119 protein-coding genes and 1 tRNA gene (2 of these 120 running past the window's edge) are annotated in these 108899 nt (G+C 66.2%); 64 read left to right on the top strand and 56 right to left on the bottom strand.

Annotated elements, in window-relative coordinates:
• The 3 genes in view from fabB to E2K76_RS06980 are tightly spaced (at most 44 nt apart) and all read left to right on the top strand, a layout consistent with a single transcriptional unit that may run on beyond the window.
• On the top strand, nucleotides 1-67 hold the end of the coding sequence (fabB, locus tag E2K76_RS06990; RefSeq protein WP_136683565.1) for a beta-ketoacyl-ACP synthase I. It extends 1160 nt beyond the left edge of the window; only the last 67 of its 1227 coding nucleotides appear in the window; its start codon lies off the left edge, out of view; it ends in the stop codon at nucleotides 65-67.
• Nucleotides 68-77: 10 nt separating this feature from the next.
• On the top strand, nucleotides 78-866 hold the full coding sequence (locus E2K76_RS06985) for an enoyl-ACP reductase FabI (RefSeq protein ID WP_136683564.1): 789 nt from the start codon (nucleotides 78-80) through the stop codon (nucleotides 864-866).
• A 44-nt stretch (nucleotides 867-910) separates the two neighbouring features.
• On the top strand, nucleotides 911-1342 hold the full coding sequence (locus tag E2K76_RS06980; protein ID WP_136683563.1) for a VOC family protein: 432 nt from the start codon (nucleotides 911-913) through the stop codon (nucleotides 1340-1342).
• A gap of 1 nt (nucleotide 1343) precedes the next feature.
• Here the strand turns inward: E2K76_RS06980 and E2K76_RS06975 are convergent.
• Nucleotides 1344-1417, bottom strand: a tRNA-Gly gene (locus tag E2K76_RS06975).
• Nucleotides 1418-1461: 44 nt separating this feature from the next.
• Between E2K76_RS06975 and E2K76_RS06970 the strand changes: the two genes are divergently transcribed.
• On the top strand, nucleotides 1462-2019 hold the full coding sequence (locus E2K76_RS06970; protein WP_136683562.1) for a YdeI/OmpD-associated family protein: 558 nt from the start codon (nucleotides 1462-1464) through the stop codon (nucleotides 2017-2019).
• Here E2K76_RS06970 and E2K76_RS06965 read toward each other — a convergent pair.
• Nucleotides 2016-3575, bottom strand: a complete 1560-nt coding sequence (locus E2K76_RS06965; RefSeq protein ID WP_136683561.1) for a bifunctional metallophosphatase/5'-nucleotidase — start codon at nucleotides 3573-3575, stop codon at nucleotides 2016-2018. The two genes, E2K76_RS06970 and E2K76_RS06965, sit on opposite strands and share 4 nt — an antisense overlap.
• Before the next feature lie 99 nt (nucleotides 3576-3674).
• On the opposite strand from E2K76_RS06965, the gene E2K76_RS06960 reads away from it, so the two are divergent.
• Nucleotides 3675-4013 (top strand): DUF952 domain-containing protein, encoded by a 339-nt coding sequence (locus E2K76_RS06960; protein ID WP_136683560.1) that lies wholly within the window; start codon nucleotides 3675-3677, stop codon nucleotides 4011-4013.
• Nucleotides 4010-5074: a quinone-dependent dihydroorotate dehydrogenase gene (locus E2K76_RS06955; protein ID WP_136683559.1), complete on the top strand. Its 1065-nt coding sequence runs from the start codon at nucleotides 4010-4012 to the stop codon at nucleotides 5072-5074. The genes E2K76_RS06960 and E2K76_RS06955 overlap by 4 nt, the downstream gene beginning before the upstream one ends.
• Here E2K76_RS06955 and E2K76_RS06950 read toward each other — a convergent pair.
• The 11 genes from E2K76_RS06950 to mdh all read right to left on the bottom strand — a co-directional run bounded on the left by E2K76_RS06950 (nucleotide 5071) and on the right by mdh (nucleotide 18116).
• Nucleotides 5071-5307 (bottom strand): Lrp/AsnC family transcriptional regulator, encoded by a 237-nt coding sequence (locus tag E2K76_RS06950; protein WP_136683558.1) that lies wholly within the window; start codon nucleotides 5305-5307, stop codon nucleotides 5071-5073. The two genes, E2K76_RS06955 and E2K76_RS06950, sit on opposite strands and share 4 nt — an antisense overlap.
• The gene (locus tag E2K76_RS06945; protein ID WP_136683557.1) at nucleotides 5304-6839 is read right to left on the bottom strand and encodes an ATP-dependent DNA helicase; all 1536 of its coding nucleotides are present in this window, start codon (nucleotides 6837-6839) and stop codon (nucleotides 5304-5306) included. The genes E2K76_RS06950 and E2K76_RS06945 overlap by 4 nt, the downstream gene beginning before the upstream one ends.
• A 27-nt stretch (nucleotides 6840-6866) precedes the next feature.
• The gene (locus tag E2K76_RS06940) at nucleotides 6867-8201 is read right to left on the bottom strand and encodes a 1-acyl-sn-glycerol-3-phosphate acyltransferase (RefSeq protein ID WP_136683556.1); all 1335 of its coding nucleotides are present in this window, start codon (nucleotides 8199-8201) and stop codon (nucleotides 6867-6869) included.
• Between the two features lie 35 nt (nucleotides 8202-8236).
• Complete coding sequence (gene lpdA, locus E2K76_RS06935; RefSeq protein WP_136683555.1) at nucleotides 8237-9625, bottom strand: dihydrolipoyl dehydrogenase; 1389 nt, start codon at nucleotides 9623-9625, stop codon at nucleotides 8237-8239.
• A gap of 16 nt (nucleotides 9626-9641) precedes the next feature.
• The gene (locus tag E2K76_RS06930; protein ID WP_136683554.1) at nucleotides 9642-10028 is read right to left on the bottom strand and encodes an MAPEG family protein; all 387 of its coding nucleotides are present in this window, start codon (nucleotides 10026-10028) and stop codon (nucleotides 9642-9644) included.
• Nucleotides 10025-10261 carry a hypothetical protein gene (locus E2K76_RS06925; RefSeq protein ID WP_136683553.1) on the bottom strand — a complete coding sequence of 79 codons (237 nt, stop codon included), beginning with the start codon at nucleotides 10259-10261 and terminating at the stop codon, nucleotides 10025-10027. Before E2K76_RS06925 ends, E2K76_RS06930 begins: the two co-directional genes overlap by 4 nt.
• A gap of 64 nt (nucleotides 10262-10325) precedes the next feature.
• Nucleotides 10326-11816 carry a 2-oxoglutarate dehydrogenase complex dihydrolipoyllysine-residue succinyltransferase gene (gene odhB, locus E2K76_RS06920; RefSeq protein WP_136683552.1) on the bottom strand — a complete coding sequence of 497 codons (1491 nt, stop codon included), beginning with the start codon at nucleotides 11814-11816 and terminating at the stop codon, nucleotides 10326-10328.
• A gap of 1 nt (nucleotide 11817) precedes the next feature.
• Nucleotides 11818-14787 (bottom strand): 2-oxoglutarate dehydrogenase E1 component, encoded by a 2970-nt coding sequence (locus tag E2K76_RS06915; protein WP_169053227.1) that lies wholly within the window; start codon nucleotides 14785-14787, stop codon nucleotides 11818-11820.
• Between the two features lie 55 nt (nucleotides 14788-14842).
• The gene (sucD, locus tag E2K76_RS06910) at nucleotides 14843-15730 is read right to left on the bottom strand and encodes a succinate--CoA ligase subunit alpha (protein WP_136683550.1); all 888 of its coding nucleotides are present in this window, start codon (nucleotides 15728-15730) and stop codon (nucleotides 14843-14845) included.
• A gap of 3 nt (nucleotides 15731-15733) precedes the next feature.
• Entirely contained in the window at nucleotides 15734-16927 is a 1194-nt protein-coding gene (gene sucC, locus E2K76_RS06905; protein ID WP_136683549.1) for an ADP-forming succinate--CoA ligase subunit beta, read from the bottom strand.
• Between the two features lie 226 nt (nucleotides 16928-17153).
• Nucleotides 17154-18116 carry a malate dehydrogenase gene (gene mdh / locus E2K76_RS06900; RefSeq protein WP_136683548.1) on the bottom strand — a complete coding sequence of 321 codons (963 nt, stop codon included), beginning with the start codon at nucleotides 18114-18116 and terminating at the stop codon, nucleotides 17154-17156.
• 145 nt (nucleotides 18117-18261) lie between these two features.
• Here mdh and E2K76_RS06895 point away from each other — a divergent pair, with 145 nt between their 5' ends.
• The 10 genes from E2K76_RS06895 to E2K76_RS06850 all read left to right on the top strand — a co-directional run bounded on the left by E2K76_RS06895 (nucleotide 18262) and on the right by E2K76_RS06850 (nucleotide 24714).
• Nucleotides 18262-18999, top strand: a complete 738-nt coding sequence (locus E2K76_RS06895; protein ID WP_136683547.1) for a sulfite exporter TauE/SafE family protein — start codon at nucleotides 18262-18264, stop codon at nucleotides 18997-18999.
• Between the two features lie 9 nt (nucleotides 19000-19008).
• Nucleotides 19009-19815 carry an HpcH/HpaI aldolase/citrate lyase family protein gene (locus E2K76_RS06890; RefSeq protein WP_136683546.1) on the top strand — a complete coding sequence of 269 codons (807 nt, stop codon included), beginning with the start codon at nucleotides 19009-19011 and terminating at the stop codon, nucleotides 19813-19815.
• An 18-nt stretch (nucleotides 19816-19833) separates the two neighbouring features.
• Complete coding sequence (locus tag E2K76_RS06885) at nucleotides 19834-20379, top strand: NnrU family protein (protein WP_136683545.1); 546 nt, start codon at nucleotides 19834-19836, stop codon at nucleotides 20377-20379.
• On the top strand, nucleotides 20376-20579 hold the full coding sequence (locus E2K76_RS06880; RefSeq protein WP_136683544.1) for a DUF1737 domain-containing protein: 204 nt from the start codon (nucleotides 20376-20378) through the stop codon (nucleotides 20577-20579). The genes E2K76_RS06885 and E2K76_RS06880 overlap by 4 nt, the downstream gene beginning before the upstream one ends.
• A gap of 179 nt (nucleotides 20580-20758) precedes the next feature.
• The gene (gene sdhC, locus E2K76_RS06875) at nucleotides 20759-21142 is read left to right on the top strand and encodes a succinate dehydrogenase, cytochrome b556 subunit (RefSeq protein WP_136683543.1); all 384 of its coding nucleotides are present in this window, start codon (nucleotides 20759-20761) and stop codon (nucleotides 21140-21142) included.
• A 10-nt stretch (nucleotides 21143-21152) separates the two neighbouring features.
• Complete coding sequence (gene sdhD / locus E2K76_RS06870) at nucleotides 21153-21524, top strand: succinate dehydrogenase, hydrophobic membrane anchor protein (protein ID WP_136683542.1); 372 nt, start codon at nucleotides 21153-21155, stop codon at nucleotides 21522-21524.
• Nucleotides 21525-21534: 10 nt separating this feature from the next.
• Nucleotides 21535-23337 (top strand): succinate dehydrogenase flavoprotein subunit, encoded by a 1803-nt coding sequence (sdhA, locus tag E2K76_RS06865; protein ID WP_136683541.1) that lies wholly within the window; start codon nucleotides 21535-21537, stop codon nucleotides 23335-23337.
• Nucleotides 23337-23648, top strand: coding sequence for a hypothetical protein (locus E2K76_RS06860; RefSeq protein WP_136683540.1), 312 nt, complete (start codon nucleotides 23337-23339; stop codon nucleotides 23646-23648). Before sdhA ends, E2K76_RS06860 begins: the two co-directional genes overlap by 1 nt.
• Entirely contained in the window at nucleotides 23648-23935 is a 288-nt protein-coding gene (locus E2K76_RS06855) for a hypothetical protein (RefSeq protein ID WP_136683539.1), read from the top strand. The genes E2K76_RS06860 and E2K76_RS06855 overlap by 1 nt, the downstream gene beginning before the upstream one ends.
• A gap of 2 nt (nucleotides 23936-23937) precedes the next feature.
• A complete protein-coding gene (locus tag E2K76_RS06850; RefSeq protein ID WP_136683538.1) occupies nucleotides 23938-24714 on the top strand; it encodes a succinate dehydrogenase iron-sulfur subunit in 777 nt (258 codons plus the stop codon).
• Here E2K76_RS06850 and E2K76_RS06845 read toward each other — a convergent pair whose 3' ends face one another.
• The 10 genes from E2K76_RS06845 to hemC all read right to left on the bottom strand — a co-directional run bounded on the left by E2K76_RS06845 (nucleotide 24715) and on the right by hemC (nucleotide 37866).
• Nucleotides 24715-25194 carry a VOC family protein gene (locus E2K76_RS06845; RefSeq protein ID WP_136683537.1) on the bottom strand — a complete coding sequence of 160 codons (480 nt, stop codon included), beginning with the start codon at nucleotides 25192-25194 and terminating at the stop codon, nucleotides 24715-24717.
• Nucleotides 25194-25547 (bottom strand): hypothetical protein, encoded by a 354-nt coding sequence (locus E2K76_RS06840; protein WP_136683536.1) that lies wholly within the window; start codon nucleotides 25545-25547, stop codon nucleotides 25194-25196. The genes E2K76_RS06845 and E2K76_RS06840 overlap by 1 nt, the downstream gene beginning before the upstream one ends.
• A gap of 53 nt (nucleotides 25548-25600) precedes the next feature.
• Entirely contained in the window at nucleotides 25601-26467 is an 867-nt protein-coding gene (locus E2K76_RS06835; protein WP_136683535.1) for a transglutaminase family protein, read from the bottom strand.
• The gene (locus tag E2K76_RS06830; RefSeq protein ID WP_394343929.1) at nucleotides 26467-28704 is read right to left on the bottom strand and encodes a circularly permuted type 2 ATP-grasp protein; all 2238 of its coding nucleotides are present in this window, start codon (nucleotides 28702-28704) and stop codon (nucleotides 26467-26469) included. Before E2K76_RS06830 ends, E2K76_RS06835 begins: the two co-directional genes overlap by 1 nt.
• Nucleotides 28701-32009 (bottom strand): transglutaminase family protein, encoded by a 3309-nt coding sequence (locus E2K76_RS06825; RefSeq protein WP_136683534.1) that lies wholly within the window; start codon nucleotides 32007-32009, stop codon nucleotides 28701-28703. Before E2K76_RS06825 ends, E2K76_RS06830 begins: the two co-directional genes overlap by 4 nt.
• Before the next feature lie 101 nt (nucleotides 32010-32110).
• Nucleotides 32111-34291 (bottom strand): sensor histidine kinase, encoded by a 2181-nt coding sequence (locus tag E2K76_RS06820; protein ID WP_136683533.1) that lies wholly within the window; start codon nucleotides 34289-34291, stop codon nucleotides 32111-32113.
• Complete coding sequence (locus E2K76_RS06815; protein ID WP_136683532.1) at nucleotides 34288-35004, bottom strand: response regulator; 717 nt, start codon at nucleotides 35002-35004, stop codon at nucleotides 34288-34290. The genes E2K76_RS06820 and E2K76_RS06815 overlap by 4 nt, the downstream gene beginning before the upstream one ends.
• 112 nt (nucleotides 35005-35116) lie before the next feature.
• Nucleotides 35117-35539 carry an OsmC family protein gene (locus E2K76_RS06810; protein WP_281280711.1) on the bottom strand — a complete coding sequence of 141 codons (423 nt, stop codon included), beginning with the start codon at nucleotides 35537-35539 and terminating at the stop codon, nucleotides 35117-35119.
• A 60-nt stretch (nucleotides 35540-35599) separates the two neighbouring features.
• On the bottom strand, nucleotides 35600-36868 hold the full coding sequence (locus E2K76_RS06805) for an NAD(P)/FAD-dependent oxidoreductase (protein ID WP_136683530.1): 1269 nt from the start codon (nucleotides 36866-36868) through the stop codon (nucleotides 35600-35602).
• Nucleotides 36869-36939: 71 nt separating this feature from the next.
• Entirely contained in the window at nucleotides 36940-37866 is a 927-nt protein-coding gene (gene hemC, locus E2K76_RS06800) for a hydroxymethylbilane synthase (RefSeq protein WP_136683699.1), read from the bottom strand.
• A gap of 82 nt (nucleotides 37867-37948) precedes the next feature.
• Here hemC and hemE point away from each other — a divergent pair, with 82 nt between their 5' ends.
• Nucleotides 37949-38968 (top strand): uroporphyrinogen decarboxylase, encoded by a 1020-nt coding sequence (hemE, locus tag E2K76_RS06795; RefSeq protein WP_136683529.1) that lies wholly within the window; start codon nucleotides 37949-37951, stop codon nucleotides 38966-38968.
• A 40-nt stretch (nucleotides 38969-39008) separates the two neighbouring features.
• Here the strand turns inward: hemE and E2K76_RS06790 are convergent, their stop codons facing one another.
• From E2K76_RS06790 to clpS, 3 genes are read right to left on the bottom strand one after another with little or no spacing between them, the layout of a single operon-like run.
• Nucleotides 39009-39815 (bottom strand): SDR family NAD(P)-dependent oxidoreductase, encoded by an 807-nt coding sequence (locus E2K76_RS06790; RefSeq protein WP_136683528.1) that lies wholly within the window; start codon nucleotides 39813-39815, stop codon nucleotides 39009-39011.
• Nucleotides 39812-40780: a class I SAM-dependent methyltransferase gene (locus E2K76_RS06785; protein WP_136683527.1), complete on the bottom strand. Its 969-nt coding sequence runs from the start codon at nucleotides 40778-40780 to the stop codon at nucleotides 39812-39814. The genes E2K76_RS06790 and E2K76_RS06785 overlap by 4 nt, the downstream gene beginning before the upstream one ends.
• A 3-nt stretch (nucleotides 40781-40783) precedes the next feature.
• Nucleotides 40784-41107 carry an ATP-dependent Clp protease adapter ClpS gene (gene clpS / locus E2K76_RS06780; protein WP_394343932.1) on the bottom strand — a complete coding sequence of 108 codons (324 nt, stop codon included), beginning with the start codon at nucleotides 41105-41107 and terminating at the stop codon, nucleotides 40784-40786.
• 146 nt (nucleotides 41108-41253) lie between these two features.
• On the opposite strand from clpS, the gene E2K76_RS06775 reads away from it, so the two are divergent.
• From E2K76_RS06775 to E2K76_RS06765, 3 genes are all read left to right on the top strand, one after another.
• Nucleotides 41254-41973: an HAD family hydrolase gene (locus E2K76_RS06775; RefSeq protein WP_136683525.1), complete on the top strand. Its 720-nt coding sequence runs from the start codon at nucleotides 41254-41256 to the stop codon at nucleotides 41971-41973.
• Between the two features lie 193 nt (nucleotides 41974-42166).
• Complete coding sequence (locus E2K76_RS06770) at nucleotides 42167-43504, top strand: D-alanyl-D-alanine carboxypeptidase family protein (RefSeq protein WP_136683698.1); 1338 nt, start codon at nucleotides 42167-42169, stop codon at nucleotides 43502-43504.
• Between the two features lie 44 nt (nucleotides 43505-43548).
• A complete protein-coding gene (locus tag E2K76_RS06765; protein ID WP_136683524.1) occupies nucleotides 43549-44397 on the top strand; it encodes a universal stress protein in 849 nt (282 codons plus the stop codon).
• 57 nt (nucleotides 44398-44454) lie between these two features.
• Here the strand turns inward: E2K76_RS06765 and E2K76_RS06760 are convergent, their stop codons facing one another.
• Genes E2K76_RS06760 through E2K76_RS06740 form a run of 5 tightly spaced genes read right to left on the bottom strand, consistent with a single transcriptional unit; the run spans nucleotide 44455 to nucleotide 51255 of the window.
• Nucleotides 44455-45663, bottom strand: a complete 1209-nt coding sequence (locus E2K76_RS06760; protein ID WP_136683523.1) for a glycosyltransferase — start codon at nucleotides 45661-45663, stop codon at nucleotides 44455-44457.
• A complete protein-coding gene (locus E2K76_RS06755; protein WP_136683522.1) occupies nucleotides 45660-47246 on the bottom strand; it encodes an ABC transporter ATP-binding protein in 1587 nt (528 codons plus the stop codon). Before E2K76_RS06755 ends, E2K76_RS06760 begins: the two co-directional genes overlap by 4 nt.
• Nucleotides 47243-48307 (bottom strand): ABC transporter permease, encoded by a 1065-nt coding sequence (locus tag E2K76_RS06750; protein WP_136683521.1) that lies wholly within the window; start codon nucleotides 48305-48307, stop codon nucleotides 47243-47245. The genes E2K76_RS06755 and E2K76_RS06750 overlap by 4 nt, the downstream gene beginning before the upstream one ends.
• Entirely contained in the window at nucleotides 48304-49368 is a 1065-nt protein-coding gene (locus tag E2K76_RS06745; protein ID WP_136683520.1) for a microcin C ABC transporter permease YejB, read from the bottom strand. The genes E2K76_RS06750 and E2K76_RS06745 overlap by 4 nt, the downstream gene beginning before the upstream one ends.
• Nucleotides 49369-51255, bottom strand: a complete 1887-nt coding sequence (locus E2K76_RS06740) for an extracellular solute-binding protein (protein ID WP_169053225.1) — start codon at nucleotides 51253-51255, stop codon at nucleotides 49369-49371.
• Nucleotides 51256-51392: 137 nt separating this feature from the next.
• On the opposite strand from E2K76_RS06740, the gene E2K76_RS06735 reads away from it, so the two are divergent.
• A complete protein-coding gene (locus tag E2K76_RS06735) occupies nucleotides 51393-51827 on the top strand; it encodes a YybH family protein (RefSeq protein WP_169053224.1) in 435 nt (144 codons plus the stop codon).
• A gap of 24 nt (nucleotides 51828-51851) precedes the next feature.
• Here E2K76_RS06735 and E2K76_RS06730 read toward each other — a convergent pair whose 3' ends face one another.
• Nucleotides 51852-52364, bottom strand: a complete 513-nt coding sequence (locus E2K76_RS06730; protein WP_136683517.1) for a c-type cytochrome — start codon at nucleotides 52362-52364, stop codon at nucleotides 51852-51854.
• Between the two features lie 106 nt (nucleotides 52365-52470).
• Here E2K76_RS06730 and E2K76_RS06725 point away from each other — a divergent pair, with 106 nt between their 5' ends.
• The gene (locus tag E2K76_RS06725; RefSeq protein ID WP_136683516.1) at nucleotides 52471-53289 is read left to right on the top strand and encodes a prephenate dehydratase; all 819 of its coding nucleotides are present in this window, start codon (nucleotides 52471-52473) and stop codon (nucleotides 53287-53289) included.
• Nucleotides 53290-53346: 57 nt separating this feature from the next.
• Here the strand turns inward: E2K76_RS06725 and hemF are convergent, their stop codons facing one another.
• Nucleotides 53347-54198, bottom strand: coding sequence for an oxygen-dependent coproporphyrinogen oxidase (gene hemF / locus E2K76_RS06720; protein ID WP_136683515.1), 852 nt, complete (start codon nucleotides 54196-54198; stop codon nucleotides 53347-53349).
• A gap of 100 nt (nucleotides 54199-54298) precedes the next feature.
• Here hemF and E2K76_RS06715 point away from each other — a divergent pair, with 100 nt between their 5' ends.
• The gene (locus E2K76_RS06715) at nucleotides 54299-54706 is read left to right on the top strand and encodes a hypothetical protein (protein WP_136683514.1); all 408 of its coding nucleotides are present in this window, start codon (nucleotides 54299-54301) and stop codon (nucleotides 54704-54706) included.
• A gap of 67 nt (nucleotides 54707-54773) precedes the next feature.
• On the opposite strand, the gene E2K76_RS06710 is transcribed toward E2K76_RS06715, so the two are convergent.
• On the bottom strand, nucleotides 54774-55691 hold the full coding sequence (locus E2K76_RS06710) for an L-threonylcarbamoyladenylate synthase (protein WP_136683513.1): 918 nt from the start codon (nucleotides 55689-55691) through the stop codon (nucleotides 54774-54776).
• Nucleotides 55692-55764: 73 nt separating this feature from the next.
• Between E2K76_RS06710 and E2K76_RS06705 the strand changes: the two genes are divergently transcribed.
• Genes E2K76_RS06705 through E2K76_RS06695 form a run of 3 tightly spaced genes read left to right on the top strand, consistent with a single transcriptional unit; the run spans nucleotide 55765 to nucleotide 58090 of the window.
• Nucleotides 55765-57291 carry an acyl-CoA dehydrogenase gene (locus E2K76_RS06705; protein WP_136683512.1) on the top strand — a complete coding sequence of 509 codons (1527 nt, stop codon included), beginning with the start codon at nucleotides 55765-55767 and terminating at the stop codon, nucleotides 57289-57291.
• A 56-nt stretch (nucleotides 57292-57347) separates the two neighbouring features.
• Nucleotides 57348-57482: an aa3-type cytochrome c oxidase subunit IV gene (locus E2K76_RS06700; RefSeq protein ID WP_136683511.1), complete on the top strand. Its 135-nt coding sequence runs from the start codon at nucleotides 57348-57350 to the stop codon at nucleotides 57480-57482.
• Nucleotides 57482-58090, top strand: coding sequence for a hypothetical protein (locus E2K76_RS06695; RefSeq protein ID WP_136683510.1), 609 nt, complete (start codon nucleotides 57482-57484; stop codon nucleotides 58088-58090). Before E2K76_RS06700 ends, E2K76_RS06695 begins: the two co-directional genes overlap by 1 nt.
• On the opposite strand, the gene E2K76_RS06690 is transcribed toward E2K76_RS06695, so the two are convergent.
• Nucleotides 58087-58401: an AzlD domain-containing protein gene (locus E2K76_RS06690; protein WP_136683509.1), complete on the bottom strand. Its 315-nt coding sequence runs from the start codon at nucleotides 58399-58401 to the stop codon at nucleotides 58087-58089. The two genes, E2K76_RS06695 and E2K76_RS06690, sit on opposite strands and share 4 nt — an antisense overlap.
• A complete protein-coding gene (locus E2K76_RS06685) occupies nucleotides 58398-59087 on the bottom strand; it encodes an AzlC family ABC transporter permease (protein ID WP_136683508.1) in 690 nt (229 codons plus the stop codon). The genes E2K76_RS06690 and E2K76_RS06685 overlap by 4 nt, the downstream gene beginning before the upstream one ends.
• A gap of 80 nt (nucleotides 59088-59167) precedes the next feature.
• Here E2K76_RS06685 and mobA point away from each other — a divergent pair, with 80 nt between their 5' ends.
• The gene (gene mobA, locus E2K76_RS06680; RefSeq protein ID WP_136683507.1) at nucleotides 59168-59725 is read left to right on the top strand and encodes a molybdenum cofactor guanylyltransferase MobA; all 558 of its coding nucleotides are present in this window, start codon (nucleotides 59168-59170) and stop codon (nucleotides 59723-59725) included.
• On the top strand, nucleotides 59722-60297 hold the full coding sequence (locus tag E2K76_RS06675) for a GNAT family N-acetyltransferase (protein ID WP_394343928.1): 576 nt from the start codon (nucleotides 59722-59724) through the stop codon (nucleotides 60295-60297). The genes mobA and E2K76_RS06675 overlap by 4 nt, the downstream gene beginning before the upstream one ends.
• Here the strand turns inward: E2K76_RS06675 and E2K76_RS06670 are convergent.
• On the bottom strand, nucleotides 60294-61118 hold the full coding sequence (locus E2K76_RS06670) for a hypothetical protein (RefSeq protein WP_136683506.1): 825 nt from the start codon (nucleotides 61116-61118) through the stop codon (nucleotides 60294-60296). The genes E2K76_RS06675 and E2K76_RS06670 overlap by 4 nt on opposite strands.
• Nucleotides 61119-61129: 11 nt before the next feature.
• Complete coding sequence (gene greA, locus E2K76_RS06665; protein ID WP_169053223.1) at nucleotides 61130-61600, bottom strand: transcription elongation factor GreA; 471 nt, start codon at nucleotides 61598-61600, stop codon at nucleotides 61130-61132.
• A 255-nt stretch (nucleotides 61601-61855) separates the two neighbouring features.
• Here greA and E2K76_RS06660 point away from each other — a divergent pair, with 255 nt between their 5' ends.
• The 3 genes from E2K76_RS06660 (at nucleotide 61856) to E2K76_RS06650 (ending at nucleotide 66086) form a co-directional block, all read left to right on the top strand.
• The gene (locus E2K76_RS06660) at nucleotides 61856-63484 is read left to right on the top strand and encodes an electron transfer flavoprotein-ubiquinone oxidoreductase (RefSeq protein ID WP_136683505.1); all 1629 of its coding nucleotides are present in this window, start codon (nucleotides 61856-61858) and stop codon (nucleotides 63482-63484) included.
• Nucleotides 63485-63589: 105 nt separating this feature from the next.
• Nucleotides 63590-65296, top strand: coding sequence for a tetratricopeptide repeat protein (locus E2K76_RS06655; RefSeq protein ID WP_136683504.1), 1707 nt, complete (start codon nucleotides 63590-63592; stop codon nucleotides 65294-65296).
• The gene (locus E2K76_RS06650; protein ID WP_136683503.1) at nucleotides 65286-66086 is read left to right on the top strand and encodes a 4-(cytidine 5'-diphospho)-2-C-methyl-D-erythritol kinase; all 801 of its coding nucleotides are present in this window, start codon (nucleotides 65286-65288) and stop codon (nucleotides 66084-66086) included. The genes E2K76_RS06655 and E2K76_RS06650 overlap by 11 nt, the downstream gene beginning before the upstream one ends.
• On the opposite strand, the gene E2K76_RS06645 is transcribed toward E2K76_RS06650, so the two are convergent.
• Nucleotides 66083-67021 (bottom strand): polyprenyl synthetase family protein, encoded by a 939-nt coding sequence (locus tag E2K76_RS06645; protein WP_246032918.1) that lies wholly within the window; start codon nucleotides 67019-67021, stop codon nucleotides 66083-66085. The genes E2K76_RS06650 and E2K76_RS06645 overlap by 4 nt on opposite strands.
• 106 nt (nucleotides 67022-67127) lie before the next feature.
• Here E2K76_RS06645 and E2K76_RS06640 point away from each other — a divergent pair, with 106 nt between their 5' ends.
• From E2K76_RS06640 to E2K76_RS06630, 3 genes are read left to right on the top strand one after another with little or no spacing between them, the layout of a single operon-like run.
• Nucleotides 67128-67352 (top strand): putative signal transducing protein, encoded by a 225-nt coding sequence (locus tag E2K76_RS06640; protein ID WP_136683501.1) that lies wholly within the window; start codon nucleotides 67128-67130, stop codon nucleotides 67350-67352.
• Entirely contained in the window at nucleotides 67331-68119 is a 789-nt protein-coding gene (locus E2K76_RS06635) for a tRNA1(Val) (adenine(37)-N6)-methyltransferase (protein ID WP_136683500.1), read from the top strand. The genes E2K76_RS06640 and E2K76_RS06635 overlap by 22 nt, the downstream gene beginning before the upstream one ends.
• Before the next feature lie 55 nt (nucleotides 68120-68174).
• Nucleotides 68175-68342 (top strand): YdcH family protein, encoded by a 168-nt coding sequence (locus E2K76_RS06630; protein WP_136683499.1) that lies wholly within the window; start codon nucleotides 68175-68177, stop codon nucleotides 68340-68342.
• A gap of 54 nt (nucleotides 68343-68396) precedes the next feature.
• Here E2K76_RS06630 and phbB read toward each other — a convergent pair whose 3' ends face one another.
• From phbB to E2K76_RS06615, 3 genes are all read right to left on the bottom strand, one after another.
• Nucleotides 68397-69122: an acetoacetyl-CoA reductase gene (gene phbB / locus E2K76_RS06625; RefSeq protein ID WP_136683498.1), complete on the bottom strand. Its 726-nt coding sequence runs from the start codon at nucleotides 69120-69122 to the stop codon at nucleotides 68397-68399.
• 53 nt (nucleotides 69123-69175) lie between these two features.
• On the bottom strand, nucleotides 69176-70351 hold the full coding sequence (locus tag E2K76_RS06620; RefSeq protein WP_136683497.1) for an acetyl-CoA C-acetyltransferase: 1176 nt from the start codon (nucleotides 70349-70351) through the stop codon (nucleotides 69176-69178).
• A gap of 76 nt (nucleotides 70352-70427) precedes the next feature.
• Nucleotides 70428-71237: an EAL domain-containing protein gene (locus E2K76_RS06615; RefSeq protein WP_136683496.1), complete on the bottom strand. Its 810-nt coding sequence runs from the start codon at nucleotides 71235-71237 to the stop codon at nucleotides 70428-70430.
• Between the two features lie 97 nt (nucleotides 71238-71334).
• Between E2K76_RS06615 and E2K76_RS06610 the strand changes: the two genes are divergently transcribed.
• Nucleotides 71335-71883 (top strand): DNA-3-methyladenine glycosylase I, encoded by a 549-nt coding sequence (locus E2K76_RS06610; RefSeq protein ID WP_136683495.1) that lies wholly within the window; start codon nucleotides 71335-71337, stop codon nucleotides 71881-71883.
• On the opposite strand, the gene E2K76_RS06605 is transcribed toward E2K76_RS06610, so the two are convergent.
• Complete coding sequence (locus tag E2K76_RS06605) at nucleotides 71872-72414, bottom strand: TlpA family protein disulfide reductase (protein ID WP_136683494.1); 543 nt, start codon at nucleotides 72412-72414, stop codon at nucleotides 71872-71874. The two genes, E2K76_RS06610 and E2K76_RS06605, sit on opposite strands and share 12 nt — an antisense overlap.
• Before the next feature lie 24 nt (nucleotides 72415-72438).
• Between E2K76_RS06605 and argH the strand changes: the two genes are divergently transcribed.
• Genes argH through E2K76_RS06590 form a run of 5 tightly spaced genes read left to right on the top strand, consistent with a single transcriptional unit; the run spans nucleotide 72439 to nucleotide 77847 of the window.
• On the top strand, nucleotides 72439-73848 hold the full coding sequence (gene argH / locus E2K76_RS06600) for an argininosuccinate lyase (RefSeq protein ID WP_136683493.1): 1410 nt from the start codon (nucleotides 72439-72441) through the stop codon (nucleotides 73846-73848).
• Nucleotides 73836-73985: a hypothetical protein gene (locus tag E2K76_RS20275; RefSeq protein WP_169053222.1), complete on the top strand. Its 150-nt coding sequence runs from the start codon at nucleotides 73836-73838 to the stop codon at nucleotides 73983-73985. The genes argH and E2K76_RS20275 overlap by 13 nt, the downstream gene beginning before the upstream one ends.
• A gap of 9 nt (nucleotides 73986-73994) precedes the next feature.
• Nucleotides 73995-74135, top strand: coding sequence for a hypothetical protein (locus E2K76_RS20270; protein WP_169053221.1), 141 nt, complete (start codon nucleotides 73995-73997; stop codon nucleotides 74133-74135).
• A gap of 9 nt (nucleotides 74136-74144) precedes the next feature.
• Nucleotides 74145-75410, top strand: a complete 1266-nt coding sequence (gene lysA, locus E2K76_RS06595; RefSeq protein WP_136683492.1) for a diaminopimelate decarboxylase — start codon at nucleotides 74145-74147, stop codon at nucleotides 75408-75410.
• A 13-nt stretch (nucleotides 75411-75423) separates the two neighbouring features.
• Nucleotides 75424-77847 carry a DUF4175 domain-containing protein gene (locus tag E2K76_RS06590; RefSeq protein ID WP_136683491.1) on the top strand — a complete coding sequence of 808 codons (2424 nt, stop codon included), beginning with the start codon at nucleotides 75424-75426 and terminating at the stop codon, nucleotides 77845-77847.
• A gap of 52 nt (nucleotides 77848-77899) precedes the next feature.
• On the opposite strand, the gene E2K76_RS06585 is transcribed toward E2K76_RS06590, so the two are convergent.
• The gene (locus E2K76_RS06585; RefSeq protein WP_246032914.1) at nucleotides 77900-78580 is read right to left on the bottom strand and encodes a zinc-ribbon domain-containing protein; all 681 of its coding nucleotides are present in this window, start codon (nucleotides 78578-78580) and stop codon (nucleotides 77900-77902) included.
• A gap of 118 nt (nucleotides 78581-78698) precedes the next feature.
• Between E2K76_RS06585 and E2K76_RS06580 the strand changes: the two genes are divergently transcribed.
• From E2K76_RS06580 to E2K76_RS06565, 4 genes are read left to right on the top strand one after another with little or no spacing between them, the layout of a single operon-like run.
• Complete coding sequence (locus tag E2K76_RS06580) at nucleotides 78699-79370, top strand: cell division ATP-binding protein FtsE (protein ID WP_136683490.1); 672 nt, start codon at nucleotides 78699-78701, stop codon at nucleotides 79368-79370.
• 20 nt (nucleotides 79371-79390) lie between these two features.
• Nucleotides 79391-80263: a cell division protein FtsX gene (locus tag E2K76_RS06575; protein WP_136683694.1), complete on the top strand. Its 873-nt coding sequence runs from the start codon at nucleotides 79391-79393 to the stop codon at nucleotides 80261-80263.
• On the top strand, nucleotides 80260-80988 hold the full coding sequence (locus E2K76_RS06570; protein ID WP_136683489.1) for a lysophospholipid acyltransferase family protein: 729 nt from the start codon (nucleotides 80260-80262) through the stop codon (nucleotides 80986-80988). The genes E2K76_RS06575 and E2K76_RS06570 overlap by 4 nt, the downstream gene beginning before the upstream one ends.
• Complete coding sequence (locus tag E2K76_RS06565; RefSeq protein ID WP_136683488.1) at nucleotides 80985-81590, top strand: pyridoxamine 5'-phosphate oxidase family protein; 606 nt, start codon at nucleotides 80985-80987, stop codon at nucleotides 81588-81590. The genes E2K76_RS06570 and E2K76_RS06565 overlap by 4 nt, the downstream gene beginning before the upstream one ends.
• Here E2K76_RS06565 and E2K76_RS06560 read toward each other — a convergent pair whose 3' ends face one another.
• Nucleotides 81591-82550 carry an acetyl-CoA carboxylase carboxyltransferase subunit alpha gene (locus E2K76_RS06560; protein ID WP_136683487.1) on the bottom strand — a complete coding sequence of 320 codons (960 nt, stop codon included), beginning with the start codon at nucleotides 82548-82550 and terminating at the stop codon, nucleotides 81591-81593. It lies immediately after the preceding gene.
• Nucleotides 82551-82996: 446 nt separating this feature from the next.
• On the opposite strand from E2K76_RS06560, the gene dgcN reads away from it, so the two are divergent.
• From dgcN to E2K76_RS06545, 3 genes are read left to right on the top strand one after another with little or no spacing between them, the layout of a single operon-like run.
• Entirely contained in the window at nucleotides 82997-83998 is a 1002-nt protein-coding gene (dgcN, locus tag E2K76_RS06555; RefSeq protein WP_136683486.1) for an N-acetyltransferase DgcN, read from the top strand.
• On the top strand, nucleotides 83995-84957 hold the full coding sequence (dgcA, locus tag E2K76_RS06550; protein ID WP_136683485.1) for an N-acetyl-D-Glu racemase DgcA: 963 nt from the start codon (nucleotides 83995-83997) through the stop codon (nucleotides 84955-84957). The genes dgcN and dgcA overlap by 4 nt, the downstream gene beginning before the upstream one ends.
• A gap of 2 nt (nucleotides 84958-84959) precedes the next feature.
• The gene (locus E2K76_RS06545) at nucleotides 84960-85805 is read left to right on the top strand and encodes a D-amino-acid transaminase (RefSeq protein WP_136683484.1); all 846 of its coding nucleotides are present in this window, start codon (nucleotides 84960-84962) and stop codon (nucleotides 85803-85805) included.
• On the opposite strand, the gene E2K76_RS06540 is transcribed toward E2K76_RS06545, so the two are convergent.
• Together E2K76_RS06540 and E2K76_RS06535 are read right to left on the bottom strand one after the other, a co-directional pair.
• Entirely contained in the window at nucleotides 85802-86038 is a 237-nt protein-coding gene (locus E2K76_RS06540; RefSeq protein WP_136683483.1) for a DUF1244 domain-containing protein, read from the bottom strand. The two genes, E2K76_RS06545 and E2K76_RS06540, sit on opposite strands and share 4 nt — an antisense overlap.
• On the bottom strand, nucleotides 86035-86760 hold the full coding sequence (locus E2K76_RS06535) for an N-formylglutamate amidohydrolase (RefSeq protein ID WP_136683482.1): 726 nt from the start codon (nucleotides 86758-86760) through the stop codon (nucleotides 86035-86037). Before E2K76_RS06535 ends, E2K76_RS06540 begins: the two co-directional genes overlap by 4 nt.
• Nucleotides 86761-86915: 155 nt before the next feature.
• Between E2K76_RS06535 and pyk the strand changes: the two genes are divergently transcribed.
• From pyk to pheT, 7 genes are all read left to right on the top strand, one after another.
• Complete coding sequence (gene pyk, locus E2K76_RS06530; protein WP_136683481.1) at nucleotides 86916-88361, top strand: pyruvate kinase; 1446 nt, start codon at nucleotides 86916-86918, stop codon at nucleotides 88359-88361.
• A gap of 109 nt (nucleotides 88362-88470) precedes the next feature.
• Entirely contained in the window at nucleotides 88471-88671 is a 201-nt protein-coding gene (gene rpmI / locus E2K76_RS06525; RefSeq protein WP_128254852.1) for a 50S ribosomal protein L35, read from the top strand.
• 12 nt (nucleotides 88672-88683) lie between these two features.
• Nucleotides 88684-89046, top strand: a complete 363-nt coding sequence (gene rplT / locus E2K76_RS06520; protein ID WP_136683480.1) for a 50S ribosomal protein L20 — start codon at nucleotides 88684-88686, stop codon at nucleotides 89044-89046.
• Nucleotides 89047-89110: 64 nt separating this feature from the next.
• Nucleotides 89111-89839 carry a class I SAM-dependent methyltransferase gene (locus E2K76_RS06515; protein WP_136683479.1) on the top strand — a complete coding sequence of 243 codons (729 nt, stop codon included), beginning with the start codon at nucleotides 89111-89113 and terminating at the stop codon, nucleotides 89837-89839.
• A 67-nt stretch (nucleotides 89840-89906) separates the two neighbouring features.
• Nucleotides 89907-90980 carry a phenylalanine--tRNA ligase subunit alpha gene (gene pheS / locus E2K76_RS06510; protein ID WP_449265777.1) on the top strand — a complete coding sequence of 358 codons (1074 nt, stop codon included), beginning with the start codon at nucleotides 89907-89909 and terminating at the stop codon, nucleotides 90978-90980.
• 68 nt (nucleotides 90981-91048) lie between these two features.
• On the top strand, nucleotides 91049-91600 hold the full coding sequence (locus tag E2K76_RS06505) for a hypothetical protein (protein WP_136683477.1): 552 nt from the start codon (nucleotides 91049-91051) through the stop codon (nucleotides 91598-91600).
• The gene (gene pheT / locus E2K76_RS06500) at nucleotides 91597-93984 is read left to right on the top strand and encodes a phenylalanine--tRNA ligase subunit beta (RefSeq protein WP_136683476.1); all 2388 of its coding nucleotides are present in this window, start codon (nucleotides 91597-91599) and stop codon (nucleotides 93982-93984) included. The genes E2K76_RS06505 and pheT overlap by 4 nt, the downstream gene beginning before the upstream one ends.
• On the opposite strand, the gene E2K76_RS06495 is transcribed toward pheT, so the two are convergent.
• From E2K76_RS06495 to panB, 4 genes are read right to left on the bottom strand one after another with little or no spacing between them, the layout of a single operon-like run.
• On the bottom strand, nucleotides 93981-94583 hold the full coding sequence (locus E2K76_RS06495; RefSeq protein ID WP_246032913.1) for a DUF1523 family protein: 603 nt from the start codon (nucleotides 94581-94583) through the stop codon (nucleotides 93981-93983). The genes pheT and E2K76_RS06495 overlap by 4 nt on opposite strands.
• Nucleotides 94584-94592: 9 nt before the next feature.
• Nucleotides 94593-94835 carry a hypothetical protein gene (locus tag E2K76_RS06490; protein WP_136683475.1) on the bottom strand — a complete coding sequence of 81 codons (243 nt, stop codon included), beginning with the start codon at nucleotides 94833-94835 and terminating at the stop codon, nucleotides 94593-94595.
• A 3-nt stretch (nucleotides 94836-94838) separates the two neighbouring features.
• Entirely contained in the window at nucleotides 94839-95612 is a 774-nt protein-coding gene (gene panC, locus E2K76_RS06485; RefSeq protein ID WP_136683474.1) for a pantoate--beta-alanine ligase, read from the bottom strand.
• Complete coding sequence (gene panB / locus E2K76_RS06480) at nucleotides 95609-96421, bottom strand: 3-methyl-2-oxobutanoate hydroxymethyltransferase (protein ID WP_136683473.1); 813 nt, start codon at nucleotides 96419-96421, stop codon at nucleotides 95609-95611. The genes panC and panB overlap by 4 nt, the downstream gene beginning before the upstream one ends.
• 102 nt (nucleotides 96422-96523) lie before the next feature.
• On the opposite strand from panB, the gene E2K76_RS06475 reads away from it, so the two are divergent.
• Complete coding sequence (locus E2K76_RS06475) at nucleotides 96524-96862, top strand: cupin domain-containing protein (RefSeq protein WP_136683472.1); 339 nt, start codon at nucleotides 96524-96526, stop codon at nucleotides 96860-96862.
• On the opposite strand, the gene E2K76_RS06470 is transcribed toward E2K76_RS06475, so the two are convergent.
• From E2K76_RS06470 to fliF, 5 genes are all read right to left on the bottom strand, one after another.
• Nucleotides 96852-97565, bottom strand: a complete 714-nt coding sequence (locus E2K76_RS06470; RefSeq protein ID WP_394343931.1) for a L,D-transpeptidase — start codon at nucleotides 97563-97565, stop codon at nucleotides 96852-96854. The two genes, E2K76_RS06475 and E2K76_RS06470, sit on opposite strands and share 11 nt — an antisense overlap.
• A 102-nt stretch (nucleotides 97566-97667) precedes the next feature.
• A complete protein-coding gene (gene fliP / locus E2K76_RS06465; protein WP_136683471.1) occupies nucleotides 97668-98378 on the bottom strand; it encodes a flagellar type III secretion system pore protein FliP in 711 nt (236 codons plus the stop codon).
• On the bottom strand, nucleotides 98375-98629 hold the full coding sequence (locus E2K76_RS06460; RefSeq protein WP_136683470.1) for a FliM/FliN family flagellar motor switch protein: 255 nt from the start codon (nucleotides 98627-98629) through the stop codon (nucleotides 98375-98377). The genes fliP and E2K76_RS06460 overlap by 4 nt, the downstream gene beginning before the upstream one ends.
• Entirely contained in the window at nucleotides 98622-99203 is a 582-nt protein-coding gene (locus E2K76_RS06455) for a flagellar biosynthesis protein (RefSeq protein ID WP_136683469.1), read from the bottom strand. Before E2K76_RS06455 ends, E2K76_RS06460 begins: the two co-directional genes overlap by 8 nt.
• Complete coding sequence (fliF, locus tag E2K76_RS06450) at nucleotides 99200-100708, bottom strand: flagellar basal-body MS-ring/collar protein FliF (protein WP_169053219.1); 1509 nt, start codon at nucleotides 100706-100708, stop codon at nucleotides 99200-99202. The genes E2K76_RS06455 and fliF overlap by 4 nt, the downstream gene beginning before the upstream one ends.
• Nucleotides 100709-100830: 122 nt before the next feature.
• On the opposite strand from fliF, the gene E2K76_RS06445 reads away from it, so the two are divergent.
• The 9 genes from E2K76_RS06445 to E2K76_RS06405 form a co-directional block, all read left to right on the top strand.
• Complete coding sequence (locus E2K76_RS06445) at nucleotides 100831-101295, top strand: flagellar basal body-associated FliL family protein (RefSeq protein WP_136683468.1); 465 nt, start codon at nucleotides 100831-100833, stop codon at nucleotides 101293-101295.
• Nucleotides 101296-101308: 13 nt separating this feature from the next.
• Nucleotides 101309-101641: a hypothetical protein gene (locus E2K76_RS06440; RefSeq protein ID WP_136683467.1), complete on the top strand. Its 333-nt coding sequence runs from the start codon at nucleotides 101309-101311 to the stop codon at nucleotides 101639-101641.
• Nucleotides 101638-102183 (top strand): MotE family protein, encoded by a 546-nt coding sequence (locus E2K76_RS06435; RefSeq protein WP_136683466.1) that lies wholly within the window; start codon nucleotides 101638-101640, stop codon nucleotides 102181-102183. Before E2K76_RS06440 ends, E2K76_RS06435 begins: the two co-directional genes overlap by 4 nt.
• A 49-nt stretch (nucleotides 102184-102232) precedes the next feature.
• Nucleotides 102233-103099, top strand: a complete 867-nt coding sequence (gene motA, locus E2K76_RS06430; protein ID WP_136683465.1) for a flagellar motor stator protein MotA — start codon at nucleotides 102233-102235, stop codon at nucleotides 103097-103099.
• Complete coding sequence (locus E2K76_RS06425; protein ID WP_136683464.1) at nucleotides 103096-105054, top strand: hypothetical protein; 1959 nt, start codon at nucleotides 103096-103098, stop codon at nucleotides 105052-105054. Before motA ends, E2K76_RS06425 begins: the two co-directional genes overlap by 4 nt.
• A 70-nt stretch (nucleotides 105055-105124) precedes the next feature.
• Nucleotides 105125-105766: a transglycosylase SLT domain-containing protein gene (locus E2K76_RS06420; RefSeq protein ID WP_136683463.1), complete on the top strand. Its 642-nt coding sequence runs from the start codon at nucleotides 105125-105127 to the stop codon at nucleotides 105764-105766.
• Between the two features lie 2 nt (nucleotides 105767-105768).
• Entirely contained in the window at nucleotides 105769-107817 is a 2049-nt protein-coding gene (locus E2K76_RS06415) for a flagellar biosynthesis protein FlhA (protein WP_136683462.1), read from the top strand.
• On the top strand, nucleotides 107814-108545 hold the full coding sequence (locus E2K76_RS06410; RefSeq protein ID WP_136683461.1) for a flagellar biosynthetic protein FliR: 732 nt from the start codon (nucleotides 107814-107816) through the stop codon (nucleotides 108543-108545). Before E2K76_RS06415 ends, E2K76_RS06410 begins: the two co-directional genes overlap by 4 nt.
• On the top strand, nucleotides 108542-108899 hold the start of the coding sequence (locus E2K76_RS06405; RefSeq protein ID WP_136683460.1) for an EscU/YscU/HrcU family type III secretion system export apparatus switch protein. Its footprint extends 716 nt past the window's final position; 358 of the gene's 1074 nt are visible here — the first part of the coding sequence; it begins with the start codon at nucleotides 108542-108544; its stop codon lies off the right edge, out of view. The genes E2K76_RS06410 and E2K76_RS06405 overlap by 4 nt, the downstream gene beginning before the upstream one ends.

Raw genomic sequence — 108899 nt, 5'->3', positions numbered from 1 at the left:
CGTTTTGTCGAACAGCTTCGGCTTTGGTGGCACCAATGCTACCCTTGTCATGAGCAAATACAAATAAGGGCACGAAGATGGCCGATCTCCTGAAAGGTAAACGCGGGCTTGTGATGGGCGTCGCGAACGAACGCTCCATCGCCTGGGGCATCGCGAAGGCTATGGCCGGCGAAGGCGCAGAGCTTGCCTTCACCTATCAGGGCGAGGCTTTCGGCAAGCGGCTGGAGCCGCTGGCGGCGTCGGTGGGGTCGAACTTTCTGGTCGATGTGGATGTGACCGACGACGCCAGCCTCGATACGGCGTTCGACCGGCTGAAATCGGAATGGGGCGGGATCGACTTTCTGGTCCATGCCATCGCGTTCTCCGACAAGAACGAGCTTTCGGGGCGGTTCATCAACACCTCGAAGGCGAACTTCCAGAACTCGCTGACCATCTCCTGCTTCAGCTTCATCGACGTGGCCAAACGCGCGTCGGAACTGATGCCGAACGGCGGCACGCTGCTGACGCTGACCTATCAGGGATCGAACCGCGTCACGCCCAACTACAACGTCATGGGCGTGGCCAAGGCGGCGCTGGAATCGGCGGTGCGGTATCTGGCGAACGATCTGGGCCCGCAGGGCATCCGCGTGAACGCGATTTCCCCCGGCCCGATGAAGACGCTGGCGGGCGCTGCCATCGCCGGCGCGCGCAACACCTATCGCCAGACCGAACAGAACGCCCCGCTGCGGTCCAACGCCACGCTGGAATCGGTGGGCGGCACCGCCGTCTATCTGGCCTCGGACTACGGCGCCTATACCTCGGGCGAGATCGTGCGCGTCGATGGCGGCTATCACGTTCTGGGCATGCCGCAGCCCGAGCATCTTTGACCTGACACATCGGCGGGTCATGTTGTCCTGAACAGGAGGACGACATGACCCAGATGATCTTCGTCAACATACCCGTCACGGACCTCGAACGCTCCAAGGCGTTCTATCAGGCGCTTGGCTTCACGCTGGACACGCGCTTTGCCGACGATACCGCCTGCGCGGTCACGATCAGCGACACGATCCACCTGATGATCCTGAAACAGGACCGCTTCAAAAGCTTCCTGACCGGCCCATTCGCCGATCCGGCGCAGGGAACCGGCGTGCTGATCGCTCTGTCGCGCGAGAACCGCGAGGCGGTGGACGACATCACCGAAGCCGCCCTTGCCGCCGGCGGGACCGAGCCGAAGCCCGCCGACGATCACGGCTTCATGTATAGCCGCACCTTCCGCGACCCGGACGGCAACGTGTTCGAACCGATGTGGATGGATATGGAGGCGGCGGGAATTTCCGACGCGGCAGCTTCCGAAGAAAAGTGACTGGAGCGGGCGGCGGGAATCGAACCCGCGTCTTTAGCTTGGAAGGCTAAGGTCTTACCATTACACAACGCCCGCGCTGACGCTTCATATAACCACTGGGATCGGGGGGTGCAAGAGCGATGGACGACCGGATCGAGGCGATCTTTGCCGCTGAAAACCCGTGGCGCGACCATCTGGCCGCGCTGCGCCGTATCCTCAAAAGCACCCCGCTGGTCGAGGAATACAAGTGGCGCGCCCCCTGCTACACCTATCAGGGAGTGAACATCGCGACCGTCTGGGGGCTGAAGGACGCGGCGGTGCTGTCGTTTTTCAAGGGCGCGCTGCTGGATGATCCGGCGGGCATACTGGAGCCGCCCGGCCCCAATTCGCGATCCGCCCGCACCGCCCGCTTCAAGCGGCTGGATCAGATCGACGCGGACGTTCTGAAAGCCTATGTCGCCGAGGCCATCGCGAAATCGGCAGAGAAGGTGGATCTGTCCGCCCCGCCCGTCCTTCCGGACGAGATTGCGGCCCGGATGGACCCCGCCCTCCGCACCGCCTTCGATGCGCTGACACCGGGACGCCAGCGCGGGTGGATCGTTCATATCACCGGCGCGAAACAGCCTGCGACCCGGCTGGCGCGGCTGGAAAAGGCAGCCCCCAGCATCCTGAAGGGCAAGGGGCTGCACGACCGTTAACGGCGGGTGATGCGCCCATCCACCGCCGGGTGATACGGCCCGTTCGCCGCCAGATACTCGGCCACCACCTGCGCCAGATCGGGGCCGAAGTCATAGGCTTCCGCCGCCGCGGTGAACATCGAGAACCCATCGCCGCCATTGCGGATGTAGTTGTTCGCGACGGCGAGATAACTCGCGGCCGGGTCCAGCGCCACACCACCCACCGTCACGTCCGACACACGGCTGCCCGCAGGTGCGGCGGGATCGAAGGCATAGGTCATCCCCGCCACCTGAACAAAGCGCCCCGCGCCTTCTTCAAGCTGACTGACGCCGTTTTCAAGCGCCGCAAGCAAGGTCGCGCCGTCGATGCGGAAGGTGGACAGCGTGTTCTGGAACGGCAGCACCGTCAGCACCTCGCCCATCGTCACCTCGCCCGCGTCGATGGAGGCCCGCAAGCCCCCCGCATTGACCAGAGACACCTGCACGCCCTGATCCTTCACCCGCGCCAGCTGCGCCTCGGCCACGAGGTTGCCCATCGTGCATTCCTGCTGGCGGCACACCTCGCGGCTGCCGTCGATGGGCTCGGCGCTTTCGGCCACCACCTGCGCGCGAATCTCCTCCAGCGGTTTCGCCATTTCGGCCACGCGGGCCAGAGTCGCCTCGTCCTCGGCCACCTTGGCATCCAGCAGAACCGGTGCGCCCGCCGTTCCCGTAACCTTGCCCTCGTCATCGAAGGTCACGGTCAACTCGCCCAGATATTTGCTGTAGGCATAGGCCTGCACGATCGGCACATCGCCCACCATCGTCGGATAGGGCCCCGCCGCCCCTTCTTCGGTCGAGGACAGAAGCGTGTGGCTGTGCCCGCCCACGATCACATCCACCCCGGTGGTCTCCGCCGCGATGCGCTGATCGATGGCATAGCCCGAATGGGATAGCAGGATGATCTTGTCGATCCCCTGCGCGGTCAGGTCATCCACCTCCTGCTGCACTGCCGGGACGGGGTCGGTGAAGTTCACGTTCGGGCCGGGGCTGGCAAGTTCGGGGTTGTCCTGCGGGGTCAGGCCGATCACGCCGATCTTCTGCCCGCCGCGTTCCAGCACCGTGCTCTTGGCGAATTTGCCGGCCAGAAGCGGCTCTTGGCTGACATCTGCGTTGGCCATTAGAAGCGGCATGTCCACCGCCGCCTCGAATTTCGCAAGTTCCGCCGGGCCGTCGTCGAATTCGTGATTGCCCACCGCCATCGCGTCATAACCGAGCCTCTGCGTGAACTCCGCCGCCAGCGCGCCCTTGTAGTGAGTGTAGAACAGCGTGCCCTGAAACCAGTCGCCCGCATCCAGCAGGATCGTGTTCTCGCCGCCCCGCGCCCGCGCCTCCTCCACCGCGGTCACCAGCCGCGCCACGCCGCCAAAACATTCGCCCGCCGCGTTATCCTCGGGGGCGCAGGTGGAATCCGACGCGGTGATCGGCTCGAACCTGTCATGGACGTCGTTGGTATGCAGGATGGTCAGCGTGAAGTCGGCCTGCGCCGCCCCCGCACCAAGGGCAATCATCACCGGGACAAGGGGAACAAGGCGCATCGGAATATCCTTTCATGTCACATCCATGACTTTGCGGTCCCGCCCGTCCCATGTCAAAGCCCCCATTGACCGGAACCCCCGCAGGGTGCATGAGATACCATGCTGATCTACAAGATCTTCCGCCGCCCCGAATGGGAAGCGTTCCGCGATGCCGGTGAAACCGACGGTGCGCCTGTCGATCTTGCCGACGGATACATCCACATCTCCACCGCCGCGCAGGTCGCCGAAACCGCCGCCAAGCATTTCGCTGATCAAAGCGATCTGGTGCTGGTCGCGCTGGACGATGCCGCGCTTGGCCCCGACCTGCGGTGGGAGCCGTCGCGCGGGGGCGCGCTGTTCCCGCATCTTTACCGCCCGCTGCGCATGGCCGATGTTGTCTGGGACAAATCGCTGCCCCTTGGCGCCGCCGGCCATATCTTCCCCGAGGGCGTGATTTGAAACTGACCGAGCGTATCGGACTTGGCCTTCTGCACCGGATCGACCCGGAGCGGGCGCACCATCTTTCGCTGACCGCGCTGAACAGCGGCTTCGTGCCGCTGCATGGCGGGCCGATGACGGGGACCCGCCTTGCGACCACGCTGGCCGGGATCGCGCTGACGAATCCGGTCGGGCTGGCGGCGGGCTTCGACAAGAACGCCACCGCCCTGCCCGCGCTGCTGCAATCCGGCTTCGGCTTTCTGGAGGTGGGGGCCGCGACTCCGCGCCCGCAGCCGGGCAATCCCAAGCCGCGCCTGTTCCGGCTGAAACAGGACCGCGCCGTCATCAACCGTTTCGGCTTCAACAACGAAGGTGCCAGCGCCATCTGCGCCCGCCTTGCCATGCGCCCGCGCGGCGATGTGCCGGTGGGCCTGAACCTTGGCGCGAACAAGGACAGCGCCGACCGCGCCGCCGATTTCGCCGCCGTGCTGGCCTGCTGCGGCCCGCATGTGGATTTCGCCACCGTCAACGTGTCGTCCCCCAACACCGAACGCCTGCGCGACCTGCAGGGCCGCGCCGCGCTGACCGCGCTTCTGGCCGGGGTGATGGAGGTTCGCGCCGGTCTGGAACGCCCGATCCCGGTCTTCCTGAAGATCGCGCCCGACCTTTCGGATGACGAGTTGGCCGAGGTGGCAGAGGTCGCGCTGGCGTCGGGGCTGGACGCGATCATCGCCACCAACACCACCCTGTCGCGCGAAGGGCTGTCCGATCCGCAGAAGGATCAGGCGGGCGGGCTGTCGGGCAAGCCGCTGTTCGAAAAATCGACCCGCGTTCTGGCGCGCCTGTCGCAACTGACGGACGGGCGCATCCCGCTGGTCGGCGTGGGCGGCATTTCCAGCGCCGAAGACGCCTATGCCAAGATCCGGGCCGGGGCGAGCGCGGTGCAGCTTTATTCCGCGCTGGTCTATGGCGGGCTGTCGCTGGCGGCAGAGATCGCGCAGGGGCTGGACGTGGCGCTGGCCCGCGACGGGTTCGCCAATGTCGCCGATGCCGTGGGCACGAATCGCGACGCCTGGCTCTAGAACGCCTTGAAGGTCATCGTCGTCAGCGTGCGGCTGATGCCTTCGATGTCGAACAATTCCCGCGCAAGGTAGTGGCCCACATCCTCGCCATCGGGGATATAGACCTTGGCGATCAGGTCCCATTCGCCCGAGGTCGAGAAAAGCTCCGAAACGATCTCGCGGTCATAGATCGCGTCGGCCACCTCATAGGTCTTGCCGGGGGTGCAGCGGAACTGGACGAAGACGCAGATCATTGTGGTTCCTCTTGTTTCAGGGTCAGGCGCGGCGCGGCTTTGGGCAGGTCGTCCACGCCCAGCGGCACCTGCGGACGGCCCAGCCGGTTGCGGACCACCCAAAGAAGCTGCCGCTCCGCCCGCGTGATGGCAACATAGGCAAGGCGCTTCCACAAGGGCACGCCTGCCTCCATCCGCCCCGCCTGCGCCGCGGCATACATGTCGGGCGCAAAGACCTGCACCCGTTCCCATTGGCTGCCTTGGGCCTTGTGGATCGTGACCGCCGCGCCGTGCAGGAAGGCTGCGCCCATTCGTGCGGCGGCGGGGATGAACGGTTCTTCCTCGTCCGGCTTTTCGATCTTGATGATGCTGGCGGCCGAGATTTGCGGGTCTTCCGCCCCCACAACGTGCAGGCGCGCAAACCCATCGCGCGTGCCGGGCCCCAGATAGATCACCTGCGCGCCTTTGATCAGCCCCCGCGCCTCAAGGTCGATGCGTTTCTTGCGGTGCTTCAGCGGCAGTTCGATCCCGTCGCAGATCAGCGGCTCTCCGGGCAGCAGCGCATCCTCGGGCGCACCATTCGCCGCACGGAACGCCTGGATCAGCCGGATGCGCGTTGCGTTGCGCCAGACCAGCACCGGCGATCGCGCCATCAGATCGCAATCCACCCGCTGTGCCATCACCACGCGGTCGTCCCGTGCCGCCGCACGTTCCACCATCCGCTCGAAATCGTGGAAGCTCAGGTCCGGGTCCGCCAACGCATGCGCCAGATCGAGGATCGGGTTGTCCTCGGTCTGGCGGTGAATGCGGTTCAGGATCAGCTTCCTCGGCTCTCCCAGCCGGTCGAAGACCATCTGGCCGGACTGGCCCACAGGCGCAAGCTGCGCCGGATCGCCGAACAGCACCAACGTCGGGAAAATCTCGCGCAGGTCGTCGAACTGCCGCTCGTCCAGCATCGAGGATTCGTCCACGAAGCCGACGTCCAGCGGCTCCTCCCGCCGTTTCCAGCCGCGGATGAAATCCGAGCCGCGCAAGCCCGCCGCCGCCAAAGCGCCGGGGATGGACGGCACGGAATCATAGAACGCCTTCGCCCGGTCCAGCGCGGCATCGGTCATCCCCTCGACATCGACGGGCCGCTTGCCGGTGCCTGCCAGCCATTCGGCCAGCACCTCGTATTGCGGGTCATAGACGGGGGTGTAAAGGATGCGGTGGATCGTCGTCGCCGGAACCCCGCGCAGCCGCAAGACCGAGGCCGCCTTGTTCGTCGGCGCCAGGATCGCCAGCGTGCGCCGTTCTTTCTTCTTCTTGCTTTCGTAATCGCCCGAGACGATCTCCACCCCCGCATCGCGCAGCGATTTCGTCAGGCTGGCCAGCAGCATCGTCTTGCCCGACCCCGCCTTGCCGATCACCGCCAGCACGGTCGATTTGCCTTCGACCGCGGGGGTATGGTTGCCATCCTCCATATCCACGCCCATGCCGGAAAGCTGCTGGGAAAGGCGGTCCCAGGCCTCGGCCTGATCGTCGGAAAATGTGATGAGGGCAGGAGCGTTCATGCCGCGACCATAGACGCAGCGGGGGCGCTATCCAAGGCGCTGCGACACCCCGCTGGCGTAAAAGGCCAGCAGCGCCTCCTTGCCGGAAACGGGCTGCATGATGCCATCCCGCTCCTCCAGTATCCCGCGTTTCTCCAGCGCGCGCAGACCCTCGGCCACCGGATCGCCCTCCAGCATCAGGACCGCGCCTGCCGCCTCCAGCCGGGCGGTCATCGCCGCCACCGCCGCCGGCACCTCGGCCCGCGCCACGCCCGGCGCGGCAGCCGCCACCAGCGGCACGGGCAGGATCGGCACGGCCGCGCCCACATGCTCCATCAGATGGCCCGCCAGCGCCTCGGGCCGCGCCCCGTTGCCCGCGATCCATGCCCGCAAGGATATCGGCGCCCCGAACGCAACCGCCGCCGAACCGAAGCCCGGAAAACGCCCCCGAACCAGCCGCCAGAACATGCGCAGCACGAAGCCGCAGATCGACAACACCCCGGCGCGGAACTTCCGCTCGCCCTTCGCCGCCGCCTCGACCAGCACCCGGTCCTCCAGCACGCGGTCATAGGCAATGCCGACGGGAACGAAGACCACGTCCCGCCCGATGGCATCGAAATCCTGCACGATATAGCTGAGCAGCCCGACCTTCGGCACCTGCACCCGCCCGTCCAGCGACAGCCCGCCTTCGGGAAAGAAGGCCTGCGTCACCCCTGCCTGCGCCGACATCTGCACATAGCGCGCCAGCACCCGCCGATACAGCTGGTTGCGCGACCCGCGCCGGATGAAATACGCGCCCATCGCCCGGATCAGACGCGACAGCGGCCAGACCCGCGCCCATTCCCCCACCGCATAGGACAGGGCCGAACGGTCCGCGACCAACCACGTCACCAGCACATAATCCATGTTGCTGCGGTGGTTCATGATGAAGATGACGGTGGAATCGCGGTCCACCACCTCGCGCCCCGGCGCATGAGGGGCGATGCGGACCTTGTAGAAGGATTGCGTCAGCCGCCGCGCAAACCGGATCGCGAAGCCGAAATAAACGGTGGCGGAAAAGCTGGGAACGATCTCCCGCGCATAGGACCGGGCCTTTTCGAACGCCACATCCTCGCGCCCGCCTTCTTCATGCGCATGATCGGCGATGGCGGCGGAAACGGCGGGGTCATGGACCAGCCGCAGGATCATGTCCTGACGGCGCATCAGCTTGAATGGCTGGATCGGACGCTCAAGCCGCTTGTTCAGCCGCGCCACCACCCGTTCCATCCGCCGCCGCAGATACCAACGGGCCGAAGGCACGAGCACCCTGTCCAGCGCCGCAATCGCGGCAAAAGCCAGCACGAGCACCAGCAGCCAGACGGGGAGTTCGACGGTCGAAGTCATGCGGGCACCTTAGGGATGCCCGCAAGTTTCGGCAATCACGCGTGAATGGCGCCGGTGCCGCAGGCGAGCGCAGCCTCGCGCACGGCCTCGGAATAGGTCGGGTGCGCGTGGCAGGTCAGCGCCAGATCCTGCGCCGAAGCACCGAATTCCATCGCGACGCAAACTTCGTGGATCAGATCGCCCGCGCCCGGCCCGATGATGTGGCAGCCAAGGATGCGGTCCGTCGCCTTGTCCGCGATCAGCTTCACGAAGCCCTCGGCCTGGAAGATCGCCTTGGCGCGCGCGTTGCCCATGAAGGGGAACTTCCCGACCTTGTAGGCGCGACCCTCGGCCTTCAGCTGCTCTTCGGTCTTGCCGACCGAAGCAACCTCGGGCGTGGTGTAGATGACGCCGGGGATGACGTCATAGTTCACATGGCCATGTTTCCCGGCAAGGATTTCGGCCACGGCCATGCCCTCGTCCTCGGCCTTGTGGGCCAGCATCGGGCCGACGATCGCGTCGCCGATGGCATAGACGCCCTTCACGCTGGTCTGGAAATGCGCGTCGGTCTTGATCTGGCCGCGCTGTTCCATCTCGACGCCCAGCGCCTCCAGCCCCAGACCGTACACGAAGGGCTTGCGGCCCGTGGCGACCAGAACCGTGTCGGCGGTCACGGTTTCTTCCTTGTCGCCCTTCTTCAGCTTGTAGGTGACGGTGGCCTTGCCGCCATCGACCTTCACACCCGAAACGGCGGCCCCAAGGATGAAATCGAAGCCCTGTTTCGACAGGATCTTCTGGAAGCTCTTGGCAACCTCGGCATCCATGCCCGGGGTGATCGCGTCAAGGTATTCGACCACCGTCACCTTCGCACCCAGACGGCTATAGACCGAGCCCATTTCCAGCCCGATCACGCCCGCGCCGATCACGACCATCGTTTCCGGGATCTTGTCCAGCGCCAGCGCCCCGGTCGAGGTGACGACGATCTTCTCGTCCACTTCGACACCCGGCAGGCTGGCGGGAACGGAACCCGAAGCGATGACGATGTTCTTGGCCTCGTGGACCTCATCACCGACCTTGACCTTGCCGGCTTCGGGGATCGAGCCCCAGCCCTTCAGCCAAGTCACCTTGTTCTTCTTGAACAGGAACTCGATGCCCTTGGTGTTGCCGTCCACGACGTCCTGTTTATAGGCCTTCATCTTCGACCAATCGACCGTCGGGTTCGCGCCCATCAGGCCCATCTTCTCGAAATTCTCGTGAACCTCGTGCAGGTGGTGGGTCGAGTTCAGCAGCGCCTTGGACGGGATGCAGCCGACGTTCAGGCAGGTGCCGCCCAGCGTCTCGCGACCCTCGACGCAGGCGACCTTCAGGCCAAGCTGCGCGCAATGGATGGCGCAGACATAGCCCCCCGGCCCGCCGCCGATCACGATCACATCAAAGCTTGCCATTCGTCAGACTCCTTGGTCAGAAAAGGGCCGTCAGCACCATGACGATGGTTGCGACGAACCCGAACATGAAGATGATCGAACGCCAGGGCGTCCAACCGTAAGCATAGGCGGGGATATAGGCGACGCGCGCCGCCAGATAGACCCAGGCGCAGGTGGCCGTGATGACCCCCTGCGATCCGCTGGCCCAGACGGCCAGAACGGCGACGGCATAGAGGAACAGGTTCTCGGCATGGTTCGCCTGCGCCCGCCGCAACCGCCCCGTCATGACCGAATATCCCGGCTCGCGGTCACGGGGGGAGAGGTTGTAATCCACACCCGTGTCCTTGTTTGCCGAAGCGCCCGCCAGCCCGATGGCCGCGACGTTCAGCAGCGCCGAAAGGCACAGGACGGTGATCTCGGTCATGCCGTTTCCAGAAAATGCGGGGTCATGACGCCGCCGAAGGCCTGTTCCTTCGCCAGCCAGTCCTTTGCGCCCTTCGCATTATGCACATCCAGAAGCACAAAGGCCTTTCCGCCCTCGCCCTTCCATATCTGCATCTGGGTCAGGCCGGAATTTGCGCGATCTTCGGCATCGGCATCCCATGCCGATTTCCAACCGGCATAGTCGGACGTATCGATCTGGATCAGAAGCTGCATGGCGTATCCTCCCGTTTGCAGGGCGCGACTGCCGCGCCCCGCGGGATCAACGTGAACCCGGTGCTTACAGGTCCATCAGCAGGCGACGGGGATCTTCCAGCGCCTCTTTGACGCGGACGAGGAAGGTAACCGCGCCCTTGCCGTCAACGATCCGGTGGTCATAGGAGAGTGCCAGATACATCATCGGACGGATGACGATCTGACCGTTCACCACGACCGGACGCTCCTGGATCTTGTGCATCCCCAGAATACCCGATTGCGGCGGGTTCAGGATCGGCGAGGACATCAACGAGCCATAGACGCCGCCGTTCGAGATGGTGAACGAACCGCCCTGCATCTCCGCCATCGACAGTTTGCCGTCACGGCCGCGTGCGCCCAGTTCCGCGATCTTCTTCTCGATCGCGGCGAAGCCCAGTTGGTCGGCATCGCGCACGACCGGAACCACCAGACCATTCGGCGTGCCGACGGCCACGCCCATATGGACGTAGTTCTTGTAGATTACGTCGGTGCCGTCGATCTCGGCGTTGACGTCCGGGACCTCTTTCAGCGCGTGGCAGCAGGCCTTCACGAAGAAGGACATGAAGCCCAGCTTCACCTTGTGCTTCTTTTCGAACACGTCCTTGTATTCGTTGCGCAGGGCCATGATGCCCGACATGTCCACCTCGTTATAGGTGGTCAGCATGGCTGCAGTGTTCTGCGCCTCTTTCAGGCGGCGGGCGATGGTCTGGCGCAGACGGGTCATCTTGACCCGCTCCTCGCGCGACGCATCATCGGCAGCAACCGGCGCGCGCGGCGCGGCAGCAGCAGCCGGCGCTGCCTTCGGCGCGTTCATCGCCGCCAGCACGTCTTCCTTCATGATGCGCCCGTCGCGGCCCGAGCCTTGGACGGCATCACGCGACAGGCCAGCCTCGGCCAGGGCCTTCTTAGCCGAAGGCGCGTCTTCCACGTCCTTGCCCGCCGGGGCAGGCGCAGCTTCCTTGGGCGCTTCGGCCTTCGGCGCAGCCGCCACGACCGATCCGTCGGTCGAGATCACGGCCAGTTTCGCACCTGCCGGGACCGTGTCGCCTTCCTTGGCGATGATCTCGCCCAGAACGCCCGCTGCGGGCGACGGAACCTCGACCGAAACCTTGTCGGTTTCCAATTCACACAGCATCTCGTCCTGCGCCACGGCATCACCGGGCTTCTTGAACCAGGTGGCGACCGTCGCCTCCGAGACGCTCTCGCCCAGGGCGGGGACCATCACATCGACCATCTTGCTCTCTCCTGCGCCGGTCTTGGCCGGCTCTTCCTTTTTCGGTGCGGGGGCGGCGGGCTTGGCCCCGCCTTCGCCGATCTGTGCCAGCAGCGCGCCTGCGCCGATCGTCTCGCCCTCGGGGGCGACGATCTCGGTCAGGGTGCCGGCGGCGGGGGCCGGAACCTCGACCGTGACCTTGTCGGTCTCCAGCTCGCACAGCATTTCGTCGACTTCGACGTGATCGCCTACCTTCTTGAACCATGTGGCGACGGTCGCTTCGGACACGCTTTCGCCAAGGGTGGGCACACGGACTTCGGTCATCTTATCCTCCGATGCTCAAGGCGTCGTTGATCAGCGCTTCCTGTTCGGCCTTGTGGCGCGAGGCCAGACCCGTCGCCGGCGAGGCCGAAGCCGCCCGGCCCGCATAAACCGCGCGCGAATGTTTCGCGCCGATGCGGGTCAGCACCCATTCGATGTTCGGCTCGACGAAGGTCCAGCCGCCCTGGTTCTTCGGCTCTTCCTGGCACCACACGATCTCGGCGTCCTTGAAGCGGCCAAGTTCGCGCACCAGCGTCAGCGCCGGGAAGGGATAGAACTGTTCCAGACGCAGCAGATACACGTCGTCCAGACCGCGCTTGTCACGTTCGGCCAGCAGGTCGTAATAGACCTTGCCCGAACAGATCACGACGCGCTTGATGTCCGCATCGGGGCGCAGCTTCAGATCCGAATGCCCCTTTTCCGCATCGTCCCACAGGACGCGGTGGAAGGTCGAGCCGTCGGTGAAGTCCGCCGTGTCCGAGATACACATCGGATGGCGCAGCAGCGATTTCGGCGTCATCAGCACCAGCGGCTTGCGGAAGGTCCGGTGCATCTGGCGGCGCAGGATGTGGAAGTAGTTCGCCGGGGTCGAGACGTTCGCAACGATCCAGTTGTCGTTCGCCGACATCTGCAGGAAACGTTCCAGACGTGCCGAGGAATGCTCCGGCCCCTGCCCTTCATACCCGTGCGGCAGCAGCATGGTCAGACCCGACATCCGCAGCCATTTGCTTTCGCCCGAGTTGATGAACTGGTCGAACATGATCTGCGCGCCGTTGGCGAAATCGCCGAACTGGGCTTCCCACAGCGTCAGCGCATTCGGCTCGGCCAGAGAATAGCCGTATTCGAAGCCCAGAACCGCATATTCCGACAGCATCGAATCGATCACCTCATACCGCGACTGGCCGTCGCGGATGTGGTTCAGCGGATAGTAGCGTTCCTCGGTGTTCTGATCGACCAGACCCGAATGGCGCTGCGAGAAGGTGCCGCGTGTGCAATCCTGACCCGACAGACGGACCGGATAGCCTTCGGTTGCCAGCGAGCCGAAGGCCAGCGCCTCGGCAGTCGCCCAGTCGAAGCCGGTGCCGGTTTCGAACATCTTCTTCTTGCCGTCCAAAAGACGCGCCACGGTCTTGTGCAGCTCGAACCCTTCGGGCGCACGGGTCAGCGCGGCGCCGACCTCGGCCAGCGTTTCCGCCGAAATCGCCGTCGCGCCTGCCTGATATTCCTCACCCTCGCGGTTGAGGTGCTTCCAACGCCCGTCCAGCCAGTCGGCCTTGTTCGGCTTGAAGTCCTTGCCGGCCTCGAACTCCTCGTTCAGGCGCGACTGGAACGCGGCCTTCATGTCCTCGATCTCGCCCTCGGGGATCAGGCCGTCCTTGACCAGACGTTCCGTGTAAAGCTGAAGCGTGGTCTTCTGCTTGCGGATCTTCTGATACATCGCCGGGTTCGTGAACATGGGCTCGTCGCCCTCGTTGTGACCGAAGCGGCGATAGCAGATGATGTCCAGAACCACGTCCTTGTGGAACTTCTGGCGGTATTCGATCGCGACGCGCGCGGCATGGACCACGGCCTCGGGATCGTCACCGTTGACGTGGAAGATCGGCGCTTCGACCATCAACGCAATGTCGGTGCAATAGGGCGAGGTGCGGCTGAAGGACGGCGCGGTGGTGAACCCGATCTGGTTGTTCACCACGATATGCATCGTCCCGCCGGTGCGGTGGCCGCGGATGCCCGAAAGCTGGAAGCATTCCGCCACGACGCCCTGCCCCGCAAAGGCGGCATCGCCGTGCAGCAGGATCGGCAGAACCGCGCCCCGCGTTTCCTGATCGTGCAGCTGATCCTGCTTCGCGCGGACCTTGCCCAGAACGACCGGATTCACGGCTTCGAGGTGCGAGGGGTTCGCGGTCAGCGACAGGTGGACGGTGTTGCCGTCGAACGAGCGGTCCGAGGACGCGCCGAGGTGATACTTCACATCGCCCGAACCATCGACGTCATCGGGTTTGAAGCTGCCGCCCTGAAACTCGTTGAAGATCGCGCGATACGGCTTCTGCATCACGTTGGCCAGCACCGACAGACGGCCGCGGTGCGGCATGCCGATGACGATGTCCTGCACGCCCAGCTGACCGCCGCGCTTGATGATCTGCTCCATCGCCGGGATGAGGCTCTCGCCCCCGTCCAGACCGAAGCGTTTGGTCCCCATGTATTTCACATGCAGGAACTTCTCGAAGCCCTCGGCCTCGACCAGCTTGTTCAGGATGGCGCGGCGACCTTCGCGGGTAAAGGCGATCTCCTTGCCATATCCCTCGATCCGCTCCTTCAGCCATGCCGACTGTTCGGGGTCCGAGATGTGCATGTATTGCAGCGCGAAAGTGCCGCAATAGGTGCGCTTGACCAGATCGAGGATCTGGCGGATCGACGCGACCTGCAGGCCCAGCACGTTGTCGATGAAGATCGGACGGTCGTAATCGGCCTCGGTGAAGCCATAGGATTTCGGGTCCAGCTCAGGGTGGTTCGAGATGTCGCGCATCCCGAGCGGGTCAAGATCGGCGGCCAGATGGCCACGGATGCGGTAGGCGCGGATCAGCATGATCGCGCGGATCGAATCCAGCACCGCGCGCTGCACCTGCGCGTCAGAGATGGAGATCCCGGCCTCGGAGGCCTTTGCTGCGATCTTGTTGCCAGCGGCCTTGGCGTCCTTGGCAGGCGCGGCAACCGGCCATTCGCCGGTCAGCGCGGCCGTCAGGTCATCGACCGGCATCGGCGGCCAGTCGGTCCGGGCCCAGCTGGGGCCTTCGGCGGCGCGCTTTGCATCCTGGTCGGATTCGCCAAGTGCGGCGAAGAACTCGGCCCATTGGGCATCGACGCTGCTGGGATCGGCTGCGTGTCGCGCCTGAAGCTGGTCGATGTAATCGGCGTTGGCCCCATCCATGAAGGAGGAGGCTTGAAATTGCTTGTTGGGGCTTTGTTCCGTCATGGCTGCACCTGACATGTGGATGCGCCGCCCCGGAAACAGGGCGGCGCGATTGGGTTTATGCGCGACCGAGGGCTTTCATCACCGCCTCGCCCAGATGGGCCGGGCTGTCGGCGACGATAATGCCGGCCTCTTTCATCGCGTTGATTTTGGATTCCGCATCGCCCTTGCCGCCGGCGACGATCGCGCCTGCGTGGCCCATGCGGCGGCCCGGAGGAGCCGTGCGTCCGGCGATGAAGCCTGCCGTCGGTTTCCAGCGGCCCTTCTGGCGCTGGTCTGCCAGGAACTGCGCGGCTTCCTCTTCGGCGGAACCACCGATTTCGCCGATCATGATCATGGCTTCGGTTTCCGGATCCGACAGGAACATGTCGAGCACTTCGAGGTGCTCGGTCCCCTTGATCGGGTCGCCGCCGATACCAACCGCCGAGGATTGGCCGAGGCCGAGGTCGGACGTCTGTTTCACGGCCTCATAGGTAAGCGTGCCGGACCGCGAGACAACACCGATGGAGCCACGTTTGTGGATGTGGCCCGGCATGATGCCGATCTTGCACGCGCCGGGCGTGATGACGCCCGGGCAGTTCGGCCCGATCAGGCGCGAGTTCGAGTTCAGCAGCGCGCGCTTCACCTTCATCATGTCCAGCACCGGAATGCCTTCGGTGATGCAGATGATCAGCTCGATATCCGCGTCGATCGCTTCAAGGATCGAATCCGCAGCGAAGGGCGGCGGAACATAGATGACCGAAGCATTCGCGCCGGTTTTCGCGACGGCGTCATGCACGCTGTCGAAGACCGGCAGGCCCAGATGCTCCTGCCCGCCTTTGCCCGGAGTCACGCCGCCGACCATCTGCGTGCCATAGGCGATGGCCTGTTCGGTGTGGAACGTCCCCTGCGAGCCGGTGATGCCCTGGCAGATGACCTTGGTGTTTTCGTTGACGAGGACGGCCATGGATTATCCCTTCACCGCTTTGACAATTTTCTGGGCGCCGTCTTTCAGGTCGTCCGCAGCGATGACGTCGAGGCCCGAGTTCCGGATGATCTCTTTGCCCAGTTCGACGTTCGTGCCTTCAAGACGGACGACCAGCGGAACCTTCAGGCCCACTTCACGCACCGCGGCCAGAACGCCCTCGGCGATCACGTCGCAGCGCATGATGCCGCCGAAGATGTTCACGAGGATGCCTTTGACGTTCGGGTCGGACGTGATGATCTTGAACGCCTCGGTCACCTTCTCTTTCGTGGCGCCACCGCCGACGTCGAGGAAGTTCGCGGGTTCGGCACCATACAGCTTGATGATGTCCATGGTGGCCATCGCGAGACCCGCGCCGTTGACCATGCAGCCGATCTCGCCGTCCAGCGCGATGTAGTTCAGGTCGAACTTCGACGCGGCCAGTTCCTTCGGGTCTTCCTCGGTCTCGTCGCGCAGGGCGGCGACGTCGGGATGACGATAGATGGCGTTGCCGTCGAAGGACACTTTCGCGTCCAGAACCTTGATCTGGCCTTCCGGCGTCACGATCAGCGGGTTGATCTCCAGCATCTCCATATCCTTCTCGATGAAGGCTTTATAGAGCAGCTTGACCAGCGCCACGCATTGCTTCTGCTGTGCACCTTTCAGGCCCAGCGCGAAGGCGACCTTGCGGCCGTGGAAGTCCGACAGTCCCGAAGCCGGATCGACCGAGAAGCTGACGATCTTCTCGGGGGTGTGGGCCGCGACTTCCTCGATGTCCATGCCGCCTTCGGTCGAGGCGACGAACGACACGCGGGACGTCTGACGATCGACCAGCAGCGCCAGATACAGCTCGCGCTCGATATCCGAACCCGCTTCGATATAGATGCGGTTCACCTGTTTGCCGGCGGGGCCGGTCTGGTGCGTGACCAGCGTGCGGCCCAGCATCTGCTTGGCCAGCGTCTCGGCCTCTTCGACCGACTTGGCAAGGCGGACACCGCCCTTTTCGCCAGCTTCGGCTTCCTTGAACTTGCCCTTGCCGCGGCCACCTGCGTGGATCTGCGACTTCACGACCCAAAGCGGGCCGTCCAGTTCGCCGGCAGCGGTCTTGGCCTCATCGGCCTTCAGCACGACCCGGCCGTCCGAAACCGGCGCGCCATAGCTGCGCAGAAGCGCCTTGGCCTGATATTCGTGGATGTTCATGGCAATGTCCCATGCTGGTGATTTGGGCTGTGGATGACACGGAACATAGGCACGGTGAAACGAAATCTGAGTGAAATGCGCGGCATTCCGCAGAAAACCGACTTTTGTGATCACACCTTGAAAAGCCGTGATCACAACCCTTTGCGCTGCGGCATCGAATGCTGCATCTGCAAACAAAACGGGCGCGACTCGCGCCGCGCCCGTTCCGAATCCTATGGCCGTGAAATCAGGCCAGCGTGGGGTCGATGCCCTTGCAGGCCGCGACCAGACCCTTCACCGCATCGACCGACTTGTCGAACATGGTCTGCTCGTCCGCGTTCAGCTTGATGTCGACGATCCGCTCGATCCCGTCCTTGCCGATGATGGTCGGCACGCCGACATACATCCCGTTCAGACCCAGCTTGCCATCGACATAGGCGGCGCAGGGCAGCAGACGCTTCTGGTCTTTCAGGTAGGCTTCCGCCATCTCGATCGCCGAGGTCGCGGGCGCATAGAAGGCCGAGCCGGTCTTCAGCAGGCCGACGATCTCCGCGCCGCCGTCACGGGTGCGCTGAACGATGGCATCCAGTTTCTCTTGGGTGGTCCAGCCCATGCTCACCAGATCCGGCAGCGGGATGCCACCGACGGTCGAATAACGGGTCAGCGGGACCATCGTGTCGCCGTGGCCGCCCAGAACGAAGGCCGTCACGTCGCGCATCGACACGTTGAATTCCAGCGACAGGAAGTGACGGAAGCGCGCCGAATCCAGCACGCCGGCCATGCCGACGACCTTGTTGTGCGGCAGGCCCGAAAACTCGCGCAGCGCCCAGACCATCGCGTCCAGCGGGTTGGTGATGCAGATGACGAAAGCGTTCGGCGCGTGCGCCTTGATGCCCTCGCCCACCGATTTCATGACCTTGAGGTTGATGCCCAGCAGGTCGTCGCGCGACATGCCCGGCTTGCGCGGAACGCCGGCGGTCACGATGCAGACATCTGCGCCCGCGACGTCCTCATAGCTGTTGGCGCCCTTCATCACGGCGTCGAAGCCTTCGGACGGGCCGGACTGGGCGATATCCAGCGCCTTGCCCTGCGGGGTGCCTTCGGCGATGTCGAACAGGATCACGTCGCCGAGTTCCTTGATCGCGGCAAGATGGGCGAGCGTGCCGCCGATCTGGCCGGCGCCGATCAGTGCAATCTTGGGTCTGGCCATGGAGTATCTCCCAAATCCGTTTGGCAATTGACGCAGGTAGGGCTAGCCCCTTGATCCGGAGGGCGCAAGCGTCAAGCTGCGATGTTCGCGCTCACATCGGCGCGCGGTTGTATCCCGACGGCGCACCGCACATAACGAGGGCATGATGGACGGCATGACATTCTGGATTCTGGCGGTGACCGCATCGCTTTGCGTCGGACTGTCGAAGGGCGGCCTGCCGGCGTTGGGTGTGCTGGGCGTGCCGATACTGTCCCTGGCGATTTCCCCGGTGACGGCGGCGGGGCTGCTTTTGCCGATCTTCTGCGTGTCGGACATGTTCGGCCTCTATGCCTATCGCAAGAATTACGACCGCCGCGTGATCCTGCTGATCTGCATCGGGGCGACTGCGGGCGTGGCCTTCGGCGGTCTGACGGCGCATCTGGTTCCGGAGTGGCTGGTGACGCTGCTGATCGGCCTGATCGGCGCGATCTTCGCACTGAACCGCCTGCTGCGCCCGGCCTTGGGCGAGGCGCGGCACGCCCGGACCGCCCCCGGCCTGTTCTGGGGCGCGCTGACCGGGTTCACCAGCTTCATCAGCCATGCGGGCGCCCCGCCCTATCAGGTCTATGCCATGCCGCTGCGAATGCCCAAGGCAGTGTTCGCGGGAACCTCGACGATCATCTTCGCCTATGTGAACGGGATCAAACTGATTCCCTACTGGTTCCTTGGCCAGCTCTCGGCGGAAAACCTTGCCGTCAGCGCGTGGCTGGCGCTTCCTGCGGTTGCGGCGGTCTTCCTCGGCGTCTGGCTGGTCAAGATCATCCCCGAACGGCTGTTCTTCCTCTTGGTGACATGGGGGCTGCTGCTGATTTCGCTCCGCCTGATCTGGCAGGCACTGGCATAGGAGAAGACGATGGAACGACCCCTGCGCTCGGTTCTTTACATCCCCGCCTCGAACGAACGGGCGCTGGAAAAGGCGGCCACCCTGCCCTGCGATGCGATCATCTTCGATCTGGAGGATGCCGTTGCCCCGGACCGCAAGGCCGAGGCGCGCGAGATGCTGCTGCAGGCGCTGAAGGGCGATCACGGCCACCGCGCAAGGATCGTCCGCATCTCCGCCCCCGAGGATGCGCCGCATTTCGACGCGGTGGATGTGGATGCGATTCTGGTGCCGAAGGTGGATGCGCCGCTGCATCTGGACGTGCAGACGCGCCATCCCGTCTGGGCGATGATGGAGACGGCGCGGGGCGTGCTGAACGCCGCCGCGATCGCGGCGCATCCGCGCCTGACCGGGATGGTGATCGGGTCGAACGATCTGATGCGCGAGCTTCATGCCCGCGACGTGCCGGGGCGCGGGCCGCTTCTGACCAGCCTTGGCCTGTGCGTTCTGGCGGCGCGGGCGAATGGTCTGGCGATCATCGACGGCGTCCACATCACCTTCCGCGATCTGGATGCGCTGAAGGCCGAATGCCTTCAGGGCCGCGACATGGGCTTTGACGGCAAAAGCCTGATCCACCCCGTCCAGATCGACACCGCGAACGAGGTCTTCGCCCCCCGCCCCGAGGATGTGGACCTTGCCCGCCGCCAGATCGACGCGCACGAGGCAGCCTTGCGTCTTGGGCAGGCGGTTGCGGTTGTGGATGGTCGGATCGTCGAAAACCTGCATATCATCACCGCAAGGCGCACCCTTGCCTTGGCAGAGGCGATCGCCGCGATCTAGCAAGCTGAAAGGCAAGCCATGTTCCTTCTCATCCTCGGCGTCGTTCTGTGGTGGGGCGCGCATCTGCTGAAACGGCTGGCACCGGGGGTCAGGGCACGCCTGTCGCGCGGGGCGGTCGCGGGGATTCTGGCGCTGTCGGTGCTGCTTATGGTGCTCGGCTATCGCGGGGCGGATTTCGTTCCGGTCTGGTCGCCACTGCCGGGAATCGGGCATCTGAACAACCTGTTGATGCTGGTGTCGGTGTTCCTGTTCGGCGTCGGCGGCACCAAGGGCACGCTCTATACCCGGATGCGGCACCCGATGCTGTGGGGGACCGTGATCTGGTCCGTCGCGCATCTGCTGGTGAACGGCGATCTCGCCTCGCTGGTGCTGTTCGGCGGCATCGGGTTCTGGGCTCTCGTGGAAATGGCGATCATCAACCGCACCCCGTGGAACCGGCCCGCCGCCGGTCGGGGCGCGAAGGGCGATGCGATGAACCTTGTCGGAACGCTGGCCCTTTACGCCGTCATCGCGGGGGTCCACATCTTGCTGGGCCACAATCCATTTCTGGGAACCTACGGATGAAACTCTACCGACTGCTGACCGAGGACGACACCGCCGCCTTCTGCCACAAGGTCACCGCCGCGCTGAACAAGGGCTGGGAACTCTATGGCAGCCCGACCTATTCCTTCGATGCGGCCAAGGGCGTGACGCGCTGCGGACAGGCCGTGACCAAGGAGGTCCCCGGCATCTACACCCCCGAGACGAAGCTGGGCGAACACTGACGGATTTCGTGATCACACGCCTGAAAAATGTGATCACGAATGCCATTTTTCATGCATATGACGCTGAAATGACGTGCAGCGACGCGTGACTCCGCCGCAGGATCGTCTATGACAGGGGCAGCAAAACCGGCCAGCCCGCCACCCCATGCGGGTGCGCAAGCGAGATGAAGGACAAGATCATGGCTGAAGTGAAACGGGTTCAACGGCCCCTTTCCCCCCATTTGCAGATCTATCGCCCGCAGCTGACCTCGCTCACCTCGATCCTGACGCGGATCACGGGGAACGCGATGTTCGTGGCCGTGATTCTGATCGTGTGGTGGCTGATCGCGGCAGCGACGGGCGAAGATGCGTTCGAAACCGCGGATGCCTTCGTGACGTCGTGGTTCGGCGATCTGGTTCTGGCGCTGTCGGTGCTGGGCATGTGGTATCACCTGCTGGCGGGCCTGCGGCACCTGTATTTCGACTCGGGCCGCGGGCTGGAAGTGCCGGTGGCCGAAAAGCTGGGCCTTGCCTGCCTGATCGGGTCTGTCGTCCTGACCCTCATCACCCTGATCCTGGTTTAAGGAGGCTGCGATGCGTTACCTGACCGATTACAAACGCGCGACCGGCCTCGGCTCTGCCCATAGCGGGGCCCATCACCACTGGCAGATGCAGGTCTCCTCGGCGGTTCTGGTCTTTCTGATCCCGGCATTCATGTTCACCTTCGGCTCGATCCTCGGATCGGATTACGAGGATGTGCTGGACTATTATTCGCGCCCCTTCCCGGCCATCGTGGCGGCGCTGACGCTGATCGTGGGCCTCGTCCACTTCAAGAACGGCGCGCAGATCATGATCGAGGATTACGCCAAGGGTTACACCCGCAAGGCGGCGATCGTGGCCGTGACGGCCTTCAGCTACACCTGCATCGCGGTCGGCCTGTTCGCGCTGGTCAAGCTCGCGCTCTAAGGAAAGTCAAATGGCAGCTTACGATTACGAGACGCATGACTATGACGTCGTGGTGGTTGGGGCCGGCGGCGCCGGGCTTCGCGCGACGCTGGGCATGGCGGAACAGGGCCTGCGCACGGCCTGCGTGACCAAGGTCTTCCCGACCCGCAGCCACACCGTCGCGGCACAGGGCGGCATCGCGGCCTCGCTGTCCAACATGGGCCCCGACAACTGGCAGTGGCACATGTATGACACCGTCAAGGGGTCGGACTGGCTGGGCGACACCGACGCGATGGAATACCTGGCGCGCGAGGCCCCCAAGGCGGTTTACGAGCTGGAACATTACGGCGTTCCGTTCAGCCGGACCGAAGAAGGCAAGATCTACCAGCGTCCCTTCGGCGGCCACACCACCGAATTCGGCGAAGGCCCCCCGGTGCAGCGCACCTGCGCCGCCGCCGACCGGACCGGCCACGCGATCCTGCACACGCTGTATGGCCAGTCGCTGAAGAACAAGGCCGAGTTCTACATCGAATACTTCGCGCTGGACCTGATCATCACCGACGGTCGCTGCACCGGCGTGGTGGCGTGGAAGCTCGACGATGGCACGATGCACGTCTTCAACGCCAAGATGGTGGTGCTGGCGACGGGCGGCTATGGCCGCGCCTATTTCAGCGCGACCTCGGCCCATACCTGCACCGGCGACGGCGGCGGGATGGTCGCACGCGCGGGCCTGCCGCTTCAGGACATGGAGTTCGTGCAATTCCACCCGACCGGCATCTATGGCTCGGGCTGCCTGATCACCGAGGGCGCACGCGGCGAAGGCGGCTACCTGACCAACTCCGAAGGCGAGCGGTTCATGGAACGCTACGCCCCGACCTATAAGGATCTGGCGTCGCGCGACGTGGTTTCGCGCTGCATGACGATGGAGATCCGCGAAGGCCGCGGCGTGGGCGAGCACAAGGATCACATCCACCTGCACCTGAACCACCTGCCGCCGGAAACGCTGCATGAACGTCTGCCGGGGATTTCCGAATCGGCCCGCATCTTCGCTGGTGTCGATCTGACCAAGGAGCCGATTCCGGTGCTGCCGACCGTCCATTACAACATGGGCGGCATCCCCACGAACTACTGGGGCGAGGTTCTGAACCCCACGCCCGGCAACCCCGACGCGATCTTCCCCGGCCTGATGGCCGTGGGCGAGGCTGGCTGTGCCTCCGTGCATGGCGCGAACCGTCTGGGTTCGAACTCGCTGATCGACCTCGTGGTGTTCGGACGCGCGGCGGCAATCAAGGCGGCGGAAGTCGTCGATCCCAAGCTGCGCAACGATCCGGTCAACAAACCCGCCGTCGATGCGATCTTCGCGCGGTTCGATGCCGTCCGCTATGCCGATGGCCGCATCCCGACCGCCGAACTGCGGCTGGAGATGCAGCGCACCATGCAGGCCGACGCCGCCGTGTTCCGCACCGACAAGACGCTGGCCGAAGGCGTCGAGAAGATGAAGGTCATCGCGGGCAAGATGGGCGATCTGAAGGTTTCCGACCGCAGCCTGACCTGGAACTCGGACCTGATGGAAACGCTGGAACTCGGGAACCTGATGCCCAACGCGCTGGCCACCGTGGTCGCCGCCGAAGCGCGTAAGGAATCCCGCGGCGCCCACGCGCACGAGGATTACCCGAACCGCGATGACGAGAACTGGCGCGTCCACAGCCTTGCGCTGGTGGATGGGGCCGATGTCACGCTGACCACCCGTCCGGTGCATCTGGACCCGCTGACCAAATACGAAGACGGCGGGATCGATCTGAAGAAGATCGCGCCGAAAGCGCGGGTCTACTGATGCGGTGGGTGCTGCCCCTCCTGCTGCTGGCCGGTTGCGCCCAGGTCGCCGACAATGTCGCGCGGCGCTCGGCGCGGTCGGTCGTGCTGCCGGTGGTGTCGCAATACATGCCCTCGGGTCCGGCGCAGCTGGCCACCGACTGTGTGCTGAACAACGCCAGCGCCGGGGAAATCTCGACGCTGGCGCGCGACATCGGCACGCGGGCGGGCACCACCACCGTTCAGACCGTGGCGAACATCGCCCTGCGCCCCGGCACGATGCAGTGCCTGTCCTCGCAGGGGCTGCCGATGCTTGGCGGGGTCACCTACTGATGCGCTGGCTCGCTCCCCTTCTGCTGCTGGCGGCCTGCGGGCCGATCCCGCTGGAGGATGCGGAGCGCGCCTGCCTGCGCCGGGCCGAGCTTGCCGAACGCCCGCGTGGGCATATCGCCATCGGCACCGGCACCCTCGGCACCTATACCGATCTCGAGGTTTCGGCCTCGTCCGACTACTTCATGGGACGCGACCCGGCGGCTGTCTACAACGCCTGCGTCTACCAGAAATCCGGCGGCGAGATGCCTTCCCGCCCGCTTTACGACCGCCCTGACTGGAGGGGATGATCATGGTTCAGCTTACCTTGCCAAAGAACTCGAAGATCCGCACCGGGAAAACCTGGCCGAAGCCGGAGGGCAAGAACATCCGCAAGTTCCAGATCTATCGCTGGAGCCCGGATGACGGCCAGAACCCGCGTGTGGACACCTATTTCCTTGATATGGACAAATGCGGTCCGATGGTTCTGGACGCGCTGATCAAGATCAAGAACGAGGTCGATCCGACCCTGACCTTCCGCCGCTCCTGCCGCGAAGGCATCTGTGGCTCCTGTGCGATGAACATCGACGGGATCAACACGCTGGCCTGCATCTATGGTCTGGACGAGATCAAGGGCGACGTGAAGATCTATCCGCTGCCCCACATGGAAGTCATCAAGGACCTGATCCCGGACCTGACCCATTTCTATGCCCAGCACGCATCCATCATGCCCTGGCTGGAAACCAAAACGAACCGTCCCGCCAAGGAATGGCGTCAGTCCATCGACGACCGCAAAAAGCTGGACGGTCTGTATGAATGCGTGATGTGCGCGTCATGCTCCACCTCCTGCCCCAGCTATTGGTGGAACTCGGACCGTTATCTGGGACCGGCGGCATTGCTGCACGCCTATCGCTGGATCATCGATTCGCGCGACGAGGCGACGGGCGAGCGTCTGGACGAGCTTGAGGACCCCTTCAAGCTGTATCGCTGCCATACGATCATGAACTGCGCCAAGACCTGCCCCAAGGGCCTGAACCCGGCGAAGGCCATCGCCGAGATCAAGAAGATGATGGTCGAACGCGTCGTCTGATCACCCTCGGCGGGCGGCGTCGATCGCCGCCACGTCGATCTTCTTCATGGTCATCATGGCCGCAAAGGCGCGGCGGGCCTCGTCCCCGCCGGCCAGCATCGCCTCGGTCAAGGTGCGCGGCGTGATCTGCCACGAGATGCCCCAGCGATCCTTGCACCAACCGCATTCGCTTTCCCGCCCGCCATTTCCGACGATGGCGTTCCACAGGCGGTCGGTCTCCTCCTGATCCTCGGTTGCGATCTGGAACGAGAACGACTCGTCGGCCTTGAACACCGGCCCGCCATTCAACCCCATGCAGGGGATGCCCGCGACGGTGAAGAACACCGTCAGCACATCCCCTTTCTTGCCCGACGGGTAATCGGCGGGCGCATGGGTCAGCGCGTCCATCCGGCTGTCCGGGAAAACCGAGACGTAGAAGTTCGCGGCCTCCTCGGCATCGTTGTCGAACCATAGGCAGACGATGTTCTTGGGGACCTTCATCACTGCACCGTGATCGCGATCGTGTCGGAATAGGTGTGAACCTCGGTCCCTGCCGCCACGCCGGTCGCGTTGACCGCGCGCGTCGCCACGTTCCGCCCGCAGCTGCGGCTGTCGCGGCTGCTTTCCCCACCATCGGAATAGCTGACGATGGACGATGCCGGCAGCCGCGCCTGCACGCTGGCCCAGCTTGGTGCCGCCCCACCGCAATCATCGGCGCGGTAAGCGTCAAGATGTTTCGTCTCGCCCACTGCAAGCGTCAACCGCTCGGCCGAGGCCGGAATCGCGGTGGTCGCAGCGGGAGTATCCATACAGCCCTGAAGCAGCAGGGCGGCAGCAGCAAAGGCAAGGCGCATTTCAAACCCCTCGTATGACTGTGGACCTCCAGCCTATCACGGATGCGTGATTCTCAAAGCGCGATGACGTCCACCGCCTGCACCGTCCGCTGCCGCCCCGAGATGCGCAGGACCCCCGCCACCGGGGCGACGTCGCCGTAATCGCGCCCATGCGCGACGGCGATGTGATCCTGCGCGGCGAAACAGTCATTGGTCGGGTCGAACTCCACCCACCCTTCGGCGGCACCGCACCATGCGCGAACCCAAGCGTGCATCGCATCGGCCCCTTCGAGCCGCGCCTGCCCCGCCGGCGGCAGCGTGCGCAGAAACCCCGAGACATAGCCCGCCGGGATGCCGATGCCGCGCAGCCCCGCAATCATGATCTGGGCGAAATCCTGACAAACGCCGCGCCGCGCCGCGAAGGATTCGGCGGGCAACGTGTCCACCGTCGTCGCCCGCGCATCGAAGCTCATGTCGCGGTGAAGCGCATGGCCCAGCCCCTCGACCACCGCGCGGACCGATCCCGCCTGCTGCGCGGCATAGGCGGTGATCGCCTCCACCGCTGCGATCCGGGGCGAGTCCGCGATGAAATGCAATGGCGAGTCCGGCCCCAGATCGCGCAGCGCCGCCAGTTCCGCCGCCAGTGCCTCCAGCGGCGGAGAGGTGTCGATCCCCGGCCCCATCGCCAGACGTTCGACCACCGCCGTCCCGGTGAAGACGATGCGCGAATGATCCGCCGCAAGCGCGATGGCGGTGGCGGCATTGCCGAAGAAATCCGTGAACTCGGCCCGTTCCGACGGGCGCGGGCTGATCGCCAGCGCGCTTTGCCGCACGGTCTGGACACCCGGTATATGCGCCGGAAGCAGCCGCAGCAGGTGCCGCCCGGCCATCGCCGGGCTGTCGTAATCATAGGTGATCGAAAGCCGGACCTGATACAGCATCAGCGCAGATACCCTTCGGCCAGAAGGTCCGACAGCGACCAGATGCGGTCCCGAAGGTCCCACAACGCAGCACTGTCCAGCGCCTCGGGCACCTCGGTCGCAAGGCGGGTATGGGCGCGCAGGACGGCGCGGCGCAGCGGGTCCATGCGCTCGGCCTCGGGCAGAAGCGCGACCTGTTCGCGGATGCCGTCCAGCTGGAACATCACCGCGCGCGGGTTCGCCCCGTCCAGCGCCAGAAGGTCGATCACGCTTTCGCGCCGCGTGACGGGCGTCCGGGCGCGATGGGCCATGACGCTGTCGCCCACCTCGATCGCAAGGTCCAGCGCGCCTTCGGGGGCCGACGGGTCCGCCAGCACCGCCAGCACCGACGCCATCCCCGCCGCGCGTTCGTGAAACCGCCCCAGTTCCAGAAACCGCCAGCCGGTGAAGCGATACATGTTCTCCTGCACCAGCCCCGAGAACCCCGTCAGCTTGCGCAGCAGCGTGGACAGCGCCCGCGCCGCATCATCACCGGGGGCCACCTTTTGTGACAGGCTGCGCATGGTCCGGTCCAGATCGGTCAGCGCCGACCACCCATCCGGGGACAGCCTGTCGCGCAACTGCCCCGCCGCGCGCAGCGACGGCGCGATCAGCCCGCCGGGAATGCCCTGCTCGGGCGCCAGTCCCGCCAGCAACGGGTCCATCGCCGCCAGAAGCGGCGCGCGGCGGTCCCCCATCTCGGCCAGCCGCACGTTCCATGCACGCAGCAGGCGCATCGTCCCCTCGGCCCGTTCGACATAGCGGCCCAGCCAGAACAGGTTGTCCGCCGCGCGGGTCGGCAGCACGGGCGGCATCGTGCGGACATAGGGCGCGCCCAGCGGCATCATCGTATCCGCCGCGACCCGCCCCGCCGACATCACCCAGACATCTGCCGCCGCTCCGCCCTTCTGCATGGCGATGGCGGCGGTATCGGCGGTCCGCCCGATCCGCGCGAACCCGCCCGGCATCGTGCGCCAACCATCCGGCGTGCGGACAAGAAACACCCGCAGGCTCATCGGGCGCGGCACCAGTGCGCCGTCGATGAAAGCGGGCGTGGTCGAAAGCCGCACCGGCTCCTGCCCGGCCAGCATCATGGGATCGCCGCCGGTCACGGGCGGATCGTCGAACGGCTGGCGCGTGGACAGCGCGGGCGAGATGACCATCTGCTCCGCAGGCCGCCCTTCGCCGAACCACCATGTCCTGACGTTCGGCAGGATCAGGTCCTGCCCCAAGGCCTTGGCGATGCGCGGCAGGAACGCCATCAGCGCCCGCGTCTCCAGCACGCCCGACCCAAGCGCGTTGACCATGGTGAACGAGCCCTTGCGCAGCGCCTCGACCATCCCCGGCGTGCCAAGGCGCGATCCAGCCTCCAGCTCCAGCGGGTCGGCCCAGGCGCCGTCCATCCGCCGCCACAGCGTCGTGATCGGCTTCAGCCCGGAAACGGTGCGCACCATCAGCCGTCCGCCGCTGACCGCCAGATCCTCGCCCTGAAGCAGCATCAGGCCAAGATACCGCGCGATATAGGCATGTTCGTAATAGGTGTCGGTCAGCGGCCCCGGCGTCAGGATCGCGGCATTCCCCTCCAGCGCCCCCCGAAAGCTGCGGAAGAACCCGGCAAGACGGTGGACATGCGCCTCGGCATAGAAGTCCGAGAAGGTCCGCGCGGTGGCGACCCGGTTTTCCAGCGCGAACCCCGCACCTGACGGCGCTTGCGTCCGGTCGCCCAGCACCCACCAGCCACCATCCGCCCCGCGCCCGACGTCGAAGGCCAAGAGGTGCAGGTGATGCCCGCCGCGTGGCGGAACGCCGACCATCGGGCGCAACCATTCGGGGCTTTGCGCGATCAGGCTGGCGGGGATATGCCCCTCGGTCACCAGACGCGCGGGGCCGTAAAGGTCGGCCATCACCGCCTCCAGCAGATCGGCCCGCTGCGCCAGACCCGCCGCCAGCGCGTCCCACTCGCCCTCGTCCACCAGCACGGGCACATGGCTCAGCGGCCAGTCCCGTTCGTCTGATCCGGCACCGTCATATTGGCGAAAGAACACGCCCGCATCGCGCAGATACTGATCGCCGCGCGCAAAACGCTGCGCCCGCTCGTCGGGTGACAGGCCCGCCAGATGCCGGGCGAAACCGCGCCACAGGGGGCGAACTTCGCCCCCTTCCATCATCTCGTCCCGCACGCCGGGAAACGGGCGATACCCGGCAATCGGATCGGTCAAAGCCCACCCCGGCGCCGCAGGTCCAGCGTCAGCGGAAAGTCGGGATGCGCGCGTTCGGGCTGCGGGTTGAACCGTCCCGGCGTGTGGCCATGCGGCGCAAAGCGGGCAAGACGGCGAGCCTCGGCCTCGTTCCCGTTGACCGGGAAGGTGTCGTAGTTGCGCCCGCCCGGATGCGCGACGTGATAGGTGCAGCCGCCAAGGCTGCGCCCCGACCAGCGATCATAGATGTCGAAGGTCAGCGGCGCATCGACAGCCAGCACCGGATGCAGCGCCGATGCCGGCTGCCACGCCTTGAACCGCACCCCCGCGACCGACACGCCCGCCACGCCCGATGGCGCAAGCGGCACCAGCCGCCCGTTGCAGGTCACCGCGTGGCGCGACGGGTCCAGCGTCGTCAGCTTCACCTGCAACCGCTCGGTCGAGCTGTCGGTGTAGCGCACGGTGCCGCCGATGGCCCCGGTTTCGCCCAGCACATGCCAAGGCTCCAGCGCCTGACGCAGTTCCAGATGCACGCCCTGCGTCTCCACCTCGCCGCAGAAGGGGAAGCGGAACTCGGCCTGCGCCTCGAACCAGTCGGACCGCAAGGGGAAGCCCGCCTGCGCCAGATCGGCCAGCACATCGCGAAAATCGGCCCAGACGTGATGCGGCAGCATGAAACGGTCGTGCAGCGTCGTGCCCCAGCGGGTCAGATCGCCCTGCAAGGGATCGTGCCAGCACCGCGCGATGATGGCGCGGATCAGAAGCTGCTGGGCAAGCGACATGCGCGGGTCCGGCGGCATCTCGAAGCCCCGGAACTCGACCAGCCCCAGCCGCCCCGTCGGCCCGTCGGGGGAATAAAGCTTGTCGATGCAGATCTCGGCCCGGTGGGTGTTGCCGGTCACATCCGTCAGCAGATTTCGCAGCAGGCGGTCGGTCAGCCACGGAAAGACGGGCCGCTCGCGCGTGATCTGGTCCAGCGCGATCTCCAGCTCATACAGGCTGTCATGCCGCGCCTCGTCGATACGGGGGGCCTGCGACGTCGGGCCGATGAACAGGCCCGAGAACAGATAGGACAGGCTCGGATGTCGGTTCCAATAGAGGATCAGGCTTTTCAGCAGGTCCGGGCGGCGCAGGAAGGGGCTGTCGGCCACCGTCTCTCCGCCCACGACGACATGGTTGCCGCCGCCCGTGCCGGTATGCTTTCCGTCCAGCATGAACTTCTCGGCCCCAAGGCGGGACTGGCGGGCATCCTCGTAGACGCCGTTGGTGATGGCCACGCAATCGTCCCAGCTGTGGGCCGGGTGGATGTTCACCTCGACCACGCCGGGATCGGGGGCGACGCGGATCACGTTCAGCCGCGCATCCTGCGGCGGGGCATAGCCTTCGACGTGGATGGGCAGACCGATGCGCTTGGCCGCAGCCTCGGCCGCGCGCAGCAGGTCAAGATAGTCTTCCAGCAGCGGCGTCGGCGGCATGAAGACGCAAAGCCGCCCGTCCCGCGCCTCGACCGACAGGGCGGTGCGGACGGCGCCCTGCACCTCGGCCTGCGTGATCTGGGGCTGCGGCGGGGTGGCGACGAAACTCGCCAGCGGCTGCGTGCGCCGCCCGCCCTCGGGCGCGGAGGCCACCGGCAAAGGCGGCTGCACCACCGACGTATCGACTGGGTTGATATACGGATATTGCGACGCAGGCACATGCGGCAGCGAATCCAACGGCAGCCGATACCCCACTGCCGAATCCCCCGGCACGAGGAACATATGCCCCCGCCGCAGCGCCCAGCGTTCCGACCGCCACGCCCGCCGCGCCTTGGCCTGCCACGCCTGCACCGGCAGCACGAACCCCGCCGGAACGGTCAGGCCGCGGCTGAAGACGGTGGCGATCCGGTGGCGTGCCTCGGGGTCGTCCAGCTTGCTGTCCTCGGGGGTCACGTTGCCGGGCAGGCGCTGTTCGCGCAGCAGCCATTCGGCGGGGTCCTCGAAGGCGGGGATGACGTTTTCTTCGGGCAGGTCCAGTTCTGCCGCGATTTCCCGCAGCAGTTCCTGCGCCTCCAGCGGGCCGGCAGTCGAGGCGCCTTCGGACGCGATCAGCGCCGGGTCGTGCCAGATCGGATGCCCATCCTTGCGCCAATACAGCGAAAAGGTCCAGCGCGGCAGCGTTTCCCCCGGATACCATTTGCCCTGCCCGTAGTGCAGGAAGCCCCCCGGCGCGAAACGGTCGCGCAATTTGCGGATCATCGTATCGGCAAAGCCGCGCTTGGTCGGGCCGGTCGCGCCGGTGTTCCACTCCGCCGCCTCGAAATCGTCGATGGATACGAAGGTCGGCTCGCCCCCCATCGTCAGGCGCACATCGCCCGCGCGCAAACTGGCATCCACCTTGCGGCCCAGCGCGTCCAGCTCCGCCCAAGCCTCGTCGCTGAAGGGTTTGGTGATGCGCGGATGTTCGGCCACGCGATCCACGCGCATGTCGAAATCGAACGTCACCTCGGGCGTGCCTGCCGCGGAAAACCCGCCCGAGATCGGCGCGGCATTGCGGTAATGCGGCGTCGCGGCCAGCGGGATGTGGCTCTCGCCCGCCAGCAGCCCCGATGTCGCGTCCAGCCCGATCCACCCCGCGCCCGGCAGATACACCTCGGCCCAGGCGTGAAGGTCGGTGAAATCCACCTCGGTCCCCGAAGGCCCGTCCAGCGCCTGCAGGTCCGGCTTCAACTGGATCAGGTATCCCGACACGAAGCGCGCGGCCAATCCCAGATGCCGCAACACCTGCACCAGCAGCCACGCAGAGTCGCGGCACGACCCCTTCGCCGCCGCCAATGTCTGCTCGGGGTCCTGCACCCCCGGCTCCATGCGGATGACATAGCCGACCTCGGACGCGATGCGCGCGTTCAGACCGACGACGAAATCCACCGTCCTGACGGCCTCGCGCGGGATGCTGTCCAGAAAGCCCTGCAAAAGCGGCCCGGCAGGTTCGGGCGTGCTGTAGATGGACAGGTCCGCCGCGATGTCCGCCGGATAGGCGAAGGGCCAGACCTCGGCGCTTTCCTCGACGAAGAAGTCGAACGGGTTATAGACGGTCATGTCCGCGATCAGATCGACCTCGATCTTCAATTCCGTCACCGGCTCGGGGAAGACGAAGCGGGCAAGCCAGTTGCCGTAAGGGTCCTGCTGGTGATTCACGAAATGGCCAGCCGGGCTGACCTTCAGCGAATGGGCCAGAACACCGGTGCGCGAATGGGGCGCCGGGCGCAGGCGGATCACCTGCGGGCCAAGCATGACCGGGCGGTCGTAACGGTAATGGGTCAGGTGGTGGATACTGGCCTTGATCGACATCGCCCCCTCGCTGCAATTCCGGTTCAGGCTTTCACAGAAAGGCTTCGCGCAACAACATCTTTCGCGCTGGCCCGCCCCCTTTGCGGGCATCTGCCCAAGGTTCAGGCAACCTCGGCCAGCGGCAGGACGACGCGGACGGTCGTGCCCCGGTCCGGCACGGTGTCCAGCGCGATGCTTCCCTCCATCATCTCGACCAATCCGCGGACGATGGACATGCCCAGCCCCGTGCCGCCAAAGCGCCGGGTGGTCGATCCGTCGGCCTGCTCGAACTCGTCGAAGATGCGGGCGGCCTGTTCGCCCGTCATGCCGATGCCGGTATCGGCAACCTCGATCACCAGCGGGCCGCCCGGTGGACAGGCGAAGGTGACCGAGACCTCCCCCTCCTCGGTGAACTTCACTGCGTTGGAGACGAGGTTCTGCATGATCTGCATCACCCGCTGCTGATCGCCCAGCCTGGGTCGGTCTGCCGCGCCCGAGGTGAAGACGTCGAAGGCAAGCCCCTTCGCCTCGGCCCGGTGGATGTGCAGCTCCTCCACCCGGGCGGCGAGGGCGTCGGGGCGGAAGGGTTCGATGTTCAGGGGCAGCTTGCCAGCCTCGATCTTGGACATGTCCAGAAGGTCGTTCAGGATGTTCAGCAGCATCTCGCCCGAACGGCGGATGGTATCCAGCTTGCGGCGGTGGTCGGGGTCGGACACGCTGCGGTCCAACAGGTCGGCCATGCCCAGAACGCCGTTGAGGGGGGTGCGGATCTCGTGCCCCATATTGGCAAGGAATCGGGATTTCGCGCGGCTGGCCGCCTCGGCCCGCTCGACCGCGGCGCGCAACTCCTCCTCGGCGGCATAGGATTCGGTGATGTCGTCCAGCGACACCACGATCTTCGCCTCCATTCCCGGATTGTTCAGCGGCGCCACGTTGCAGGAGATGACGCGCCGCGTCCCGTCGGGCCGCACGAAGGACGACCGATGCGCGCGGATCTTTCGCCCCTCGGCCAGCGCGACGTTCAACTGATCGATGGTGATAAGGTCCGTGCCGTCGTCGATATGCACGACTTCAAGAATCGGATCGCTGTAGCTGAGCGCGCGAAGCTCCGGCAGGGTCGCTTGCATGATGCGTTCCGCCTCGCGGTTGGCGAAGACGACGCGGCCGTCCGCATCCATCGCGACGATCCCCGACATCGAGGTTTCCATCAGCGTCGAAAGGTAGTCCCGTTCGGCCAGCAGCGCGGCGGTCAGATAACGGCGTTCCGTCACGTCGATCATCGACAGAACCCAGCCCATGCGGGCGCGTGCATGGTCCAGCGGCTTTTCGACGGGCGTGATGCGCAGGTCGAAATGGCGCATGTCCACCTGCATCGCCCGCCCGGTGATCGCGCCCTTGCGTTGCAGCACGTCCGCGACGCAGTGGCCCAGCACGCGCACGCGCGTCACGTCGCCGCCAACCGGGGGCAGGTCTGCGAACATGCGCTGCGCCTCGGGGTTGGCCCCGGCAAGGCAGCCATGCACGTCGATCACCACGATCGGGTCCGAGGTGTTGTAGAACAGCAGATCCTTGGCGATGGCGTTGATGTCCATCATCTGGTTGTTCAGCACCATCCACGCGATGATCATCAGGCTGGTGGCGAACAGGAACGGCGTCGGGTCCACGCCATAGATGGTGAAGCCCCCCGCCAGATAGGCGACGTTGCCCGCCACCGGCAGCGCGGTGATCGACAGCATCGCAAGGAAGAAGGCCCGATACCGCCGATGCGCGCGCATGGCGCCCGCGATGGCCACCATGACCCCCGCCCCAAGAAAGGCATAGCTGGAGGCACAGGCGATATAGAACAGCACCCCATAGGTATAGATCGCCGAGATCCGCCCATTCGCCAGCCCGAGCCGCGTGTCGGAGGTGTAGAATGCCTGATGCCAGCCATTCGTCACCACGGCAAGCGCCACCAGAAGCGGCGCGGCGATCAGGACCGCGCGCCGCCATCCCGGCTTTCTCGCAGGCTCGCCAAAGGCATAATCGGCAAGGAACATCGCCCATGTCATCGGCACGAGCTGGATCGCGGGCCACGAGGCCTTGGCCCAGAACATCTTGCAATCGAGCATGACCGACATCAGCTCCATCGCCGATGTTCCAAGCCAGAAGATCGAGGTGATCATCCCGATGATGAAGTATTCCTTGCCGAAGAAATAAGGCTGGCTGCGGACCACGCGCGCCAGCGCAAGCTGTCCGGCCATGATCGCGAGCGTCAGAACCACCGGCGCGTCGGGTGGGGAAAGCGTGAGGCAGGCCATCATGCCAGAAGACCGCGCACCCGCAGGATCAGATCCTCGTGGCGCAGGGGTTTGGCAAGATGCCCGTCGAAACCGCCTGCCAGATATTCCTCGATCTGATGGGCCATCGCATTGGCGGTCACGGCAAGCGCGGGCGTCCGGCACCCGGACGCGCGGATCGCGCCAAGCGCCTCGCCCCCCTCCATCCCTGGCATGGCGATGTCCAGAAGCAGAAGATCATAGTCGCGCGACAGCGCCATCGTCACTGCGGCGCGGCCGCTGTCGGCGGAATCGACCTGCGCGCCCGCACCCGCAAGCATCTCGGTCAGGATCAGACGGTTCGTCGCGCTGTCGTCGGCGACCAGAAAACGGCGGCCCTGAAGCCGAACGTCGGGGGGCATCTGCTCGCGCGGGACGTCGTCCACCACCGGCTCGGGCAGGGGCAGGGTCAGGCGCAGCATCCGGCCCGTCCGTTCGGCCGCACCGCCCAGCGCGGACAATTCAGGCTCCACCGCCACGTCGGCCTCCAGCTCGGCGATGACGGGGCGGCCTGCCCGCGCGGTCAGTTTCACCGGGCCGGCATCCAGAAGTCTGGTCATCAGCCGCGCAAAGGTCGCTTCATCCCCGATGCGCGGCGCTTCGCACCCTAGGCTGACACGCAGCCGCCCCTGATCGCCCGCGACCTTTCGGGCGACGACGGCCGGGCTGAAGGGGTGCAAGGGCGGAGCGTTCTGCATCGGGCGGATTCCTGGGCTGCATCATTGTGCAGCACATGTCTTACCGTGCAGTAAAGCCGCCGCAAAGCAAAACGCCGCCCGGATCGCACCGGACGGCGTTTTGCAACGATTTTCAGACCAGCGCCGCGTCCAGCGTGATTTCGGCATTCAGCAGCTTGGACACCGGGCAGCCCGCCTTTGCCTCGGCAGCCAGCTTCTGGAACTCGGCCTCGTCGATGCCGGGGATGCTGGCCTTCAGCGTCAGCTTCACGCGCGGGATGACGAAACCGCCATCCGCCTGTTCCAGATCCACCGCCGAAGTGGCTTCAAGGCTGTCGGCGGTATAGCCCGCCTGGCCAAGGATGTTCGACAGCGCCATGCTGAAGCATCCGGCATGGGCCGCGCCGATCAGCTCCTCGGGGTTGGTGCCCTTGACGCCCTCGAACCGCATGGCAAAGCCATAGGGGTGGCCATCCAGGGCCCCGCTTTCGGTAAAGATCTGACCCTTGCCGTCTTTCAGCCCGCCCGACCATTTGGCCGAACCCTTGCGCGTGATTGCCATGAAAGCCTCCGTTCGCTGCTTCGCGACAGGCAGCTAGCACCAGGGCGCGCCCTTTCAAGCGCGCGGCTCGTCCCCCGTCCGGGTGCCGGTCTTGGTGATGATCCGCGCGGCATGACGGCCCGACATCAGCGTCCACAGCCAGTTCCACGCGACCACGATCCGGCTTTGCGTGTCGATCAGGAAAAAGATGTGCGCGATGCCCCAGACCCACCACGCAAGCCAGCCTTTCATCTTGACGCGGCCCATCTTCACCACGGCGGCGAAACGCCCGATGGTCGCCAGATCGCCCTGATGGCGATAGGTGAAAGGCGCGGGTTCGGGCTTGCCCACCACGCGGGCATAGATGGTCTTGGCGACATGGCTGCCCATCTGCTTGGCGGCGGGGGCGATGCCGGGAACGGTCTTACCGTCCGTCCAGTCCACCGCGACCGTATCGCCCACGGCAAAGATGTCGTCATGCCCCGGCACCAGCAGATCGCGGCCCAGCTTGATCCGGCCCGCGCGGTCTGCCTCGACCCCCAACCATTTCGCGGCAGGGGATGCGGCGACGCCCGCCGCCCAGACCACGGTGCCGCAGGGGATTTCCTCGTCCCCGACCTTGACGAAGCCCGCGCCGATGTCGGACACGTTGCGGCCCAGCATCACCTCGACCCCGCGCCGTTGCAGCGCACCGCGCGTATATTCCGAAAGGTCCTCGGGGAAGGCACCCAGCACGCGCTTTGCCCCCTCGATCAACAGGACGCGGGCCTTGCGCGTGTCGATGTTGCGGAAGTCGCGCCAGATCGTGCGTTTGGTCAGATCGGCGATGATGCCCGAAAGCTCCACCCCCGTCGGTCCGCCGCCGATCACGGCAAAGGTCAGAAGCTGCGCGCGCTTCGCCTCGTCCGGTTCCTTTTCCGCCAGTTCCAGCGAGGTCAGGATCTTGCGGCGAAGCGAGATGGCGTCGTCCACCGTCTTTAGGCCCGGCGCGAATTGGGCCCATTGGTCATTGCCGAAATAGGAATGCTGCGCCCCGGTCGCGAGGATCAGATAATCGTAGCCGATCCGCTGCCCGTCATCGACCATCACCTCGCGCGCCACCGTATCGACGCCTTCGACCTTGGCCATCATGACCGTCACATCCTCGCGCCCGCGCAGCATCAGGCGAAGGGGCCATGCCACCTCGGCGCTGGACAGGATGGTGGAGGCGACCTGATACAGCAAAGGCTGGAACAGGTGGTGGTTGCGCTGGTCGATCAGGGTAATCTTCACCCCCGCGCCCTTCAGGTCGGACACCGCCTGATAGCCGCCAAATCCACCACCAACGACAACGACATGTTTCATTGCGACATTCCCCGCGCTTCGTGGGGGAACGCATCCAACATCCAAACAGGCATTGCCAGCGACAATTTGTCCTAGTGCCAGTCGAAGAAATCCGACGGGGCGCAGCTGCGAAGTTCGGCGGCAAGGTCTGCGCCCATCTTGGCGGCATCGGCGATCGCGCCGCGCCGTTCGGATGCGATCACCTCGGTGCCATCGGGGCGCAGGATCTCTCCGCGCAGCCAAAGCCCGCCTTCAAGCAATGCCAGCCCGGCGATGGGCGTCTGGCACGACCCGTCCAGCGCGGCAAGGAACGCCCGCTCTGCCGCCAGCCGATGCCCGGTGGGTGCGTCGTGGATCGCGGCCAGCAGCCGGGCGGCAAGATCGTCGCCGCTGCGGCGTTCGATGCCAATGGCGCCTTGGGCGACGGCGGGCAGCATATCCTCGGGGGCGATTGCGCTTTGGCCGACCTGCATCGACAGCCGGTTCAGACCCGCCATCGCAAGGAAGGTCGCCCGCGCCACCCCGTCTTCCAGCTTTTTCATCCGGGTCTGTAGGTTGCCACGGAATTCGACCACCGACAGGTCGGGACGACGATGCAGAAGCTGCGCGCGGCGGCGCAGGGACGATGTGCCGACCACCGCGCCCTGCGGCAGGTCCGCGATCCCGCGATCGGTCAGCGCGACGAAAGCATCGCGCACATCCTCGCGCGGAAGATAAGTGTCGAGGAGCAGCCCGTCCGGCTGGGCCACCGGCATGTCCTTCATGGAATGGACGGCGATGTCGATGCCGCCGTCCAGCAAGGCTTCCTCGATTTCCTTGGTGAACAGGCCCTTGCCGCCCGCCTCGCGCAAGGCGCGGTCCTGGATGCGGTCGCCAGAGGTCTTGATCGGGACGATCTCGAACGCCTCGCGCGGCAAGCCATGCGCGGTGGCAAGGCGGGCTGCCGTCTCGTGCGCCTGTGCCAGCGCAAGGGGCGATCCGCGCGTGCCGATCTTGAGGGGGCGATCCGGGGTGGGCATCTGTTCCATGCGCCCCACCTAGCCCGGAACGCGCCTTGACAGCAAGGGACGGGCTGGCCACACGGGGCGAAAGGAGAACCACATGAGCGACAAGACCATCCTGCGCGCCCTCCGGGGCGAGGTGCTTCCCACGCCCCCCGTGTGGATGATGCGGCAGGCGGGGCGCTATCTGCCCGAATACCGCGCGACGCGGGCGAAGGCGGGCGATTTCCTGTCGCTGTGCTACAACCCGGAACTCGCCGCCGAGGTGACGCTGCAACCGATCCGCCGTTACGGTTTCGACGCGGCGATCCTGTTTGCGGACATCCTGCTGATTCCGCAGGCGCTTGGGCAGGAATTGTGGTTCGCGACCGGCGAAGGCCCGCGCCTGACGCCGGTGGCTGGCGCGGAGGGCCTGCGGGCGGCGGATGCGGTCCATGACACGCTGTCGCCGGTCTATGAGACGATCCGCGTCCTGCGGCGCGAACTGCCGCCCCAGACGACGCTGATCGGGTTCGCGGGCGCGCCTTGGACGGTCGCCACCTATATGGTCGCGGGGCGCGGCACGCCGGATCAGGGGCCGGCGCATCTGCTGAAGGATACCGACCGTGCGGCGTTCACGGGGCTGATCGACCGCGTGACCCAAGCGACGGTGGAATACCTGTCGGCGCAGGTCGATGCGGGCGCCGAGGTCATCAAGCTGTTCGACAGCTGGGCCGGATCGCTGAAGGGCGCGGATTTCGACGATTTCGCGCTGACCCCGGCGCGGACGATCATCGCGGAACTGAAACGCCGCCATCCAGGCATCCCGGTCATCGCCTTCCCGCGTGAGGCGGGGGAACGCTATGTCGGTTTCGCAAGGGCGGTGGGCGCGGATTGCCTTGCGGTGGACAATTCCGTCTCGCCCGAATGGGCGGCACAGTTGCAGGCGGATGGCTGCGTGCAGGGGAACCTCGCGCCGCATCATCTGGTGAACCCCGAGCGGCTGGAGGAGGAGACTGCGCGTGTGGTCGAAGCCTTCCGCGGCGGGCCGCATATCTTCAACCTCGGCCACGGGATCACGCCGGATGCGGACCCGGACAACGTCGCGCGGATGATCGAGGCGATCCGGCGGAGGCGCTGACGCGCCAAGCCTTTCGCCTCGCCTCCGCTATCGCTCCGGCTCAGTGTGCGGGGATCTGCACGGGGTCCATTAGGCCCCTGCCCCCGTCCAGCGCGATGACCTGTCCGGTCATGAAACCCGACGCGTCCGAGGCGAGGTATTGCACCGTCTCCACCAGTTCCGACGCCTCGGCCACGCGGCCGAGGGGCGTGGCGGCAGTGATGCGTTCGCGGAAGTCGGGATGGTCGCGCAGCACAGATTGCAGGCTGGCGCTGAGGACCGACCCCATCGCGATCGAATTGACCCGGATGCCCTTCGGCGCAAGGGCCACGGCCAGCGAACGGGTCATCTGGTCCTGCGCGGCGCAGGCGATGGAATAGCCCAGCAGCTCCGGCTGCGCCCGATGCGCGGCGATGGAGGAGATGTTGACGATCGAGCCGATCGAGCCTTCGCGGCCCGCTTTCGCTGCCATCGCGATCATCCGTTTCGCCGTAAGCTGGCTGACCCGCAGCGAGGCGAGGAGGTTCTGGTGCAGCATCGCTTCCACCTGATCCTCGTCGGGGTTCAGCGGATCGGACAGAGCGATCTGGCGGCTGGCATTCACAAGGATGTCGATGCGGTCGAAGGCATCGACGGTGGCCGACAGCAGGTTGGTGACCGTCAGCTTTTCACGCAGGTCGCCGGTGAACATGCGGATCTGGCCTTCGGCGCGGGCGGCATCGCCGATCTCGGCCTCCAGCTTGGCCTCGTCCATGTCCACGAACATCACGTTCGCGCCCTTGCCGACCAGATGCTGGGCGATGGCAAGTCCGATGCCGCAGGCGGCGCCGGTGACGATGGCGGTCTTTCCTTCGACGGAAAAGCTCATGCGCGACGCTCCTTGATCGGGCCGGTGGCGCGGATCACGCGGAAGGCGCTGTCGCCAGCAATCTCCTCATGTTCGCGGAAGGTGGCGGCAAGCGTGTCGCGATAGGGCAGATGGCGGTTGGCGACCAGCCAGAGGGTGCCGTCGGAGGCAAGCATTCGGGCAGCAGCCTTGACGAATGCCATGCCGAGCGCCGGATCAGCCTCGCGCGTGGTGTGGAAGGGCGGATTGCACACGACATGGGCAGCAAGGCCCAGCGGCTTCCACGACAGCGCATCGGCCCAGTGAAAGCTGCACGTCTCGGCGGGCAGGTTCGCTCGGGCGCAGTCCAGTGCGGCCGCCTCGGCCTCGACCACATCCACCGATTTCGCGCCGCGTTCCAGCGCCGCACGCGACAGATAGCCCCAGCCCGCGCCAAGATCGATCACCCGACCCTTCAGCTTCGGCAAGGCAGCCGCCAGTAGCACCGATCCGCGATCCGGCCCATCGGCGGAGAACACGCCCGGCACGGTGCGGAAGCCTTCCACCTCGGTCGGTTGGGCGGCCCAGTCCGAAACATCGGCGGCAAAGGTGAACAGCTTGCCATGCGCCTTGATGACCGCATCGGACACCTCGCCCCGCGCCCGCAGCTCCTTCATGATCGAATCGATGCCGTCGGTCTTCTGCCCGTCCACGATGGCCAGCGGCGCCTTCGCCGCTTCGGCCAGCAGCGCGCGGGCTTCGGCCTTGGACCGCGACAGGCAGACCAGCACGGCGGCATGACCCTCCCCGGCCTCGGTCGCGACGCGATAGCCGCGGGCGGCGAAATGGTCGTGGTCGGGCTTGAACCCCTGCACCACCAGCAGCCGGTCCTTCGGCAGTGCCGACAGATCATCCCCGGCGCGCGGGCGCAGGACCGCGATCGTGCCGCTTTCGGGCAGCACCAATGCGCCGCTGTCCAGCGCGGCCTCCAGACGGGCGGAACGCATGTCTTACTCTTCTTTTTCCATGGTGCATTGCAGCGGATGCTGATGACGGCGGGCGAAATCCATCACCTGCGCCACCTTCGTCTCCGCCACCTCGTGGCTGAAGACGCCGACGACGGCCAGCCCCTTCTTGTGGACCGTCAGCATGATCTCGAACGACTGGGCATGGGACAGGCCGAAGAACCGTTCCAGCACATGCACCACGAATTCCATCGGGGTATAGTCGTCGTTCAGCAGCATTACCTTGTAAAGCGGGGGGCGCTGCGTCTTCGCCTTGGTCTTCGTCATGATGGACGAATCGTTGCCCGGTCCCTCGGGCGATCCGGTCATGGTATGGATGTGCGTCACCATAGGGGGAGGCCTTCGTCGGGTGCTAGGGGCAAGGCCTGCAATATAACGCAAAACGCGCCCGCGAAAAGGGGCACCCTTGCCAAGCCGCCTGCCCCGCGCCACCTTCGCCGCCAAGAGGTGACCCCATGTTGACGACCATTGGCTTCGATGCCGACGATACGCTTTGGCAGAACGAGGCGTTCTTCCGCCTGACTCAGGACAGATTCGCCGCGCTGCTGGCCGATTACGCCGCGCAGGATCACCTGTCCGAACGGCTTCTGGCGGCAGAGCGCGCGAATGTCGGGCGCTATGGATTCGGGATCAAGGGATTCGTCCTGTCGATGATCGAAACCGCGATCGAAGTGACCGAGGGCCGCGTCCCCGCCTCCGTCATCGCCGAGATCATGGCGGCCGGGCGCGAGATGCTGGAGCATCCGGTCGAATTGCTGCCCCATGCCCGAGAGGCAATCGAGACGCTGGCCGGCAACTACAAGGTGATTCTCATCACCAAGGGCGATCTGCTGGATCAGGAACGCAAGCTGGCCCAGTCCGGCCTTGGCGATCTGTTCCACGGGGTCGAAATCGTGTCCGACAAGACCGCCCCGGTGTATCAGCGGATCTTCGACCGCCACGGCGACGGTCCTGCGCGCGCGATGATGGTCGGAAACTCCATGAAATCGGATGTTCTGCCGGTGATCGACGCGGGCGGATGGGGCGTTCACGTGCCCCATGGCCTCGGCTGGGCGCTGGAGCAGGCCGACGCCCCCGTCGGGCATGAGCGGTTTCACGAACTGGCCGATCTTGGGGGTCTGGCGCAACTTGTGGATCACGTCACAAGCCTGACCACATCATCTGGTAAAAGCTGACGCAACGCGCCAAGGATGGCACGGAAACCCCTGAATCATGGGGGTTTTCGCATGGTTTCGCCTGTGCTAGCGTATTTACCTGACATAAAGCCCTCTCGGATAATGAAGGGGGCGGTCGAGGCAGGAACAAGGAACAGGCGACGTGAAATCGCTCGTGGGGCAGTTCGTCCGCAATTCACTGCTGATCGCCGTGATGTTTCTCACGGTGGCTACCGGCGCGCAGGCTGCGCCCTATGCCGCCCATGTGATGGACGCACGCACCGGCGAGACGCTTTATGCAAGCAATGCCGATACGCGGCTGCACCCAGCCTCGCTGACCAAGATGCTGACGCTGTATATCGCCTTTTCGGCCATCCAGCGGGGCGAGATCACGCTGGATACGATGGTGACCGTGTCGCGCAATGCGGCATCGAAGCCGCCTTCGCGTCTGGGCCTGCGCGCGGGGCAAAAGATCGCGCTGCGATACCTGATCCGTGCGGCAGCCGTGAAGTCAGCCAACGATGCCGCCAGCGCCATCGGCGACGCCTTGGGCGGGGATGAGGAATCCTTTGCCCAGATCATGAACCGCACCGCGAAATCGCTGGGCATGTCCAATTCCAGCTTTCGCAACGCGAACGGGCTGACGGCGTCGGGCCATCTGTCCACCGCGCGCGACATGTCCACGCTGGGCCGCCGCCTGTTCTTCGATTTCCCGCAATATTACAACATCTTCTCGCGCCGTTCGACCGATGCGGGCATGGCCGAGGTGGCGAACACCAACCGCCGCTTCCTTGACGCCTATGAGGGCGCGGACGGGATCAAGACCGGATACACCAACGCGGCGGGCTTCAACCTGACGGCTTCGGCCGTGCGCGGCAACAAGCGCATCATCGCAACCGTCTTCGGCGGCACCTCCACCGCGCAGCGCAACTCCAAGATGAAAGAGCTGCTGGACATCGGCTTCAACGAGGCGCCGCGCAACGCGCCCATCGTGCGGCCCGATGCGCCCGCCGCCGTGGCGTCGATCCCCATGGCCAGCGCCCCGGCCGAAACGGGCGGTGGAAGCGGGATGGCCGTCGCAAGCTCTCTGCGCCCGCGTCTGCGCCCCGGCAGCCCGGCCCCCGCCGCCGTCGCGCAGATCGAAAGCGCCGTCGCCGTGGCCGCCGCCGCACCGCCAGTGCCGCCCCCGGTCTCGCCCGGTGCGATCCAGGTCGCCGTCGCCGCAGCCGCCGCAGCCCCCATCCCGTTCGAGGTGATCCAGGAACGCGTCGCCGAGCCAGAGACGCCCGAAGTCGTCACCCGCATGTCCACCTCCGGCGGTCGGCACTGGGGCGTCAACGTGGGCCGCTACAACTCTCGCGGGGCGGCGGACCGAGCGCTGATGCAGATCGCCCTGTCGGAAAGCGCATCGCTGGAAGACGGGCTGCGCAAGATCGTGGAACGCGGCGGTGCCTATGACGCCAACTTCATGGGGCTGTCGCAGGATCAGGCCGACCTTGCCTGCCGCAGGTTGCGCGCCCGTTCGATGGAATGCTTCCCGATCGGCCCATGAGACCTACATCCTCCTTACGGCTCCCCGCCGTAATGGAGGATCGATTGGGCTACCGTTCCATTCTCACCGTAGCCACGCGCGCAGACAGCGTGGCCCCCGTCATCGCCACTGCCTCGGCCTTCGCCCAGCGCGAAGACGCCCATCTGGAAGTGCTGGCGCTTGGCCTCGACCGCTCGCAGTTGGGCTATTACGCGCTCAGCGGTTCCGACGCGATGATCCACATTTCCCAGGACGAGGCCGAGGAGGATGCGCGCCGCATCAGCGCCGCCGCCCGCGCCGCGCTGGAGGCCGAGGACCCTGCCCTGCGCTGGACCGTCGAAGGCGGCGTCGCGCAGATGGGCAGCCTGCCGACGCTGGTTGCCGCCCGCGCCCGGTTCGCAGACCTCGTCATCATGCCGCGCCCCTATGGCGAAACCCTCGGCCCGGTGGACGAGGCCGCAGTCGAGGCCGCCATGTTCGAGGGTCAGGCCCCGATCCTCGTCCTGCCCGACACGCCGGTTGACGGCGCGACCATCGGTCGCCGCGTCGCTGTCGCATGGAACCAAAGCCGCGAGGCGCTGGTCGCCATCCGCCGCGCCCTGCCTTTGCTGATCGCGGCATCGAAGGTCGATATCGTCATCGTGGACCCTCCCACGCATGGCCCGGAAAAGACCGATCCGGGCGGGATGCTCAGCCAGATGCTGGCCCGGCATGGGGTCAGGGTCGAAGTGTCGGTGCTGGCCAAGACGATGCCCAAGGTGTCCGAGGTCCTGTCGCGCCATGTCACCGAAACCGGGGCCGACCTTCTGGTCATGGGCGCCTATGGCCATTCTCGGTTTCGTCAGGCGATCCTTGGCGGGGCGACGCGCTCGATGCTGGAACAGGCCGCGTTTCCCGTGCTGATGGCGCATTAGGGCGCGCGGCAGCCGCGTTCGCCGATGGCCCCCGGATGGGGGCTTGAGGCGGACGCGTCACCCCTCGACCAGCGCCACCATACGCGGCAGGCACACCGTCCGCAGATCATAGGCGTTGATGACCCGCCGCCGCGCCGCCTCGCGCAGAGGGCGGAACTTGTCGGGATCGGCCAGCGCCTCGGTCATCACGCGCGACCAGCCGGGGATGTCAAAGAAATCGACCAGCAACCCGTTCTTGCCGTCCCGGATCACCTCGCGCACCGGCGGCGTGTCCGACCCGATCACCAGCGCCCCGGCAGACATCGCCTCCAGCATCGACCAGCTCAGCACGAACGGATAGGTCAGGTAGGCATGCGCCCGGCTGACCTGCATCAGCGACCGAAAGGTCTGATACGGCACCTTGCCGATGAAATGGACGCGGGACATGTCGATCCGCCCCTCCACCTCCGACAGGAACTTGCCCTTCCAGGTCCCTTCCTCCGGCGCGCTGCCATAGCTGACCTCGTCGCCGCCGACGATCACCACCTGCGCTTCGGGCCGTGCCTCCAGCACCTCGGGCAGCGCGCGGATGAAGGTGTGATACCCGCGATACGGCTCCAGATTGCGGTTCACGAAGGTCAGCACCTCCTCCCCCGCCCGCAGGACGCGCCCGTTTGGCAAAGTCACCGATGCCTCGGGATCAGGGGCCATGACCGACGTATCCACCCCGTCATGAATGACCGAGATCGTTCGCCGCAATGCGCGCGGATAGGTTCCGGCCTGCCACTTGGTCGGCGACACGCCCTCGTCCGCGTGCAGCAGCGATTGCGCCAGATGGGCCGCACGCGATTGCGCGATCATCACCTGATCGAACCCCGCCTGCCCGAATTCCAGATCGAACCCGACATCCTGACCGATGCCCGAATAGTAGAACTCGGCATACACGATCAGACGCGCTTCGGGCCAGACTTCCTTCAGGAACAGCGTCTCGCCCCAGCCGGAATGGCCGAAGATCACGTCGGGGACATAGCCCTCGGCCTTCATGCGCAACGCCGCGCGGGCGGCATGGACGCCGCGATCGGAATGGGTGGTGAAGTTGCGCCCAAGCCGGGTCTGCGCCGGGAGCACCGGCTCGGGCGTGAAGCTGTAGCGGACGGAAGGGATATCCAGAACGCGCCGGTTGTTGCCGTCGGTCAGGGCACGAACGTCATGCCCACGCGCCTGAAGTTCTGGCGCCAGATACAGGAACTGGCCCGGGAAGTTCTGGTGAACGAACAGGACCTTCATTCGACCCCCTGAAAGGCGGCGGCAAGCAATGCGCGGGTGTAATCCGATTGCGGGTTGGCGAAGACCTCGGCGGCGTCGCCGGCCTCGACCACGTCGCCGTTCCGCATGACCATGATCCGGTGCGAAAGCGCGCGCACCACACGCAGATCGTGGCTGATGAACAGATAGGCCAAGCCATGTTTGCGTTGCAGCCCGCGCAGAAGCTCCACGATCTGCACCTGCACCGTCATGTCCAGCGCCGATGTCGGCTCGTCCAGCACGACCAGCTTGGGCCGCAGGATCATCGCGCGGGCAATCGCGATCCGCTGCCGCTGCCCGCCCGAGAATTCATGCGGGTATCGTCCCATCGCCGCGGGGTCCAGCCCCACCTCGGCCATGATCTCGGCCACCATCTCGCGCCGGTTCCGGCTTGGGTCGATCTGATGCACGCCCAGACCTTCGGCGATGATCTGTTCCACCGTCATGCGCGGCGACAGGCTGCCGTAAGGGTCCTGGAACACCACCTGCATGTCGGCGCGCATCCCGCGCGTCGCCCGCGCGCGAAGCCCTTGGACGTCGCGGCCCATGAACACCACCGGCCCTTCGGAGGCAATCAGCCGCAGCACTGCCAGCGCCAGCGTCGTCTTGCCCGACCCCGACTCGCCCACCACGCCCAGCGTTTCCCCCGCGCGGATCGAGATGCTGGCCTCGTTCACCGCCTTCACATGGCCCGTGACGCGGCGCAGCAGCCCGCCATGCACCGGAAACCACACGCGCAGCTTTTCGGTGCGCAGGATTTCGGGCGCATCGGCCAGCGGCTCCGGCCCGCCCGACGGCTCGGCCGCCAGAAGCTTTTGGGTGTAGGGATGCTGCGGGTTCGCAAAAACCTGCGCCGCCGCGCCCTGTTCGACGATCACGCCGTTCTGCATCACGCAGACGCGATCCGCGATCCGGCGCACCACGTTCAGATCGTGGGTGATGAACAGCATGCTCAGCCCCTCGCGCGCCTTGAGGTCCGCCAGAAGGTCGAGGATCTGCGCCTGAATGGTCACGTCAAGCGCGGTGGTGGGTTCGTCGGCGATCAACAGTTCCGGCCCGTTGGCCAGCGCCATGGCGATCATCACCCGCTGCCGCTGCCCGCCCGAAAGCTGGTGCGGGTATGCCCCCAGACGGCTCTCCGCGTCCCGGATGCCGACCTTGTTCAAAAGGTCCAGCACCCGCGCCCGCGCCGCAGCCCCTTTCAGGCCTTGGTGCAGGGTAATGCTTTCGGCCAACTGCCGCTCGATCGTGTGCAGCGGGTTCAGGGAGGTCATCGGCTCCTGAAAGATGAAGCTGATGTCGTTGCCGCGCACCTTCCGCAAGGCCGCCTCGGACGCGCCGACCATCTCGGCCCCGTCATAGCGGATGGAACCCGCAACCTCGGCGCTGTCAGGCAGAAGCGAGACCGTGGACAGCGCCGTGACCGACTTGCCCGATCCGCTCTCGCCCACCAACGCGACGGTTTCGCCCTTGCCGACGCTGAACGAAACCCCCCGCACCGCATGATGGGTGGCCCCGTCCTGACGGAAGCGGATGTTCAGGTCGGTGACCTCAAGAACGCTCATTTGAAGGTCTTTCGCGGATCGAAGGCATCGCGCACGCCTTCGAAGATGAACACCAGCAGCGACAGCATGATCGCAAAGGCGAAGAAGGCGGTGAAGGCCAGCCACGGCGCCTGAAGGTTCTGTTTCGCCTGAAGCGTCAACTCTCCCAGCGAGGGCGCGGAGGATGGTAGCCCGAAGCCGAGGAAGTCCAGCGTCGCAAGGCTGGCGATGGCCCCGGTGATGATGAAGGGCAGCATGGTCAGCGTGGCGACCATCGCGTTGGGCAAAACGTGCCGCCACATGATCTTGCCGTCGCCAACCCCAAGCGCCCGCGCGGCGCGGACGTATTCGAAATTGCGCGCCCGCAGGAATTCCGCCCGCACCACGCCCACCAACGCCGTCCAGCCGAACAGCACCGTCAGCCCCACCAGCAGCCAGAAGTTCATCTGCCAGATCGCCGCGACGATGATGATGATGTAAAGCGTTGGCGTGGACCCCCAAAGTTCGATGATGCGCTGGAAGATCAGGTCGGTCAGCCCGCCGAAATAGCCCTGCACCGCCCCCGCAGCCACCCCCATGATCGAAGTCAGAAACGTCACGATCAGCGCGAACCCGACCGACAGGCGGAAGCCGTAGATCACCCGCGCCAACACGTCGCGCGCGGTGTCGTCGGTGCCCAGCAGGTGGTTCGCATCCGGGGGCGACGGCGCCGCGCGGCCCAGATTGTTGATCGTGTCATAGCTGTAGGGGATCGGCGGCCAGAGCATCCAGCCATCCCCCTGCGCCGCCGCAACCGGATCGTCGAAGCAATCCACCGACCCGCCGGACACGATCAGGCATTGCACCTCGGGGGCGCGGTAATCGGCCTCGGTCTGGAAATCGCCGCCGAAGGCGGTTTCGGGATAGAACTTGGCGACCGGCACGAACCATTCGCCGTTATGGCTGACCAGCAGCGGCTTGTCGTTGGCGATCAGCTCGGCGAACAGCGACAGGCCGAACAGCACGGCAAAGATCCACAGCGACCAGAAGGCGCGGCGGTTGGCCTTGAAGTTGCGCCAGCGGCGGGCGTAAAGCGGGCTCATCCACGGCTCCCGAAGTCGATGCGCGGGTCGATCCAGACATACATCAGGTCGGACAGCAGCCCCACCAGAAGCCCAATCAGCCCGAAGACGTAAAGCGTGCCGAAGATCACCGGATAGTCGCGGTCGATCGCCGCCTGAAGCCCAAGCCGCCCCAGACCGTCAAGCGAGAAGATCGTCTCGATGATCAGGCTGCCGCCGAAGAAGACGCCGACGAACACCGCCGGGAAACCCGCCACCACGATCAGCATGGCGTTGCGGAAGACGTGGCCGTAAAGCACGCGGCTCTCGGTCAGGCCCTTGGCGCGGGCCGTCATCACGTATTGCTTCTTGATCTCGTCCAGAAAGCTGTTCTTGGTCAGCAGCGTCAGCGTGGCGAAGCTGGCGATGGTGGACGCCGCGACCGGCAGCGCGATGTGCCAGAAGTAATCGGCGATCTTGGCAAGCAGCCCCAGCTCCGCCCAGTTGTCCGACACCAGCCCCCGGGTCGGGAACCATTGCCAATATGACCCCCCAGCGAACAGCACCAGCAGCATGATCGCGAACAGGAACCCCGGTATCGCATAGGCGACCACGATCACCGCCGAGGTCCATGTATCGAACCGCGTTCCGTCCCGCACCGCCTTGCGGATGCCCAGCGGGATCGAGATGGCATAGGCGATCAGCGTGGACCACAGCCCAAGCGAGATCGAAACCGGCATCTTCTCCAGCACCAGATCCACGACCGAGATCGACCGGAAGTAGCTTTCCCCGAAATCGAAGCGCAGGTAGTTGCCCATCATCGTCAGGAACCGTTCCAGCGGCGGCTTGTCGAAGCCGAACTGGCGTTCCAGATCGTCGATGAACTCCGGCGGCAGCCCCCGCGCGCCAAGATAGCGGTCATCTCCGCCCCCCTGCTGCGCGCCCGAGATCTGCGAAAAGGCATCGCCCGACCCTTCCAGCCGCGCCAGAACCTGTTCGATCGGGCCGCCCGGCACGAATTGCGTCAGCACGAAGTTGATCAGCATGATCCCGATCAGCGTCGGGACGATCAGCGCCAGCCTGCGAAGGATATAGGCGAGCATCTAGCGCAGCGCGCCCTGCGCCCGAAGCGCGTCGAACTTGGACTGGTCGAACCACCACAGCCCATCGCCGCGCGAATAGGGCGGCTGCTCCGGCGGCTGGCCGAACACGTCCCAATAGGCGACCAGATATTGCCCGCTATACCAGTTCGGCACCCAGAGCTGCTTGGAACGCAGCACGCGGTCCAGCGCGCGGGCGCGGGTGTCCAGCTCCTCGCGCGTTTTCGACTGGATGACGCGTTCGACCAGCTCGTCCACCACCGGATCGGCGATGCCCGAGATATTGGCCGAGCCCTGCGCACTCGCCGCGTCCGAGCCGAAAAGCTGCCGCAGTTCCAACGACGGGCTGGTGGACATCGCGAACCGCCCCGGCATGATGTCGTAGTTGAAGTCCTTCTGCCGCTGCTGCATCTGCGCCGAGTCGATCCGCGTGAAGCGGGCATCGACGCCCAGACGCCGCAGGTTGGCGACATAGGGATTCACGACACGGTCCATGGTCGGATTATCGTCGATGAATTCGATGGTCAGCGCCTGGTTGTTGGAATTGCGGCGGATGCCATCCTCGCCAACGGGCCAGCCGGCATCGTCCAGCAGTTTCGACGCGCGGCGCAATTCGCGCCGGTCAAGCTGCTGCTCGCCGCTGACGGGCGGGGTGAATGCGGGCGCGTCGAAGACCTCGGGCGGAAGCTGGTCGCGGAACTCCTCCAGCAAGGCCAGCTCGTCGCCCTCGGGCAGACCTTCGGCCTGAAGCGGCGAGTTTTCGAAGAAGCTGTCGGTGCGGTTGTAAAGCCCGTAGAACAGCGTCTGGTTGGTCCATTCAAAGTTGAACACCGCCGCGATGGCCTCGCGTACGCGGGGGTCCTGAAACTTCTCGCGCCGCAGGTTGAACCAGAAGCCCTGCGTGCCGGAGGGCGAATTGTCGGGCAGTTCGGCCTTGACGATGTGCCCCTCGTTCACCGCGGGGAAGTTGTAACCCGTGGCCCAGATCAGCGACGAGAACTCTTGCTGGAACAGGTAATTGCCGGATTTGAACGCCTCGAACGCCGCCGTGTTGTCGAAATAGTACTCATAGCGGTAGCAGTCGAAATTCGCGCTGCCGATGTTCACCGGCAGGTCCTTGGCCCAGTAATCCGGGTTGCGGCAATAGGTGATCGACCGCCCCGGCTGGGCGTTCTGCACGATATATTGGCCCGACCCGACCGGCGGGGTCATGGTGGATTGTTCAAAATCCACGTCTTCATAGTAATGCTCGGGCAGGATCGACAGCCCGCCCGCCAGCATCGGCAGATCGCGCGTGGCGGCGCCTTCGCGGAAGGTGAACTTCACCGTGTGATCATCCAGCGCCTCGACGCTTTCGATGTCCTTCAGGATGATCTTGTAGACGGGCGAGCCCTTTTCCATCAGCACATCGAAGGTGAAAACCACATCCGCCGCGGTGATCGGCTGGCCATCGGAAAACTTCGCCTCGGGGCGCATGTGGAAGGTGACCCAACTGCGATCCTCGGGGTATTCGAGGCTTTCGGCGATCAGGCCATAGGCGCTGTCCGGCTCGTCCGGCGATCCCGACAGCAGCGCGTCGTAAAGCAGCCCCAGCCCCTGCGCAGGTTCGCCCCGCAGGATGAACTGGTTCAGGCTGTCGAAGGTCTGGCTGGCCCCGGTGCCGCGAAAGCTCATGGTGCCGCCTTTGGGCGCATCGGGGTTCACGAAGTCGAAATGGGCGAAACCTTCGGGGTATTTCAACTCGCCGAAGGTGGATATGCCATGGGCGTGGATGATCCCCTCTGCATCCGGGGTCGGCACGAAGGCGGGCTCCTGCGCCGATGCGAGGCCCCCGACCGCCGCGAACCCGCAGATCAGAGCCAAACGCCGCGCCAAGATCCGTTTCGCCATGCCATGCTCCTGCAATCCAACTCGCGTCATCGTAGGCCGCTTGCCGCACCGACCTCAAGTTGCGAATGCGTGAGATATGCGGCACGCCGCGCAAAAGGCCACGGGGTATGGTAAGCTCGGGCCGGGAGGATATCGCGATGTCGGACAGCGAGGCGATTCTGGCGACCCTGCGGCGGCAGGAGGATGCGGTTGCGAAAGGCGATGTGGGCGGCGTCATGGCCCCGATCGCGGACGGGGCCGAGATGTTCGACCTGCCCCCGCCGCTGCGATACGCACATGACCCCGCGCGCGTGGCCGACGGCCTGCGCGACTGGTTCGGCACGTGGGAGGGCGGCGTGACGACACGGCTGGAAGACCCGCAGGTGATCGTGGACGGCGATGTTGCCGTCGTCTTCGGGCCCAGCCGGATGCGCGGCATCAAGACGGGCGCAGGGCCGCTGGATGCGTGGAACCGCCGCACGGTCGTGCTGCGCCGGATGGGCGGCACATGGCGGATCGTGCATGAACACGGCAGCTATCCGATGGCGATGGATGGCAGCGGGCGCGCGATGACGGAACTGGTGCCGGAATAGGCCGCCCCGAGGGGCGGCGCGACGTTACTGCGTTTGCAGCCACGCGATCAGGTTCGCGCGTTCTTCGGGGTTGGGCAGACCGGCGAAGGTCATCTTGGTGCCCGGCGCATAACCGCGCGGGTTTTCAAGGAAGTCGCTCAGGTTTTCCGCCGTCCATGTATCACCCGCCATTCCGGCCAGCGCAGGGGAATAGGCGAAGCCCTCGGACGCGGCCTTGGCCTTGTCCACGATGCCGTCCAGATGCGGGCCGGTGGCGTCCGTGCCGTCCAGCTTGTGGCAGGCCTTGCACTTGTTGAACACGGCCTCGCCCTTCGACGCATCGGCAGCGGCCAGCAGGTCCGCGAAGGGCACGGCATCCTCGGCCGCGACTTCTTCGACCCCGGTGTCGATTGTATAGGCCTGCGCATGTTCCTCGTCGCCATGGCTCGGCGTGCTGGTGGTATAGAGCGCCTCCGCCGCCCACGACCCCAGAAGAAGGACGAGCAGCGAGCCGCACCCGGCGCCCACCACTTTCGTCATCGTCATCGTATCGAACATGTCGCTTGGTTCCCTGGCCTCATGTCTCCTCGGCACCCATCTATCCGCTTCCCTCCTTTCGTTTCAAGCGATAGTCGTTCCGGGACCAGCCTTTGGGGAGACAGACATGACCGGACGCATCGCCTTTCAGGGGGAACTTGGTGCCTATTCCCACGCCGCCTGCCGTCAGGCCCGGCCGGGGATGGAGGTGATCCCCTGCCGCACCTTCGAGGATGCGATCGAGGCTTGTCGGTCGGGCGAGGCCGATCTGGCGATGCTGCCGGTGGAAAATTCGACCTATGGCCGCGTGGCGGACATCCATTCGCTGCTGCCCAATTCCGGCCTGCACATCGTGGACGAGGCTTTCGTGCGCGTGCAGATCAGCCTGCTGGGCGTTCCGGGCGTGACGCTGCCCGAGGTGAAGCGCGCGATGAGCCATACGGTGCTGCTGGGACAGGTGCGCGAGTTCCTGAAGGATCACGGAATCACGGCGGTCACGGGCGCGGATACCGCCGGATCGGCGAAGATCGTGGCGGAAAAGGGCGAGCGGGAACTGGCGGCGCTGGCTTCGGACCTCGCGGGCGAGATCTACGGCCTCGACGTGCTGGCGCGGGGGATCGAGGACCAGTCGAACAACACGACGCGGTTTCTGGTCATGTCGCGGGTGGCCGATCCGTCGCGGCGGGCACCGAAGATGGTCACGACCTTCACCTTCCGGGTGCGCAACATCCCGGCGGCGCTTTACAAGGCGATGGGTGGCTTTGCGACCAATGGGATCAACATGACCAAGCTGGAAAGCTACATGGTCGGCGGATCCTTCGTCGCGACCGAGTTCTATGCCGACATCGAGGGCCACCCGGAAGATCCGAACGTGAAACTTGCGCTGGAGGAGCTGGCCTATTTCACGACGCATGTGAACGTGCTGGGCGTCTATCCCCGCGGGTGACGGGGGGGGACCGCCCGGCTCAGGCCCCGCCGGGGCCATCGCCGGGCGGTGCTGCCGCTAGACCCACTTGGCCAGCGGCGGCAGGGACATCAGGACGGCATTGGCGTCATGCCCTGATTCCAGACCGAATTTCGTGCCCCGGTCATAGACAAGGTTGTATTCGGCATAGAGCCCACGGTGGACCAACTGCGCATCGCGGTCGGCCTCCGACCACTCGGTATCGCGGCGCAGATCGGCCAAGGGCAGGAACGCGGGCAGGAACGCCCGCCCCACGGCCCCGGTGAAGGCGAAATCCGCCTCCCAGTCGCCGGTGTTCAGATCGTCATAGAAGATGCCGCCGACGCCCCGCGCCCGGCCCCGGTGCGGGATGAAGAAATACTCGTCCGCCCATGCCTTGAACCGGGCGTAATAGTCGTGCCCGTGATCGTTGCAGGCCGCGCGCAACGTGTCGTGGAAATGCGCGGTATCCTCGGGATATTCGATGCAGGGGTTCAAATCCGCCCCGCCGCCGAACCACCACGCGCCGGGGGTCCAGAACATCCGCGTGTTCATATGCACCGCCGGGCAATGCGGGTTTCGCATGTGGGCGACGAGGCTGATCCCCGATGCCCAGAAGCGTGGGTCCGCATCCATCCCCGGCACGCCCCGCGCCGCCATCGCCTTCTGCGCCGGACCGGACAGCACCCCATGCACGGTGGACACGTTCACGCCCACCTTCTCGAACAGCCGCCCGCCACGCATCACGCTCATCAGGCCGCCGCCGCCATCGGGCCGCGTCGTCGGCGTCACCTCGAACCGGCCCGGTGGCAGGTCCGACCGGGTCGTATCCTCCGCCGTCTCGAACGCGGCGACGATCGTGTCGCGAAGGCTGCGAAACCATTCGGAGGCGCGGGTTTTCTGCTGGTCCATGGGTCTTCTCCTATGCGCCCCGGTCTATCACCCGGCGCGGATGCGGGCCATTGGAATGGGCGCAACCTTGCGCTAAATATTGCCGCAGAGGAGACATGCGATGAAACGCCTTTCCATTCTTCCCCTGCTTCTGATCCTCTCGGCCTGCGCCACGCAGCAGGAACGCTGTATCAGCACCGTCACGCGCGACCTGCGCACGGTGGAAAGCCTGATCGCGAAATCGGATGCCACGCTTCGCCGCGGCTATGCGCTGGAAGAATACGAAACCTCCCGCCCCGTCTATCGCCAGTGCGGCTGGTATCCCCGCGTGCTGAGCGATGGGCGCGTGGTCGCGGGCGCGCCGCGCATGTGCTGGGACGATGTGACCGAAACGCGGACGCGGGCCAAGGCGGTGGACCTGAATCAGGAACGCCGCCTGCTGGAAGGGCTGCGGGAAAAACGCACGCAGCTTGCCGCACAGGCCGGCCCCGCCGTCGCCCGCTGCGAGGCAGCCTTTCCCGAAGAATAAGGCACGCGGCAGCACCGCCCGGCGATGGCTTCCCGCAAGGGAGGCCTGAGCCGGGCGGTCCCCCCGGCTACCGGGGGGCCGCCGCCCGCCGCAGCCGGTCGTTGATCGCCAGCCCCAGCCCATGTTCTGGCACCGGCGCGACGGCGATCACGCCATCCTCGCCCGCCAGCCGGTCCGCCTCGCGCAGCATGTGGAACAGGTTCGCCGCCGCTTCCACCAGATCGCCCGAGGGCGACAGATCCAGCCCCCCCGTCCCGAAGCCGATCGCGACCTCTCCCGGCCCTGCCACCGCGTTCAGTCGCACCCGCCCGCGCGGCGCGTAATGCGACAGAAGCTGGCCCGGCGCGGACGGCGCGGACGCGTCCCCGCCCATGGCCAGCGGCCCCAGAACCGCCTCCAGCGCCTCGCGCGGAACGCCGCCGGGGCGCAGCAGCACCGGCGCGCCCACCAGCCCGAGGATCGTCGATTCCACCCCGACCGCCGAAGCCCCGCCCTCCAGCACCGCCTCGATCCGGCCCGAAAGCCCGTCCAGCACATGCGCCGCCCGCGTCGGGCTGATCCGCCCGGATGGGTTCGCCGACGGCCCCGCCAGCGGTCCGCCGAAATCGCGCAGCAAGGCCCGCGTCACAGGATGCGCAGGAACCCGCACCGCCACGCTGTCCAGCCCCGCCGTGACCAGCGGCGACAGGCCCGCATCCTCGCGCAGCGGCAGAACCAGCGTCAGCGGCCCCGGCCAGAACTGCGCCAGCCGTCCGAAGCCCTCCGGCAACACGGCATATCGCGCCACCGCCTCGGCATCCGGCAGATGCACGATCAGCGGGTTGAACTGCGGCCGCCCCTTCGCCTCGTAGATCCGCGCCACCGCCGTATCCGACCGCGCATCGCCGCCAAGGCCATAGACAGTCTCGGACGGGAACGCGACCAGCCCGCCACCGCGCAGGATCAGCGCGGCCTCGGCGGTATCTGTCAGAAGGCGGGTCTCCATGACGCAGCGTCCCGTATTGCTGGCGGAAAACCCTTGGCTATCCTCCCCCCCTGCCGCATGCAAGGAGGAGACGATGCCCTATACCGCCCCGCTGGACGACTTCCGCCTCCTGAGCGACCTGCAAGGCACCGACGATGCCCATGACATCCTGACCGGGGCCGCACGTCTGTGCGAAAGCACCCTCGCCCCGCTGCAACGCATCGGCGACACCCATCCCGCGCGGCTGGAGAATGGCGTGACCCGCACCCCGCCCGGTTTCGCCGAAGGCTACCGTGCCATCGCGGATGGGGGCTGGATCGGCATCTGCGCCTCGCCCGACCATGGGGGCCTTGGCCTGCCGCTGTCGGTCGCGACCGCCGTGAACGAGATGATGGCCTCGGCCTGCCTTGCGCTGCAACTGAACCCGCTGATGACCCAAGGCCAGATCGAGGCGCTGGAGCATCACGCCGGCCCCGAGATGAAGGCGCTGTATCTGCCGAAGCTCATCTCGGGCGAATGGTCTGGCACGATGAACCTGACCGAACCGCAGGCCGGGTCCGACGTGGGCGCGCTGACCACCCGCGCGGTGCCGGAGGGTGATACCTTCCGCATCACGGGGCAGAAGATCTTCATCACATGGGCCGACAACGACTTTACCGACAACGTCTGCCATCTGGTGCTGGCCCGCCTGCCGGATGCACCTGCCGGGACCAAGGGGATCAGCCTGTTCATGGTGCCCAAGATCCTGCCGGATGGCAGCCGCAACGCGCTGCGCGTCCTGAGCCTGGAGCACAAGCTGGGCCTGCATGGATCGCCCACCGCCGTGATGGAGTATGGCGGCGCGACGGGCTGGATCATCGGCGAGCCGCACAAGGGCATGGCCGCGATGTTCACGATGATGAACAACGCCCGCCTTGGCGTCGCGACCCAAGGCATCGGCGTGGCCGAAGCCGCCTGCCAACTGGCCGAGGCCCATGCCGCCCAGCGCATCCAGAATGGCCCCATCGCGAACCATCCCGATGTGCGCCGGATGCTGGCCCGGATGCGGGCGGAAACCTTCGCAGCCCGCGCCATCGCCCTGTCCTGCGCTGCCGCCGCCGATGCGGGGAACACCGCCCGCGCCGCCTTCCTGACGCCGATCGCCAAATCCTTCGGCACCGAAACCGGGATGCGGGTCGCGGACCTTGGCATTCAGGTCCATGGCGGCATGGGCTATATCGAGGAGACCGGCGCGGCCCAGCTTTGGCGCGACGTGCGCGTGACCGCGATCTACGAAGGCACCAACGGCATCCAGGCCATCGACCTGATCGGGCGCAAGCTGTCGGATGACGGTGCCGCCGCCTTCGCCCTGCTGGACGAGATGCACCCCGATCTTGCCGAAGCCGCGCAGACCCTGCGCCATGTCACGCAGGCGCTTCTGGCCCGTACGGTGCAGGACCGTCTGGCCGGCGCCGCGCCCTATCTGCGCGCCTTCGCGCTGACCTTGGGCACCCACTGGCACCTGCGCGCCGCCGAGGCAGACCCCGCCCGCGCGCCCCTCGCCCGCTTCATGCTGCGCAATGTGTTGCCCGAGCACGCCGCCCTCGCTGCCGAGGCGCTGGAGGACGTGCCAAGCGCGTGACAGAACAAGCGGAATCGGCTATTGGGCGAACAGAGGACAAGGGAAGGAACGGACCCGTGGCGGAACACAAAGTCGGCAGCATGGACATCACCACCCAGGAGAAGACCTTCGCGGGCTTTCTTTGGTTCGTGAAATGGGGCTGCATCCTGATCGCGGCGATCCTGATCTTCCTCGCGCTCGTCAACATCTGATGCGCCTGATCCTGTGCCTTCTGGGGCTGCTGACCCTTGCCGCCTGCGCCGAGCCGAAATGGGCCGATGACGCGGCCGTCACCCGCGCGGTCTATACCTCGCAGGCACCGACTTCGGTCACGCTGTTCACCGTGGTGCGCAAACGCGACGGGTCCAGCGGGCATTCGGGGCTGATGGTGAACGGGGCGCAGCGGATCATCTTCGACCCCGCCGGAAGCTGGAACCACCCCGACGTGCCGGAACGCAACGACGTGCTGTATGGCATGACGGACAAGATGGTCGCCTTCTATATCGACTACCACGCGCGCGAGACTTATGACGTCGTCGAACAGACCGTCCCCGTCACGCCGCAGGTCGCGGCCATGGTGGCGCAGCGCATGCAGTCCTATGGCGCGGTTCCCAAGGCGCATTGCGCCCGCGCGATCACCGGGGTGCTGGACGGTGTGCCGGGGTTCGAGGATGTGGGCCGCACATGGTATCCCACCAAGCTGATGCAGCGGTTCGACCAGCTTCCGGGCGTCGTGAAACGCACCATCACCGATGACAGCGCCGACAAGAACCACGGCGTTCTGCTGGTGCAGGCGGGCGATCCGCGCCTGACCAACTAACCGATCAGGGCGAGGGTGGCGTAAAGCACTGCCGCCCCCGCCCCGATCGCCCAAAGCGTATTTCTGGTCCAGACCGCCACCGCGATGGTGGCCGCAGCCGCCGCAAGCCGCGCGGGGTCGGGCTGTCCGCCCGTGGCGGCGGGCCAAAGCACCCCCGGCGCGATCAGCGCGGGCAGAACCGCCACCGCCGTATAGCGCAGGTGCCGCAGCGCCCATTCCGGAAACTGCCGCCCACCCGCAAAGGCCAGAAAGGACAGCCGCAGCAGGTATGTCCCGACCCCGAGGCCGATGATGATGATCCAGAGCTTCATGCCGCGCGCCTTTTCTGCCAAAGCTCGACCTGCGCGCCGACCACCATCGCCAGCGCAGCCGCGACCAGAACGCCCGTGCCATAGGGCAGAAACGCAAAGAACAGCGACGCTGCAACCGACACGATGCAGGCCGCCACATGCGGCAAGGTCCGCAGCATGGGCCCGATCATCGCAAGGAAGGTGATGGGCAGCGCGAAATCCAGCGCCATCCATGGGGGGATCGCACTGCCCGCGACCGCGCCGATCAGCGTCGCCAGATACCACGCGGGCATGATCGTCGTCGAAGCCCCCGCGAAATAGGCGACCTTCTGCGCGGTCGTCATCTCCCTCCGCTCGAACTCGGACATGCTGCCGGCGAAGTTCTGATCGACCAGCGCATAGGCGATCAGCGCCCGCTGCCACATCGGCGCCGCGCCGAAATGCGGGGTCAGCGCGGCGGAATACATCGCCAGACGCAGGTTCACCGCCAGCGCCGTGGCAAGGATGATCAGCGTCGGTGCATTTTCGGCATAAAGCTGAAGCGCCGCGAATTGCGAGGCGCCCGCGATGACCAGCACGGAAAAGCCCATCACCTCCAGCAGGTTCAGGCCCGCCTCGGTCCCGACGACACCGAACAGCAGACCAAAGGGAGAGACCACGAAGACGAAGGGGATGGAGCCGCGGAGCCCGTCCCGGAAGGCCGACATGACGATACCTCGGGGGTTTACGAATTGCCTTGCGACGGGCATAGGCGGATCATGGGACGGATGCAACGGCGGCGGATGGAATGCGTATCTTCGGCGTGATCCTTGCGGGGGGCGAAGGGCGGCGGATGGGCGGCGCGGACAAGGCGCTGTTGCCGCTTGGCGGCGTGCCGATGGTCGCCCGCGTCCGCGCAAGGCTGGAGCCGCAGGTGGGGGCGCTGGCGATCTCGGCCAATGGCGATCCGGCGCGGTTCCGCGGCACGGTCCTGCCGGACGACGATCCGCAGGGGCCGCTTTCCGGGGTTCTGGCGGGGCTGCGCTGGGCGGCGGGGCTGGGTGCGGATGCTGTCGTGACCGTGCCGGTTGATGTGCCTTTCCTGCCCGGGGATCTGGTGCCGATGCTGTGCCTGCACTGGCCAGGCGCGGCGCTGGCGCGGGCGGGCGGGCGTCTGCACCCCACCTGTGCGCTTTGGCCGGTTTCCGCGCTCTCCGCTCTGGAGGCATGGCTGGGTTCGGGGCAGCGCCGGGTCGGGGACTTCGCTGCCAGCATCGGGGCGACGCCAGTCGATTTCCCCGATGGGCGCGAGTTTCTGAACCTGAACACCCCCGAGGATCTGGCTGCCGCCAAGGCGCTGCTGTGAGGATCGAGCGCGGCCTGCCGGACGCGATGCGCGATCAGGCCGCCGCGCTCTATTGGGAGGCGTTCGGCCCGAAGCTGGACCGCGTGATGGGGCCGTCCCCGCGCGCCCGGGCCTTCGTCGCCCGCGCGATCCGCACCGATCATGTCATCGCGGCGACGGATGGCGGCCAGCTTCTTGGCCTTGCCGGGTTCAAGACCGCCCAAGGCGCCTTCGTCGGAGGGTCCGCACTGGAGCTGCGTCGCGCCTATGGCTTCTTCGGCGCGGCATGGCGCGGAATCGCATTGTCGATGCTGCACACGGATGTGGACAACGAACGCTTTCTGATCGACGGGCTTTGCGTCGCCGCACCGTGGCGCGGACAGGGCATCGGCACCGCGCTGATCGCCGCCATCTGCCACGAAGGCGCAAGACGGGGATATGACGCGGTGCGGCTGGATGTGGTGGACACGAACCTGCGCGCGCGGGCGCTCTATGAACGGCTGGGCTTCGTTGCCGTCGGAAGCGACAGGCTTGGGGCCGCCGCGCCCCTGTTCGGGTTCGGCGCGACGGTCACGATGGTGCGCGGGCTTTAGTCGAAGGTGCCTGTCGCGCGGCCCAGCAGCATGAAGGCGCGGGAGGTCCGCGTCTGGCCGAACCATTCCAGTTCGGTATCCGTCGCCGCGCGGATGAAGCCCGACACGCTGCGGTCGAAGGCGCGCAGGAAGTGATGTGCGGCATCGCGGAAAATCTGATCATCGCGCATCCGCTGGCCGACGATGTTCAGCACATTGCGGTCCGTGACGCCGCCAAGCTGGGCAACCGACGGCCCACGCTCGCCCGCGCCGAACCGCCGCCATGCTTCGGCCGGGGCCGGTTCGGACGCCAGATCATCCATGAACACCCCGTCCTGCGACAGCAGCGTCAGCACATCCTGCGCGGCGCGGATGACCTTGGCCGTGTCGTGATCGGCCAGCGCGAGGTTCAGCGCGTTGATCCCTTCGGCATCATCCTCGGAATCGGGGAAGTTCATGGCGACGATGTAATCCGCGATGGTCAACTGCGACGGCTCCGGCACGTCCAGCGCGAAGACGGTCTGTTCTTCGGGCGGCGGCGCAGGCTGCGGCGGTGCGCGCACGGCAGAGGGGCGCGGCGGGGCATTCTGACGCTGCACGTCCAGCGCCATCCGCAGCCGTTCCGCCTCGGCCCGCAGCAGCCGGACCGATCGCAGGCTGGAAACCAGCCCCACGATCATCGCCAGCGGCAGCACCATCAGGAACGCCGTCATCAAAAGCCCCGGCCCCTGCCCCTCGGGCTGCGACAGCCACCAGAACAGCAGGACACCGAACCAAAGCGCGCCCGCGATGGCGCCAGCCACCTCGATCTGACCCAAGGGCTCGTCGGGATGGGTTTTCACCGGACCGTTCATCAGACGTAACGGACCGTCAGCACCTCGTAGCTGCGGTCGCCTCCGGGGGTCTTCACTTCGACGGTGTCGCCTTCGTCCTTGCCGATCAGCGCACGGGCCAGCGGCGAGCGCATGTTCAGAAGGCCCTTTTCCAGATCCGCCTCCGGCTCGCCCACGATCTGATAGGTGCGCTCCTCCTCGGTATCCTCGTCCACCAGCGTGACGGTCGCGCCGAACTTGATCGCGCCCGACAGTTTCGTCGGGTCGATCACGTCGGCCATGCCGAGCATCGCTTCCAGCTCCTTGATGCGGCCTTCGATGAAGCTCTGCTTTTCGCGGGCGGCGTGGTATTCGGCGTTTTCAGACAGATCGCCATGTTCGCGCGCTTCGGAAATCGCGCGGATCACGGCGGGGCGCTCGACCGATTTCAGGGTCTTGAGTTCTTCGTCCAGCGCGGCAAAACCCGCGCGCGTCATCGGGATCTTTTCCATCGGCCCTTACCAGTAAAAGCAAAGCCACGGGCCCGAAATGGGCGCGTGACTTGGGTCTGTCTTCCTGATCACCTGACCCGATGGGCGCGCCGAATGCAAGCACAATGCCGGAAGCAGGCGGAAGCGTGTCGCAACGCGGCGCGTCGGTGGCGGGAAAGTGCTGTCGGGTCAAGATTGACCTTGGCTGGCCCTTGCGTCACAAAACCTTGTTTCAAGATCAGCCAGGGGTAAGGCACCCCAGCCGGGAGCGATAGCATGACCACACGCGAATCGATGGAATATGACGTTGTCATCGTCGGCGGGGGTCCTGCGGGTTTGTCGGCGGCGATCCGGCTGAAGCAGCTGGATGCGGATCTGTCGGTCGTCGTGCTGGAGAAGGGGTCCGAGATCGGGGCGCATATCCTGTCGGGTGCGGTTCTGGACCCGGTGGGGCTGGACGCGCTGCTGCCCGACTGGCGGACGCGCGGCGCGCCGATCAGCGTCGAGGTGACGGAGGACAACTTCTACCTTCTGGGCGAGGCGGGAAAGATCCGGGTTCCGAACTGGCCGATGCCGGGGCTGATGAGCAATCACGGCAATTACATCGTCAGCATGGGCAATGTCTGCCGCTGGCTGGCGAAACAGGCCGAAGCCTTGGGGGTGGAGATCTTTCCGGGCATGGCTGCGTCGCAGCTGGTGATGGACGGGGACCGCGTGAAGGGCGTGGTCGCGGGCGAGTTCGGGCTGGAGGCGGACGGAACGCCCGGCCCGAACTACGAGCCGGGGATGGAGTTGCACGGGAAATACGTCCTCTTGGGCGAAGGCGTGCGCGGCAGCCTGTCGAAACAGGTGTTCCGGAAATACGACCTCGGCGCTGGTCACGAGCCGCAGAAGTTCGGCCTTGGGATGAAGGAGATCTGGGAGATCGATCCCGAAAAGCACCGGCTTGGCACCGTGACGCACACGATGGGCTGGCCCCTGGGCAAGAATGCGGGCGGCGGGTCGTTCATCTATCACGCTGAAAACAATCAGGTTCTGATCGGCTTCGTGGTCCATCTGGGGTATGAGAACCCCTATCTCTATCCGTATCAGGAGTTTCAGCGGTTCAAGCATCACCCGATGGTGGCCGAACTGCTGAAGGGCGGCAAACGTGTGGCCTATGGCGCGCGGGCGATCACCGAGGGCGGCTGGCAGTCGTTGCCGAAACTGGTCGCACCCGGCGTGGCGCTGCTGGGTTGCAGCGCCGGGATGGTCAACCTGCCGCGCATCAAGGGCAACCACAACGCCATGCTGTCGGGCAAGGCCGCCGCCGAGGCGGTGGTCGAGGCCCTGCGCGCGGGCCGCGAGGGCGACGAGCTGACCGCATACGAGACCGCCGTGCGGACGGGTCCGATCGCCGCCGACCTGAAGCCGGTGCGCAACGTCAAACCGATCTGGTCGCGCTATGGCCTCATGGCCTCTCTGGCCGCCGGGGGGCTGGACATGTGGACGAACAGCCTGTTCGGCCTGTCATTCTTCGGCACGGTCAAACACGGCAAGACCGATGCGCAGGCGACCGGCAAGGCCGCCGACTTCGCCCCCATCGACTATCCCAAACCCGACGGCAAACTGTCCTTCGACCGGCTGACCAACGTGGCGTTTTCCTTCACCAACCACGAGGAATCCCAGCCCGCGCACCTGAAGCTGACGGACCCGTCCATCCCCATCGCCTATACCCTGCCGACCTTTGCCGAACCCGCGCAACGCTACTGCCCGGCGGGGGTGTATGAGGTCGTCGAGAACCGCTTCGTCATCAACTTCCAGAACTGCGTCCACTGCAAGACCTGCGACATCAAGGACCCGCCGCAAAACATCACATGGACAACGCCCCAAGGCGGCGATGGGCCGAATTATCCGAACATGTAGATCACTTCCGCGGCATAATTCCGCGATTTCGGGCAAGCGGGGCGTGAAGCGTTTGCCTCTGCCCCTGCCCGCCCCTATCCTCGCCGGAACGCCGCCGGAGTAGTCATGCGCAGACCGAACCTCGCCCGCCCCGCATTCGCCCTGATCCTTGCCTTGATGGCGCAGGGCGCTCTTGCGCAGGATTCCGGTGCCTATCTTGCCGCGCGGGTGGCTGGCAGCGACCGTGACCACCGCGCCGCCGCGGCGTGGTTTTCCAAGGCGCTGATCTCGGACCGGCAGAACCCGGCGCTGATGGAAGGCGTCATCATCGCCAATATCGCGCTGGGCGATTTCGAAAAGGCCGCCCATGCCGCACGCGCGCTTCAGGCGACGGGGCTGAAAAGCCAGTCGATGACGCTGGCCTTGCTGGTGGAATCGCTGAAGGCCGACGATTACGCCGCCGCTCTTGGCGCGCAGCAGGATCTGCACGCGGTCGGCGCGCTGCTGGAACGGCTGGTCACGGCCTGGGCGCAGCTTGGCGACGGGCGCGTGACCGAGGCGCTGGCCTCTTTCGACGCCATCGCCGGGACCGAGGGGCTTGAGGCGTTCGGCCTTTACCACAAGGCGCTCGCCCTGGCTTCGGCCGGCGATATGGAGGGGGCGGATGCCATCCTTGCCGGCAAGGATGGCCAGGGCATCGCCCTTCTGCGCCGGGGTGTCATCGCCCATGCCGAGATCCTGAGCCAGCTTGAACGGACCGAGGATGCGCTGGCCGTGCTGGACGGTGCCTTCACCGCCGACGATCCCACCGTCGCGCCGCTGCGGGCCAAGCTGGCTGCGGGCGAGGCGCTGGACTACGACATCGCCCGCAATGCCCGCGAGGGGATTGCCGAGGTGTTCTACACCCTTGCCGCCGCGCTGAGCGGAGAGGCGGAGGATGGATATACCCTCGTCTATACCCGCGCCGCCGCCGCGCTGCGCCCCGATCACACCGAAGCCATCGTCATGAGCGCGGACCTGCTGGCCGCGCAGGGGCAGACCCCGCTGGCGATCGAAACCTATGCCGCCGTGCCCGAAAGCGATCCGCTTTACGTTGCCGCCGTCGTCGGCCGGTCCGAGGCGATGTTCGCCGAGGATCGCGGCGCGGACGCGATCGAAGTGTTGAAGGTGCTTGCGTCCGACCATCAGGACGCGCTGTCCGTCCAGCTTGCGCTTGGCGATGCGTTGCGGCGCGAGGAACGGTATCCCGAAGCCATCACCGCCTATGACAAGGTGGAGGCGCTTCTGGGCACACCGGACCGCCGCCACTGGCCGATCTTCTTCAGCCGCGGCATGTCGCATGAACAGCTGGACCAGTGGGACGAGGCCGAGGCCGACCTGCGGCAGGCGTTGGCACTGGACCCGGAACAGCCGCATGTTCTGAACTATCTGGGCTATTCGCTGGTGGAACAGGGGCGCAATCTGCCCGAGGCGCTGGACATGATCGAACGCGCCGTCGCCGCCCGCCCGGACAGCGGTGCGATTCAGGACAGCCTCGCATGGGCCTTCTTCAAGCTGGGCCGCTTCGACGAAGCCGTGGCCCCGATGGAAAAGGCGGCCGAGCTGGAGCCGGAGGATGCGATCCTGACGGACCATCTGGGCGACGTCTATTGGGCCGTGGGACGCAAGACCGAAGCCCGCTTCCAATGGCGCCGCGCCCTGTCGTTCGAACCGGACGAGGCGCTGGAGACGCGCATCAAGCGCAAGCTGGAGATCGGGCTGGACGGCGTGTTGTCCGAAGAAGGCCAAGGCGCCTTCGCAACCAAGCTGGCCCAGAACGCTCATGGCAACTGACGCCTTCGCGCGGGCGAAGGTGAACCTGACGCTGCACGTCACCGGGCGGCGGGCCGACGGCTATCACCTGCTGGACAGTCTGGTCGTGTTTGCCGGGGTGGGCGATAGCGTCACCGCGCAGGACGGCGCGATGTCGCTGACCGTGGACGGTCCCGAGGCGCAGGCGCTGGTGGGCGAGAACCTCGTGACCCGCGCGGCGGCGCTGATGGGCGGTGCGCGGCTGCATCTGGAAAAACGGCTGCCTGTGGCGTCAGGGATCGGTGGCGGTTCTGCCGATGCGGCGGCGACGCTTCGGGCGCTGGAACGGATGGGCCGGCCCTTGCCCGATCCAGCGGCGGTTCTGGGTCTGGGCGCGGATGTGCCGGTTTGCCTCTTGGGCCGCGCCGTGCGGATGACCGGCGTGGGCGAGGGGCTGGAGCCTGTGGCGGTGCCGCCCGCATGGCTGGTGCTGGCCAATCCGCGCGTGGCGGTTTCGACCCCGCAGGTGTTTCGCACGCTGGATGGGTTCGGCCCGCCGATGCCAGAGGTTCCGGCCTTTGCAGATGCGCTCGCTTTGGCGCGCTGGCTTCATACGACCCGCAACGACATGGAACCTGCGGCCATCCGCATCGCCCCGGTCATCGCGGATGTGAAGGCGGCGCTGACCGCCCTGCCCGGCTGTTTGTTCGCCCGCATGTCTGGATCGGGCGCAACCTGCTTTGGCCTGTTCGGGACCGAGGCCGAGGCCCGCGCCGGGGCGGCAGCCCTGCCCGCGGAATGGTGGACCGCCGCCGCGCCGATGGAAGGTTAGCGGATACGCGCCACGACGTAATCGGCCAGATCGCCCAGCAGATCGCGCAGCACGTGATCGGGCAGCGGCGACAGCGCATCCTTGGCGCGCCCGGCCCATGCCAGCGCGTCGGCCCGTGCCGCCTCCATCGCGCCGTGCCGCGCCATGATCGCCTGCGCCTGCGCCAGATCGCCGTCGTGCTGGTCGCCCTTGGCGATGGTGCGTGTCCAGAAGGCGCGTTCGTCCGCATCAGCCTTCGCCACCGCCTTGATGACCGGCAGGGTCAGCTTGCGTTCGCGGAAATCGTCGCCCACGTTCTTGCCGATCGCATCCGCCGATCCGCCGTAATCCAGCAGATCGTCAACGATCTGGAACGCGATGCCCAGCGCGTCGCCATAGTCGCGCAACCCCGTCACCTGCGCGTCGGAAGCGCCGGCGATCATCCCGCCCACCTCGGTCGCGGCGGAAAACAGCGCCGCCGTCTTGCCGCGCACCACCTGAAGATAAATTTCTTCGGTCGTCGCAAGATCCTGCGCGGCGGTCAGTTGCAGCACCTCGCCCTCGGCAATGGTCGCGGCGGCGTTGCACAGCACGTTCAGGATATCCAGACGCCCCGGCTCGACCATCAGCTGGAAGGACCGCGCGAACAGGTAATCCCCGACCAGCACCGATGATTTGTTGTCCCACAGCAGGTTCGCGGTGGGCCGCCCCCGCCGCCGCTGGCTTTCATCGACCACATCGTCATGCAGCAGCGTCGCGGTGTGGATGAATTCGACCGTCGCCGCCAGATGGATGTGGAAGGGGCCGCCATAGCCGCAGATCCGTGCCGCGGCCAGCGTCAGCATCGGGCGCAGGCGTTTGCCGCCCGCCTCGACCAGATGTGCCGTCACCTCGGGTATGCGCGGGGCATGGCGCGAGGCCATGCGATCGCGGATCAGCGCGTTCACCGCGTTCATGTCGTCTGCCAGCCAGCTCGCCAGCCGGTCGTGCGGTTTGTGGGAAAGCTCGTCCACGTGAACCCCATCTCTCGACAAGCCGTGGCCTGCCGCCTATCAAATCTGGATGAAGGAGCTTCTGCGCACCACCGACCCAACCGTGATCGCTTTCGCCCAGGCGCTGCTTCAGGGCGAGGGTATAACCAGCTTTCCGATGGACGTCCACATGAGCATCCTCGAAGGCGGCATCGGCATATTCCCGCGCCGGTTGATGGTGGCGGATGCCGACCATTTCATCGCGCGCAAGGTCATGGAAGACAACGACATCCCATGTTCGCCCCCGAGCAACTGACCGAGGACGGCTTCCTTGGCGGGCGGTTGCGGGTGCTGCAACCGCGCGAAGGGTATCGTGCGGCCACCGATCCGGTGCTGATGGCCGCCGCCGTGCCTGCGCTGCCGGGGCAGACGGTGCTGGAGCTGGGCTGCGGCGCGGGGGTGGCAAGCCTGTGCCTTGGCCGCAGGGTTGCCGTCGGGCTGACGGGGCTGGAGATCCAGACCCCCTATGCCGCGCTGGCGCGCGAGAATGCGGCGCGCAACGGGATCGACATGCAGGTCGTCGAGGGGGATGTCGCCGCGATGCCGATCCGCGGGGCGTTCGATCATGTCATGGCCAACCCGCCCTATTACGCGGGCGGCACCGCTTCGGCGGATGCAGGGCGCGATCTGGCCTTGCGCGAAGGGCTGCCGCTGGCCGATTGGCTGGCGGCGATGGCGCGGCGGCTGCGGCCCGGCGGCTGGGCGACGCTGATTCTGGGCGCGGACCGTTTGCCGGATGCGATGCGCGGGATGCCGGGAACGCTCGGCTCGGTCACGGTCCTGCCTCTGGCAGCCCGCGAGGGGCGGGCGGCAAAGCGGATCGTCGTGCAGGCGCGCAAAGGCGGGCGTGCGGCGTTCACGCTGGCAGCGCCATTCATCCTTCATGCGGGCGCGGCACATAATCAGGACGGTGACGATTTCACAGATCCGGCCCGCTCAATTCTCCGGCAGGGCTGCGGCTTTCCGCAGCCATTGGGGCGCTGCATCAGCATCTCGCCGCCAAGTGGTCAAAGAGACAGGTGACACGACTCGAAAGCTGTGTCGTAATTCTTTTACACGCAATCAGAAGGAGAATGGAATGACGATCGCTTCGCACCTGCAGGAACTGCGCCGCAAGCACGAATCCCTCTCGGACAACGTGGTCGCCGCACAGCGGCAGCCCTCCACCGACCCGCTGACGATTGCAGAGATGAAGAAGCAGAAGCTTCGTCTGAAGGAAGAAATCAGCCGCCTGTCGCAGGCCTGAAGGAAAGGGCGCCGACGTTCCCCGTCGGCGCCCTGCGATCAACCCAAGGTTGCATCACGCGAAATACTGGCCGCCATTGGCGGTCAGGGTCGACCCGGTGATGAAGCCCGCCTCGTCAGAGGCCAGAAAGACCACGGCGCGCGCGATTTCCTCGGGCTCGCCCAAGCGCCCCACCGGGATCTGCGGCAGGATGCGCTCCTTCAGAACCTTCTCGTCGATGGCACGCACCATCTCGGTCCCGATATAGCCGGGGCAGATCGCGTTGACGGTGATTCCCGCGCGTGCGCCTTCCTGAGCCAGCGCCTTGGTGACGCCCAGATCGCCAGCCTTGGCTGCGGAATAGTTCGCCTGTCCCGCCTGCCCCTTCTGGCCGTTGATGGACGAGATGTTGACCACGCGCCCGAATTTGCGATCCCGCATCCCCGACCAGACCGGATGCGTCATGTTGAAGACGCCGTTCAGGTTGGTGTCGATCACCTCGCGCCATTGCTGGGGCGTCATCTTGTGGAACATGGCATCGCGCGTGATGCCGGCATTGTTGACCAGCACCTCGACGGGACCGATCTCCGCCTCGACCTTGGCGATTCCTGCGGCGCAGGCATCGTAATCGGCGACCGACCATTTGAAGGCGGGAATGCCCGTATCGGCCGTGAATTTGGCTGCAGCGTCGTCATTTCCGGCGTAGTTCGCGGCGACGCGATACCCGGCGGCCTTCAAAGCGATGGAAATGGCGGCCCCGATGCCACGGGTGCCCCCCGTGACCAATGCAACTCGCGACATTCGTCCCCCCTTTGGATCCTTGCGGCGCGGTAGTCCGCCGCGCCATTTCAGTTTCAGATTTTTTCGATGCACATGGCAACGCCCATTCCGCCCCCGATGCACAGCGTCGCGAGACCTTTCGCCGCATCACGGCGTTTCATCTCGAAAATCAGGGTGTTGAGGATACGCGCCCCCGATGCGCCGATGGGGTGGCCGATGGCGATGGCGCCGCCGTTGACGTTCACCAGATCGGTGTTCCACCCCATTTCCTGATTCACGGCACAGGCTTGCGCGGCGAAGGCCTCGTTCGCTTCGATCAGGTCCAGATCGGCGGCGTTCCAGCCCGCCTTCTTCAGCGCCTTGCGGCTGGCATAGATCGGGCCGACGCCCATGATCTTGGGGTCCAGACCCGCCGTGGCATAAGAGGCGATGCGGGCCAGCGGGGTCAGACCCCGGCGCGCGGCTTCATCTTCGGACATCAGCAGCACCGCCGCCGCACCGTCGTTCAGCCCCGATGCGTTGCCCGCGGTGACAGAGCCGTCCTTGGCGAAGGCGGGACGCAGCTTGGTCATCGCATCGATGGTCGCGCCATGACGGATGTATTCGTCGGCATCGACCACGGTCTCGCCCTTGCGGGTCTTGACGGTGAAGGGGACGATCTCGTCCTTGAAACGCCCGGCCTTCTGCGCGGCTTCGGCCTTGTTCTGGCTGGCCAGCGCGAATTCATCCTGCTGTTGGCGGCCGATCTGGTATTGGCTGGCGACGTTTTCGGCCGTCTGGCCCATGTGATAGCCGTTGAAGGCGTCCCACAGCCCGTCCTTGATCATCGAATCGACGAAGCTCATGTCGCCCATCTTCTGACCGTTGCGCAGATTGGCGACATGGGGCGACAGGCTCATGTTCTCCTGCCCGCCCGCGACGACGATCGACGCATCGCCCAACTGGATGTGCTGCGCGCCCAGCGCGACCGCCCGCAGGCCCGATCCGCAAACCTGGTTGATCCCCCAGGCCGAGCTTTCCTGCGGCAACCCGGCAAGGATATGTGCCTGACGCGCCGGGTTCTGCCCCTGCCCCGCCGTCAGCACCTGACCAAGGATCGTCTCCTCGACCTCGGCCTTCTCGACCCCTGCGCGGCGGACCACTTCCTCGATCACGGCGGCGCCGAGTTCATGTGCGGGGATGCCGGCGAAGGCTCCGCCAAAGCTGCCCACGGCGGTGCGTGCGGCCGATACGATAACGACATTGGTCATGCGACTTCTCCCAGGTCCACCGAACTCTCTCTAGAATTGGGTAAGGATCGAAAATGACAAGGGGAAGACGTTCGGCTCAGGCCCTTTTTCGCGCGTCCTCCGCCCATGCCGGGCGGATGGAGGGGGCGCCGAACAAATAACCCTGAAGGCAATCGACGCCCAAAGCGCGAAGGAATTCCGCCTCTTCGACCGTTTCGACCGACTCGGCCACCGTCACCATCTCGAATTGGCGGCCAATGGACATCAGCGCGCGGGTCAGCACCTGATTGTCGGGGTCCTTCTGGATCGAGCGGATGAACTGCCCGTCGATCTTGACCATGTCGAAGAAGAAATCCTTGAAATACCGGAACGCGGTGAAGCCCGCGCCGAAATCATCTAGTGCGAAGGCGATGCCGTATTTCTGCAGATCGTCCATGAAGGCCGTAACCAGCTCTGGCACCAGCATGGCCGAGCTTTCGGTGATCTCAAGAATCAGCCGCTCGCCCACGGTCGCGTCCTGCCCCAGACCCGCCATCAGCACCCGCATCCACGGGGCATAGCCGATGGACCGCGCCGACATGTTGATCGCCAGCCGCAGCGTCGGCGTCTTGCGCAGCGCGGCAAGGCCAAGCTCCAGCGCGGCGCAGTCGATGCGCCGCCCGGTCTCCTGCTCCTCCACCGCGTCCATGAAGTCGCGGGCGGGGATGATGCGGCCCGACGGCTCCATCACCCGGATCAACCCTTCATAGAAGGCGATCTGTTCGGGGTCCGTCCCCAGAACCACCGGCTGATAGGCCAGTGCGACGCGCCTTTCGTCCAGCGCGGCGGAAACCATCGCCATCGTCCGCTTGTCGTTTTCCGAAATGGCGAAGCCGATCGGCGTCCCATCGACCACTGGCTTTGACATGCCCTACCCCTTGCGCTGACGGTGGACAGACTGGCGCACGGGCCGTAAACAAATCGTATAGATTCCGGTTTCGTTCCAATTTTAGGCAAATCTCGCCATGCAAACACGCTGCCACTGGTGCGGGACCGATCCGCTCTACCTCGCCTATCACGACACGGAATGGGGCGTTCCTGAACGGGATTCGCGCGCGCTTTGGGAAAAGCTGATCCTCGACGGGTTTCAGGCCGGGCTGGCCTGGATCACCATCCTGCGCAAACGTGACGCCTTCCGCGCGGCGTTTCAGGGCTTCGATCCGCAGGTCATCGCAAGCTGGGGCGAATCGGACGTGCAGCGCCTGTTGGCCGATCCCGGCATCGTGCGCCATCGCGGCAAGATCGAGGGGGCGATCCTGAACGCCCGCGCCTATCTGGAGATAGAGGATTTCGCGGGCTATCTCTGGGACTATCTGGACGGCAAACCGATCCAGTCCGAAACCTACAACATGACCGAGACGGACCTGTCGCGCCGCATTTCCAAGGATCTGAAGAAACGCGGGTTCAAGTTCTGCGGGCCGACGATCACCTATGCCTTCATGCAGGCGACAGGGATGGTGAACGACCATCACCCCGATTGCTTTGCGCGAAAGCTCTGCGCCTCAGCCGCCTAGGGCGCCAAGCACCGCCAGCGCATCCGGGCTGTCCCATTCGGCATCCCCGGTCAGGCGGCCCACGATCTGCCCCTCGGGGTTCACGATCAGCGTCACAGGCAGCCCCATCACGCCCACCTGCCGCGCCAGCGTCATGCCCGGATCGCGCAGCGCCTCGACGTTCGACACTTCGGCTTCCTCGAAGAACTCCTCGATCTTGGGCACGGCGTTGCGGCCCGTCGCGACGGTCACGACCTCGATCCCCGGCATCGCGACCTGAAGACGGTCCAGCGAGGGCATCTCGTGGCGGCAGGGCGGGCACCACGTGGCCCAGAAGTTCACGACCGTCCACTTGCCCTGAAACTCGGCCAGCGACCGTTCGGCATCGTCCAGACCGACCAGCCCCACCGCGGGCAGCGGTTCGGGATCGTGCAGCGAAAGCTTGCGCATGTCGCCCACTTTCGCAGCCTCGGCGGCGGCGATATCGGCCATCGCCGGATTTGCACCGAAGGCCAAGGCGGTATAGACGACAGCACAGACGATACGCAGCATTTCCACCCTCCGAAGGCAACCAGCATGACCGCATCCGACAAGACCTCTGCCAACGCCATGTGGGGCGGACGTTTCGCCGCCGGACCGGACGCGATCATGGTGGCGATCAACGCCTCGATCGGGTTCGACAAGCGGCTGTATGCACAGGACATCGCCGGATCGCGGGCCCATGCGGCGATGCTTGCCGCGCAGGGTATCATCACGGATAACGATGCGGCGGCGATCGGGGAAGGCCTCCTCACGGTGTTGTCAGAGATTGAAACAGGCGCGTTCCCGTTCCGTGAGGATCTGGAAGACATCCACATGAACGTGGAATCCCGCCTGAAGGAAATCATCGGCGAACCCGCAGGCCGCCTGCATACGGCGCGGTCGCGCAACGATCAGGTCGCGGTCGATTTCCGCCTTTGGGTGCGCGACCAGTGCGACGCCGCCATCGCCGGGATCGACGCGCTGATCCGCGCGTTCGTGTCGCAGGCCGAAGCCGGGGCCGACTGGGTCATGCCGGGCTTCACCCATCTGCAAACCGCGCAGCCGGTGACATGGGGCCATCACATGATGGCCTATGTGGAAATGCTGGGCCGCGACCTCTCCCGCTTTCGCGACGCGCGCGCCCGGATGAACGAATGTCCGCTGGGGGCTGCGGCATTGGCCGGGACCAGTTTCCCCATCGACCGCCACGCCACCGCCGCCGCCTTGGGCTTCGATCGCCCCACGGCGAACAGCCTCGATAGCACCGCCGACCGCGATTTCGCGCTCGAATTCCTGTCGGCCTCGGCCATCTGCGCGATGCACCTGTCGCGCTTTGCCGAAGAACTGGTGATCTGGTCGTCGGCTCAGTTCCGCTTCGTGCGGCTTTCGGATCGTTGGACGACCGGATCGTCCATCATGCCGCAGAAGAAGAACCCCGATGCGGCCGAACTGCTGCGCGCCAAGATCGGCCGCATCCTTGGCGCGGCGGTGGCCCTGTTCACGGTGATGAAGGGTCTGCCGCTGACCTATTCCAAGGACATGCAGGAGGACAAGGAGCAGGTCTTCGACGCCGCCGATACGCTGATGCTGTGCCTTGCCGCGATGACGGGAATGGTGGGCGACATGCAGGCTAATACCGAAGAACTGCGCAAAGCCGCCGCCTCGGGCTTTTCAACCGCGACCGACCTTGCCGACTGGCTGGTGCGCGAGCTTGGCCTGCCGTTCCGCGATGCGCATCACGTGACCGGCACGCTGGTCGCGCTGGCGGAATCCAAACGCTGCGATCTGCCCGACCTGACGCTGGAGGATATGCAGGCCGTCCATGCGGGCATCCGCGCCGATGTGTTCGAAGTGCTGGGCGTGGAAAACTCGGTCCGCAGCCGTATGTCCTATGGGGGCACCGCGCCGGATCAGGTCCGCGCGCAGATCGCCCGCTGGAAGGAGAAGCTGGGATGCGAATCCTGATCCTCGTCGCCCTTCTGGCCGGGTGCCAGTCCGGCCCGTATCTGAACACCGGGATCAGCATCGGGCCGGGCGGCGTCGGCGTCTATCCTTCCGTCAGCGGCCGCGTCGGCGGTGTCGGCGTCGCGGTCGGCCCCTGAGGAACACCCATGAAGCATTCCCTGATCCTTGCCTGCCTTCTGTGCCTTGCCTTCGCCCTGTCCGCCTGCGGCGTGGACGGCACGCCGACCGCACCGAACGGCAGCAAGCCGAACTTCCCCACCAGCGCGCAGCTGGACATCAACCGCTAGGGCCGATCCATGGACCATTTCCTCTACCGTTCCGGCACGCTGCATGCCGAGGATGTGGCGCTGGCCGACATCGCGCGCACCGTCGGCACGCCCTTCTATTGCTATTCCACCGCCACGCTGACCCGTCACTACCAGCTGTTCACCGAGGCGCTGTCGCCCATGCCGCATCTGGTGTGCTTTGCGATCAAGTCGCTGTCGAACGTGGCTGTGCTGAAGACGCTTGGCAATCTGGGCGCGGGGATGGACGTGGTTTCGGGCGGCGAATACCTGCGGGCGAAAGCCGCGGGCGTTCCGGGCGAGCGCATCGTGTTTTCCGGCGTCGGCAAGACGCGCGAGGAGATGCGTCTGGTGCTGGAAGGCGGCATCCGCCAGTTCAACGTGGAATCCGAGCCCGAGATGCGCGCGATCTCCGAGGTTGCGACGGCGATGGGCGTGACTGCCCCGATCACCATCCGGGTGAACCCGGATGTGGATGCCCGCACGCATGAAAAGATCGCGACGGGCAAGAAGGAAAACAAGTTCGGCATCCCGATCGCCCGCGCCTCCGAGGTCTATGCCGAAGCCGCCCGCCTGCCGGGGATCGAGGTCGTGGGCATCGACGTCCATATCGGATCGCAACTGACCGAGCTGGAGCCGTTCGAGCAAGCCTATCTGAAGGTCGCGGACCTGACGCGCCGCCTGCGGGCCGAAGGGCACGACATCCGCCGTCTGGATCTGGGCGGCGGGCTGGGCATCCCCTACCAACGCTCGAACGAGGCGCCGCCCCTGCCGGTCGAATACGGCGCGCTGATCAAGCGCACGGTCGGGGACCTGGGCTGCGAGATCGAGATCGAGCCGGGCCGCCTGATCTCGGGCAACTCCGGCGTGCTGGTCTCGGGCGTGATCTACGTCAAGAACGGCGAGGGACGGGATTTCCTGATCCTCGACGCGGCGATGAACGATCTGGTCCGCCCGTCCATGTATGGCGCGTGGCATGACATCGTTCCGGTTGAGGAACCCGCCCCTGCCGCCGAAAAGCAGGAATACGACGTGGTCGGCCCGGTCTGCGAGACGGGCGACACCTTCGCCAAGGCCCGCCCCCTGCCGAAACTGGCCGAAGGGGATCTGGTCGCCTTTCGGTCCGCCGGGGCTTATGGCGCGGTGATGGCCAGCGAATACAACACCCGCCCGCTGGTGCCCGAGGTGCTGGTGAACGGCGATCACTATGCCGTCATTCGGGCGCGACCGACATTTGACGAAATCCTCGCACGCGATACGATACCGGAGTGGCTCTAACCCCGCAGGTGGAATGACCGAAAGCGATCAGACGCTGCGCCGACTGGCCTGGCCGATCAGGCTCACGCTGGGCGGGCTTTGGGCCGAAAGGCTTCTGCGCGCCTTCTGGCCGCTGATCACGCTGGCGATGGCGACATTGGCGGTGCTGGCCTTCGGGCTTCAGGACCGGATGCCGCTGGAGGCGCTGTGGGCATGGCTCGTGCTGACCGCGCTGGGCGGGGGCGTTGCGCTGGTCTGGGGTGTGCGGCAGTTCCGCAGACCGCGCCGCGCGGATGCGCTGGCGCGGCTGGATGCCGCCCTGCCCGGCCGCCCGATCTCTGCACTGAGCGATACGCAGGCCATCGGCGTGACCGACCCGGCATCGCAGGCGGTCTGGGCCGCGCATCGGCAGCGCATGGCGGAACGCGCGACGGCGGCAAAGGCGGTGCGGCCCGATCTGCAACTGGCCTCGCGCGATCCGTTCGCACTGCGCTATCTGGCGCTGACGGCGCTGGTGGTGGCGCTGATCTTCGGCTCGCTCTGGCGGGTCACTTCGATCACGGGAACGCCGATGGGCGGCGCACAGGTCGCGACCGGCCCGACATGGGAGGCGTGGGTCCAGCCCCCCGCCCATACCGGCAAGCCGTCGCTTTACCTGAACGACATCACGGCGGCCTCCTTCCCCGCCCCGGTCGGCAGCCGCGTCCAGATCCGGCTGTATGGCGAAGTGGGCGATCTGACCGTGGCCGAAACCGTGTCGGCCCGGACCGAAGCGCCCACAGCGTCCGAGCCGCAGCAGGAATTTCAGATCAACCGCTCGGGCAGCTTGTCGATCAACGGCGCGGGCGGGCAGGAATGGCAGATCATCGCCACGCCCGACGCAGCCCCCACCATCGGATCGACCGCCGAATTGCAGCGCGAGCCGAACGGAGAGATGCGCCTGCCCTTCGAGGCGGGCGACGATTACGGCGTCACCGCCGCGCGGGCCGAAATCGCGCTGGACCTGCCTGCCGTGGACCGCCGCTTCGGCCTTGCCGCCGATCCCGAACCGCGCGAAACGATCGTTCTGGACCTGCCGCTGCCGATCACCGGCAGCCGGACAGAATTCTCCGAATTGCTGGTCGAAGACCTATCGCAGCACCCCTTCGCCAACCTGCCCGTCACCATCAGCCTGAGCGCGACCGACGGCGCGGGCCAGACCGGCGCGTCCGAACCGATGCACGTGACCCTGCCCGGCCGGCGGTTCTTCGACCCACTGGCGGCGGCGTTGATCGAGATGCGGCGCGACCTTTTGTGGACCGCCGGGAATGCCGCGCGGACGGATCAGGTGCTGAAAGCCCTGACCCACCGCCCCGAAGGGCTGTTCCGCAACGAACGCGCCTTCTTGCGTCTGCGGGTGCTGATGCGCGATCTGGCCGCGAACCGCGACACGCTGGCGGGGGAGAAGCGCGACGAGATCGCAGCTCAGCTTTGGGATATCGCCCTGCTGGTGGAGGAAGGCGATCTGGCATCGGCGATGGAGCAGATGCGCCGTGCGCAAGACCGTCTGGACGAAGCGATCCGAAACGGGGCAGACCCGTCCGAGATCGAGGAGCTGATGCAGGAGTTGCGCGAGGCGACGGACAATTATATCCGCGAGCTTGCCGAACAGGCGCAGCGCAATCCCGACCAGCAACAGACGCAGGAAGGCCAGCAGATGCAGCTGTCCGGCCAGCAGCTTCAGGACATGATGGACCAGCTTCAGAAGCTGATGGAAGAAGGCAAGATGGCCGAGGCCGCCGAGCTGATGGAGATGATGCGCCAGCTGATGGAGAACCTGCAGGTGACGCAGGGGCCGGGTGGGTCGGGCGGTCCGGGGCAGCAGGCGATGCGCGATCTGCAGGATACGCTGCGCGGCCAGCAGGGACTGTCTGACGAAAGCTTCGACAACCTGCAACGCGGCGACGGTCAGGGCGGCGAAGGTCTGGCGCAGCGCCAGCGGGAATTGCAGGACAAGCTGAACGGGCTGGACGGGCTGCCGGGCCAAGGCTCCGAGAAGGGTGCCGAGGGTCAGCGCCAGCTTGACCGGGCGGGCCGCGCGATGGAGGAAGCCGAGCGCGCGCTGCGGGACGGCGATCTGTCCGGCGCGCTGGACAAGCAGGCCGAGGCGATGGACGCGATGCGCGAGGGAATGCGCAACTTCGGCGAGGCAATGGCCGAGGAACAGGGCCAGCAAGGCCCCGGCGGACAGCCGAATGGCGAGCAGTTCGGGCAGGCGAACCCCGAGGGCCAGCGCGACCCGCTGGGCCGCGAGCCGGGGGAGTCGGGCCGCATCGGATCGGACCGCAACATGCTGCAGGGCGAAGACATCTATCGCCGGGCCGAGGAGCTGCTGGACGAGATCCGCCGCCGGTCGGGGGAACAGCAGCGCCCCTCGGGCGAGTTGGATTACCTGCGCCGCCTGCTGGATCTGTTCTGAGGGAACGCCGCTCGGGGGGCATCGAGCCCCCGCTCGCGGCGGCTGCCGCGGATCAGGAGCGAAGGGCGGCGCTGACCTGTCTTGCGAAATCCGCCAGCTTCTGCCGTCCGGCATCCACGAAGGAGACGTATTGCGCCAGAGGATCGCGCAGCTCGGGCAGCGCATCGGCCAGACGCGGGGCGGAGACGTAGATGCCGGCGACCAGCAGGAACAGCACGATCGTGGCGAAGAAACCCAGCCCGAAGCCGCCCTTCGCGCTTGGGGCGGGGCGCAGCGAGGCCGCAACGTCGGGCTCGGCCCCCAGCTGTTCGGAAGGTCTGGCAACCTGGCGGGCACCGCCCGGCGGGACCGGCTTGCGGGCCGCGGGGGGGGGCGGCTCCGCAGATCGAGTCTCGGGCGCTTGCACCGGCGGCTTTGGCGCGGCGATACCCTCCTTGCGACGCTCGGCCGTCTCGCGTTCGGCCTCCTGCCGCAGAAAGGCGCGTATGTCATTCAGCGCGGGCGGGCGGGCGGGTTCCAGCTTCGGCTCCGGCATCGGATCGGGCTTCGGTTCCGGATCGGGCGCGCGGCGTTCCACGAAGGGTTCGGGCGCGCCGAAGGGGCGGGCCGTGATCGGCGGATACTGGAACCAGCCATGGCCGCAGGCGGAACACTGGACGTCGCGCCCTTCCTCGGGGACGGCGCTTTCATCGACTTCGTATTGCGCGCCACATCCCGGGCAATTCAGCCGCATCGTTCCCGTCCCTTGTGGTTTGCGATGTTCTTAGCAACGAAGACCATGCTATCCAAGCCGTTGCAAGCACGACGCCCCTGCGGCAAGAGTGCAACCGAAACGCGTGCGGGAGAGCCCGGTGATTGCCTTTGACAACGTGGCCTACAGCTATGGCGGGGGGGAGCTTCTGTCCGATGTCAGCCTGTCGCTGGCGCCGGGCTCGTTCCATTTCCTGACCGGGCCGTCGGGGTCGGGAAAATCGACGCTGCTGAAACTGTGCTATGCCGAGCTCTTGCCGACGGCGGGGCAGATCAGCATCTTCGACCGCGACGCGCGGGGGCTGTCGCGCGACGACGTGGCGCGGGTGCGGCGGCGGATCGGGGTCGTGCATCAGGATTGCCAGTTTCTGGACCATCTGCCGGTCGCAACCAATGTGACGCTGCCACTGGCGGTCACGCGGCGCGAGACGTCGGCGGAGGATCTGAAAGACCTGCTGGCATGGGTCGGGCTGTCGCATCTGGCCGGGGCGATGCCGCCTGAACTGTCGGGGGGCGAGCGTCAGCGCGCCGCCGTCGCCCGCGCGGTCATCATGTCGCCGGACGTGCTGCTGGCGGACGAGCCGACAGGGAACCTCGATTGGGAGATGTCGGTGCGGCTGCTGACCCTGCTGGTGGAGCTGAACCGGATGGGCAAGACCATCGTCATCGCCACCCATGACATGAACCTGATCCGCACGGCGAAAAGCCAGGTCGCGGCGCGGGTGCTGCGGATCAAGGATCGGCGTGTGCAGCTTGCGGGGGCCGACCTGTGATCCGGTCCATCCTTGCCGACATGACGCCCGACCCCGCCGCCGACCGCGTGGTCCCGCCGACCGGGCACACGGCATGGCTGACGCAGTTCACCGCCGGTGTCATGGCGTTTCTGGCCGTCTTTGCGCTGGCCCTGTCGATGGCGGCGGGGCGGCTGGCTGATCGGTGGGAGGATGCGCTGGCCCGCACGGCGACCATCCGCATCTCGGCCCCCGAGGATCAGATGCAGGTCCAGACCGAGGCGGTGCTGGCCCTGCTGACGACGACCCCCGGCATCGCCGAGGCGCGGGCGTTGACGGATGACGAACAGCGCGCGTTGCTAGCCCCTTGGTTCGGCCCGGACCTGCCGCTGGATGAATTGCCCATCCCCCGCCTGATCGAGTTGACAGAGGAAGGCGAGGGTTACGATTCCGAAGGGTTGCGCCAAAGACTGGCTGCCGAGGCTCCGGGCGCGATCCTTGACGATCACGACCGCTGGCGGCGTCCGCTGGCCATCGCCGCGGGGCGGCTTCAGGCGCTGGGCCTTGGCGCGGTGGTGCTGATATTGGCCGCGACGGGGGCTGTGATCTCGCTTGCTGCAAAGGCGTCGCTGGCGTCCAACGATCAGGTGATCCGGGTGCTGCGCCAGATCGGGGCGCGCGACACCTATATCGCGCGGGCCTTCGTGCGGCGGTTCACGCTGCGTGCGCTGTCGGGCGCGGCGGCGGGAACGCTGGCGGGGCTGGTGGTGCTGTGGCTGATGCCGTCGGGCGGGGATGCGGCCGGTTTCCTGACCGGCCTTGGCTTCGAAGGCTTCGGCTGGCTCTGGGCTTGGACGCTGCCGCTGCTGTCTGCCGCCATCGCCTTTGCCGCGACGCGGGCCACGGCTTTTGCCAAACTGGGGACGATGCGATGATCCGCCGGATTCACCCGCTGCAATGGCTGCTGTCGCTGGTCTTCATCCTCCAGATGTATCTGGCGATGGCGGTTCTGGCCGTGGTCTTTGCGCCCATCGCGATTGTCCGGCGCGAGGCGGCGATGGCGGCCTGCCAGAACTTCTGCCGCTGGGTGCGCTTTTCCCTGCGGGTGATCTGCGGGCTGCGGACCGAGGTGCGCGGCACGCCACCGACCGGCGCGGCGCTGGTTCCTGCGAAACATCAAAGCTTCCTCGACATCCTTCTGATCTTCGGCGCGATGGAACAGCCGCGTTTCATCATGAAGCAGGAACTCGTCTATGCCCCGATCCTTGGCTGGTATGCGCTGCGCGTCGGCTGCGTTCCCGTTTCCCGCGGCAAACGGGGCGAGGCGATCAAGCGCATGATGGACCGCGTGCGCGAAGGCGCCGAACGTCCGGGGCAGCTCGTGATCTATCCGCAGGGCACGCGCGTCGCGCCGGGGGCCAAGCTGCCCTACAAGGTCGGCGCGGCGCTGCTTTATGCGCAGATGGGCGGCACCTGCGTGCCGGTCGCCGCGAATGTGGGCCTGTTCTGGCCGCGTCACGGCATCTATCGCAAGCCCGGAACCGCCGTTGTCGAATTCCTGCCCCCCATCGAGCCCGGGCTGCCGCAGGATATCTTCATGGAGCGGCTGGAGCGCAGCATCGAGACCGCATCCGACCGCCTGATAGCAGAGGCACGATGAAGAAGATCGACACGCTGGACGAATTGCATGCCGTCTATGGCACCCCCGGCAAGGCGGCGACGGAAAAGGTCACCGCCCGGTTGACCCCCGCCTATGCCGCATGGATCGAACGCAGCCGCTTCTGCATCCTGATCACCGTCGGGCCGGAGGGAACCGACGGATCACCCCGTGGCGACGATGGCCCGGTGGTGCGGATACTGGACCCGGAAACGCTGGCCATGCCCGACTGGAAGGGCAACGACCGCATCGACAGTCTGCGCAACATCGTGCGCGACGGGCGGTGCAGCCTGATGTTCATGGTGCCGGGATCGAACAACGCGATGCGGGTGAATGCCGATGCGGTGGTGACGACCGACGATGCGCTGCGGGAAAGTTTCTCGCATAACGGGCTGCTGCCCCGCTCGGTCATCGTCTTCCGCATCCGAGAGGTCTATTCCCAATGCGCGCGGGCGATGATGCGGTCGGGGCTATGGGCGGGCGAGGACCAGTCGGCGGGCCTCCCCACCGTAGGTGACATGATGAGGGACGCGACGGGCGGCACCTTCGATGGGGCCACCTATGACGCGGAATGGGCGGCGCGTGCCGCCCGCACCATGTGGTGATCAGGCCGCCAGGCCCTTGGTCCCCATGTCGAGGAACTTCTGACGGCGGTCCTTGACCAGCGCCTCGGGCTTCTTGCCCGAAAGCTCCTTCAGCATCGTCTCGATCGCCTTGCCGACCGCGTCGATGGCTTCGGACGGCGCGCGCTGGGCGCCGCCGGTGGGTTCCTTGATGATGCGGTCGATCACGCCCAGCTTTTGCAGGTCCTGCGCGGTCAGGCGCAGCGCCTCGGCGGCTTCGCGCATCTTTTCCGCGTCTTTCCACAGGATCGACGCGCAGCCCTCGGGCGAGATGACGGAATAGACCGAATGTTCCAGCATCGCCACGCGGTTGGCGGCGGCGAAGGCGACCGCCCCACCCGATCCGCCCTCGCCGATGACGGTGGCGATGACCGGCACGCCGATCTCAAGGCATTTCTGGGTCGAACGCGCGATGGCCTCGGACTGGCCGCGTTCCTCGGCCCCCTTGCCGGGATAGGCGCCGGGCGTGTCGATCAGCGTGATAACCGGCAGGCCGAAACGGTCCGCCATGTCCATCAGGCGGATCGCCTTGCGGTATCCCTCGGGGCGGGCCATGCCGAAGTTGCGGTCGATCCGGCTTTTGGTGTCGTGGCCCTTTTCATGGCCGATCACCACGACGGGCCGCCCGTCGAACCGCGCGATGCCGCCCATGACCGCATGATCGTCGGCAAAGTTCCGGTCCCCCGCCAGCGGCGTGAACTCGGTGAACAACTGCTCGATGTAGTCCTTGCAATGCGGGCGTTCGGGATGGCGGGCGACCTGCGTCTTCCGCCAGGCCGACAGATCCTTGTAAAGATCGCGCAGCATCGTCTCCGCCTTGCGGTCCAGCGCGGCGGCTTCCTTTTCGACGTCCATCTCGGAATTGGCGCGGGCCAGCGCGCGCAGCTCCTCTGCCTTGCCTTCGATTTCGGCGAGGGGCTTTTCGAACTCAAGGTAATTCATGGCGCGCGTCCCTGATGGAATGTTCCGGCTATATGCCTTCCCGCAGCCGTCATTGCAACCGGGCCGCCAGAAACAGCAACGCCCCGAGGCGTACCTCGGGGCGCGCGTCCTCCCCTTTGCCACGATGGCCTCCCCGCCTATCGCGACCGGGTAAAGGGTTCGACGGGTGCCGATGCCGTCGCGACTCAACGTTGCCTGTTTTGGTGGCGGTTTGTCAACGAGTCTTCACAGTTCTGTCATAGACCTTACGCACAGACGAATCTTCGACATCCATCCATCGTGACGCACGAAGACATCGCATCCTTACATCATCGTCGAAGATTCTTCTTTCGCTTGGGGCGAATTGTCCAGTTGCTTGCAGAAAATCCGTTCTGAACGACCGCATTCGCGCAGGAATTCCGTCGCGTCACGGCTAGTGTCGAGGGAAGAGCGAAAGGACCCTCCCCATGATCCAAACCCCGTATCTGCTATTTTTGGGCGATGCGCCCGACGCGCTTGCCGCCAAGGTTGCGCAGGGAATCAAGGACTGGCGCCCGGAATTCGCCGTCGGGCAATTCCGCATGGACGGCTGCCGCGCCGATATGGGCCTGCCCGACATGACGATTGCCGAGGCGAAGGCCGCTGGCGTCAAAACGCTGGTGATCGGCGTTGCCAACCGCGGCGGCGTCATCAGCCCCGCTTGGAAGAAGGTGCTGGTCGAGGCGCTGGAGCAGGGGCTGGACCTCGCATCCGGCCTGCACAACCTGCTGCGGGACGAGCAGGAGCTGGTCGCCGCCGCCGAGGCGAACGGCCGCACCCTGCATGACGTGCGCGTGCCGTCGGTCGAATATCCCATCGCGAACGGCAAGAAGCGCACGGGCAAGCGGATGCTGGCGGTCGGCACGGACTGCTCGGTCGGCAAGATGTATACCGCGCTGTGTGTCGAAAAGGAGATGCGCGCGCGCGGGCTGAAGGCCAGCTTCCGCGCGACGGGCCAGACCGGCATCCTGATCACGGGGGGCGGCGTGCCGCTGGATGCGGTGATCGCGGATTTCATGGCCGGGTCGGTGGAATACCTGACGCCGGACAACGATCCCGACCACTGGGACCTGATCGAGGGGCAAGGCTCGCTGTTCCACGTCTCCTATTCCGGCGTCACGCTGGCGCTGGTGCATGGCGGGCAGCCGGACGCGCTGGTCATCTGTCACGAGCCGACCCGCCCGCATATGCGCGGCCTGCCGGATTACACCCTGCCCTCGCTGGAGCAGGTGCGAGACACGGCGCTGCTGCTGGCGCGCGTGGCGAACCCGGCCTGCGTCGCGGTCGGCTATGCCATCAACACCCAGCACATGGCCGAGGATGAGGCGAAGGCCTATCTCGCCGACGTGGAAACGAGACTGGGTCTGCCTGCGACCGACCCCTTCCGCTTCGGCGCGGGCAAGCTCGTCGATGCGCTGGAGAAGCTATGATCACCGTTACCCCCGACACGTTCCGTCTGGCACAGGTCTTCACCATCAGCCGCGGATCGCGGACCGAGGCGAAGGTGCTGACCGTTCGGGTCGAATGCGGTGGGCTGGTGGGGCGCGGCGAATGCGTCCCCTATGCCCGCTATGACGAAACGCTGGACAGCGTGACGGCCCAGATCGCCACGCTGCCGGACAACGTGACGCGGGCGGATCTGCAATCGCTGCTGCCCGCGGGGGCGGCCCGCAACGCCGTCGATTGCGCGCTGTGGGACCTGGAGGCGAAGGCGGCGGGCAAGCGGGTCTGGGATCTTCTGGACCTGCCCAAGCCCAAGCCGGAGATCACCGCTTATACCCTGTCGCTGGACACGCCGGACAACATGCGGGCTGCGGCGGCGAAGAATGCGCACCGCCCCCTGCTGAAGATCAAGCTGGGCACGCCCGACGACATGGCGCGGCTGGAGGCGGTGCGTTCCGGCGCGCCGTCCACCAAGATCATCGTCGATGCGAACGAAGGCTGGACGGCCGAAGTCTATTCCGACCTTGCGCCGCATCTGATCCGTCTGGGCGTCGCGCTGGTGGAACAGCCGCTTCCGGCGGGCAGCGACGACATGCTGGCGGAAATCGCCCGCCCCCTGCCCGTCTGCGCGGACGAAAGCTGCCATGACAGCCACAGCCTGCCGGGGCTGCGCGGCAAATACGACTTCGTGAACATCAAGCTGGACAAGACCGGCGGGTTGACCGAGGCGCTGCGCCTGAAAGACGCGGCGCTGGCCGAGGGCCATGGGCTGATGGTCGGCTGCATGGTCGGATCGTCGCTGGCGATGGCCCCTGCGGTGATCTTGGCGCAGGGCGCGGGCTACACCGACCTTGACGGGCCGCTGCTTCTGGCAGAAGACCGCGATGACCCGCTGGTCTTCGACGCGGCGGGCGTGCACCCGCCAACCGCAAGCCTCTGGGGATGACCATGACGCGCACCGTCTATGTGAACGGCGAATATTTGCCGGAAACCGAAGCCAAAGTCTCGATCTTCGACCGGGGCTTTCTGATGGCCGACGGCGTCTATGAGGTCACGTCCGTGCTGGACGGCAAGCTTCTGGACTATGCCGGCCACGAGGCGCGCCTGGAACGGTCGCTGGCGGAACTGGACATGGCGAACCCGCTGACGAAAGAGGATCTGCTGGAGGTTCACCGCGAACTGGTCCGCGAGAACGGCGTCCAGAACGGCATGGTCTATCTTCAGATCACCCGTGGAAGCGCCGGGGATCGCAGCTTCTATTTCCCCGATGCGGCGACCGTCCCCTCGACCATCGTGCTGTTCACGCAATCGGTGCCGGAGCTTGCCGCACCGAAGGCACCGATCCGCGTGATCTCCATCGACGACATCCGCTGGGGCCGCCGCGACATCAAGACGGTGCAGCTGCTTTACCCGTCGATGGCCAAGATGGCGGCCAAGAAGGCGGGCGTCGATGATGCGTGGTTCGTGATGGACGGTCTGGTGACCGAAGGCACCGCGAACAACGCCTATATCGTCAAGGACGGCCGGATCATCACCCGCCCCCTGTCGAACGAGATCCTGCACGGCATCACCCGCGCCACGCTGTTCAAATACGCGGCCGAAGCGCAGATGGTGATCGAGGAACGCGCCTTCACCATCGAAGAAGCGCAGAAGGCGGACGAGGCCTTCATCACCGGCGCATCGACCTTCGTGACCCCGGTTGCGGAGATCGACGGTGTGGCGTTGCCGGGCGGCCCGGTGGCCACCCGCCTGCGCGAAATCTACATCGAGGAATCGCGCAAAGCCGCGATCTAACGCTGAAAGCGCGCCTTCCATTCGTCATAGGGCATCCCATAGACGATGGTGCGCGCTTCTTCCTTCTCCATCGGGATGCCGCGCTCGTTCGCGGCTTCCTGATACCATTTCGACAGGCAGTTGCGGCAAAAGCCCGCAAGCTCCATCAGGTCGATGTTCTGCACATCCGTCCGGTCGCGCAGATGGTCGCGCAGACGGCGGAAGGCGGCGGCTTCAAGTTCGATCTCGTTCATATGTCCTCCAGCGTGGCGGTCAGGATCGGCGCAAGGCGATGCGCCCAATGCGCCTGCTCCGCCGCCGTTCCGATCAGATCGTTGCGCAGCTCGATCAGCGTATTGTGCCGCCCCTTCTGCAAGGCGTGCTGGTCGATGGCGTCTCCCGGCAGGTGCCCATCATAAGGCTCGTTGTCGCCGATGCACAGATCCGCCTCGGCCTCCAACCGCCGGATCAGCGCGCGCGAGAACCGCGAATCCAGATGCGAATGCAGCACGCCCACATGCCAAGGGCGCGGCGGGCGGTTCAACAGACGCGGCGTGAAGCTGTGGATCGACACGATCACCGTATCCTCGCGCCGCGCCGCCAGCCGTTCCAGCGCATCGTGATAGGGGCGGTAGAGCGTCGTCAGCCGCCGCTCGACCTCGGTGGCATCGACATGGCGGTTGGCGGGAATGATCGTGCCGTCATACAGGCGCATCACCAGCGTCGGGTCATCCTCGCCCCGGTTCGGGTCGATCACCAGACGCGAGAAATCCGACATCACCGCCGTCGCGCCCAAGGCATCGGCCAGCGCCGCCGCCAGCCCCGCCGCGCCCACGTCATAGGCGATGTGGCGGGCCATGTCGGCAGCCGCGATGCCCAGACTGCCGATTTCGGGCGGGACGCGGTTGGTGGCGTGATCGCAGGTGATCAGGAACCGCGACGATTTTTCTTCTCCGATGATCCGATAGGCGTCCACGTCCTCTCCTGTCGCATTACGGTGCCATTGGGGGTATATGCCCCCGAGACGGGAAGCGCCAGTTGCGCGGCGATCACGGATGTTTACGCTAACATCACGGTTGCCGGGCATCATCCGATGGGCGATAACCCCAGCCGAAGCATACGGAGAAGCAGATGAGACGCCTTCGCAACGTCAAGATCGTGGCCACGCTCGGCCCGGCTTCCAGCAGCTATGAGACCATCCGCGCCCTGTTCGAGGCTGGCGCCGATGTGTTCCGGCTGAACATGAGCCATGGCAGCCATGACGACATCCGTGCGCGGCACGAGATCATCCGCAAGATCGAGGCCGATACCGGCCGCCCCATCGGCATTCTTGCCGACCTTCAGGGGCCGAAACTGCGCGTCGGCACCTTCGCCAACGGGTCCGAGGAGCTGGACATCGGCACGAAGTTCCGCATGGACCTGTCCGACGCGCCGGGCGACGCCACCCGCGTGAACCTGCCCCACCCCGAGATTTTCGCGGCGCTGGAGCCGGGTTCGACCCTGCTGGTCAACGATGGCAAGATCCGCCTGCTGGTGGACGATTGCGGCCCCGATTTCGCCAATTGCACCGTGACGGTGGGCGGGACGATTTCGAACCGCAAGGGCGTGAACGTGCCCGACGTGGTGCTGCCGCTGGCCGCGCTGTCGGCCAAGGACCGCAAGGATCTGGAATTCATCTGCGATCTGGGCTGCGACTGGCTGGCCTTGTCCTTCGTCCAGCGCCCCGAGGATGTGATCGAGGCACGCGATCTGGCCAAGGGCCGGGCCGCCATCCTGTCCAAGATCGAAAAACCCGCTGCCGTCCATGCCTATGACGCCATTCTTGACGTGTCGGACGGGATCATGGTCGCGCGGGGCGATCTGGGCGTGGAACTGCCGGTCCATGCCGTGCCGCCGATCCAGAAACGCCTGATCCGCGGTGCGCGCGCAGCGGCCAAGCCCGTGATCGTCGCGACGCAGATGCTGGAATCGATGATCGAATCGCCCGTCCCCACCCGGGCCGAGGTGTCCGACGTCGCGACCGCCATCTATGAAGGCGCGGATGCGGTGATGCTTTCCGCGGAATCGGCAGCGGGCCAATATCCGATCGAGGCGGTGACGACGATGAACAACGTCGCCATCTCGGTCGAAAGCGACCGCACCTATCGCGACGTGATCGAGGCGAGCCGGACCGCGAAACGCCAGACCGTCGCCGACGCCATCGTGGCCGCCGCGCGCGAGATTGCGGAAACCACGCCCGTCCGCGCGATCTGCTGCTTCTCGCAGACCGGGACGACCGTTTCGCTCGTGGCGCGCGAACGGCCCCGTGTGCCGATTCTGGCGCTGACCCCGCTGATGGACACGGCGCGCCGCCTGTGCCTGACCTGGGGCACCCACTGCGTCATCACCGAGGAGCAGGACCGCTTCAAGGGTGCGGTCATCGCTGCCGCCCGTGCCGCGCGCAAATACGACTTCGCGACCGAAAAGGAACAGATCGTCGTCACCGCCGGCGTTCCGTTCAACAAATCCGGCACGACGAACATCCTGCGCGTCGCCCCCTGCGACGAAAAGCTGATCTACAAGGCGGAAACCGAATAGGTCTTGCCATAAGGGCGCGGCGCCTCTATACGCCGCCCCCTGATACCCGCGCGCCCGGCCGATGTGGCATTGCCGTGGCGCGCGTTCACACTCTGAACAGGAGATGAAAATGCCCAAGATGAAGACCAAATCGGCCGCGAAGAAGCGTTTCAGCTTCACGGCCTCCGGCCGCGTCAAGGCCGGTCCTGCCGGCAAACGCCACGGCATGATCAAACGCTCGACGAAATTCATCCGCGACGTCACGGGGACCATGATCCTGTGCGATTCGGACGAGAAGATCGTCAAGAAATACATGCCCTACAACCGGTAAGGAGAGCGTAGAATGTCCCGCGTCAAATCCGGCGTCGTCACGCACGCCCGCCACCGCAAGGTCATCAAGGCAGCGAAAGGCTACTACGCCGCCCGCTCGACCAACTTCCGCACCGCGACGCAGGCCGTCGACAAGGCGAACCAATACGCGACCCGCGACCGCAAGGTCCGCAAGCGTCAGTTCCGCGCCCTGTGGATCCAGCGCATCAACGCCGCTGTCCGTCTGTTCGATGCCGAAATGACCTATTCGCGCTTCATCAACGGTCTGGCCAAAGCCGGCATCGAAGTGGACCGCAAGGTTCTGGCCGATCTGGCCGTGCACGAGCCGGAAGCCTTCAACGCGATTGCCGCACAAGCGAAAACCGCGCTGGCCTGAGCCGAAGATACCGTTAAAGTAGAAAGCCGCGGAGCGATCCGCGGCTTTTTGCATTGGAGGGGACATGCCCAGATTCGGCGGCAACAGCAATTACTTCCGCGACTTCGCCTCGCGGACGGGCGATCGCATGATGCTGAAGATGGAACATTACCTCGACATCTATCCTCGGCTGGTCGGCCATCTGCGCGGGCAGGACATCTCGTTTCTTGAGATCGGCGTCTACAAGGGCGGGTCGATCCCGATGTGGAAGGGGTATTTCGGCCCTTCGGCGCACCTGACCTTCCTCGACATCGACCCGGCCTGCCTGCAACTGGCCCTGCCCGGCACAACGGTCGAGATCGGCGACCAGTCCGACCCCGACTTCCTGTCCCGCATGGCAGATCGTCGCGGCCCGTTCGATCTGATCATTGACGATGGCGGGCATCACATGGACCAGCAGATTACCAGCTTCAACGCGCTCTGGCCCCGGCTGAACGATGGCGGGCTTTATATCGTCGAGGATACGCACACCTCCTACTGGCCCGGCTTTGGCGGCGGCTTTCGGGAACCGGCCAGCTTCATGGAATTCGCCAAGGATCTGATCGACCGGATGCACAGCTGGTATACCGACCAGGACGACGCCTTCCCGCTGCATCCCTTGGCCGCCGAAATCGGCTCCATCCGCTTCTACGATTCCATGGTGGTGATCGAGAAGCACATGAAGGAAGCCCCCATCTCCATCGCCGCGCTGGACGGGCAGGTCCGCTGTTCGCGCAAGATGCTTCAGGTCCGGGGGCGCAAGTCGATCTTCTGACGCCTTGCAAAAAAGGCCCCGCGCCGCTAGTCCCAAGGCAAAGACCAAGGGGGCCGCAATGGACGGGATCGACACGCTTCGGGGCAAATACCTTGAAAGCATTACGGGCGCGGGCGACGAATCCGCGCTGGAGGAGATCCGCCTGTCGGCTCTTGGCAAAAAGGGTGAGATCAGCCTGAAGATGCGCGAGCTGGGCAAGATGACGCCCGAGGAGCGTCAGACCACCGGCGCCGCCCTGAACCGCCTGAAGGACGAGCTGGACGCCGCCCTGCGCGCCCGCAAGGTGTCGCTGGCCGACGCCGCGCTGGACGAACGCCTGCGGTCGGAATGGCTGGACGTGACCCTGCCCTCGCGCCCGCGCCGTTTCGGCACGATCCACCCGGTGAGCCAGGTGATGGAGGAACTGACCGCCATCTTCGCCGATATGGGCTTTTCGGTCGCCGAAGGGCCGCAGGTCGAAAGCGACTGGTATAACTTTGACGCGCTGAACATCCCGCCGGAACACCCCGCGCGGCAGGAGCATGACACCTTCTTCATGCATCGCGCGGAAGGCGACACCCGCCCGCCCCACGTGCTGCGCACCCACACCTCCCCCGTGCAGATCCGCGCGCTGGAGGCGAACGGCGCTCCGATCCGCGTGATCGCGCCGGGCCGCGTTTACCGCATGGACATGGACCAGACCCACACGCCAATGTTCCACCAGGTCGAGGGCCTCGCCATCGACAAGGACATCAGCATGGCGAACCTGAAATGGGTGCTTGAGGAATTCTGCCGCGCCTTCTTCGAGGTTCCCTCGGTCGAACTCCGCTTCCGCGCCTCGCATTTCCCCTTCACCGAGCCTTCGGCCGAGGTCGACATCCGCTGCTCGTGGGTGAACGGCCAGCTGAAGATCGGCGAGGGCGACTCGTGGATGGAAATCCTCGGCTCCGGCATGGTCCACCCGAAAGTGCTGCAAGCCGCAGGCGTCGACCCCACCCAATGGCAAGGCTTCGCCTTCGGCATGGGCATCGACCGCATCGCGATGCTGAAATACGGCATCCCCGACCTGCGCGCCTTCTTCGAAAGCGATCTGCGCTGGCTGCGGCATTACGGATTTGCGGCGCTGGACATGCCGGATCTGGCGGGTGGGCTTAGTAGGTGAGCAGGCGAGACGCCATCGCCCGTCCAGCGTGGGCTTACACCCCAAAGGGCCGGGCTGCCCGGCAGTGGATGAACGCAACCGCGCCGAAATGCGTCCGTTTGGCGACGCGCTGCGCGATTTATCTGCCTCTCGCGGGAGCGGGACTGCTGATTGCCCGGTCGATCGCGTCGCGCGGTGCGGTGTCAGCTTTCACTCCGGCCATCACGGCGCTCGCGTTGATCGCTTTCGCAGCATTGGCGCTGCTTTACCATTCGCTGTTCAGCGACCCTTCCAAAACCTCGGAAATCGGCGTTCGCAGCAGCTCTCCGGTGGCCATATTCGGGATCTACGCGGCTGTTTATATCCCGTTCATGACCGGGATGATTCCCTTGCCGGGTTTGGTCATGGTTAGCGCATCCGAAGACATTGTCTTCTTTATGACCTGGTTCGTGATCGGCCTTGTCCCCATCTTCGCCTGCCTCCTTCAAGCGGCGATGCCCGAGGCCCTCTGGTCCGTCGAGCCGCGCTGGCCGGACCGAATGCTCGGTGCATCGATCTTCATGCTTGGCATACATTTCGCGCTGACAGTCTTCGCTCTGTCAGCCATCACCACCATTGGCTCGCTCGTGAGGCTCCCATGAAATTCACCCTCTCCTGGCTCAAAACCCATCTCGACACCTCTGCCAGCCTCGATGACATCGCCTATGCCCTCACCGATCTGGGGCTGGAGGTGGAGGGCATCCATGACCCGGCCTCGAAGCTGAAAACCTTCACGCTGGCGAAGGTTCTGCATGCCGAACAGCATCCCGATGCCGACCGTCTGCGCGTCTGCCGCGTGATGACGGACGAGGGGGAGAAGCAGATCGTCTGCGGTGCACCAAACGCGCGCGAGGGGATCACGGTCGTGCTGTGCAAGCCCGGCGATTACGTGCCGGGGATCGACGTGACTTTGGGCGTCGGCAAGATCCGCGGTGTCGAATCCCACGGCATGATGGCATCGGAACGCGAGCTGGAACTGTCGGAAGAACATGACGGCATCATCGAGCTTCCCTCGGGCGAGGTGGGCGACAAGTTCACCGACTGGCTGGCGCAGAACACGCCGGAAAAGATCGACCCGATGATCCACATCAAGATCACGCCGAACCGCCCCGATGCGCTGGGCGTGCGCGGCATCGCGCGCGATCTGGCAGCGCGGGGCCTTGGCACCTTGAAGCCGCTGGCGGTCGAACCTGTCGCGGGACAGTTCCCAAACCCGATCACACTGCGGCTGGAGACCGAGGCTTGCCCCCTGTTCGCCGGACGCGTGATCCGAGGCGTCAAGAACGGCCCCTCGCCCGAATGGCTGCAGGCGCGGCTGAAGGCGATCGGGCTGCGGCCGATCTCGGCGCTGGTGGATATCACCAACCTGTTCACCTTCGATTTGAACCGCCCGCTGCATGTCTTCGACGCGGCCAAGGTGGCGGGCGATCTGGTCGTGCGTTCGGCCCGCGCGGGCGAGGAGCTTCTGGCGCTGGACGGCAAGACCTATGCCCTGCGCGAAGGCATGGTGGTGATTACCGACGATAACGGTGTCGAATCCCTTGGCGGCATCATGGGCGGCGAAGTGTCGGGCTGCGACGAGACGACCACCGATGTCTATCTGGAAGCTGCCTATTTCGACCCGATCACCACGGCGACCACGGGCCGCGCGCTGAAGATCAACTCCGACGCGCGGTATCGGTTCGAGCGCGGGATCGATCCCGCCTTCACCGTGCCGGGGATCGAGCTTGCCACGCGCATGATCCTCGATCTGTGCGGCGGCACCCCGTCTGATGTGCAGGTCGCGGGCGCGGTGCCGGACACCGCCCGCGCCTATCGTCTCGACACCGACCGCGTGGTTTCGTTGGTTGGAATGGAAATCGCGGCGCATGATCAACGCGCGACGCTGGAATCGCTCGGCTTCCGGCTGGAGGGCGATATGGCCCATGTGCCGTCATGGCGCCCCGACGTTCTGGGCGAGGCCGACCTGATCGAGGAAATCGCCCGCGTCGCATCGCTGACCAAGCTGGAGGGGCGCCCCCTGCCCCGCGCCGTGGCGGGTGTGCCGCTGCCGATCCTGACCCCGCTGCAACAGCGCGAAAAGGCGGCGCGGCGGACGCTGGCGGCCTTGGGCTACAACGAATGCGTGACCTACAGCTTCATCAACGCCAGGGACGCCGCGCTGTTCGGGGGCGGCACGGATGCGGTGCGGGTGGAGAACCCGATCAGCAGCGAAATGACGCATCTGCGCCCTGATCTGCTGCCCGGCCTGCTGCGCGCCGCAGCCCGCAACCAGGCGCGCGGTTTCGCGGATATGGCCCTGTTCGAGGTTGGCCCTGCATTTGCCGGTGGGGAGCCGGGGGAGCAGGTGCTGCTGGCGACGGGCCTTCTGGTCGGTGCCGCCGCCGCGCGCGACCCCTATGGCTCGCGCCGCGCTCTGGACGTCTTCGACGCGAAAGCCGATGCCGAGGCGGTTCTGTCCGCCATCGGTGCGCCCGCCAAGGTGCAGGTCAGCCGCAAGGTCGCGGGTTGGTGGCATCCGGGTCGGTCCGGCGTGATCGGCCTTGGCCCGAACGTGCTGGCGACCTTTGGCGAGGTTCATCCGCGCATCCTGAACGCGCTGGACGTGAAGGGGCCCGCGGTCGCCTTCACCATCCAGATCGCCAATGTGCCGCTGCCCAAGGTCAAGACGCCGACGCGGCCCGCGCTGAAAATCTCGGACCTGCAAGCGGTGGAGCGGGACTTCGCCTTCGTCGTGGATGCCGGGACCGAGGCGCTGACGCTGGTGAACGCGGCGGCGGGTGCCGACAAGGCGCTGATCGAAAGCGTGCGCGTGTTCGACCAGTTCGCGTCCGAGGCGCAGAAGGCCGAGGGCAAGAAGTCGCTGGCGATCACCGTGCGCCTTCAGCCCGAAGGAAAGACGCTGACCGACAAGGACATCGAGGCGGTCAGCGCGAAGATCGTGGAAAAGGTGGCGAAGGCGACCGGGGCCGCCCTGCGGTCCTAGTTGCGGAACCACCGCCAGAAGCGCGAACGGATGCCGTCGGTGCGGTCACCCACATCGTCGGCAAACCGCCGCCCGACCATCACGACCAACCGCCACACGGTCAGGACCAGCGCCAGAAGTGCGCCCACCGTGATGATCGCAGGCCACGGGAACAGCTTTACATCCGGCCCTTCGACGGTGCGGACCGACAGCGCGTTGGGATAGACGGACAGCCAGGCCATCCGCCAGCCGTAATGGGTGATCGCCACCCATTCCGGCTGGGCCTGCGTCGATTTGCGATCCGCCGCCTGCGCCTGAAGGTTGGAGCTGTCATATTTGAAATAGGGCGGCCAGACCCAGCCCGTATCCTCGTTGCGATAGACGATGGGCTTGCCGTTCGGGCGCACCGCCTCGATGAAGAAGATGTCGCGGTTCTGCCCGCCCTGCGCATTCGTGCCGCTGTCGGAGGATGCATAGAACATCCAGTTCGATCCGATGGTCGTCAGCCGGTTGTAGGTGTTGGTGATCCGCACCACGTCCCGCTGCGGCAGGGTATAGTTCAGGAAGCCCGCGATCAGCAGGCCCAGCACCGTCAGGATGCCCCATTTCACATATCGCATCGACATCCCCTATTCATTGTTCATCCACCATACGACCGCCCCGAACACTGCGCTCGGGACCACATAGACCAGCACGGGCAGCCAGCGGCGCAGACCGCGCTGGTATTCTGCCATGCCCTGTTCGACAGAAACATGATCGTCATGGCGCCGTTCCAGCAATCGCCGATGGCGCGAGCGCAGGATGATCGTCAGCGTCAGGTAAAGGATCGTCAACCCGAAGAACCCGAGGATCAGGAACCGCAGGAAGACCATCCGTCACACCGCCATGTTGTCGATCAGCCTGACCCCATCCAGCGTCGCCGCGACCAGAACGCGCCGTACGCCGCCCAAGTCGGCCACCTCCAGATAGTCGATGCTTTCGAAGCCAGCCGCAAGGATTTCCGCCCGCGCGCGGTCCAGATCCCCCGTTCGCGCCACCTGCATCGCGCGATACAGCGCCGGGGCCTTGGCCCGCGCCTCGGGCGACAGGCGGGCATTGCGGGACGACATGGCCAGCCCGTCCGGCTCGCGCAGCGTCGGACAGCCGACGATTTCGATGGGCAGGTTCAGGTCCGCCACCAGCCGCCGCACGACCTGAAGCTGCTGCCAGTCCTTTTCGCCGAAATAGGCGCGGTCGGCGCGGGTCATTCCGAACAGTTTGGTCACCACCGTCGCGACGCCATCGAAATGGCCGGGACGGTGCGCGCCCTCCAGCGGCTCGCTGACGCCGGAAACCGAAACCGTGGTCGCGAACCCCTGCGGATACACCTCTTCGGGCCGCGGGGCAAAGATCGCATCCACCCCTTCGCCGGCCAAGAGGGCGGCGTCGCTTTCCTCGGTCCGGGGGTATTTTGCCAGATCGTCCGGGTTGTTGAACTGCGTCGGGTTCACGAAGATCGTGACGATCACCCGGTCGCATTCGGCCTTGGCGGCGCGCACGAGGCTCAGATGCCCGTCGTGCAGCGCACCCATCGTCGGCACGACGCCGACCGTGGCCGGACGCCAGCCCGCAACCACGCCGCGCAGATCGGAAATGGTGCGCAGGATCATGTGTCGAAGCTGTGTTCGGGCGCGGGGAAGCTGCGCGCGCGCACTTCGGCGGCGTAATCGGCGATGGCGCGGTCGGCGACCTCGGCCAGATTGCCGAAGCGTTTGACGAATTTCGGGCGGAAGTCGGTGAACATGCCCAGCATGTCATCCGCCACCAGCACCTGCCCGTCGCAATCCTTGCCCGCGCCGATGCCGATGGTGGGGATCGCCACCGCCTCGGTGATCTCGCGCGCCAGACGCTGCGGCACCTTTTCCAGCACCACGGCAAAGGCCCCCGCATCCGCCACGGCCTTCGCATCGGCCAGAACGCGCGCTGCATCCTCGCCGCGACCCTGCACCTTGTAGCCGCCAAGCGCGTTCACAGCCTGCGGCGTCAGCCCGATATGCGCCATCACCGGCACGCCCCGCGCGGTCAGGAAGGCGATCGTCTCGGCCATGTGCACGCCGCCCTCCAGCTTCACCGCAGCCGCCCCCGTCTCGGCCAAAAGGCGCGAGGCGTTGCGGAAGGCTTGCGCCGGGCTTTCCTCGAAACTGCCGAAGGGCAGGTCGATCACGCACATCGCGCGCGTCAGCCCGCGCATCACCGCCTGCCCATGTGCGATCATCATGTCCATCGTGACGGCCAGCGTGGAAGGCAGCCCATAGACGACCATCCCAAGGCTGTCACCCACCAGCGCGACGTCGCAATGCGCATCGACCAGCTTGGCAACGGGGGTGGTATAGGCGGTCAGGACGACCAGCGGCGTGCCACCCTTGCGGGCCTCGATATCCGGCGGAAGAATCCCGCGTTTGGCGGTGCTTGCGCTCATGTCATGGCCTCCGGTCGTTTGGCGCGGGTTATATCGGCGCGGTTTACGGGGTTCCAGCGAAACTTGCCCTCTGCCATGATCGGCCAAAACCCGGAGAATGACATGACCTTGCTTGCCCCCGTCAGCCGCGACGGCACCCCCCCCGAAGTCGAACGCCCCGCCCCGGAAAAGGTGCTGGCGGGCGATCCGGTCCATACGACTTGGAACATGGACGAGATCGAAGGGCTGTTCTGCGGCATGTGGCATTCGACCCCCGGCAAATGGCGCATCAGCTACTCCGAGTGGGAGTATGTGCATATCCGCGAGGGCGTGTCGGTGCTGACGGGCGCGGATGGCACCCCGGTCACGCTTCGGGCCGGAGACAGCTATGTCATCCGGCCCGGTTTCGAAGGGACTTGGGAGGTGGTGGAAGCCACCCTGAAGGATTACGTCATCCGGTGACTTCGGAGACAAGGAGCGGCGGCTGGATGTCGCCATCCTCGTCGTCGAACCATTCGCCTTCCAGACGGCGGCTTTCCTCCAGCGAGCGGACCTTGACCCGCGCGCCGCGTTCGACGTTGTTGTAAAGGTGGATGATGTCCTGGTTGAACAGCCGGATACAGCCTGCCGACGTCGCCCGCCCGACCGAGGCGTTGTCGATCGTGCCGTGGATGCGATACATCGTGTCCTTGCCGTTCCGGTAAAGATACAGCGCCCGCGCCCCCAGCGGATTTTCAAGGCCACCCTCCAGCCCGCCCGCGAATTCGGCGTAAAGCTCCGGCATCTGGCGGATCATGTTCTGCGTCGGCGTCCATCCGGGCCATTCGCGTTTCGCGCCGACGGTGGTCTGACCGCGCAGCGCCCGCCCCTCCGGCCCGGTGCCGATGGCATAGCGCGTGGCCCGACCGCCTTCATGCACGTGATAGAGCTTGCGCGCATGGGTATCGACCACGATGGTCCCCGGCGCCTCGCCACCCTCGTAATCCACCTCCTGCCGCACCGAATGCTCGTTCAGGAAACGCGGATGCACGGCGGGGATCAGGATGTCGCCGTCCTGCACCGCGGCGTAATCCGGGTTCTGAACGGGAAGCATCGGGATCGGCGCGCTGGCGCATGCACCAAGGATGACGAGCGAGAGGGCGGCGGCCAAAGGGCGGAATGGAATGTTCAATGGGGTATCCGACTTCTGCTGATATGCCCACAGGAAGTGGCGCGCGCCGCCCAAGGTCAACCCCGCGCGCCGCCTTTCCCGCAAAGTGGTGCAGAACTACCCATAGCTGCGCACCAGCGCCCCCGAGATCAGCGCCCAGCCATCGGCCACCACGAAGAAGGCCAGCTTGAACGGCAGCGACACGATGGCGGGCGGCACCATCATCATCCCCATCGACATCAGCACCGCCGAAACCACCAGATCGATGATCAGGAACGGCAGGAAGACAAGAAACCCGATTTCGAACGCGCGCTGGATTTCCGACAGAAGGAAAGACGGCACCAGCAGCGACAGCGGCGCATCGACCGGAGCCGTCTCGGCCACCGGGCGCAGCGATTGCAGCGTCTGGAACGCATCCGGGTCCAGCCGCGCGGCCATGAATTCGCGGAACGGCTGGACGATGGCGGGCCACGCGGCCTCCAGCGTCATGCGCCCTTCGGACAGCGGCTGCACGCCTTCGGCCCATGACCGCATCAGCACCGGGTCCATGACATACCATGTCAGGAACAGCGCCAGCGATACGATCAGCATGTTCGGCGGCGCCTGCTGCAGCCCGATCGCCTGACGCAGGATCGACAGCACCGTCACGATGAACGGAAAGCATGTCACCATCACCGCGATCCCCGGCACGAGGCTGAGCAGCGTGATCAGCGCGATCAGCTGCACCGACCGCCCCGCCAGCGACGTGCCGTCGCCAAGGTTCAGCGTCACCTCCTGCGCCAGCGCGGGCGAGGCGGCAAAGATCAGCAGCAATGCCAGCAGCTTCACAGCCCGCCCCGCAACGAGGCAACCTCGGTCAGCCGCACGGAAAGCTGGCCTTCCTTCTCCTCCAGCTCGCCCCGCGCGATCAGACGGTCGCCGACGTAAAGCTCCACCGGGTCGTCCACCTTGCGATCCAGCGTCAGCACAGCCTCGCGCCCAAGCCGCAAGAGGTCGCGCACCGGCAGACGCGCGCGCCCGACCGAGATCGTGATCTCGATCGGCACCTGCGAGAACGGGCTTTCGGTCATCTCATCCATACATGCGCTCCTGTTCGTTCGGCGCGAAGAAGCCGCGAAGGGCGGCGGTGATGGCTTCGGTCGCGCGGGTCAGATCGACGCGCGTTTCGGTCTGGCCAAGGCGAAGCTGGACCGCGCCTGTCGGCAGCGCGGGGTCGAGCACCGCCTCCAGCGGAAAGGGGCACTCGGCCAGCACGCGCGCGACGGCATCCGCGGCATCCGGGTGATGGGCGACGCGGATCGGCGTTTCCGCCAGCCCTTCGGCCATCGGCATCAACGCCTCGGCCAAGACGGGGGCCAGCGCCTGTCGCGCAAGGTTCGGCAGCAAGGCGGTGGCGATCTGTTCGAACAGCGGATGCAAGGCAGACAGCACATGCGCGCGCGCCTCGTGGAAGGTGAAGGCGAGATCGGCAAGGTTGCGCATCGCCGCCGCCTCGTGCCCGTGGCGCGCGGTCTCCGCCTCGGCGGCGGCTTCGGCACGGCCCGCGGCAAGGCCCTCGGCAAAGGCGGCGCGACGGGCTTCCTCCATGGCGGCGCGGTCGGTGACGACGGTGTCGTCCTCGGTCTCGAAAACCTCCAGCCTCAGCGCGATCATGCGCGGCCCCTGTTCATCCAGTCGCGCAGGATCTCGACCGATTCGACCTGCCTTGCGTCGATCAGGCGGCGCAGGCGGTCCACGGGATTCTCCGGCTCGGGCTCGGGGTCGTCATCCGCGATCTCTCCGTCCAGCACGCGGGTCGCGCCGGGCAGTGCCAGCGGCGGCTCCATCGGGATCGGCATCGGCTCGCGTTTCGTCGTCAGGATGGGGCGCAGCACGAACAGGCCCAGCACCAGCACCACCAGCGCCAGCACAGCCAGTTGGATCGCGGTCATCAGATCGAAGCCCCCGAGGCTGGCCAGCAGCCCCGCCTCGGCCAGCGTTCCCAGTTCCGCCGGCGTCTGGAATTGCAGCGACCGCAGCGTCAGCACATCGCCCCGCGCCGTATCCAGCCCCACCGCCGAGGCGACCAGATCATGCAGCACCGCCAACTCCTCGGGCGTGCGTTCGGCCCAGCCATCCGGCCCCTGCACGCCATCGACCAGCACGGCGACGCTGATCTTGCGGATGTCGCCCGGCGCGCGCAGAATCTCGCGCTGCGTCTCGGACACCTCGTAATTCACCATCTCGCGCGATTCTGAGGCTTGGCTCTGCCCCGATGCGCCGCCTTGCGCATCCCCTTCGGGCAGGTTCGAGGCAACCGTCACATCCCCGGCGGGGCGCGTGTCGTTGCTGGTCTTCGTCGTCGCCTCGGACGAGATCGCGACGCGTCCCTGCGGATCGAAGCGCCGTTCGGAAATCTGTTCCGACGCGGTTTCGACATCGACGGACACTTCGACCACCGCGCGGCCGGGACCGACGCGGGCGGCCAGCAGACGTTCGACATTGGCACGCAACTGATCGGCCCGGTCGGTCGCCACGGGCGCTTCCGCCGCGTCGATCAACCCGCCAACGCTGTCGATCACCGAAACATCCTCGGCCCGCATTCCCGACACCGCCGCCGCGACCAGATGCTTCAGCGCCTTGGCCTGCGCCGGGGCCAATGTGCCGTCGGCCGTTCCCACCGTGACGCTGGCGGTCGGGCGCGAATCGCGCCGGAAGGGCTGGGTGCCATCCTGCGCGATATGCACGCGGGCCGAACGGATGCCGGGATTGGCAAGGATCGTGCGGGCAAGCTCGCCCTCCTTCGCGCGCAGATATGCCGCGTCGAACATCTGCGACGTGGTGCCGAAGCCCGAAAGCCCGTCCAGAAGTTCATACCCGGCACCGCTGCTGGGCGGCAGCCCCTCGGTCGCCAGCATCATGCGAAGCTGGTCGCGCATCGCGGCATCGACCCGGATCGAATCGCCCTGCACCTCGTAAGCCACGCCCCGCTGTTCCAGCGCCGCCACGACCTCCCCCGCCGCACGCGAATCGAGGCCCGAATACAGCAGCGCCATATCGGGTGTCGAGGCGATGCGCGACAGCGCCAGAATCGCCGCGAACATCGCTACCGTGGCCCCCACGACTGCCATCCGGCGCATCATCGACAGCGATTTCCACAAGGATATGAGATTTTGCACACGCGGCTCCGATCCCGGGGGCGTTCTGCCCCGTCACGGTGAACATTCCCCGAACTGCCTTAACAATCGGTTAGTGGACTCGGGGCTATAGCTTGCGGCAACGCAGAATGCCGGAGACGAACATGACGGACGCCACCGCCGCGCCGGAAACGCCAGCGAAGAAATCGCGCCTGCCGCTGCTGATCGGCCTTGTCCTTGCCCTGTTGCTGGGCGGGGGCGGATTCTTTGCCACCTACAGCGGGATGATCCTGAAACCGGGCCACAAGGACGATGTCGCGGCCCTGCCCGCCATCGCCTTCGTCCCGCTCGATCCGCTGATCATCTCGTTGGGTCAGGGCGGCACGCGCCAGCACCTGCGATTCCAGGCGCAGCTGGAGGTCGATCCCGCCCATCAGGCCGAGGTGCAGCTTCTGACGCCGCGCATCCTCGACGTTCTGAACGGATACCTGCGCGCCGTCGATATCGCGCAGCTGGAGGATGCCTCGGCGCTGGTGCCGCTGCGGGCACAGATGCTGCGCCGCATCCAGATCGTGACCGGCGAAGGGCGCGTGCGCGACCTGCTGGTCACGGAATTCGTGCTGAACTGACGGAGGCCATGCGATGGACATGATCGCGGACATGCTTCTTGGGGCGGGCGCGCTGGGCGCTGCCGTCTATTGCTATGTGCTCGCCTCGCGCCTGAAACGCTTCACGGCGCTGGAGGGCGGGATGGGCAGCGCCATCGCCGTGCTTTCGGCGCAGGTGGACGAGATGACGAAGGCGCTGGAAGGCGCACGCGGGGCCGCCACCGATTCGGCGGCCAAGCTGGAGGCGCTGACCGTGCGGGCCGAAGCCGCCGCGATGAAGCTGGAACTGATGATGGCGTCGATGCACGACCTGCCGGGCCGCCGCGTCTCGCGCCGCCGCCGTGTGGTCGAGGAGGAAGACGCATGAGACGCCGGGGAACGCTCGCGATCCTTGCGATCTTGATGGCCTCGGCGGGCGCGCTGCGGTTGGGTTCCGGCGTCGGTGCGGCACTGGCCCGCGTGCCGGAGCCGTCCGCCCCTTCCGCACCGCTGGTCTGTCCCGAACCGCCCGCCGCCTTGGCCGAGGCGCTGCGCCTGCGCGAAGCCGACGTGGCATTGCGGGAAAAGGCGCTGGCCGAACGCCTTGTCGCGCTGGATCAGGCCAATGCCGCCATCGACCAACGCCTTGCCGAATTGCAGGCTGCCGAGGCGGAACTGTCCCAGACGCTCGCCCTTGCCGATGGCGCGGCCGAGGCGGACCTGTCGCGCCTGACGGCGGTGTATGAGGCGATGAAGCCCAAGGACGCCGCCACCCTGTTCCAGACGATGGACCCCGATTTCGCCGCCGGTTTCCTTGGCCGGATGCGCCCCGAAGCCGCGGGCGCGATCCTGTCGGGTATGCCTGCGGAAACCGCCTATGCCGTCAGCGTGCTGCTGGCCGGGCGCAACAGTTCCGTCCCGACGGAGTGATTCCTTAACCATTCGCCGCAATGGTCCCCGCAGAAGCAGGAGGCAGAACATGTTCGGCATGATCGGTATCGCGGTGATCTTCATCATGGTCTTCGGCGGCTATATGCTGGCCGGGGGCAAGATGGGCATCATCATGAAGGCCCTCCCGTTCGAGATGATCATGATCGGCGGGGCGGCTTTGGGCGCGTTCCTGCTGTCGAACGATCTGGCGACGGTGAAGGCGACCGGCAAGGACATCGCCAAGGTCTTCAAAGGGCCGAAGTGGAAGGGGCAGGATTATCAGGACCTGCTGTGCCTGCTGTTCGAACTGGTCCGCGTCGCCCGCTCCAGCCCCATCGCGCTGGAGGAGCATATCGAGAACCCGCACGATTCCGCGATCTTCGGCAAATACCCCAAGATCCGCGACGATCACGAGGCGGCGGACCTGATCTGCGACACCCTGCGCGCGGCATCCATGAACTACGACGATCCGCATCAGGTCGAGGAGGTCTTGGGCAAGCGCATGGACGCCTCGCACCACCACGCGCTGGTGCCCAGCCATGCGCTTCAGAACGTGGCCGACGCCCTGCCCGCGCTGGGCATCGTCGCTGCCGTGCTGGGCGTGATCAAGACGATGGGCTCCATCGACCAGCCGCCGGAGATCCTGGGCAAGATGATCGGCGGCGCGCTGGTCGGCACCTTTCTGGGCGTGTTCCTGGCCTATGGCATCGTCGGCCCCTTTGCCGCGCGGGTGAAGGCCGTGATCGAGGAGGACGCGCATTTCTACGCCCTGATCCGCGAGGTTCTGATCGCCAACCTTCACGCCCACCCGGCCAATATCTGTATCGAGGTCGGTCGCCAGAACACCCCCCATCACATCCGCCCCAGCTTCAACGATCTGGAACAGGCCCTGCGCGCGCTGAAGGAAGCGGCATGAGGGGCATCTGCCTCGCCTTCCTGCTGATGGCCACGACCGCTTCTGCCCAGACGGTGCAGGTGCGGTCCGGCGAACATCCCGGCTTTACGCGGCTGGCGATGGACCTGCCCGCCGGGACCGAATGGAAGCTTGGCCGGGTCGATGGCGGCTATGGGCTGGTGGTCGATGCGGCACTGGACATCTCGCGCGTGTATCGGCTGATCGGGCGGCAACGGCTCGCGCGGCTGAGTGCAGAGCCGGGTCAGCTGAACCTCGGCATCGATTGCGCCTGCCACGTCACCGCGTTCGAGACGAAGCGTGGGACGGTGGTGCTGGACATCCGTGCGGGCGCCGCCCCCGCCGGGTCGCGGTTCGAGGCGCCGCTTGTTCCGGTCGCAGCACCGGTCCCGCTTCCGGCAGATACGCCCGTCCCGCTGCCCGCCCCTGCGCCGGTCCCACCTCCGGCGCCCGGGTATGACTGGCAGGCCCTGCCGCCGCCCAGCGCGTCGCTTGCGGACACCACGCTCGATCCGCTGCGCGAGGCGCTGCTGCGGAAACTGGCGGATGGCGCGGCGCGGGGCGTCGTCGATATCGTGGACCGCATCCCGCCGCGTCCCGAACCCGCGCCCATGCCGGAACAGGTCCGGATCGGCGAAGCGCCCGGTTTCCTGCCCGACCCGGCCCAGCCCATCACCCCCGAGGGGCGCGCCTGCATCGCCAACGACCGCGTCGCCATCGGCGCTTGGGGCTCCGACATCCCCGCCGCCGAGGAGATCGCCCGCGCCCGCGCCGCGCTGGTGACCGAGTTCGACCAGCCCGACCCCGAGGCGATTGCCCGCGCAGTCCGCTACTACCTCCATCTGGGGTTCGGGGCCGAGGCGCGGCAGCTGGCCGCAAGCTTCCCCATCAACCCTCATGACCGCGCGCTGTGGGAGGCGATGGCAAACATCCTCGACGGCCGCCAGCAGACCAGCGACATCCTGGCGACGATGGCAAGCTGCGATGCCGATGTGGCAATGTGGGCGATCCTTGCCGCCCCCACCCCCACCCCCGGAGAGGTCGAGCAGACCGAGGCGGCGTTGCGCAGCTTCTCGGCGCTGCCGGTGCACATGCGCCAGCACCTTGGCCCGCAACTGGCCGAGCGATTCGCCGCGCGGCAGGATGCCAATGCGGCACTGATGGTGCGCGAGGCCGTCACGCGCGGCGCGGCGGTGCCAACGGACGACACGCGGATGATGACCGCGCTGGCGCAGCAGGACGATACGCAATTACGGGCGCTGGTCGCCGAAGGCGGCACCCGGTCGGGCGAGGCGTTGATCGCGCTTGCGGGTCGCAGGCTGGATGCGCAGGAACCTCTCGATCAGGCCACGGTCACGGCCCTGGCCGCGCTGCGTCATGAACGGCGCGGTGGACAGGAGGAGGCGGATGTGGCGCGGCTGCATGTGCTGGGCCTCGCCTCGATCGGGGATTTCGCGGCGGCGTTCGCGGGCGCGCGCAACGCGCCGGATGCCACCCCGGCGCTGTGGGATTGGCTGGCGCGAACGGGGGGCGACGGGGCGCTGCTGACACATGCCGTCCTGCCCGAAGGATCGCCGCTGCCGGAGGCCGCTGCGACGACCCGGCTTTCGCTGGCGGATCGGCTGACGGGGCTCGGGCTTGCCGGTCCGGCGCTGTTATGGCTTGAACGCGGGGACCGCCTTGCCGTGGCGCCGCCCGAAGAAAGGCTGGCCGCCGCGCGGGCGCGAATGCAGCAGCGCGATGCGCGCGCCGTGCTGCCGCTGATCGCGAGGATGGAAGGCGAGGCGGCGGACCGGCTCCGGATCGCGGCGCTGGAACAGCTTGGAACGCCCGCAACAGAGACGACCGCCCTGCCCGCGCCTTCACCCGTCGAAGGCGGCGCGCTGGCGCGGGGCCGCGCGATGGTCGGCGATGCCGCCGATGCCCGCGCCCGGATCGAGGCGCTGCTTGCGCGGTAACCTGTTGGCAAGGAACAGCCGCTAACCTTTCGCCAAGGCGGAGAATCCGCGATGACGCAGGGTGAAACCCATGATCCGACGGATGATCTTCGCGCTGGCCCTGGCCCTGCCCGCGGTGGCCCATGCCGATGCGCGCCTGTGCGAACAGGCGGCGGCCGAAGCGGCGCGCCGAAGCGGTGTTCCGGGCGACGTGATGCAGGCGCTGACCCTGACCGAAACCGGGCGGCGGCAAGGCGGCGAATTGCGCCCCTGGCCCTGGGCGATCAACCACGCGGGCGAAGGTCATTGGTTCGCCACCCAGCCCGAGGCGATGCAATATGCCCAGACCGCATTGGCCCAAGGGATGCGGAACTTCGACGTCGGCTGTTTCCAGTTGAACCACCGCTGGCATGGCGAACATTTCAGCGACCTGACCGCGATGTTCGATCCGCTGACCAACGCGCTCTATGCTGCGCGTTTCCTGCGCGAACAATATGACCGCCACGGCGACTGGGCGCTGGCCGCCGGCGCCTACCATTCCAACACCCCCGAATTCGCAGACCGCTATCGCCAGCGGTTCGAGGCGCTTTATGCCGGGAACCTGCCCGAGCCCACTCTGCTGGCCGCGGCCGAGCCGCGCGTGAACCATTTCCCTCTGTTGCGCGGCGGCACGGGGATGGGCGGATCGCTGGTGCCTCTGGGCGGCGCGTCGCAACGGCTGATCGGGAACTGACCATGAAGATCGCGAACCTGTATCACCCGACCGTGCTGATGGCGCTGGCGCTGACCGCCGTGGTGGTGATGATGATCCTGCCGGTCCCGGCATGGATGCTGGACCTTGGGCTGGCGCTGTCCTTCGCACTGGCGATCCTGATGCTGACGGTGACGCTGTTCATCGAACGGCCGCTGGATTTTTCGGCCTTTCCGACGATCCTGCTGGCCTCGCTGATGCTGCGGCTGGCGCTGAACGTGTCCTCCACCAAGCTGATCATCGGCGAAGGGCATACCGGCACCGACGCGGCGGGCCATGTGATCGAAGGCTTCGCCAATTTCATCATGGGCGGCAACCTGCTGCTGGGGATCGTGATCTTCCTCGTGCTGCTGATCGTGAACTTCATGGTCATCACCAAGGGCGCGGGCCGGATGGCCGAGGTGGGCGCAAGGTTCGCGCTGGACGGGATGCCGGGCAAGCAGCTTGCCATCGACGCCGACATGTCCGCAGGCGCCATCGACCATGCCGAGGCGAAACGCCGGCGCGAGACGGAACTGGCCGAGACGAACTTCTTCGGCTCGCTGGACGGGGTGTCGAAATTCGTCAAGGGCGACGCGGTGGCAGGGCTGCTGATCACCGGGCTGAACATCGTCGTGGGGCTGCTGGCGGGCATCCTGATCCACGGAATGCCGGCGGGCGAAGCGTTCGAGACCTATACAATCCTGACTGTCGGCGACGGTCTTGTGGGGCAGATTCCGGCGGTCATCATCTCCATCGCCTCGGCGCTGCTGCTGACGCGGGGCGGCACGAACGGCACCGCGGATGTCGCCTTCGTCGAGCAGCTTGGCCGATACCCGGCGGCGCTGGGCACGGTGGCGGCGCTGATGGCGCTGTTCGCGCTGGTGCCGGGGCTGCCCTTCGTGCCGTTCATGATCGGTGCGGGGGCTTTGGCGGCGGCCTCGTGGTATGGCTATCGCCGCGCCAAGGTGCCGGCGCCAGCCCCCGCCGCGCCCGCACCGAAGAACCGTCCGCTGGGCGACGTGCTGGATTTCGACGACATCCACATCGAATTCGCACCCGACCTCGTGCAGATGGTGCTGGACCCGGCGACCGGGCTGGACGCCCGCATCACCAACATGCGCACCCATATCGCCACCGCCTTCGGGCTGATCCTGCCCGAGATCCGCCTGACGGACGAGGCCGCCCTGCCCCCCGGCACCTATCGCATCCGCCTTCAGGGGGTCGAGAAGGTCCGCGACCGACTGCTGCCCGACCGCGCGCTGGCGCTGATGCAGGAGGGGATCGACGCCCCGCCCGGCGCGGATGTGCGCGAGCCGGTCTATGGCGCGCCCGCCCGCTGGATCGCGCAGGACGATCAGGAAATGGCCGCCATCGCGGGCCTGACCGTGGTGTCCCCGGCCGAGGTTCTGGCGACCCATCTGCTGGAGGTGCTGAAGGGCAACCTCTCGCGCCTTCTGACGCTGAAAGGGCTGCGGCGGCTGCTGGACGAATTCACCAACCTGTCCGATCCCGCCCGCGCCGCCGCGAACCGCCGCCTGCTGGACGAGCTGGTGCCGGACAAGCTGCCGGTGGATCTGCTGCTGGGCGTGCTGCGCCTGCTGCTGGATGAACGCGTGTCGATCCGCAACCTGCCGCTGATCCTGGAGGCGGCGTCCGAGGGGCGCGGTCTGGGCACGCCGGAGGCTGTTTGCGAACATGTGCGACAGCGGCTCGGGTTCCAGATGGTGGCAGAGTTGAAACGCGCCGATGGGACCATCCCGCTGATCCAGCTTGCGCCGGAATGGGAACGCGCCTTTGCCGCCCACCAGATGGAAGGCGCGCGCGACGTCGCCCTGCCGCCCGAGGCGTTCAGCCGTCTGGCGACCGGGCTGGCGGATCGGCTGAACAAGGCGGCGGAGAACGGCATCTATCCGGCCATCGTCACATCGTCCCTGCGTCGCAGGTTCCTGCGCACGGTTGTCGCGGCCAAGGGGCTCGGCGCGCCGGTGCTTTCCTATGACGAGATCGGGATCGAGGCTCGGCCTTCCATGGTGGGCGTGGTCCCGGCATGATCGAGGTGCTGACCGGCTGGGGCGCGGACTGGGCGCAATGGGGCTTTGCCGTCTTTCTGCGCGTGGGCGCGGTGATGGCCCTGATGCCGGGTTTTGGCGAGCAATCGGTGCCACAGCGCGTCCGGCTGGTGCTGGCACTGGCCTTCACCGCCGTCGTCGCGCCCGCCGTGTCGGTGCCCGCGCTGGACCTTATGGGTTACGGGGCCGAGGTTCTGTCGGGGCTGGCGCTGGGCATGGGTCTGCGGATGTTCGTGATGGCGCTTCAGATGGCCGGGGCGATCGCGGCGCAGGCGGCCTCGCTGTCACAGCTTGTCGGCGGCGCGGGCGAGCCGCAGCCCGCGCTGGGCCATCTGCTGACCATCTCGGGGCTGGCGCTGGCCATGGCGAACGATCTGCACCTGCGCGCGGCGGAACTGCTGATCCTGTCCTATGACGTGCTGCCCGCCGGGCGGCTGCCGGATGCGGCGGACATGGCCGATTGGGGGCTGGAGCAGGTGCGTCGGGCCTTCTCGCTGGGCTTTTCGCTGGCGGCGCCCTTCGTTCTGGCCTCGCTGATCTATAACGTCGCGCTTGGCGTCATCAACCGGGCGATGCCGCAGCTGATGGTGTCGTTCATCGGCGCGCCCGCGCTCACCTTCGGGGGGCTGGTGCTGATTGCCGTATCGGTTCCGCTGGCGCTGGCGGTCTGGATCGCGGCCTTCAACGGCTGGATGGCGAACCCGCTATGAGCGAGGATGCCGAAAAGGAACACGAGGCCTCCCAGAAGAAGCTGGACGACGCGCGCGAGAAGGGAGAGATCGCGCGATCCCCCGACCTGACCGCCGCCGCCGCCTGGGGCGGGCTGGTGCTGGCCGCCGCCGTCATGGGCGAGCGTGCCCTGCGCGGCGCGGGCGAGGCGGCGCAGGTGCTGCTGGATCAGGCCGACCGGCTGGCCCCGATGATGGCGAATGGCGGCGCGGCCCCCTTGGGCGGTGTGCTGCTGCGCTTCGGCGGGGCGCTGCTGCCGTTCTTCGCCTTTCCCGCCGCAGGGGCGATCATCGCGTTGGTCGTGCAGCGTGGGTTCCTGATCACGCCGTCCAAGT

The sequence above is a fragment of the Falsirhodobacter xinxiangensis genome (genome assembly GCF_004959935.1).
Classification (GTDB): domain Bacteria; phylum Pseudomonadota; class Alphaproteobacteria; order Rhodobacterales; family Rhodobacteraceae; genus Falsirhodobacter; species Falsirhodobacter xinxiangensis.
This window is presented reverse-complemented; position numbering and strand designations above follow the sequence as displayed.

Excerpts from the sequence above, each read along its gene's own strand:
- E2K76_RS06820 (WP_136683533.1), bottom strand. The coding sequence starts at position 34,291 with ATGATGGCCTGCCTCACGCTTTCCCCACCCGACGCGCCGGTGGTTCTG.
- E2K76_RS06660 (WP_136683505.1), top strand. The coding sequence starts at position 61,856 with ATGACCACACGCGAATCGATGGAATATGACGTTGTCATCGTCGGCGGG.
- odhB (WP_136683552.1), bottom strand. The coding sequence starts at position 11,816 with ATGACCGAAGTCCGTGTGCCCACCCTTGGCGAAAGCGTGTCCGAAGCG.
- E2K76_RS06585 (WP_246032914.1), bottom strand. The coding sequence starts at position 78,580 with ATGCGGCTGAATTGCCCGGGATGTGGCGCGCAATACGAAGTCGATGAA.
- panB (WP_136683473.1), bottom strand. The coding sequence starts at position 96,421 with ATGAGCGCAAGCACCGCCAAACGCGGGATTCTTCCGCCGGATATCGAG.
- greA (WP_169053223.1), bottom strand. The coding sequence starts at position 61,600 with ATGGAAAAGATCCCGATGACGCGCGCGGGTTTTGCCGCGCTGGACGAA.
- E2K76_RS06855 (WP_136683539.1), top strand. The coding sequence starts at position 23,648 with ATGCGCTGGCTCGCTCCCCTTCTGCTGCTGGCGGCCTGCGGGCCGATC.
- lysA (WP_136683492.1), top strand. The coding sequence starts at position 74,145 with ATGGACCATTTCCTCTACCGTTCCGGCACGCTGCATGCCGAGGATGTG.
- E2K76_RS06590 (WP_136683491.1), top strand. The coding sequence starts at position 75,424 with ATGACCGAAAGCGATCAGACGCTGCGCCGACTGGCCTGGCCGATCAGG.
- argH (WP_136683493.1), top strand. The coding sequence starts at position 72,439 with ATGACCGCATCCGACAAGACCTCTGCCAACGCCATGTGGGGCGGACGT.
- hemF (WP_136683515.1), bottom strand. The coding sequence starts at position 54,198 with ATGGACCAGCAGAAAACCCGCGCCTCCGAATGGTTTCGCAGCCTTCGC.
- E2K76_RS06790 (WP_136683528.1), bottom strand. The coding sequence starts at position 39,815 with ATGAGCTTTTCCGTCGAAGGAAAGACCGCCATCGTCACCGGCGCCGCC.
- mdh (WP_136683548.1), bottom strand. The coding sequence starts at position 18,116 with ATGGCCAGACCCAAGATTGCACTGATCGGCGCCGGCCAGATCGGCGGC.
- sucC (WP_136683549.1), bottom strand. The coding sequence starts at position 16,927 with ATGAACATCCACGAATATCAGGCCAAGGCGCTTCTGCGCAGCTATGGC.
- hemC (WP_136683699.1), bottom strand. The coding sequence starts at position 37,866 with ATGCCCACCCCGGATCGCCCCCTCAAGATCGGCACGCGCGGATCGCCC.
- E2K76_RS20275 (WP_169053222.1), top strand. The coding sequence starts at position 73,836 with ATGCGAATCCTGATCCTCGTCGCCCTTCTGGCCGGGTGCCAGTCCGGC.
- E2K76_RS06980 (WP_136683563.1), top strand. The coding sequence starts at position 911 with ATGACCCAGATGATCTTCGTCAACATACCCGTCACGGACCTCGAACGC.
- clpS (WP_394343932.1), bottom strand. The coding sequence starts at position 41,107 with ATGACCGGATCGCCCGAGGGACCGGGCAACGATTCGTCCATCATGACG.
- E2K76_RS06455 (WP_136683469.1), bottom strand. The coding sequence starts at position 99,203 with ATGATCGCGCTGAGGCTGGAGGTTTTCGAGACCGAGGACGACACCGTC.
- E2K76_RS06925 (WP_136683553.1), bottom strand. The coding sequence starts at position 10,261 with ATGCAGCTTCTGATCCAGATCGATACGTCCGACTATGCCGGTTGGAAA.
- E2K76_RS06840 (WP_136683536.1), bottom strand. The coding sequence starts at position 25,547 with ATGCGCCTTGCCTTTGCTGCTGCCGCCCTGCTGCTTCAGGGCTGTATG.
- E2K76_RS06760 (WP_136683523.1), bottom strand. The coding sequence starts at position 45,663 with ATGAAGGTCCTGTTCGTTCACCAGAACTTCCCGGGCCAGTTCCTGTAT.
- E2K76_RS06545 (WP_136683484.1), top strand. The coding sequence starts at position 84,960 with ATGACGCGCACCGTCTATGTGAACGGCGAATATTTGCCGGAAACCGAA.
- E2K76_RS06575 (WP_136683694.1), top strand. The coding sequence starts at position 79,391 with ATGACGCCCGACCCCGCCGCCGACCGCGTGGTCCCGCCGACCGGGCAC.
- E2K76_RS06440 (WP_136683467.1), top strand. The coding sequence starts at position 101,309 with ATGGACATGATCGCGGACATGCTTCTTGGGGCGGGCGCGCTGGGCGCT.
- E2K76_RS06775 (WP_136683525.1), top strand. The coding sequence starts at position 41,254 with ATGTTGACGACCATTGGCTTCGATGCCGACGATACGCTTTGGCAGAAC.
- E2K76_RS06860 (WP_136683540.1), top strand. The coding sequence starts at position 23,337 with ATGCGGTGGGTGCTGCCCCTCCTGCTGCTGGCCGGTTGCGCCCAGGTC.
- rpmI (WP_128254852.1), top strand. The coding sequence starts at position 88,471 with ATGCCCAAGATGAAGACCAAATCGGCCGCGAAGAAGCGTTTCAGCTTC.
- E2K76_RS06435 (WP_136683466.1), top strand. The coding sequence starts at position 101,638 with ATGAGACGCCGGGGAACGCTCGCGATCCTTGCGATCTTGATGGCCTCG.
- E2K76_RS06505 (WP_136683477.1), top strand. The coding sequence starts at position 91,049 with ATGAACGCAACCGCGCCGAAATGCGTCCGTTTGGCGACGCGCTGCGCG.
- E2K76_RS06710 (WP_136683513.1), bottom strand. The coding sequence starts at position 55,691 with ATGGAGACCCGCCTTCTGACAGATACCGCCGAGGCCGCGCTGATCCTG.
- E2K76_RS06420 (WP_136683463.1), top strand. The coding sequence starts at position 105,125 with ATGATCCGACGGATGATCTTCGCGCTGGCCCTGGCCCTGCCCGCGGTG.
- E2K76_RS06965 (WP_136683561.1), bottom strand. The coding sequence starts at position 3,575 with ATGCGCCTTGTTCCCCTTGTCCCGGTGATGATTGCCCTTGGTGCGGGG.
- E2K76_RS06850 (WP_136683538.1), top strand. The coding sequence starts at position 23,938 with ATGGTTCAGCTTACCTTGCCAAAGAACTCGAAGATCCGCACCGGGAAA.
- E2K76_RS06815 (WP_136683532.1), bottom strand. The coding sequence starts at position 35,004 with ATGCAGAACGCTCCGCCCTTGCACCCCTTCAGCCCGGCCGTCGTCGCC.
- E2K76_RS06945 (WP_136683557.1), bottom strand. The coding sequence starts at position 6,839 with ATGAACGCTCCTGCCCTCATCACATTTTCCGACGATCAGGCCGAGGCC.
- E2K76_RS06970 (WP_136683562.1), top strand. The coding sequence starts at position 1,462 with ATGGACGACCGGATCGAGGCGATCTTTGCCGCTGAAAACCCGTGGCGC.
- E2K76_RS06490 (WP_136683475.1), bottom strand. The coding sequence starts at position 94,835 with ATGGTCTTCCTGCGGTTCCTGATCCTCGGGTTCTTCGGGTTGACGATC.
- E2K76_RS06425 (WP_136683464.1), top strand. The coding sequence starts at position 103,096 with ATGAGGGGCATCTGCCTCGCCTTCCTGCTGATGGCCACGACCGCTTCT.
- mobA (WP_136683507.1), top strand. The coding sequence starts at position 59,168 with ATGCGTATCTTCGGCGTGATCCTTGCGGGGGGCGAAGGGCGGCGGATG.
- E2K76_RS06890 (WP_136683546.1), top strand. The coding sequence starts at position 19,009 with ATGGAACGACCCCTGCGCTCGGTTCTTTACATCCCCGCCTCGAACGAA.
- rplT (WP_136683480.1), top strand. The coding sequence starts at position 88,684 with ATGTCCCGCGTCAAATCCGGCGTCGTCACGCACGCCCGCCACCGCAAG.
- E2K76_RS06915 (WP_169053227.1), bottom strand. The coding sequence starts at position 14,787 with ATGACGGAACAAAGCCCCAACAAGCAATTTCAAGCCTCCTCCTTCATG.
- E2K76_RS06725 (WP_136683516.1), top strand. The coding sequence starts at position 52,471 with ATGACCGGACGCATCGCCTTTCAGGGGGAACTTGGTGCCTATTCCCAC.
- dgcA (WP_136683485.1), top strand. The coding sequence starts at position 83,995 with ATGATCACCGTTACCCCCGACACGTTCCGTCTGGCACAGGTCTTCACC.
- E2K76_RS06630 (WP_136683499.1), top strand. The coding sequence starts at position 68,175 with ATGACGATCGCTTCGCACCTGCAGGAACTGCGCCGCAAGCACGAATCC.
- E2K76_RS06635 (WP_136683500.1), top strand. The coding sequence starts at position 67,331 with ATGTTCGCCCCCGAGCAACTGACCGAGGACGGCTTCCTTGGCGGGCGG.
- E2K76_RS06770 (WP_136683698.1), top strand. The coding sequence starts at position 42,167 with ATGTTTCTCACGGTGGCTACCGGCGCGCAGGCTGCGCCCTATGCCGCC.
- lpdA (WP_136683555.1), bottom strand. The coding sequence starts at position 9,625 with ATGGCAAGCTTTGATGTGATCGTGATCGGCGGCGGGCCGGGGGGCTAT.
- pyk (WP_136683481.1), top strand. The coding sequence starts at position 86,916 with ATGAGACGCCTTCGCAACGTCAAGATCGTGGCCACGCTCGGCCCGGCT.
- E2K76_RS06825 (WP_136683534.1), bottom strand. The coding sequence starts at position 32,009 with ATGTCGATCAAGGCCAGTATCCACCACCTGACCCATTACCGTTACGAC.
- E2K76_RS06740 (WP_169053225.1), bottom strand. The coding sequence starts at position 51,255 with ATGGCGAAACGGATCTTGGCGCGGCGTTTGGCTCTGATCTGCGGGTTC.
- E2K76_RS06495 (WP_246032913.1), bottom strand. The coding sequence starts at position 94,583 with ATGCGATATGTGAAATGGGGCATCCTGACGGTGCTGGGCCTGCTGATC.
- E2K76_RS06930 (WP_136683554.1), bottom strand. The coding sequence starts at position 10,028 with ATGACCGAGATCACCGTCCTGTGCCTTTCGGCGCTGCTGAACGTCGCG.
- E2K76_RS06570 (WP_136683489.1), top strand. The coding sequence starts at position 80,260 with ATGATCCGCCGGATTCACCCGCTGCAATGGCTGCTGTCGCTGGTCTTC.
- E2K76_RS06715 (WP_136683514.1), top strand. The coding sequence starts at position 54,299 with ATGAAACGCCTTTCCATTCTTCCCCTGCTTCTGATCCTCTCGGCCTGC.
- E2K76_RS06880 (WP_136683544.1), top strand. The coding sequence starts at position 20,376 with ATGAAACTCTACCGACTGCTGACCGAGGACGACACCGCCGCCTTCTGC.
- E2K76_RS06560 (WP_136683487.1), bottom strand. The coding sequence starts at position 82,550 with ATGAATTACCTTGAGTTCGAAAAGCCCCTCGCCGAAATCGAAGGCAAG.
- E2K76_RS06745 (WP_136683520.1), bottom strand. The coding sequence starts at position 49,368 with ATGCTCGCCTATATCCTTCGCAGGCTGGCGCTGATCGTCCCGACGCTG.
- hemE (WP_136683529.1), top strand. The coding sequence starts at position 37,949 with ATGAGCGACAAGACCATCCTGCGCGCCCTCCGGGGCGAGGTGCTTCCC.
- sucD (WP_136683550.1), bottom strand. The coding sequence starts at position 15,730 with ATGGCCGTCCTCGTCAACGAAAACACCAAGGTCATCTGCCAGGGCATC.
- dgcN (WP_136683486.1), top strand. The coding sequence starts at position 82,997 with ATGATCCAAACCCCGTATCTGCTATTTTTGGGCGATGCGCCCGACGCG.
- sdhA (WP_136683541.1), top strand. The coding sequence starts at position 21,535 with ATGGCAGCTTACGATTACGAGACGCATGACTATGACGTCGTGGTGGTT.
- E2K76_RS06445 (WP_136683468.1), top strand. The coding sequence starts at position 100,831 with ATGACGGACGCCACCGCCGCGCCGGAAACGCCAGCGAAGAAATCGCGC.
- E2K76_RS06540 (WP_136683483.1), bottom strand. The coding sequence starts at position 86,038 with ATGAACGAGATCGAACTTGAAGCCGCCGCCTTCCGCCGTCTGCGCGAC.
- E2K76_RS06645 (WP_246032918.1), bottom strand. The coding sequence starts at position 67,021 with ATGAACGCGGTGAACGCGCTGATCCGCGATCGCATGGCCTCGCGCCAT.
- E2K76_RS06410 (WP_136683461.1), top strand. The coding sequence starts at position 107,814 with ATGATCGAGGTGCTGACCGGCTGGGGCGCGGACTGGGCGCAATGGGGC.
- E2K76_RS06940 (WP_136683556.1), bottom strand. The coding sequence starts at position 8,201 with ATGACTTCGACCGTCGAACTCCCCGTCTGGCTGCTGGTGCTCGTGCTG.
- E2K76_RS06650 (WP_136683503.1), top strand. The coding sequence starts at position 65,286 with ATGGCAACTGACGCCTTCGCGCGGGCGAAGGTGAACCTGACGCTGCAC.
- E2K76_RS06950 (WP_136683558.1), bottom strand. The coding sequence starts at position 5,307 with ATGATCTGCGTCTTCGTCCAGTTCCGCTGCACCCCCGGCAAGACCTAT.
- panC (WP_136683474.1), bottom strand. The coding sequence starts at position 95,612 with ATGATCCTGCGCACCATTTCCGATCTGCGCGGCGTGGTTGCGGGCTGG.
- E2K76_RS06655 (WP_136683504.1), top strand. The coding sequence starts at position 63,590 with ATGCGCAGACCGAACCTCGCCCGCCCCGCATTCGCCCTGATCCTTGCC.
- E2K76_RS06730 (WP_136683517.1), bottom strand. The coding sequence starts at position 52,364 with ATGTTCGATACGATGACGATGACGAAAGTGGTGGGCGCCGGGTGCGGC.
- E2K76_RS06685 (WP_136683508.1), bottom strand. The coding sequence starts at position 59,087 with ATGTCGGCCTTCCGGGACGGGCTCCGCGGCTCCATCCCCTTCGTCTTC.
- E2K76_RS20270 (WP_169053221.1), top strand. The coding sequence starts at position 73,995 with ATGAAGCATTCCCTGATCCTTGCCTGCCTTCTGTGCCTTGCCTTCGCC.
- E2K76_RS06565 (WP_136683488.1), top strand. The coding sequence starts at position 80,985 with ATGAAGAAGATCGACACGCTGGACGAATTGCATGCCGTCTATGGCACC.
- motA (WP_136683465.1), top strand. The coding sequence starts at position 102,233 with ATGTTCGGCATGATCGGTATCGCGGTGATCTTCATCATGGTCTTCGGC.
- E2K76_RS06735 (WP_169053224.1), top strand. The coding sequence starts at position 51,393 with ATGTCGGACAGCGAGGCGATTCTGGCGACCCTGCGGCGGCAGGAGGAT.
- E2K76_RS06845 (WP_136683537.1), bottom strand. The coding sequence starts at position 25,194 with ATGAAGGTCCCCAAGAACATCGTCTGCCTATGGTTCGACAACGATGCC.
- E2K76_RS06835 (WP_136683535.1), bottom strand. The coding sequence starts at position 26,467 with ATGCTGTATCAGGTCCGGCTTTCGATCACCTATGATTACGACAGCCCG.
- E2K76_RS06705 (WP_136683512.1), top strand. The coding sequence starts at position 55,765 with ATGCCCTATACCGCCCCGCTGGACGACTTCCGCCTCCTGAGCGACCTG.
- E2K76_RS06620 (WP_136683497.1), bottom strand. The coding sequence starts at position 70,351 with ATGACCAATGTCGTTATCGTATCGGCCGCACGCACCGCCGTGGGCAGC.
- E2K76_RS06690 (WP_136683509.1), bottom strand. The coding sequence starts at position 58,401 with ATGAAGCTCTGGATCATCATCATCGGCCTCGGGGTCGGGACATACCTG.
- E2K76_RS06750 (WP_136683521.1), bottom strand. The coding sequence starts at position 48,307 with ATGAGCCCGCTTTACGCCCGCCGCTGGCGCAACTTCAAGGCCAACCGC.
- E2K76_RS06785 (WP_136683527.1), bottom strand. The coding sequence starts at position 40,780 with ATGCGTTCCGCCCGTCTGGAGGCCGCGCTGGACAGCGGCGCATTGGTG.
- E2K76_RS06695 (WP_136683510.1), top strand. The coding sequence starts at position 57,482 with ATGCGCCTGATCCTGTGCCTTCTGGGGCTGCTGACCCTTGCCGCCTGC.
- E2K76_RS06460 (WP_136683470.1), bottom strand. The coding sequence starts at position 98,629 with ATGGATGAGATGACCGAAAGCCCGTTCTCGCAGGTGCCGATCGAGATC.
- E2K76_RS06640 (WP_136683501.1), top strand. The coding sequence starts at position 67,128 with ATGAAGGAGCTTCTGCGCACCACCGACCCAACCGTGATCGCTTTCGCC.
- E2K76_RS06960 (WP_136683560.1), top strand. The coding sequence starts at position 3,675 with ATGCTGATCTACAAGATCTTCCGCCGCCCCGAATGGGAAGCGTTCCGC.
- E2K76_RS06610 (WP_136683495.1), top strand. The coding sequence starts at position 71,335 with ATGCAAACACGCTGCCACTGGTGCGGGACCGATCCGCTCTACCTCGCC.
- E2K76_RS06885 (WP_136683545.1), top strand. The coding sequence starts at position 19,834 with ATGTTCCTTCTCATCCTCGGCGTCGTTCTGTGGTGGGGCGCGCATCTG.
- E2K76_RS06605 (WP_136683494.1), bottom strand. The coding sequence starts at position 72,414 with ATGCTGCGTATCGTCTGTGCTGTCGTCTATACCGCCTTGGCCTTCGGT.
- E2K76_RS06895 (WP_136683547.1), top strand. The coding sequence starts at position 18,262 with ATGGACGGCATGACATTCTGGATTCTGGCGGTGACCGCATCGCTTTGC.
- sdhC (WP_136683543.1), top strand. The coding sequence starts at position 20,759 with ATGGCTGAAGTGAAACGGGTTCAACGGCCCCTTTCCCCCCATTTGCAG.
- E2K76_RS06615 (WP_136683496.1), bottom strand. The coding sequence starts at position 71,237 with ATGTCAAAGCCAGTGGTCGATGGGACGCCGATCGGCTTCGCCATTTCG.
- E2K76_RS06805 (WP_136683530.1), bottom strand. The coding sequence starts at position 36,868 with ATGAAACATGTCGTTGTCGTTGGTGGTGGATTTGGCGGCTATCAGGCG.
- E2K76_RS06515 (WP_136683479.1), top strand. The coding sequence starts at position 89,111 with ATGCCCAGATTCGGCGGCAACAGCAATTACTTCCGCGACTTCGCCTCG.
- pheT (WP_136683476.1), top strand. The coding sequence starts at position 91,597 with ATGAAATTCACCCTCTCCTGGCTCAAAACCCATCTCGACACCTCTGCC.
- E2K76_RS06415 (WP_136683462.1), top strand. The coding sequence starts at position 105,769 with ATGAAGATCGCGAACCTGTATCACCCGACCGTGCTGATGGCGCTGGCG.
- E2K76_RS06985 (WP_136683564.1), top strand. The coding sequence starts at position 78 with ATGGCCGATCTCCTGAAAGGTAAACGCGGGCTTGTGATGGGCGTCGCG.
- E2K76_RS06755 (WP_136683522.1), bottom strand. The coding sequence starts at position 47,246 with ATGAGCGTTCTTGAGGTCACCGACCTGAACATCCGCTTCCGTCAGGAC.
- E2K76_RS06475 (WP_136683472.1), top strand. The coding sequence starts at position 96,524 with ATGACCTTGCTTGCCCCCGTCAGCCGCGACGGCACCCCCCCCGAAGTC.
- sdhD (WP_136683542.1), top strand. The coding sequence starts at position 21,153 with ATGCGTTACCTGACCGATTACAAACGCGCGACCGGCCTCGGCTCTGCC.
- phbB (WP_136683498.1), bottom strand. The coding sequence starts at position 69,122 with ATGTCGCGAGTTGCATTGGTCACGGGGGGCACCCGTGGCATCGGGGCC.